Consider the following 99,837-nt stretch of genomic DNA (forward strand, 5'->3'; position numbering starts at 1 on the left):
GGCGTTCCGGCGCTGGTGGTGTTCCTGAACAAGGTCGATCAGGTCGACGACGAGGAGCTCCTGGAGCTGGTCGAGATGGAAGTGCGCGAGCTGCTTTCGTCCTACGAGTTCCCGGGCGACGACATTCCGATCGTTGCCGGTTCGGCGCTTGCGGCCCTTGAGGATCGCGATCCGTCGATCGGCGCGGAGAAGATCGCCGAGCTGATGGCTGCGGTCGACGAGTACATCCCGACCCCGGAGCGTCCGGTTGACCTGCCGTTCCTGATGCCGATCGAGGACGTGTTCTCGATCTCCGGTCGTGGCACGGTTGTGACCGGCCGCGTGGAGCGCGGTGTCGTCAAGGTTGGCGAGGAAGTCGAGATCGTCGGCATCCGCGACACCAAGAAGACGACGGTGACCGGCGTCGAGATGTTCCGCAAGCTGCTCGACCAGGGCGAAGCTGGCGACAACATCGGCGCGCTGATCCGCGGCATCGGCCGTGAGGACGTTGAGCGTGGTCAGGTGCTGTGCAAGCCGGGTTCGGTGACGCCGCACACCAAGTTCAACGCCGAGGCGTACATCCTGACGAAGGAAGAGGGTGGCCGTCACACGCCGTTCTTCACCAACTACCGTCCGCAGTTCTACTTCCGCACGACCGACGTGACGGGCGTGGTCGAGCTGCCGGAAGGCACCGAGATGGTGATGCCGGGCGACAACGTGTCGGTTGTTGTGACGCTGATCGTGCCGATCGCGATGGAAGACGGCCTGCGTTTCGCCATCCGCGAAGGTGGCCGCACCGTTGGCGCCGGCGTCGTCGCCTCGATCATCGAGTAACAAAGCGAGACCCGCGGGGCCGGATAACCGGCACCGCGGCCCGCATGGGGACTGAGACATGAACGGTCAAAACATTCGGATCCGTCTCAAGGCGTTCGACCATCGCGTACTCGATGCGTCGACCCGCGAGATCGTCAACACGGCGAAACGGACCGGTGCACAAGTGCGCGGCCCCGTGCCGCTGCCCACGCGGATCGAGAAGTACACCGTGCTTCGCGGACCGCATATCGACAAGAAAAGCCGTGATCAGTTCGAGATGCGCACTCACAAGCGCCTCCTCGACATCGTTGATCCGACGCCGCAGACGGTGGACGCGCTGATGAAGCTCGACCTCGCCGCTGGTGTCGACGTCGAGATCAAGCTGTAAGGCGCTCACAAGGGGACACGCCGATGCGTTCTGGAGTGATCGCACAGAAGGTGGGCATGACCCGCATTTATAATGATGCGGGAGAGCATGTGCCGGTGACGGTACTGAAGCTCGAAAACTGTCAGGTTGTTGCTCACCGGACGGAAGAGAAGAATGGTTACACCGCGCTGCAGGTTGGCGCCGGTCTGGCCAAGGTTAAGAATACGCCGCGGGCAATGCGGGGCCACTTCGCGATCGCGAAGGTGGAACCGAAGCGCAAGCTGGCCGAGTTCCGGGTCTCTGAGGAGAACCTGATCGAGGTGGGGGCCGAAATCACGGCCGACCATTTCGTCGAGGGACAGTTCGTGGATGTCACGGGCACCTCGATCGGTAAGGGCTTTGCCGGTGCCATGAAGCGTCACAACTTCGGTGGCCTGCGCGCCTCGCACGGTGTGTCGATTTCGCACCGTTCGCATGGTTCGACCGGTCAGTGCCAGGACCCCGGCAAGGTGTTCAAGGGCAAGAAGATGGCCGGCCACATGGGTGCCGAGCAGGTGACGACGCAGAACCTGAAGATCGTCCGCACCGACGTGGAGCGCGGCCTGATCATGATCCAGGGCGCCGTCCCGGGTTCGAAGGGTGGCTGGATCGTCATTCGCGATGCCGTCAAGAAGGCGCTGCCGGACGGCGTGCCGATGCCTGGCGGGTTCCGCGCTGCTGAAGCCGCTGTCGCGGTCGAGAAGGAGAGCGAGTGATGGAACTTGAGGTAAAGACCCTCGAAGGGGCTGCCGCCGGTTCGATCACGGTGTCGGATGAGATCTTCGGTCTCGAGCCGCGCACCGACCTGATCCACCGCGTGGTGCGCTGGCAGCTTGCCAAGCGGCAGGCTGGCACGCACAAGGCGCTGCAGCGTTCGGAAATCAGCGGGACGACGAAGAAGTTCGTCCGCCAGAAGGGTACCGGCGGCGCACGTCACGGTAACAAGAAGGCTCCGCAGTTCCGCGGTGGTGGCAAGGCGCATGGACCGGTGGTCCGCAGCCATGCGCATGATCTTCCCAAGAAGATCCGCGCGCTCGGCCTGCGTCATGCCCTGTCGGCCAAGGTGAAGTCCGAAGGCCTGATCATCGTCGACGAGGCGAAGGCGACCGAAGCCAAGACCAAGGCGCTGAGCGCCCGTCTGGACAAGCTCGGCTTTTCCAACGTCCTGGTGATCGATGGCAGCGAGATCGACAGCAACTTCCGGCTGGCGGCCCGCAACATCCCGGCATTCGACGTGCTGCCGATCGAAGGCATCAATGTCTTCGACATCCTGCGGCGCGAGAAGCTGATCCTGACCAAGGCTGCTGTGTCGGCTCTGGAGGAGCGGTTCAAATGACGACGCTGAAGCACTTCGACACGATCGTCTCGCCGGTGATCACCGAAAAGGCGACCTTCGCATCGGAACAGAACAAGGTTGTGTTCAACGTTTCCGGCACTGCGACCAAGCCTGAGATCAAGGCAGCGGTCGAGGCCCTGTTCGGGGTCAAGGTGACGGCCGTGAACACGCTGGTCCGCAAGGGCAAGCAGAAGCGGTTCCGCGGACGCCTCGGGCAGCAGTCCGACGTCAAGAAAGCGGTTGTGACGTTGCAGGACGGTCAGTCCATCGACGTCACCACGGGCCTTTAAGGGCGGGGTAAGGAAACATGGCACTCAAGACCTTTAATCCGACATCGCCCGGTCGCCGCCAGCTGGTTCTCGTCGACCGTGCGGCGCTCTACAAGGGCAAGCCGGTCAAGACGCTGACCGAGGGGCTTTCCAAGTCCGGCGGTCGCAACAACACCGGTCGCACCACCTCCCCGAACCGGGGCGGTGGTCACAAGCGGCGGTACCGGGTGATCGATTTCAAGCGCACCAAGGCGGATCTGTTCGCCACGGTGGAGCGGATCGAATACGATCCCAACCGGACTGCGTTCATCGCCCTCATCAAGTATGAGGACGGCGAGCTGTCCTACATCCTGGCTCCGCAGCGGCTCGCCGTTGGGGACAAGGTTGTGGCCGGCAAGTCGGTCGACGTGAAGCCGGGCAATGCGATGCCGCTGGCCTCCATTCCGGTCGGCACCATCGTCCACAATGTGGAGATGAAGCCGGGCAAGGGCGGTCAGATCGCCCGCTCCGCCGGTGCCTACGTGCAGATCGTCGGTCGCGACCAGGGCTACACCACCATCCGTCTGATGTCGGGTGAGCAGCGCCGGGTTCTCGGCACCTGCATGGCCACCATCGGCGCCGTGTCCAACCCGGACCATGGCAACGTCAATCTGGGCAAGGCCGGTCGGTCGCGCTGGATCGGACGTCGCCCGCATGTTCGCGGTGTGGCCATGAACCCGGTCGATCACCCGCATGGTGGCGGTGAGGGTCGTACCTCCGGTGGTCGTCATCCGGTTACCCCCTGGGGCAAGCCGACCAAGGGCAAGCGCACACGGCGCAACAAGGCCACGGACAAGTACATCGTCCGCAGCCGCCACGCGCGCAAGAAATAAGAGGGGCCGGTCATGGCACGTTCTGTTTGGAAAGGCCCGTTTGTCGACGGCTTTGTGCTGAAGAAGGCAGATAAGGTCCGCGCCTCCGGGCGCAATGAGGTCATCAAGATCTGGAGCCGGCGGTCGACAATCCTGCCGCAGTTCGTTGGTCTGACCTTTGGCGTTTACAACGGCCAGAAGCATATCCCTGTTCTGGTGTCCGAAGACATGATCGGTCACAAGTTCGGTGAGTTCTCGCCGTCCCGGACCTATTACGGCCACGGCGCCGACAAGAAGGCGAAGAGGAAGTAACGATGGGCAAGCCGAAGGGTGAGCGCGCGCTCGCCGACAACGAGGCAAAGGCGGTCGCCCGCATGTTGCGCGTCTCCCCGCGCAAGCTGAACCTTGTCGCGGCATCGATCCGCGGCATGAAGGTCGAAAAGGCTCTTTCCGACCTGACGTTCTCGCGCAAGCGGATTTCCGGGGATGTCAAGAAGGCGCTGATGTCTGCGGTCGCCAATGCCGAGAACAACCACGATCTCGACGTCGACAACCTGATCGTCGCCGAGGCGCATGTGGGCAAGGCATTTGTTATCAAGCGGTTCCAGGCACGAGCCCGCGGCCGTGTCGGTCGGATCGAAAAGCCGTTTTCGAACCTGACCATCGTCGTCCGCGAAGTCGAGGAGACTGCCTGATGGGACATAAAGTCAATCCGATCGGCCTGCGTCTCGGGATCAACCGGACCTGGGATTCCCGCTGGTACGCCGACAAGGGCGAGTACGGTCAGCTTCTGCACGAGGACTTCCGCATTCGGGAGTACATCCTCAAGGCGCTGAAGCAGGCGGCGGTCTCCAAGGTCGTGGTCGAGCGTCCGCACCGCAAGTGCCGCGTCACCGTTCATTCCGGTCGTCCGGGTGTGGTGATCGGCAAGAAGGGCGCGGACATCGAGAAGCTGCGCAAGGCTCTGTCGCAGATCACCAACTCGGATGTGCACATCAACATCGTTGAAGTGCGCAAGCCGGAGGTGGACGCTCAGCTGGTGGCCGATTCGATCGCACAGCAGCTGGAACGCCGCGTGGCTTTCCGCCGGGCGATGAAGCGTTCGGTGCAGTCGGCGATGCGTATGGGTGCCCAGGGCATCCGCATCAACTGCGGCGGCCGTCTCGGCGGTGCGGAAATCGCACGGACCGAGTGGTATCGCGAGGGCCGGGTGCCGCTGCACACGTTGCGCGCGGACATCGATTATGGCACAGCAACCGCACACACGGCCTATGGCACCTGTGGCGTCAAGGTCTGGATTTTCAAGGGTGAGATCCTGGAGCACGATCCGATGGCGTCCGAGCGGCGCGCGGTCGAGGGCGATGGGTCGAACCAGGGCGGCGGACGCCGCGAGCGCGGCCGCGCAGCCTAACGGCGCCGGTCGGGTCTTGGACAAGAGAGAAGCGAGAGAAGAGCGATGCTGCAACCAAAGCGAACAAAGTTCCGCAAGCAGCACAAGGGCCGGATCCATGGCACTGCCAAGGGTGGTACCGATCTCAATTTCGGCGCCTTCGGCCTGAAGGCCGTTGAGCCGGAGCGGGTGACCGCTCGTCAGATCGAGGCGGCCCGTCGTGCCATGACCCGACACATGAAGCGTGCGGGACGTGTCTGGATCCGCATTTTCCCGGATGTGCCGGTGTCGTCGAAGCCGACCGAAGTGCGTATGGGTAAGGGTAAGGGTTCGCCGGACTACTGGGCCGCCAAGGTCAAGCCCGGGCGGATCATGTTCGAAATCGACGGAGTGCCGGAAGACACGGCACGCGAAGCGATGCGCCTGGCGGCTGCGAAACTGCCGATCAAGTGCCGTTTCGTTCAGCGGATCGCCGACTAGGCGTGACGAGGAGATAAGTGCCATGAAGGCAACGGACGTTCGGGCAAAGACCCTGGACGAGCTGGGAACCGATCTGGAAAGCCTGAAGAAGGAGCAGTTCAACCTGCGCTTCCAGCGGGCGACCGGCCAGCTTGAGAATACGGCGCGTGTGCGCCAGGTGCGGCGCGACATTGCCCGCATTCAGACGATCATGCGCGAAAAGCGCGTGGCGACCAGCGCGTAAGGAGACCGAGATGCCGAAACGCGTGCTGCAGGGCGTCGTGGTGAGCAACGCCAATGACAAGACGGTAACGGTTCGTGTGGAGCGTCGCTTCACCCACCCGTTGTTCAAGAAGACCGTTCGCCGCTCGAAGAAGTATCGGGCGCATGACGAGACCAACGCACATCAGGTCGGGGACACCGTCTCCATCCAGGAATGCGCGCCGATCTCGAAGAACAAAACCTGGACCGTTGTCGAAGGCTCGACTGCGGACTGACGTGACGTCCGGCGTCCGGTCACGGACGCGGTGAAAGAAGAACAAGGCGGCCAGTCATGATTCAGATGCAAACAAACCTCGACGTGGCGGATAATTCCGGCGCCCGTCGTGTCATGTGCATCAAAGTGCTCGGCGGCTCGAAGCGGAAATATGCCAGCGTTGGCGACATCATCGTCGTCAGCGTGAAGGAGGCAAATCCGCGCGGGCGCGTCAAGAAGGGCGACGTGATGAAAGCGGTCGTCGTGCGTACGGCGAAGGATATCCGCCGGGCCGACGGCTCAGTGATCCGATTCGACCGCAATGCGGCGGTTCTGGTCAACAACAACAAGGAACCGATCGGGACCCGTATTTTCGGGCCGGTTCCGCGGGAACTGCGTGCGAAGCAGCACATGAAAGTGATCTCGCTTGCACCGGAGGTGCTCTAATGGCCGCTAAGATCAAGAAGGGCGACAAGGTCGTCGTACTGACCGGTCGCGACAAGGGCAAGACCGGCGAGATCGTGCAGATCCTGCCGAAGGAAGACAAGGCGCTGGTTCGCGGCGTCAATGTCGTCCAGCGGCACCAGCGCCAGACCGCTCAGGCGGAAGGCGGTATCATCAGCAAGGAACTGCCGGTTCATATCTCGAACCTGGCGCTCGCCGATCCCAAGGATGGCAAGCCGACCCGCGTCGGGTTCCGTGTCAACGACGACGGCACCAAGGTGCGCGTGGCCAAGCGCTCGGGAGATCTGATCGATGGCTGAGACCAAGACCGCGCCGCGGCTGAAGACGGAATACCTTGAGAAGATCCGTCCGCTGTTGCAGGAAAAGTTCAACTACCAGAATCCGATGCAGATTCCCGCGCTTGAGAAGATCGTTCTCAACATGGGTGTCGGCGAGGCCGTCGCGGACAGCAAGAAGGCGAAGATCGCCGCTGAAGATCTGGCGATGATCGCCGGTCAGAAGCCGGTCATCACCACCGCGCGCAAGTCGATCGCGACCTTCAAGGTGCGTGAAGGCATGCCGCTGGGCGCCAAGGTGACGCTGCGCGGCGAGCGGATGTATGAGTTCCTCGACCGGCTCATCACCATCGCCCTGCCTCGGGTGCGTGACTTCCGTGGCCTGAACCCGAAGAGCTTCGACGGGCGCGGTAACTACGCGACGGGCATCAAGGAGCACATCGTTTTCCCGGAAATCAACTACGACAAGGTTGATCAGATCTGGGGCATGGACGTGGTGGTCTGCACCACTGCCGACAACGATGACGAGGCGCGCGAGCTTCTGCGCGCGTTCAACTTCCCGTTCCGCAAATAATCGAGCGGGAAAGAACGAGGACAGACGATGGCGAAGAAGAGCGCGATCGAGAAGAACAAGCGGCGCGAGCGGCTCGTTAAGAAATACGCGGAAAAGCGTGCCGAGCTGAAGGCGCAGTCGAAGGACGAGACGCTGACGCTGGAAGAGCGCTATGCGGCACGGTTGAAGCTGGCGAAACTGCCGCGCAACTCCGCGCCGATTCGTGTGCGCAACCGTTGCGAGGTAACCGGGCGTCCGCGCGGTTTCTACCGCAAGTTGAAGATGTCGCGCGTGGCGCTTCGCGAGCTGGGCTCCAAGGGTTTGATCCCGGGCCTGGTCAAGTCGAGCTGGTAAGGAGACGTTAGATGGCGCTTTCCGATCCCTTGGGCGATATGCTCACCCGGATCCGCAACGCTCAGATGCGGCGCAAGAGCAAGGTCTCGACGCCCGCGTCAAAGTTGCGTGAACATGTACTCGACGTTTTGGCTGCTGAAGGGTATATCCGCGGTTACTCCACCGTGGAATACGAGGGCGGCAAGTCCGAGCTCGAGATCGAGCTGAAGTACTTCGACGGCGAGCCGGTGATCCGCAGCATCGAGCGGGTCTCGAAGCCGGGTCGGCGGGTGTATTCTTCGGTGAAGAATATCCCGCGGGTTTCGAACGGTCTCGGGGTTTCGATCCTTTCCACGCCGCGCGGCGTGATGAGCGATCACGATGCCCGGGAAAACAACGTGGGTGGCGAGGTCCTCTGCCGCATCTTCTGATGCGGCCCTAGAGGACTCGCGGAACGCAAACTGGACAGGTTGGTCATATGTCTCGAATTGGCAAGAAGCCAGTCCCCGTGCCGAGCGGGGTAACGGCAACGATCAACGGTCGGAATGTTGAGGTCAAGGGCCCGAAGGGACAGATGTCCTTCGCGCTCAACAGCCTGGTTCTGGCCGAAATGACGGATGATGGGATCAAGGTCGATCCCAGCGTCGACAGCAAGCCGGCGCGTGCGATGTGGGGTATGTCCCGCACCATGATCGCGAACCTGATCACCGGCGTGAGCGCCGGCTTCGAAAAGAAGCTGGAGATCACCGGTGTCGGTTACCGCGCTCAGGTGCAGGGCCGGAACCTGCAGCTCGCGCTTGGCTTTTCGCACGACGTTGTCTACGCGGTGCCGGAAGGCATCGAGGTGAAGTGCCCGAAGCCGACCGAGATCGTCGTGTCGGGCATGGACAAGCAGCGTGTCGGTCAGGTCGCGGCGGAAATCCGCGCCTACCGTCCGCCGGAGCCCTACAAGGGCAAGGGCATTCGCTATGCGGACGAATTCATCGTTCGCAAGGAAGGCAAGAAGAAGTAACGGACCGGATCATGGCGAAGACAAATTCAAGCTTCGAGCGCCGCCGCGACCGCGTCCGTCGTTCGATCAAGAAGGTGATGAACGGCCGCCCGCGTCTGTCGGTGTTCCGCTCTTCCAAGCAGATTTACGCGCAGATCATCGACGATGCGAAGGGCCATACCCTGGCGTCCGCCTCGACGATCGAGAAGGACATTCGCGACGGTCTGAAGACCGGTGCCGATGCGGCCGCTGCCGCTGCCGTCGGCAAGCTGATCGCGGAGCGCGCGAAAGCCGCCGGTGTCACCCAGGTCGTGTTCGACCGCGGTGGCTACATCTATCATGGGCGTGTCAAGGCGCTGGCGGATGCCGCGCGCGAGGGCGGGCTGGAATTCTGATCGTCCCTCTGCGAGACGCTCACAGATAAACGGAAGCGAAAATTATGGCGAGACAGGACACACGGGATCGCGGCGGCGAGCGTGACAGCGAGTTTGTCGACAAGCTCGTTCACATCAACCGCGTCGCGAAGGTCGTGAAGGGTGGTCGCCGGTTCGGATTTGCCGCACTGGTCGTTGTTGGCGATCAGAAGGGCCGGGTCGGTTTCGGCCATGGCAAGGCGCGGGAAGTGCCGGAAGCGATCCGCAAGGCGACGGAAGCTGCCAAGCGGTCGATGATCCGGGTTCCGCTGCGCGAAGGCCGGACCCTGCATCACGATGTCGCCGGACGGCATGGCGCGGGCAAGGTGTTCCTGCGTGCGGCTCCGGCCGGTACCGGTATCATCGCGGGCGGCCCGATGCGCGCCGTGTTCGAGACCCTTGGGGTCCAGGACGTGGTGGCGAAGTCGATCGGCTCGGCGAACCCCTACAACATGGTGCGTGCCACCTTCGAAGCCCTGAAGAAAGAAGACAGCCCGCGCTCGGTTGCTGCGCGTCGCGGTCTCAAGGTTTCGCAGATCCAGGCCCGTCGCCGTGACATCGACGATGGGGCACAGGCCGGCGCCGAGGCTTGAACCTCGGTACGGTTGACCCCAGCTTAGAAAGGCTTGGTTTGATGGCGAACAGCGAAAAGACCGTCACGGTCGAGCAGATCGGTAGCCCGTTGCGGCGCCCGAAGGACCAGCGGGCAACGCTCGTCGGCCTCGGCCTGAACAAGATGCACCGCCGCTCGACGCTGAAGGACACGCCGGAAGTGCGTGGCATGATCCGCAAGGTTCAGCATCTCGTGCGCGTCGTCGAAGACGCGTAAGGGATCGGGAGACAGAACATGAAACTCAATGAACTCCGGGACAATCCGGGCGCGACCAAGGAACGCACGCGCGTCGGTCGCGGTATCGGTTCGGGCAAGGGCAAGACCGGCGGCCGTGGCGTCAAGGGTCAGAAGTCCCGCTCGGGCGTCGCGATCAAGGGCTTCGAGGGTGGCCAGATGCCGCTGCATCGTCGCCTGCCGAAGCGCGGCTTCACCAACATCTTCGCCAAATCCTTCAACGCCGTGAGCGTTGGCCGGGTGCAGAAGGCGATCGATGCTGGCAAGCTCGACGCCTCGCAGACCGTGACGGTCGAAGCGCTCAAGGCCGCCGGTGTCGTCCGCCGCGTCAAGGATGGCGTCCGCCTCCTGTCGAACGGCGAGCTGACCGCCAAGGTGACCTTCGAGGTCGCCGGCGCGTCCAAGGCGGCCATTGCCGCGGTCGAAAAGGCCGGCGGCAAGGTTGCGATTATCGGATCCCAGGCTGAATAAGCCTGGGGTTCCCCCTTTTCTGCCTGCACATAGTGACCGGAGCCCGGAATGGCATCAGCGGCCGAACAGCTTGCGGCTAATCTGAATTTTTCAGCTTTCGCAAAAGCCGAGGAATTGAAGAAGCGTATCTGGTTCACACTGGGTGCGCTTCTTGTGTATCGGTTCGGCACCTATGTGCCGCTGCCCGGAATCAACCCGGAGGCCTTCGCACAGGCCTTTGGCCAGGCGCAGCAGGGCATTGTCGGGCTGTTCAACATGTTCACCGGCGGTGCCGTGGAGCGCATGGCGATCCTGGCGCTCGGCATCATGCCGTATATCTCCGCCTCGATCATCATCCAGCTTCTGACCTCGGTCGTTCCTTCGCTTGAGCAGCTCAAGAAGGAAGGGGAACAGGGCCGCAAGGTGATCAACCAGTATACCCGTTACGGCACGGTGGTGCTGGCGACCTTCCAGGCCTACGGCATTGCCATCGGGCTCGAAGGGGCGACCAATGTGGTGGTCGATCCGGGCTGGTTCTTCCGCATTTCCGCGGTGATCTCGCTGGTCGGCGGCACCATGTTCCTGATGTGGCTGGGTGAGCAGATCACCGCGCGCGGCATCGGCAACGGTATCTCGCTGATCATCTTCGCCGGCATCGTCGCCGGTCTGCCGGCGGCCATCGTCTCGACGCTGGAGCTGGGACGGCAGGGCGCGCTGGCGACGCCGATCATCCTCGGCATCATCCTGCTGTCGGTGGCGGTGATCGCGTTGATCGTGTTCATGGAGCGGGCGCAGCGCCGGCTGCTGATCCAGTATCCGAAGCGGCAGATGGGCAACCGCATGTTCGAGGGCAACACCTCGTTCCTGCCGCTCAAGCTGAACACCGCCGGTGTGATTCCGCCGATCTTCGCCTCGTCGCTCTTGCTGGTTCCGGCCACCATTTCGGGCCTTGGTACCACCGGTGGGGAAGACAGCATCCTGACGACGGTGACGGCGCTGCTCGGCCACGGCCAGCCGCTCTATATGCTGCTCTATGCGGCGCTGATCGTCTTCTTCTGTTATTTCTACACGGCGATCGTGTTCAATCCGACCGATACGGCCGACAATCTGAAGAAGCACGGGGGCTTCATTCCGGGCATCCGTCCGGGAGAGCGGACCGCGCAGTACATTGATTACGTGCTGACCCGGATCACCAGCGTTGGCGCGATCTACATCGTCCTGGTCTGTCTATTACCCGAATTCCTCATTTCCGCGACTGGCGTTCCGTTCTACTTCGGTGGCACCTCGCTGCTGATCGTCGTCAGCGTGACCATGGATACGGTTTCCCAGATCCAGGGCCATCTGCTTGCGCATCAGTACGAGGGACTGGTGAAGAAAGCGAAGCTCAGGGGGAAGCGTAGATGAGGCTGATTTTTCTTGGCCCACCGGGGGCCGGAAAAGGGACACAGGCCACGCGCCTGGTGAAGAAGCACGGTATTCCGCAGCTGTCGACGGGCGATATGCTCCGTGCGGCAGTGGCGGCGGAGACCCCGATCGGGCTCCAGGCCAAGGCGGTGATGGAAGCGGGCGGTTTGGTCTCCGACGAGATCGTGATCGGCATCGTTGCCGACCGCATCGAGGAGCCGGACGCGGCCAAGGGGTTCATCCTCGACGGTTTTCCGCGGACGGTTGCCCAGGCCGAGGCTCTGGACAAGATGCTGGCCGAGAAGGAGTTGAAGCTCGATCTCGTGCTGGAGCTGCAGGTCGACCAGACCGCGCTCGTCGACCGGATCGTCAAGCGGGCGGAAGAAGCCCGGGCAAATGGCGAGCCGGTCCGCAAGGACGACGATCCGGTGATCTTCCGGCAGCGGCTCGATGCGTACAATCGGGATACCGCGATCGTCGCGCCGTACTACCGGGAGCGCGGCCAGCTCAGCGCCATCGACGGCATGCAGTCGATCGAGGCGGTGGCCGATCAGATCGATGCCGCACTTGACGCATGTGTCGTGACCGGCTAAGGGTCGCGGCCTGCTAGACAGATTGCCGCCGTTTCCGCGTCTCGGGACGCGGGGCGGCATTTGTTGTGCATGAATTTCCTTCCCGCAGGGGCCGGGCTCCACCGGACGCGGGAGCAACCCAGGTGGCCGCCAATCGTGGCGCCACAAGACATGGAGACGGCAGTGGCCCGTATCGCAGGTGTAAACATTCCGACCAACAAGCGCGTCGTGATCGCGCTTCAGTACATTCATGGCATTGGCCCGAAGTTCGCCCAGGAGATCATCGAGAAGGTGAACATCGCTCCGGAGCGCCGGGTGAACGAGCTTTCGGACGCCGAAGTGCTGGCGATGCGCGAGGCCATCGACCGCGACTACATCGTCGAGGGCGACCTGCGCCGTGAAACCGCAATGAACATCAAGCGCCTGATGGACCTTGGCTGCTACCGCGGCCTGCGCCATCGTCGCGGACTTCCGGTGCGCGGCCAGCGTACCCACACGAACGCCCGTACCCGCAAGGGTCCGGCGAAGCCGATTGCCGGCAAGAAGAAGTAATTCATCGGAAATCGGCCCGGTGGAGCCGCCGAGATACGGCGGTGACGAGATCGAGCGAAGGAAAGCAAAATGGCAAAAGACACCACGCGCGTCCGGCGTCGCGAACGGAAGAACATTTCGTCCGGCGTTGCGCATGTGAACTCGACGTTCAACAACACCATGATCACCATCACCGATGCCCAGGGCAACGCGATCTCCTGGTCGTCCGCTGGCGCGATGGGGTTCAAGGGCTCGCGTAAGTCGACGCCCTACGCGGCGCAGATCGCTGCGGAAGACGCGGCGAAGAAGGCTGCCGAGCATGGCATGCGCACCCTCGAGGTCGAGGTTCGCGGCCCGGGTTCGGGACGTGAGTCTGCCCTGCGCGCGCTGCAGGCCGCCGGGTTCATGGTCACCTCGATTCGCGACGTGACGCCGATCCCGCACAACGGTTGCCGTCCGCGCAAGCGCCGCCGCGTCTGATCGGCCGGTCCATTCACCCTGATTTCCCAGGCATAGCATGGCCGGTCCGGTGGGGCCGGCGGGACAGCCGGAGGAAGACATTTGAGCATTCACAAAAACTGGCAGGAACTCATCAAGCCGACCAAGCTTGAGGTGAAGCCGGGTCATGATGCGCGCTTTCACGGCGCGGTCGTCGCGGAGCCGCTGGAGCGTGGGTTCGGCCTGACGCTTGGCAATGCGCTGCGTCGCATTCTGCTGTCCTCGCTTCAGGGCGCGGCGGTGACGGCGGTGCAGATCGACGGTGTCCTGCACGAGTTCTCCTCGATTCCGGGCGTTCGCGAGGACGTGACCGACATCGTGCTGAACGTGAAGGAAATCGCGCTGCGGATGCAGGGCGAGGGACCCAAGCGGATGGTGCTGCGCAAGCAGGGCCCGGGCGCGGTGCTGGCCGGTGATATCCAGACGGTGGGCGATGTCGAGGTTCTCAACCCCGATCTCGTTCTTTGCACCCTCGACGAGGGCGCGGAGATCCGGATGGAATTCACCGTCGACACCGGCAAGGGCTATGTTGCGGCGGAACGCAATCGTCCGGAAGATGCCCCCATCGGGCTGATCCCGGTCGACAGCTTGTATTCGCCGGTCAAGAAGGTGTCCTACCGGGTGGAAAACACCCGTGAAGGCCAGGTTCTCGACTATGACAAGCTGACGCTGACGGTGGAAACCGACGGCTCGGTCACGCCGGAAGACGCGGTCGCTTTCGCTGCCCGCATCCTGCAGGATCAGCTTTCGATCTTCGTCAACTTCGAAGAGCCGCGCCGCGAAGTGAAGGAGGACACCGTCCCCGAGCTCGCGTTCAACCCGGCGCTTCTGAAGAAGGTCGACGAGCTGGAACTGTCGGTCCGTTCGGCCAACTGTCTCAAGAACGACAATATCGTTTATATTGGCGATCTGATTCAGAAGACCGAAGCGGAGATGCTGCGCACGCCGAATTTCGGACGCAAGTCGCTGAACGAGATCAAGGAAGTTCTCGCCCAGATGGGTCTCCATCTCGGCATGGAGGTCGCCAACTGGCCGCCGGAGAACATCGACGATCTCGCCAAGCGCTACGAGGATCACCAGTACTAGGACGCGGCCCGTCGCGTCTTCCAAAGGCAAAAGGCGGATCGGTCCGCCGTGATACGAGAAGGAGAGAGCCATGCGCCACGGCAATCGCGGCCGCAAGCTCAACCGTACATCGAGCCATCGCAAGGCGATGTTTGCGAACATGTCGGCATCGCTGATTCAGCATGAGCAGATTGTAACGACGCTTCCGAAGGCCAAGGAACTGCGGCCGATCATCGAGAAGCTGATCACCCTGGGCAAGCGCGGCGACCTGCACGCCCGCCGTCAGGCGATCGCGCAGATCCAGGACGTTGCCATGGTCGGCAAGCTGTTCGACGCCCTCGCGGAACGCTACAAGAGCCGCAACGGCGGCTACACCCGGGTCCTCAAGGCCGGGTTCCGCTATGGCGACAACGCGCCGATGGCCGTGATCGAATTCGTCGACCGCGACGTGTCGGCCAAGGGGGCGGCTGACCGCGCCCGCACCGAGGCGGAAGCCGAGACGGAAGCGGCTGCCTGATCCCGTCAGGCAGACGTGAAGAATTGGAAAAGGCGGCCTTCGGGTCGCCTTTTTTGTTACGCTTCTGATGGTTGAGGGATGCGCCGCGAGTCGTGGCTCGGGCGGCGCGATCATCGGCAATGCGGGTGCGAAGGTGGAGTTGTCCATGAGAGGATATGGTGTCGCGGGGCGGTGTTTCGCGGTTGCGGTGGCCGTGCTGGCGCTTTCCGGAGCGGTAACGGGCGATTTGCGCGCCGAGGATCGGGTGGCGCCGCGCAGCGCGGCGGAGCTTCGGCTGTCCTTTGCGCCGATCGTGCGCGAAGCGGCGCCGGCGGTGGTCAATGTCTATGCCAAGCGCACGGTGTTGCAGCAGCCGGTTTCGCCGTTCTTCAATGACCCGTTCTTCCGGCGCTTCTTTGGCGCTCCGGGACAGGACTTCGGCCGGCCGCGCGAGCGGGTGGAATCCTCGCTCGGTTCCGGGGTGATCGTCTCCGCCGAGGGGGTGATCATCACCAACCATCACGTGATCGAGGGAGCGGACGAGGTGCGCGTGGCGCTTGCCGACCGGCGGGAGCTGGACGCGGAGATCATCCTCAAGGACGAGCGCACCGATCTGGCGATCCTGCGGGTTCGCGATCTCGACGAACCGTTGCCCCATCTCGCGTTTGCGGATTCCGATGAGCTGCAGGTGGGCGATGTGGTGCTGGCGATCGGCAATCCCTTCGGCGTCGGCCAGACGGTGACGCAAGGGATCGTGTCGGCGCTTGCCCGCACCCGGGTCGGGGTCACCGACTACCAGTTCTTCATCCAGACCGACGCGGCGATCAACCCGGGCAACTCGGGCGGTGCGCTGGTGGACATGAAGGGACGGCTGGTCGGCATCAACACCGCGATCTTCTCCCGCTCCGGCGGCTCCAATGGCATCGGCTTCGCGATTCCCTCCAACATGGCGCATTTCGTGGCCATGGCGGCGGAGGGAGATGGTATCATTCGCCGGCCCTGGCTGGGGGCCGGGGTGCAGGCGGTGAGCGCCGATATCGCCGAGGCGATGGGGCTGGACCGTCCGCGCGGTGTGCTTGTCACCAGCATTGCCAAGGACAGCCCGGCGGAGCGAGCCGGGCTGAAGGTCGGTGATCTGATCACCCGGGTGGGGGAGGCGACCGTCGCTGATCCGGATGGCTTCGGCTATCGCTTTGCCACCCGGCCGATCGGCGGCAGCACCTCGTTCACCGTGCTGCGTCAGAGCGGCGAGGTGGAGTTGACGGTAACGCTGGAGGCGGCGCCGGAGACCGTGCCGCGGGATGCGCGGGTGATCGGCGGCCGGTCGCCCTTTGCCGGTGCGACGGTGGTCAACCTGTCTCCGGCGGTGGCGGAGGAGATGCGTCTCGACGCCTTCGACGAGGGTGTGGCAATCCAGGAACTGGAACCGCGTTCGACGGCGGCGCGCGTCGGCCTGCAGGTCGGGGACATCATTGTCTCGGTCAATGGCCGCAAGGTGGACACGACGCGGGTTCTGGAGCGGATCGCGGCTGGGGACCCCGGCGTCTGGCGTCTGGAGATCCAGCGCGGCGGGCGGATCCTGCGGATCGCGCTGCGCGGCTGACGGGAACGAACGGAACGGGAATGGTCGATCTTTTCGAAAGCGCGGGCCTGGACAAGGGCGGCGTCCGGCCGCTGGCCGACCGGTTGCGACCGGCAGCGATTGCAGACGTGGTCGGGCAGGATCACCTGCTCGGCCCGGACGGGGTGCTGGCGCGCATGCTGGAGACCCGCAGCCTCGGGTCGCTGATCTTCTGGGGGCCTCCGGGCACGGGCAAGACCACGGTCGCCCGGCTTCTGGCCGATGCCACCGATCTGCATTTCGAGCAGATTTCGGCGATCTTCACCGGGGTTGGCGACCTGCGGAAGGTGTTCGAGGCGGCGCGGGCGCGGCGGATCGGCGGCCGGGGCACTGTGCTGTTCGTCGATGAGATCCACCGTTTCAACCGGGCGCAGCAGGATGGCTTCCTGCCGGTGATGGAGGACGGCACGGTCACGCTGGTCGGTGCGACCACGGAAAACCCCAGCTTCGAGCTCAATGCGGCGCTGCTCTCGCGGGCCCATGTGCTGACGTTCCATTCGCTCGACGATGAGGCCGTGGCGCGGCTGCTGACGCGGGCGGAAGAGGCGGAGGGGCGGGCGCTGCCGCTCGACGAGACCGCCCGGGCGAGCCTGGTGCGCATGGCCGATGGCGATGGCCGCTCGGCGCTGACGCTGGCGGAGGATGTCTGGCGCGCGGCGCGTGGCGGCGAGGTCTTCGATGCGGAGCGACTGCAGGCGATGATCCAACGGCGCGCTCCGGTCTACGACAAGTCGCGGGACGGGCACTACAATCTGATCTCGGCGCTGCACAAGTCGATCCGGGGATCGGATCCCAATGCGGCGCTCTACTGGTTCTGCCGGATGCTGGACGGGGGCGAGGATCCGTTGTTCCTGGCCCGCCGGCTGATCCGCATGGCGGTGGAGGACATCGGCCTTGCCGATCCGCAGGCATTGGTCCAGGCCAATGCGGCACGCGATGCCTATCAGATGCTCGGTTCGCCGGAGGGGGAGCTGGCGCTGGCGCAATCGGTGGTCTATCTGGCGACCGCGCCGAAATCGAACGGGGTCTATACCGCCTACAAGGCCGCCCTGCGTTCGGCCAAGCAGAATGGCTCACTGCCGCCGCCCAAGCATATCCTCAACGCGCCGACCAAGCTGATGAAGACCGAAGGCTACGGCGCAGGCTACGCCTACGACCATGATGCGCCGGACGCGTTTTCCGGGCAGGATTATTTTCCGCAATCCCTTGGCCGGGAGGTCTATTATGATCCTCCCGACCGAGGGTTTGAACGGGAGATCCGCAAGCGGCTCGATTACTGGGAGCGTTTGCGGCGCAGCCGACGGGGCGAAGGCTAGGTAGAGAAACGGCGCGGGCTGAGGACAACGAGGGGCCGGGCGTCTTCCGTCGGCTCCGGTAATCGCTGGAACGGGCAGGAATGTTGCAGACCGTATCGTCAGCCGCGCAGATGAAACAGGTGGAGGTGCGGCTGGCGCTGGTGCTCTACGGCGGTGTGTCGCTTGCCGTCTACATGCATGGCGTCTCGCGGGAGTTCCTGAACATCGTGCGCGCCTCCCGGCGGCTCGAACAGTCGGCCGATCTCGAGCCGGGCAGTTGCATCGAGGCTTATGCGCATGTCTTGAAACTGTTCCGGCCCGAACTCGACCTGCGGGTGGTGGTCGATGTCATTTCCGGCGCCTCGGCCGGCGGCGTGAACGGGGTGATGCTGGCGCGGGCTCTCGCCCATGACCTGTCGCTCGACCGGCACCGCGATCTGTGGCTGGAAAACGCGGATGTGACCCGGCTGGCCAATGAACCGGTCGGTCTGACACGCTATCTGAAAAGCTCGATCGCGCCGGTACTCGACCGACTGGTGTCGATGGGCCTGAAGTCCGAGCTGACCGATTCGGAAACCCGCACCAAGCTGCGCCAGTTCATGCAGGCGCGCTGGTTCACCCCCCCTTTTTCCGGGGAACGCTACGTCGGCTGGATGCTTGATGCTGCCCGGCAGATGGAGTCGGAGGACAAGGATGCGGCCGAGGCGCGGGACTGCCCGCCAACCCTCATCCCGCAAGGCCAGTCGCTCGACCTGTTCGTCACCCTCACCGATTTTCACGGCGCCCGCCGCCGCTTCGAGATCGACGACCCGCCCGAGGTGGAGGAGACAGAGCATCGGTTGATCCTGCATTTCGGCGCCACCTGCCGGGGCGGTGGCGAGTTGCAGTCGCAGTTATCCGACAGGGAAATTCCCGATCTGGTGTTCGCCGCGCGCGCCACCTCTGCTTTTCCCGGCGCCTTCCCGCCAATGACCCTGGGCGAGATGGACCGGGTGATGGCTCTGCGGGGGGCGGCCTGGGCGGGCCGTGGTGCGTTTGTCGCCCGGGCCCTGTCGGTGCCGGGGCACGCGCCGGAGAATCGCGTCTTCGTCGATGGCAGCGTTGTCATGAACAAGCCATTCCAACCGGTGCTGGACGCGATCAACGGCCGGCCAGCGGCGCGGGAGGTGGTGCGCAAGGTGATCTATGTGGACCCGCTGATCCCCGAGCCGGAAGCGGACGAAGCGGCGGTGGAGGCGGAGGAGGCGGAGACGCTGACGCAGATCGCCAATGGCGAACCGGGGTTCTTTCGGGTGATTCTCGCCTCGCTGGCGCATATTCCGCGCAATGAGCCGATCGGCGACGCGCTTGACCAGGTGCAGGACTACAATCGCGAAATCCGTCAACTGTCCGACGTCATCGCTGCGGCGGAACCGGTGGTGGAACGGGAGGTGGGGGCGATCCTGCGCCCGGTCATCGACCAGCCGATGACCATGCGAGAGCTCAGCCGCTGCCGGGTGATGGCCAATGAACGGGCGCATTCGGCGGCCGGCTATGCCTACCTCGGCTACCAGCGCCTGAAGCTTGCGAGCATTGCCGAGAGCCTCGGTGGGCTGCTGGGGCGCCTGCGCGGACCGGAGAAGCGGTCGCGCCTGTCGACGCTTGCCCTGACGCGGCGGATCAACGCTCTGCACAACAGGTTGCTCGCGGGCGCGCGGGCCAATGGCGCCCAAGGGTATTATCCGGAGCTGTCGAGCGAGCCGGTGATCTCGTTCCTGCGCGGGCTCGATGTGGACTACCGGATCCGCCGGCTTCGCTTCGTCATCAGCCGGCTCAACCGGCTCTATCGCAGCGCCTCGCCGGAGGCGGATACCGAGCCGAAGGAAATGGACGAGCTGAAAAGCACGCTCTATGAGCAGATCGACCATCTGCTGATGCGCTGGTCGCCATCTTTCTACGGGCAGGAGACCGTGGCCGCGCTGGAGCGGGTGCTGGCGAGCGAGCCGACCGATCCGGCGGCTGACGATCCGGAGCTGGAGGCGCTGCTTGCAGGCCTTGCCACGCGTATGGGGCTGGGCGACCTCGACCGGCTGGCGGACGATGTCTTTTCGGTGATGGCCTACAACTACCTGCCGCCGCGCCTGCGCATGTCGCTGGTCAGCGCCTATATCGGCTTTGCCTATTACGACCTGGTGACCCTGCCGGTGTCGCAACGGCAGGACGTCACGGAAATCAACGAAATCCGCGTTGACCGGATCAGCCCGAACGATGCGCATATCCTGCGTCCGCACGGGGTGCGGCTGAAGGGCCGCAACCTGAATGCCTTTGGCGCGTTCTTCAATCGCCGCTGGCGCGAGCACGATTACCTGTGGGGGCGGCTTGGCGCGGCCGACCGGCTGATCACCATGACCCTGCGGGCGGCGCGGGGCATGTCCGCTCCCGATCCTGAGGCGGTGCGCAAGGCCCGGCGCAAGCTGCTTCTGGCGATCCTGCGGGAGGAAGAGCCTCATCTCCTCGCCGATCCGGAGCTGGTGCCGGACCTGATCCAGGAGGTGGAAGCCGCGCTCGACACGGTGGAACCGGAGTAGCACCCGGCGCCCCGCTGGCTTCCGCCAGGAGGAGGCGCCAGGAGAAGGCGTCAGGCGCGGTCGCGCGTCAACTCGACGCTGACCTTGCCGGCGGCGATCGGCAGCGGCGCACCCGGCTTGTAGACCCGCACGCGCACCCGCTGCACCCTGGGCGCGGCGGCGAACACGGCCTCGCAGATCGCCCCGGCGAGCCGTTCGATCAGCTTGAAGCGCGATGTGGTGACGACTTCCTCCACCGCGCGCACCAGGCTGGCATAACAGACCGTCTCGGCATAATCGTCGGAGCTGGCGGCGGCCGACAGGTCGAGCCAGCAGCTCAGGTCGATGTGAAAACGCTGGCCGAGGCGCGCCTCTTCCTCATGCAGCCCGTGAAACGCATAAAAGGCGAGGTCTTCAAGGTGGATGGCGTCCATCGCGGCGTTCCGTTTCTTCTGCGACAGGGAAGGGGCCGCCGGTCTGCCCAGCGGGCAAGGCTCCAACGGTATTCTGGCTCATAAAGCAGATCGGTGCAGGCGTTGAAACCGGAAAAAGCGGGCGGAATGGCGGCTATCCGCGCCGCGCGCGGGTAGGGCGCGGGGTGAATCCCGGCAAGGTTGTGCATGGGCCGGGTGACGGCACGCTGACGTCGGGTTGCGCTTCCTCAATCGGGCGGTGCGACCTGAACGGTTGGGCCGAACCGCTCCTCGAAGGTGCGTTTCAGCACCAGATCGACATCGGCCAGGGTCACCGGCAGGCCGAGATCGACCAGGCTGGTCACCCCATGCTGGGTCACGCCGCAGGGCACGATCCCGGAAAAATGCTCAAGGTCCGGCTCGACGTTGAGCGACATGCCGTGAAAGCTCACCCATTTGCGCATGCGAATGCCGATGGCGGCGATCTTGTCTTCCCGGTCAATCCCCTTGTCGGGACGGCGCACCCAGACGCCGACCCGGTCCTCGCGCCGCTCGCCGCGCACATGATGCTCCCACAGGGCGCCGATCAGCCAGTCTTCGAGACTGGCGACAAAGGCGCGCACGTCCGGCCGGCGTCGCTTCAGATCGAGCATGACATAGACGACCCGCTGCCCGGGACCATGATAGGTGTACTGGCCACCGCGCCCCGCCTTGAACACGGGGAACCGGTCCGGGGTGAGAAGGTCTTCGATCCGGGCGCTGGTGCCGGCGGTGTAAAGCGGGGGATGTTCCAGCAGCCAGACGAGTTCGGCGGCCCGGCCCTCCGAAATCGCCGCGACGCGCTCTTCCATCTTTTGCAGCGCCACGTCATAGGCGACGGGCTGGTCACTGACGGCCCATTCCACGGGCGGAGCACCGGCATCGGCCTGAAACGCGAGGGGAAGATCCGCGCGGTCTGTCATTTTGCAAATCCGTTAGCGCTTTGTTAACCATGCGCCGGCGATGCTTTTCGCAGGATCCGGCGCGGTGTGCCTTGGCGCCCGTATAGACCGGAACGTGGCAGCTTGCCATCTTCTTAACGCCGACCTTGGGTGGATGCATGGGTGTTTTCGACAATATCGCCGTCGATATTTCGGTGGTTCTCGGCACGGCCGAAATGCCGATCCATCAGCTTCTGCGCATGGGGCGCGGCGCGGTCATCGAACTGACCTCGCGCGAGGACGATGACGTCAAGATCCTGGCCAACAACATTCCGATTGCCCGCGGGCAGGTGGTGCTGCAGGGCGAGCGGGTCGGTGTGTCGGTGACGGAAATCCTGATCCGCCCGCCCGAGGCCCGGCCCGTGCGGCACGATGGGCCGGTGTGATCCGGCAAATCTCTCCTCGATGAACAGAATTCTCCGTTGCCTGTGTATATCTCGATGCAAATCGCTTGCGCCGCAAAAACCGATTTGCTAGACGATGGCACCGCCGCGCTGAAGGGCGCGGAGACACGATATGCGGTCGTGGCGGAATTGGTAGACGCGCAGCGTTGAGGTCGCTGTGGGGTAAAACCCGTGGAAGTTCGAGTCTTCTCGACCGCACCATATCGAACAAGAAGCCTGGCTCTGCCGGGCTTTTTTGTTGCCTGCAGCCTGCTCCGGCCGATGTGGAGACGGAGCGAAGCGAATGAGATTTCCGTTGTCCGCAAGGTGACGCGGCGCTAGATCTCATGCAGTGTCGTCGTTGCGGCCCAAGGGGCCGCAAGAACATCCAACGAATTGAAGCCGATTATCTTTTCTGCGCAGAATTGGAGCATGCCGCACCCGAGGCGCTGACCTGGCGGGCTGCGGTGGTGACGGCGCGGATCGGATCGGTGTCGAGCAGGAGGGGATCGTGACCGAAGCCGAACGCATCGACAGCCCCGACACCGACGATCAGGTGCCCACCGTTCGCGACGAGGAAGGCCGCCTTTCCGGCGAATTCCTCGATCTGGTCGAAACGGCGATTGCCAATACCGATGCCCCCCAGCTGAAGGAACTGGTCGGCGATCTGCACGAGGCGGATGTCGGCGATCTGATCGAGACCCTCGATGCGGATGAGCGCGGGCCGTTCGTCCAGTTGCTCGGTGAGGACTTCGATTTCGCCGCCCTGACCGAGCTGGACGAGTCGGTTCGCCTGAAGCTCCTTGAGGAACTTCCCGCCGAAACGCTGGCCGAGGGTATCGGCGAGCTGGAGTCCGATGACGCGGTCTACATCCTTGAGGATCTGGACGCGGAGAATCAGGCGGCGATTCTCGAACAGCTCCCTTATTCCGACCGGGTTCAGCTGCAGCGCTCGCTCGACTATCCGGAGGAATCCGCCGGCCGGTTGATGCAGACCGACTTCATCGCGGTGCCCCCGTTCTGGAGCGTCGGCCAGACCATCGACTACATGCGCGAGGCAGAGGAGCTGCCCGACACCTTCCACGAGATCTTCGTCGTGGATCCGGGGTTCCGGTTGCTGGGCTCGGTGCCGCTCGACAAGATCTTGCGCACGAAGCGCGCGACCAAGATCTCCGAGATCATGGACGAGGACGCCCAGCCGTTCGAGGCGACGGAAGACCGGGAGGAGGTCGCCCGCAGCTTCGAGCGCTATAACATGGTGTCCGCCGCGGTGGTCGACGATGCCGGGCGGCTCGTGGGCATGCTGATGGTCGATGACATCGTCGACGTCATCCAGGAGGAGGCGGAGGAGGACCTGCGTGCGCTCGCCGGTCTGGGCGATGAGGAAATCTCCGACGATTTCATCGTGACCGCCCGCTCCCGGTTTACCTGGCTGGTGGTCAATCTGGGCACCGCCATTCTCGCCTCGCTGGTGATTTCCCTGTTCGAGGGCACGATCGAGGCGATGGTGGCGCTTGCGGTGCTGATGCCGATCGTTGCCTCGATGGGCGGCAATGCCGGCACCCAGACCATGACGGTGGCCGTGCGAGCGCTGGCGACCCAGGAGCTGGACGCGCGCAATCTGTGGCGGGTGCTGCGCCGTGAGGTGCTGGTCTCGCTGCTCAACGGCTTCGGTCTGGCGGTGCTGATCGGCATCGCTTCGGCGATGTGGTTCTCGAACACGGCGCTGGGTGCGGTGATCGGCGTGGCCATCGTCATCAACATGATTTTCGCCGGCCTGTCCGGCCTGATGATTCCCGTGGTGCTGGAGAAGGTGAAGGTCGATCCGGCGATTGCCTCCAGCGTCTTCGTGACGACGGTGACCGATGTGATCGGCTTTTTCGCGTTCCTGGGGATCGCCGCCCTGTGGTTCAATCTGCCACTATAGGGCAGGCATTGGTCCAGCTTGGCGGAGACGATCATGACATCAGCGCCCCCCATTGGCGGCATTCTGGAAACCGCTGTCTATGTGGACGATCTCGAGCGCGCCCATGCGTTCTACGCCGGCACCCTGGGGCTGGAACGGATGGTCGCGGGCGAGCGGCTTTTCGCCTATCGGGCGGCGCCGGCGGAGACTTTGCTGGTATTCCTGCGCGGAGCGACGGCGGAGGATGTGGCGACGCCGGGCGGGATGGTGCCGGGGCATCACAGCGCCGGACCAAGTCACTTCGCCTTCAAGATCGCGGCGGCGGATGTGGCGCGCTGGCGGGCTTACTTGCGCGCCAAAGAGGTGGCGATCATCAGCGAGGTGCGATGGCCGGCAGGCGGCACCAGCCTCTATTTCCGCGATCCCGATGGCAATGTGCTGGAGTTGGCCTGCCCCGGGCTCTGGCCGAATTTCACCTGAACCGCGCCGGGCCGAATTGCGGGACGGGACAGCGCCCTTTATGAAGGACGCATGAGCCATCTTCTCATTGTCGCCCTTGGCGGCGGGGCGGGCGCCGCCCTTCGTCATCTTGTCAATCTCGCCTCGCTGCGCTGGATCGGCCCCGGGGTGCCGGCGGGCACGCTGACGGTCAATATTCTCGGGTCCTTCCTGATGGGCGCGCTGATCGGCTGGCTGGCCGCGAGAATCAGTGGCGGGTCGGAATTGCGGCTGTTGCTGGCGACCGGGTTTCTCGGCGGCTTCACCACCTTTTCGGCCTTTTCGCTGGAGGTGGTGCTGATGTGGGAGCGGGGGCAGGCGCTGCATGCACTGCTTTATGTGCTGGTGTCCGTGCTGGCCTCCGTGCTGGCGCTGGTCGCCGGTCTGTGGCTGACGCGCAGCGCCTTCGCCTGATTGCATGCGGGAGGGTATCCTGGCGCGCTTGCTCTTGCGGCCAAGCGGGACTAGGTAGTCAGCGCGCGCGGCGCCTCCACTCACTGGGAAAGCGAATGTCCGGAATAGAACAGATAACGGTGACCGCCGACGAGGCGGGGATGCGCCTTGACCGGTGGTTCAAGTCCCACTTCCCGGGGCTCGGCTTCGGCCATCTGCAAAAGCTCTTGCGCACCGGGCAGGTGCGGGTCGACGGCAAGCGGGTGGACGCGGCAACGCGCATCGCCACCGGCCAGGTGGTGCGAATCCCGCCGATGCAGACCGACGCCCGGGTTTCCGCCCCCGACACGGCGAATGCCCGGCCGCGCCCGCGCAAGCTGAACGACAGCGACCGGCAGGCGGTCGAGGCGATGGTGCTGTACGAGGACCGCGAGGTGATGGTGCTCAACAAGCCGGCCGGTCTCGCTGTGCAAGGGGGCTCGGGGCTGACCCGCCATCTCGACGGCATGCTGGAAGCGTTTCGCGATGCCAAGGGGGAAAAGCCCCGGCTGGTGCACCGGCTCGACCGGGAAACCTCCGGCATTCTGCTTCTGGCCAAGACGCGCAAGGCGGCGCAGAGCCTGACCAAGTCGTTCCGCGCTCGCCAGACCCGCAAGATCTACTGGGCAATGGTCGCCGGCGTGCCGAAGCCGCGCCAGGGGCGGATCTCCACCTATCTGGCCCGGGACGAGGAAAACGAGCGGATGCGCGTTGCCCGCCACGGCGAGGAGGATGCGCAGCATTCCGTCTCGCTCTATTCGGTGGTGGAAAACGCCGGGCCGAAGGTCTCCTGGGTGTCGCTGCGGCCGATCACCGGGCGGACCCATCAGTTGCGCGCCCATATGGCGCATATCGGTCACCCGATCCTGGGCGACCCGAGGTATTTCAACATCGAGAACTGGGAAGCGCCGGGCGGGGTGCAGAACAAGCTGCACCTGCATGCCCGCCGCATCGTCATCCCGCATCCGTCCGGCCGGGGCTCGCTGGATGTGTCGGCGCCGTTGCCGGCGCATATGCAGCAGACCTGGAACCTGCTCGGATTCGATGCCGCCCAGTATGACCCCGAGACCAACGATCCGGAGGATTGAGCCCTGTATCTGGTGATTTTCGACTGCGACGGCACGCTGATCGACAGTCAGGAAACGATCGTCCACGGCCTCAAGGTGGGGTTCGAGACGGTCGGTCTTGAGCCCCCCGACCGGAGCCGCGCGCTGTCGATTGTCGGCCTGTCGCTGGATATTGCGTTCCAGCACCTTCTGGAGCCGCAGTACCATCATCTGGTGCCGCAGATGGCCGATGCCTATCGCCAGTCCCAGTTGGCGCGGCGGGCGGCCGGGCTCGATCACGATCCGCTCTATCCCGGCGCGATGGCGGCGCTCGATGCGCTGGGCGCGCGTCCCGACGTGCTGCTCGGCATTGCCACCGGCAAGGCCATGCGCGGCGTCGTGCACATGCAGGAGATGCATGGGCTCCAGGGACGCTTTGTGACGATCCAGACCGCCGACCGGGCGCCGTCGAAGCCGAACCCGGGGATGATCCTGCAGGCGATGGACGAGACCGGCGTTGCGCCGGAGCGCACGGTGATGATCGGCGACACCTCCTACGACATGGAAATGGCCAGGAACGCCGGCGTTGGTGCCATTGCCGTCACCTGGGGGTATCATGACCGGGCGCAGCTTGAGGCGGGCGGCGCCGATGTGCTGATCGACCGGTTCGACCAGCTCGAACAGGTGGTCGCGGACAGGTTTTGCTGGGACAGGGATCTGGTGTGATGCGCGAATTGTTGTCGGATCTGGAAGCGGACGGGCCGATCGACCCGGTGGAGCGGGCCAAGGTGCTGTCGCGCCGCACGCTGCCGAAGCGCTTCTACAAGGAGGTCAGCGTCGGCGCGGCGGAGGAGGGCGGCCATCTGGTTCTGCTCGATGGGCGTCCGGTCAAGACCGCCGGGCGGAAGACCCTGACCGTGCCGCAACTGGCCCTGGCCGAGGCCGTGGCCGGGGAATGGGCGGCGCAGGAGACCTTGATCGATCCGATGACCATGCCGCTGACGCGCATTGCCAATGTGGCGATCGACGCGGTGGCGCTGCGCCTTGGCGAGGTCGCCGACGATGTGGCCGCCTACGCGGGCAACGATCTTCTGTGCTATCGCGCCGACACGCCGCAGAGCCTGGTGAGCCGGCAGGAGACCGCCTGGCGGCCGGTGCTGGATTGGGCCGAAAGCCGGTTTTCCGGCCGCTTCGTGCTGGCGGAGGGCATCATGCCGGTGCGCCAGGATCCGGTGCTGATCGGGCGGGTTCGCGAAAGTCTTGAGGGCATGGCGGCGCTGCGTCTCGCCGCGCTGCATGTGGCAACCACGCTGACCGGCTCCGGCCTGCTGGCGCTGGCGCTGGAAGACGGTCTCTTGCCTGCCGAGGCGGTGTGGGCCGCGGCCCATGTGGACGAGGACTGGAATGTCGAGCAATGGGGCGGCGATGCGGAGGCAGAAAAGGTCCGCGCCCTGTGCAAGCGCGATTTCGATGCGGCGGCCTTGATCCTGGCGGAAACGGCAAGGGGCTGACGCCCTGGGTGTAATGGCAAGGCCCTCTGTCTCTCAAGGGGGAGGGCGTCATTCCGGGCAAGCCTCAAGCGCGACCCGGGATCGGAGAGCTGAAAGACGAGCGTTTTCAGAGGACTGGAACCGAGAGGCCTTGCCTCGCCGATCCCGGCGCGGGGGCCGGGACGACGCAGGAGGCGGCTTCGGGCTTCAGATCTCGAAATCGGGAATCTCGGCGACCGCGTCGCGCAGCTTTTCCGACCACATGCGCGACATGTCGGCGAAATAGGCGTCGTCCTCGGCGATCCGCGCCTGCCGGTGCGCGGAAAAGCTGTCGCTGTTGTAGAGCAGCATGTCAATCGGCATGCCCACCGACAGGTTTGAGCGCAGGGTGGAGTTGAAGGACAGCAGCACCAGCTTGGCCGCCTGGCCAAGGCGCATGTCCGACTGGGTCACCCGGTCGAGGATCGGCTTGCCGTATTTGTGCTCGCCGATCTGCAGGAAGGGCGTGTCCTTCGAGGCTTCGATGAAGTTGCCGGCGGAATAGATCTGGAACAGGCGCGGCTCCTCGCCCCGGATCTGCCCGCCCAGCAGCAGGGTGACGGCGAAACTCTCCGAATTGGCCGCCAGTGCATCGCCGTCGATGGCGCGGACATCGCGCACCACGCTGCCGACAAGGCGGGCGGCCTGGAACATGGTGTCGACCGAATGGAGCGACGGGTTGCTGTTGTCGGTGGCCTCCAGCCGCTCCGACAACAGGCTGACCACCGATTGGGTCACCGCCAGATTGCCGGCGGACATCAGGCACAGCACCCGATCACCCGGCTTTTCCCAGACATGCAGCTTCTTGAAGGTGGCGATGTTGTCGAGCCCCGCGTTGGTGCGGGTGTCGGCGGCCATGACAAGACCGCGGTCCAGTTTCAGGCCAACGCAATAGGTCATCGGGGGCAGTGTCTCCGGAGTGGAAAGGCGCGGGCGGCAAGCGGGCCGCCTGAGATCCCTTTTACGGCAAACCGGCGTTCGCGGATACGGGATCTTGGCGGTGCGGGCAAGGGGCGTGTGCCCTCGCACCGCCACGGCTATTGCTGGCTTTGCGCCGCCTCCCGGGTCACGGCCACCTCCACATCCATGCCCTCGCCGGCGCCGCCCCTGCGAATGCCCCGGATCGGCGCGGCGGAGCGGGAATCGAGCCCTTGCGTCAGCCGCACGTAGCGATCGGTCGGGCAGATTCCGTTGGAGACGTCGAAGCCCGTCCAGCCGAGCCCGGGCAGGTGCACCTCGGCCCAGGCGTGATGGGCCTCGGATGCCTGCTCGTCCTCCAGCAGCAGATAGCCGGAGATGTAGCGGGCCGGCAGTCCGGCGCACCGCGCGGCGGCGATGAAGATATGGGCGTGGTCCTGGCAGACACCTTCGCCGGCGGCCAGCGCCTCGGCACCGGAGGTGTCGACCTCTGTGACCCCGGTGCGATAGGCGACCTTGTCGCGGATCGCCTGCATCAAGGCATGGCAGCCGGCAAGGGCGTCGTCGCCGGTGGCAAACCGGGCGAGCGTACGAATGGCGGCGCTGGCTTCGGTGAGCGGGGTGAAGCGCAGGAACACCATGTCCGGCGCCGGGCAGGGGATGTCGCCGACGACACCGGCGCGGTCCTGGGTCTCGATGGTGCCCTCGACGGCGACCTCCAACTCGCTCACCGGGTCGCGGTGGCTGACCACATGCACCAGATTGCCGAAGGCGTCGGTGTAATGGGCAGCCGTGTCCATGCCCGGCGCGTCGATCCGCCAGGACAGGACCGCCTGTCCGGGGAAGGTGGGCGGGGTCAGGCGCAATTGCTGGACCATATGCGCGAGCGGATGGTCGTAGCGGTAGCGAGTGAGGTGCTTCACGACGAGACGCATGGCGCGGCGGCCTCCGAAGGTTGTCTGACGCGATCTCTCAGGCGAAATGATAATCCGCTGCAAGCTGGGTGCCGAGCGCATTGTTGCGGGTGATCATGTCGGTCAGGAACTCGTGCAGGCCCTCCTGAAAGATCTCGCGCATCGTTCCCTTGCCAAGCAGGGCTGCGGTTGCGGTGGCCATCTCATGGCTGGGCGGGTGTTCGCCATAGCGCTGGGCGAGCGCTTCGGCGCTCTCCTCGATCCAGTCGTAGCAATAGGCGAGCGAGCGCGGCATCTCCTTGCGCAGGATCAGGAACTCGGCAACGTTGAACGGGCGGATATGGGCATCGCGATAGGCGTGCCGGTAGCTGCGATGGGCGGAGACCGAGCGCAGGATCGTCGACCATTGGTAGCGGTCGAGGCTGCCGCCGATCATCTCGTTGTCCGGCAGCAGGATCCAGTATTTCACATCGAGGATGCGGGCGGTGTTGTCGGCCCGCTCGATGAAGGTGCCGAACTGGGAAAAGTGATAGCCCTCGTTGCGCATCAGCGTGCCGAGAAGGGCGCCGCGATACAGCATGGAGCGCTGCTTGATCCAACTGAGGAAGTCCGGCAGCCGGTCATCGCTCATGTGCTGCGGGCGCACCTCCATGAACTCGATGTAGGTGGTGTTGATGCTCTCCCACATCTCGCCGGTGATGGCGGTGCGCACGGAGCGGGCGTTGTTGCGCGCCGCCTCGATGCAGGAGCGCACCGAGGAGGGATTGTCCGGGTCGAACAGCATGTGCAGCATGACCGCCCGCTTGTTGATCTCGTCATGCTTGGCAAAGAAACGGCTTTCGCAGCCGGCGCTGACCAGGGTGGAGCGCCAGTCGTCGGCGGCGTCCTGGCCGAGGCGCGGGGTCATGGCGATGCGGTAGCCGACCTCCAGCAGCCGCGCCATGTTCTCGGCGCGCTCGTTGTAGCGGGAGGTCCAGAAGAGAGAAGCAGCGGTGCGCCCGAGCATGGTCGTCAGTCCTCCAGTACCCAGGTGTCCTTGGTGCCGCCGCCCTGGCTCGAATTGACCACCAGCGAGCCCTTCTTCAGCGCAACGCGGGTGAGGCCGCCGGGGGTGATGCGCACCTTGTCGCCGACAAGCACATAGGGGCGCAGGTCCACATGGCGCGGCGCCAGCCCGGAGGCCACATGGGTCGGGCAGGCGGAGAGCGCGAGCGTCGGCTGGGCGATGTAGTTGCCCGGTCTTGCCTTCAGCCGCCGGGTGAACTCGGCAAGCTCGCGTTTGGAGGCGGTCGGGCCGATCAGCATGCCGTAGCCGCCCGAACCGTGCACCTCCTTGACCACCAGCTCCGGCAGGTGGGCGAGCACATGGGCGAGCTCTTCCGGCTTGGCGCAGTTCCAGGTCGGCACGTTCTTCAGGATCGGCTTCTGGCCGGTGTAGAACTCGATGATGTCCGGCACATAGGCATAGATCGCCTTGTCGTCGGCAATGCCGGTTCCCGGCGCGTTGCAGATGGTGACATTGCCCGCGCGATAGGCATCGAACAGGCCCGGAACGCCCAGCATGCTGTCGGGGCGGAAGGTGAGAGGGTCGAGGAAGGCATCGTCGATGCGCCGGTAGATCACATGCACCTGTTCCGGCGCCCGGGTGGTGCGCATGAACACCTTGCCGGCCTCGACGAAGAGGTCCCGCGCCTCGCACAGCTCCACCCCCATGGAATCGGCCAGGAAGGCATGTTCGAAATAGGCGGAGTTGAAGATGCCGGGGGTCAGCACGCAGACGGTCGGTTCGCTGTCGCAATTGGACGGGGCGACGCTCTCCAGCGTTTCGCGCAACAGCTCCGGATAATGCTCGATCGGCGCGACCCGGTTCTGCTGGAACAGCTCCGGGAACATCCGCATCATGGTCTCCCGGTTTTCCAGCATGTAGGACACGCCGGAGGGAGTACGGGTGTTGTCCTCCAGAACGTAGAAATCCTCCTCGTTCACCCGCACCAGATCCGTGCCGATAATATGGGCATAGACCCGCCGGGGCGGGGTGAAGCCGATCATTTCCGGCAGGAAGGCCTCGTTCTGGATCACCAGATCGGCGGGAATGCGCCCGGCGCGAATGATTTCCTGCCGGTGGTAGATGTCATGCAGGAAGGCATTGAGCGCGCGGACCCGCTGGTCGATGCCGGCGGAAAGGCGGCGCCACTCGCTGGCGGAGAGGATGCGGGGAATGATGTCGAAGGGGATCAGCCGTTCGGTCGCCTCGGCGGTGCCATAGACCGCGAAGGTGATGCCAAGGCGGCGGAAGATGGTCTCCGCCTCCCGGCTTTTCTTGCGCATCAGGCTCGGGCTTTGCGTCTCGAACCAGTTGGCAAGCTGGCGATAGGGCGCGCGCGGCGTGCCATCGGCTGCGAGCATTTCGTTGAAGATACCGGTCTGCTCCATCGTCCCTCCGCTTGCTCGCCGCTCCTGAGGAGCTGGTTCCGGACCGCCAGAGGCGGAGCCCCGCGTCGGCGGCAGGGCTCATGCTGGCAAGGCCCGGGCCGGGCACCAAGTCCGAATTTGCGTCAAGGCGTGACCGTTTTCGCGCCACGCCTTCCCCGAAGTCCTTCCCCCTCGACCATAGCGGCGAGAGAGCGGAGGTCAAATTGCATCATGAAAGTGCCGCACGCCTGCCGTGCGGTCCGGTGCGTGCTCAGTCCCGCTCAAAAGGGCGGAACAGCGGCGTCTCGCACTCGAAGCCGACCACGCATTGCGGCGTGTCGCGTGTCGCGGCCACCGCCGGCCGGATTGCCTCCCAGCGGTCGCACCAGCGAATACCGGCGACGAACCGCTTGTAGGTGTAGCGCCCGGTGGTCATGACAACCGCGCCATTGCGGGTGACCATCGCTTGGGCCTCGGCGCAGGACATGCGGCGAAGATCCGGCCGGGCGGCCTCCGCCGGTGCGCTCATCTGCAGAAGCCCGAGGCCCAGAGCCAGGGAGAGCAGGGGCGCCTGGATCCATTTGTCTGCCCGTATTGTTGCGCGTTGCCCGTCCATTGGCCGACCCTCCGCTTGGGTTATCGTTGTCCGTTGTCAGCGTTCAGATGTAGCATTTTTGCAAGCGCCTGAGAACCAAACGCCTTTCGCGGCGCCGTTGCCATCGGCGCGCCCAGCGTCGGGCGGGGCCCGCAGACAGACAGAGGCGGGAAGCGCGCTCCGGGCCTGTCGCCATCGTCGGGGCTGGGGCCCTGGTTTTCGGGAATGTGAATTTATTAACCGTATAACTTTATGAAATAACTGGAGATTATCAATTATATTGACTGGAACGTAAACGTCATGCATCGTGATCCTGGAGGTGTCATGCAGACCTATTATACGATCACTCAGCTGACACAGGAATTCGGCGTGACGACACGCACCTTGCGTTTCTACGAGGCGGAAGGCTTCCTGAAGCCGCAGCGGCGCGGACGGCAACGGCTTTACCGGCCGGGTGACCGCACCCGGCTGAAGCTGATCCTGCGTGGCAAGCGCCTCGGTTTCTCGCTGGCGGAAATCCGCGACATCATCACCATGTACGACAAGGCGCCGGGCGAGGCGGGGCAGTTGCATCTGTTGTTGCAGCGGATCGAGGCCCGCCGGGCGGAACTTTGCGAAAAGCGGCACGACATCGAGCTGACCCTCTCCGAGCTTGACGAGGTGGAGGCGGGTTGCCGGGCGCGTCTGGCGCAGCTCGGGCCGACCGGCGATCTGTTCGCCCATGCCGAGGCGCCCGCCGAGGGCGAGGACACATGAGCCCGGCCGTGCTGCCTGTCGATCTGCGATTTCCCACTGAAACGGCTCAAACCGGCGCGGGGCGGCCGGCTTGTCGCCGCCGGTCCTTGCGCAGCCTTTGCGCTGGCCGGTCACGACGATTGATCCGCCCCGGCATCTTTTTCACTGCCAGGAGATTTTTCAATGATTTGCGATGACCTTCCCGTTGCCACTTTCGAGCCGCGCGATCCGGACTGGGCCGCGCGGGTGCGGACCGGCGTTGCCCGCCAGGCCTTCATGACGACCCTGGGGGCGGAGATCGCCGCGCTGGCGCCGGGGGCGGTCGATCTTCAGACCGGCTTTGCCGAGGGGCTGACCCAGCAGCACGGCTTTTTCCATGCCGGCGTAACCACCTCGCTGGCCGACAGCGCGGCGGGCTACGCGGCGCTGTCGCTGTTCGCGCCGGGGTTCGGCGTGCTGACCAGCGAGTTCAAGATGAACCTGCTCAACCCGGCACGGGGGCGCCGGCTTGTCGCCAGGGGGCGGGTGATCAAGCCCGGCCGGACGCTGACGGTTGCCGCCTCCGATGTCTACGGGATCGACGACGACGGCGAGGTGCATGTCGCCACCGGTCTCTTCACCCTGATCGCAATGGAAGGCCTGGGCGATTGATCCGCACCGGCTGCCTCTCTCACTGTCTGGAGTTCTTCGATGATCCGCAATGACCTTCCCGTCTTCAACTTCGATCTTGGCGACACCGCGGACATGCTGCGCGACAGCGTGCGCGCCTTTTCGCAGGATGCCATCGCCCCGCTCGCCGAGCGCATCGACAAGGAAGACTGGTTCCCGCGCGCCGAGCTGTGGACGGCGATGGGCGATCTCGGCCTGCACGGCATCACCGTGGAGGAGGAATGGGGCGGTGCCGGGCTCGGCTATCTGGAGCATTGCGTGGCGATGGAGGAGGTCTCCCGCGCCTCCGCCTCGGTGGGGCTGAGCTACGGCGCCCACTCCAACCTTTGCGTCAACCAGTTGCGCCGCTGGGGCAACGACGCGCAGAAGACCCGGTATCTCGGCAAGCTGGTGTCGGGCGAGCATCTCGGCGCGCTGGCCATGTCCGAGCCCGGTGCCGGGTCGGATGTGGTGTCCATGAAGCTGAAGGCGGAGAAGCGCGGCGACCGCTATGTGCTCAACGGCACGAAGATGTGGATCACCAACGGGCCGGACGCGGACACGCTGATCATCTACGCCAAGACCGACCCGCAGGCGGGGCCGAAGGGCATCACTGCCTTCATCGTCGAGAAGACGTTCCCCGGCTTTTCCGTGGCGCAGAAGCTCGACAAGCTGGGCATGCGCGGTTCGGAAACCGGCGAGCTGGTGTTCCAGGATTGCGAGGTGCCCGAGGAAAACGTGCTCGGCAAGGTCGGCAAGGGCGTCAACGTCCTGATGTCCGGTCTCGACTACGAGCGCACGGTGCTGGCCGCCGGGTCGATCGGCATCATGCAGGCGGCGATGGATGTGGTGGTCCCTTACGTGCATGAGCGCCAGCAGTTCGGCAAGGCGATCGGCACCTTCCAGCTCGTTCAGGGCAAGATCGCCGACATGTATGTAACGATGAACGCCGCCCGGGCCTATGTCTATGCGGTGGCGCGGGCCTGCGACCGGGGCGAGACCACCCGCGAGGATGCGGCCGGGGCCATCCTGTTCGCTTCGGAAAAGGCGACCCAGGTGGCGCTCGATGCGATCCAGCTTCTGGGCGGCAACGGCTACATCAACGACTATGCCACCGGCCGGTTGCTGCGCGATGCCAAGCTTTACGAGATCGGCGCGGGCACCTCGGAGATCCGCCGCATGCTGATCGGCCGGGAACTGTTCGGCAAGACCGCCTGATTGGTCTTTCCGGCCGGAGGCGGCGGCAGGCCCTGGGCGAAACCTGTGCCGTTTGCCACCTCCGGCCTTGATCTTGGCGCTGCCGGCCCCCATTCAAGGGGGAACGAGGCAGTTCGGGATCCCTTTCATGACACGCGTCAAGCGCCGGCTGGCGGCCATTCTGTGTGCCGACGTGGTGCAGTATTCCCGGCTGATGGAGCGGGACGAGGACGGCACGCTCGACCGGCTGCGCGGGTATCGTGAGGCCATCGGCGGGCTGGTGGCCGCGCGCGAGGGGCGGATCGTCAACACCTGGGGCGACGCGGTGATCGTCGAGTTCGCCTCGGTCGTCGAGGCGGTGCGTTGCGCCGCCGAGATCCAGGGCGAACTGGCCGAGCGCAACGCGGCGCTGCCGCCGGCCGAGCGCATGGTGTTCCGCATCGGCATCAACCTTGGCGACGTGATGGTCGAGGGCGATGACATCTATGGCGACGGGGTCAACATCGCCGCGCGGCTGCAGCAGGTCGCCGAGCCGGGCGGTATCGTCATTTCCGGCCCGGTTCACGATCAGGTCAAGTCGCGGCTCGCCATGGGCTTCGATGCGCTGGGCGTGCAAGCGGTGAAGAACATCTCCGATCCGGTGGCGACCTACAAGGTGCGGGTGGGCGGCGACAACGGCGGGGCGCAACTGGTGCCGGCCCCGGTCGGCGATGGGCCATCGCCGCAAGAACCGGCGGCAAGGCGACCGGCTCGTGAGGCCCTGCACGGGGTCGCCGCCTGGTATCGGGCGCAGCCCGGCCGGGTGCGCATGGCGCTTGGCGGCATTGGCTTCTTCTTCCTTCTGAACGCCATGTCCGGGCTGGGCACGCTTTGGTTCCAGTGGCCGTCCTTGCCCTTTCTGGCGATCCTCCTGCTTGGCGGATGGCGCCGGTTTCCTCGATGAGGCCGCTTTTGCCGGGATATCCCGGCATGGAGTGGAAACCTTCTTGCGATAACCCCTTTGCCGCGCGGGCGCGCATCGCCTAAGTATGGGCAAAGGGCGTTGCCCGTTCGCGGCCGATTCCCGTCTTCACAAGGAGCAGATCTTGCGCATGACCAGCCAAACGACCAACGTGCCGAGCCGCCTCGACGAGGAGGACGACGACAAGACCAAGACGCAGCAGTCCATTCAGGTCGACAAGCATCTGTTCGAGGCACGCACGGTGCTCGTTACCGGCCCGATCAACCAGGAGCTGGCGCGCGACGTATGCACCCGTCTTCTGGCGATGGCGCAGGTGTCGAACGATCCGATCACCGTGATCGTCTCCTCGCCCGGCGGTCATGTGGAATCCGGCGACATGATCCACGACACCATCCGGTTCATCGCGCCGGAAGTGCGGATCCTCGGCATGGGCTGGGTCGCCAGCGCCGGTGCGCTGATCTATGTGTCGGTGCCGAAGGAGCGGCGCTACTGCACGCCGAACACCCGTTTCCTCCTGCATCAACCGTCCGGCGGTGCCGGCGGTCAGGCAACGGATATCGAGATCCAGGCACGCGAGATCCTGAAGATGCGCGACCGGCTGAACAAGATCTTCGCCGAGGCCACCGGCCAGCCGATGGAGCGGATCGAGAAGGACACCGACCGCGACTACTGGATGGGCCCGGACGAGGCGATGAGCTACGGTCTCGTCGGCAAGATCGCGGCGTCGGTCTCCGAACTGGACTGATCCGGGCCGAGGGCCTGATAACACACTAAACCAAAGCGGGCGGACCCGGTCCGCCCGCTTTTTTCGTTTGTGGGTGGCATGGGGGCCGAGACCGCAGGGTCGAGGAGGGAACCGATGAAGTATCTTTCGCTGAGTGGTGTCGAGATGCCGGCGCTGGGCCTTGGGACCTGGCCGCTGTCCGGCGAGATCTGCCGCGATGTGGTCCGCGCCGCGCTGGAGGGCGGCTGGTGCCACGTGGACACGGCGGCGATGTATGACAACGAAAAGGACGTGGGCGCGGGCCTGCGCGCCGCATCGCTACCGCGCGACCGTTTCTTCCTCACCACCAAGGTCTGGCACGACCAACTCGACCCGGAAAAGATGATCCGGTCCTGCGAGGAGTCCCTTGACCGGCTCGGCCTCGAACATCTCGATCTCTTCCTGATCCACTGGCCCAATCCGGCGGTGCCGCTGAACGAGCAGATCGAGGCGCTGCTGGAGTTGCGCGGCCGGGGCTGGACCCGGGCCATCGGCGTGTCGAACTTCACCGCGGCGCTGGTGCGCGAGGCGCAGGAGCTGGCCGGCGGCACGCTGGCGGTCAATCAGGTGGAATATCACCCGATGCTGTCGCAGCGCAGCGTCAAGGCGGCACTCGATGACGCAGGGATGGCCCTGACCGCCTATTCGCCGATCGGCAAGGGCAGTGTCCTGGCCCAGGAGACCCTTCGCGACATCGGCAAGCGCCATGGCAAGAGCGCCGTGCAGGTGAGCCTGCGCTGGCTGATGCAGCAGGACAATGTGGCGGCGATCCCCAAGACCGCCAATCCGGCGCGGCTGGTGGAGAACGCGGCGATCTTCGACTTCGAACTGACGGAGGCGGAAATGGCGGCGATCACCGCGCTGGGCAGCGCGGCCGGGCGCGGCATCAACCCCTCCTTCGCCCCGAGGTGGGACGCGGACTGAGCTGGTAAGACGAGGCGGGACGAGACTTTTTGCCCCATCCGGCTACACGATTTCGCGAATGCACCTTGCATGGCGTAGGATTGGACCCAGGTAAGGGGCCGAGTGGTGGCGCATGGGCCGCACGCCGGGCCCCGGCGCGGTTCGCGACGGCGGGGCAAATTTGCCGCGCAGGAAGGAACAGGTCATGACCATCAGTGCTTCACTCATTGCCGCAGAGGTCATGGAATGGCTGCATGGCGATGCTGTGCGCCTGGGCGAGGCGCTCGACCTGGTGGAAGCGCTCGCCGGGCGGTTGAATGCCGCCGGCGTGCCGGTCGACCGGATCACCACGGGCATTTCGATCCTGCATCCCAATGTGCGGGCGGAAAGCGTGTTGTGGTCGAGCGATGGCGAGCGCGAGATGCGCAGCTTCCGCGAGACGCCGGAGAATGAGATTGCCTATGAGCACAGCCCGCTGAAGGTGGTCTATACGGAGAACCGCAAGGTCCGCATCAATCTGCTGGCGAACGAGCCGCTGCCCGCCTATGGCGTCGTGGAAGACCTTCAGACCGGCCGCTACACCGATTACGTGGCGCTGCCGATGCCGTTTTCCGACGGCTCGATCAAGGGCGTCACCTTTGCCACCCGCCATCCTGAGGGCTTTACCAGCGCGCAGATCTCGCTGTTCGAGGCGCTGGCCCGGCCGCTGGGGCTCCTGTGCGAATTGCAGACCTTGAAGCGCACGGCGCGGACCCTGCTGGAGACCTATGTGGGCCGGCGCGCCGGCCGCCGGGTGCTGGAAGGCACGATCAAGCGCGGCGATGGCGAAACCATTTCGGCGGTGGTCGGCTTTACCGATCTGCGTGGTTTCACCCGCCTGTCCAACGAGTTGCCGGGCAAGAAGCTGATCGGCCTGCTCAACGCCTATTTCAGCGCGGTGACCGAGGCGGTCGAGGCGCATGGCGGCGAGGTGTTGAAGTTCATCGGCGACGAGGTGATGACCGTCTTCCCCTATGGCTGCGAGGAGACGGCCCGTGCCGCCGCCCGCCGGGCGTTGCTGGCCGCGCGCGACGCGGTGCAGACCATCCGGACGATCAACCGGCAATGCTGCGACGCCTCTTCCCCCGAATTGCGGGTCGGCATCGCCCTGCACGCCGGCGATGTATTCTTCGGCAATGTGGGCGGCAAGTCCCGGCTCGATTTCACGGTGGTCGGCCCGGTGGTCAATCTGGCGGCGCGGCTGGCCGGGCTGACCCGCGAGCTGAAGCAGGACATCCTCGTTTCGGAGCAGATCGCCGAGATCATGGGCTGCCGTCACGGCCTGCTGGGGTCGTATCAGCTCAAGGGCTTCGATGAGCCGACGCTGGTGTTCACACCGCCGTTGGCGGCGATTGGCGGCGATGGAAACTGGTGCGCCGACGCGGCGATGGATTTGGCCTTGGACACGAACTGACGGCGGATCAGCACGAACAGCACGAACAGGGTGGTGAGCGCGAACAGGCGCGGGTCGGCGAACCAGCCCAGATAGCCGATGGAGAAGAAGAAGGCGCGCTGTCCCCGGTTGAAATGGCGCCCGGCCAGCACGTTCATTTCGCCGGCCTCGATGGCGAAGGTGCGGATCTCCTCGTCGGACATCTCATCGCCGCGATCGGGCACCGCGCCCATCAGGATGGTCGCGTAGTTGAACAGCCGATAGGCCCAGCCGAACTTGAAAAAAGCATAGGCGTAGATCAGCGCCAGCCCGATCACCTTCAGCTCCCAGGCCGCCGGGCTGTCGGCACTGTTCACGCCGAGATCCGACAACAAGTTGAACACTGCTTCGCGCGACGTGAGCAGGGCGAAGCAGCCGCCGATCGCCAGAAGCGAGGTGGAGGCGAAGAACGCGGTTCCCTGCTGCAGGCCGCTGGCAATCCCCACATCCATGATCCGCACCGCGCGCCGGCTCATGCTGGTCATCCAGCCACGCCGGTGGCGTTCCATCAGATGGGACAGGGTGTGATTGCGCAGCGGCGTCAGCTCCACCGCGATGTTGAAGGCGATCCAGGCGGAGAGGAACCAGCCAAGGGCGAGAATGTCCATCGTGGAAAGGATCGTCATGGGGCGCCTTCTTCCGGGGCGGCCAAATGCCGCGCGGCGCGAAGCATGCCGGTCCGCCCGGCGCCAATCAAGCCTGCGTGGGGCAAGATGGCGCTTTGCCTGGGGATGTGGGAGCGCAGGCGCTGGCTGCACCCGCCGGATCCGGGATATGCATGACGCGCACGGCAGGTGCGCCGGAAATAGTCCTTGCCTAAATGTTGCCAAATCGTTAAATCACCGCCCGACCGAACACGGCATGTGGCTGGGGCCTTTGCCGCCTTCCTTCGGACAAAGGATTTTCATGGACGAAAACATTCAAAAGTCCTGCTGGGGTGTCACGGCGTGGGCCGTGGTTCTGGCAGGCGGGGCCTTGGCGTTGCTCTATGTCTTCGGCAGCTCCGATGTGACCCAGACGGCAGTGGTCGCGATTCAGTAGACGCGACCGGCCATTGGGCTTCAGAACTGGCTTCAGAAAAAGGGCGTGGCGGTGGCCGCGCCCTTTTTGCGTTCAGGCGCCCGCTTCTGTCGGGGGGGCGTCCCGGAGGTGTCTGCCGGCGCTGTTGCGGCCATGGTTTGTAGCTTGTCTTTGCCGGCGGCGGCGGCGACACTCTCGGCCGGTAGGACGGTTCCCGAACAGGGGAGCGAGACAGGTGAAGGGGAGGCAGGAGTTTGTCCGCACAGATCCGCAAGGGGTACAAGGCGCTGGTCGATGAGGCCAATGCGGCGATTGAAACGCTCGGGGTCGAGGCAGCCATCGCGCTGACGGGGGATCCTGGCACGGTGCTGGTGGACATCCGCGACATTCGCGAGCTGGAGCGGGAAGGGCGGGTGCCTGGCGCCGTACATGCGCCGCGCGGCATGCTGGAGTTCTGGGTTGATCCGGACAGTCCGTATTTCAAGCCGGTGTTTGGCGAGGACAAGCGCTTCGTTTTTTTCTGTGCCGCCGGATGGCGTTCGGCGCTGGCCACCAAGACGGTGCAGGACATGGGGCTGGCTCCGGTCGCGCATATCGAGGGCGGTTTCGGCGCCTGGAAGGCGGCGGGCGGTCCGGTCGAGGGCGGCAACGCCCGCTGAGCCGAGCGGCCGTTTGCTTTTTTCCTGTTCCTTTTCGAGACAGATGGGGGGTTCGATGAAACTGGTGATTGGCAACAAGACCTATTCTTCCTGGTCACTCAGGGCCTGGCTTGCGGCGCGCCTGACCGGTGCGCCCTTCGAGGAGGTTCTGGTGCTGCTGGACACGCCGGAGTTCCCTGAGAAGGTGCGGGAGGCCTCGCCGGCCGGCCGGGTGCCGGTGCTGATCGACGGCGACATCACCGTCTGGGATTCCCTTGCCATCATCGAGTATCTGGCGGAGCGCTTTCCCGAGGCGGGCCTGTGGCCGGCGGACCGGGCGGCGCGCGCCCATGCCCGCTCGATCTGCGCAGAGTTCCATTCCGGCTTCTTCGACCTGCGTGGCAACTACCCGATGAACCTGCGCCGCAGCCCGGCACCGCACCCCAGAGCGCCGGATGCGAGCAAGGATATCGCCCGGATCCGCGAGATCTGGCGCGGCTGCCGGGCGGCGCATGGCGCGCGCGGGGCCTATCTCTTCGGCGCCTTTTCCGCCGCCGATTGCTTCTACGCGCCGGTGGTGAGCCGCTTTCTCACCTACCGGCTGCCGCTGGGGGATGTGGAGCGGGCCTATGCCGAGGCGGTGATGGCGCATCCGCTCATGCGGCAATGGTGTGAGGATGCGGCCGGGGAGAGTTGGGTCGTGACAGCGGATGAGGTTTCCTGATTTTCGTATGCTTCTGATTTTGAATAGGAAATAAGATTATATTGACTGGTACGTAAACGTCATTCAATGTCCCTGTCACTTGTCGGGACAGGGGCCTTGAGGCCTTGGGACCTTGAATGCGATCGGGGGAAGAAGCACGTGGCGATCCTGCGCAGCAGTTTGACATCGCATGATCCGGATCAGGAGGCGAACCGCGCCGCTTGGGCGGAGTTGCGCTCCGATCTTGAGGAAAAGCGTCGGACCGCCGCCGCTGGCGGGTCGGAGCGTGCCCGTGAGCGGCATCTGAAGCGCGGCAAGCTGTTGCCGCGCGAGCGCGTTGCCCGGCTGCTCGATCCGGGCAGTCCCTTCCTGGAGATCGGCGGGCTCGCGGCGCATGGCATGTATGACGATGCGATCCATGGCGCGGGCCTGATCGTCGGCATCGGCCGGGTGTCGGGGCGCGACTGCATGATCGTGTGCAACGATGCGACCATCAAGGGCGGCACCTATTATCCGCTGACGGTGAAGAAGCATCTGCGGGCGCAGGAAATCGCCATGGAGAACCGGCTGCCCTGCATCTACCTGGTGGATTCGGGCGGCGCCAACCTGCCGAACCAGACCGACGTCTTTCCCGACCGGGACCATTTCGGGCGGATCTTCTTCAACCAGGCGACCATGTCGTCGATGGGCATTCCGCAGATCGCGGTGGTGATGGGCTCCTGCACGGCGGGCGGCGCCTATGTGCCGGCCATGTCGGATGAGACCATCATCGTTCGCCGTCAGGGCACGATCTTCCTGGCCGGCCCGCCGCTGGTGAAGGCGGCGACCGGCGAGGAGGTGTCGGCCGAGGACCTGGGCGGGGCCGAGGTGCATGCCAAGGTGTCCGGCGTTGCCGATCACTACGCCATCGACGACGATCAGGCGCTGGCCCAGGCCCGGCGCATCGTCGCCAATCTCAACACCGTCAAGGCAGCGGATATCGCCCTTGCCGAACCGCGCGCGCCTCTGCTCGACCCGTCCGAGCTGGACCGGGTGGTGCCGGTGGACCTGCGCAAGCAGTATGACATTCGCGAGGTGATCGGCCGGCTGGTGGACGGCTCGGAGCTGGACGAGTTCAAGGCGACCTATGGCACGACCCTGGTCACCGGCTTTGCCCGCATTCACGGCATTCCGGTCGGGGTGATCGCCAACAACGGCATCCTGTTCTCCGAATCCGCCATGAAGGGCGCGCATTTCGTCGAGCTGTGCTGCCAGCGGCGGATCCCGCTCCTGTTCCTGCAGAACATCACCGGCTTCATGGTCGGGCGCGATTACGAGGCTGGCGGCATCGCCAAGGACGGGGCCAAGCTGGTGACGGCGGTGGCCTGCGCCAAGGTGCCGAAGATCACCGTCATCGTCGGCGGCTCCTATGGCGCGGGCAACTATGGCATGTGCGGGCGCGCCTACGGGCCGCGTTTCCTGTTCATGTGGCCCAACGCGCGCATCTCGGTGATGGGCGGCGAGCAGGCGGCCAGCGTGCTGGCGACGGTGAAGCGCGACAACATCGAGGCCGATGGCGGAAGCTGGAGCGCGGAGGAGGAGGATGCCTTCAAGGCGCCGATCCGGGCGAAATACGAGGCGGAGGGGCATCCCTACCATGCCTCGGCGCGGCTATGGGACGATGGCATCATCCTGCCGTCGGAAACCCGGCGGGTGCTCGGGCTTGCCTTCTCGGCAACCCTGAACGCGCCGATCCCGGAGACCCGCTTCGGCGTGTTCCGGATGTAATCGCGTGCACCCGGCGGGACCTGCCGGGTGACGGCCCTTCCTGCTCGACTGCCCATGACTTCGACCCAATACGAGGACCCTCCCATGCTCGACTCGGTGCTGATCGCCAATCGCGGGGAGATTGCCTGCCGGATCATCAAGACCGCGCGGCGTCTCGGACTGAGGACCATTGCCGTTTATTCCGATGCCGACCGCCAGGCACTGCATGTGCGGATGGCGGACGAGGCGGTGCATATCGGTCCGGCGCCAAGCGCGGAGAGCTATCTGGTCGGCGAGCGCATTCTGGCGGCGGCGAAGGTCACCGGCGCGGCGGCGATCCATCCGGGCTACGGCTTCCTGTCGGAAAACGCGGATTTCGCCGAGGCCTGTGCCAAGGCCGGCATCGTCTTCATCGGCCCTTCGGCCAATGCGATCCGGGCGATGGGCCTGAAGGACGGCGCCAAGACCCTGATGGAAGGGGCCGGGGTTCCGGTGGTGCCGGGCTATCACGGCGAGAAGCAGGATCCGGAGTTCCTCAAGCGCAAGGCCTATGAGATCGGCTATCCGGTGCTGATCAAGGCGGTGGCCGGCGGCGGCGGCAAGGGCATGCGCCGGGTCGACAAGGCAATCGACTTCGAGGCGGCGCTGGCCTCGGCCCGGCGCGAGGCGCAATCGGCCTTCGGCGATCCGCGCGTCTTGATCGAGAAATTCATCCTCAATCCGCGCCATGTGGAGATCCAGGTCTTCGGCGATGGCAAGGGCGAGGCGGTGCATCTGTTCGAGCGCGACTGCTCGGCCCAGCGGCGCCATCAGAAGGTGCTGGAGGAAGCGCCGGCCCCCGGCATGAGCGCGGAAACCCGCGCGGCGATGGGCGCGGCGGCGGTGGCGGCGGCCAAGGCGGTCAACTATGGCGGCGCCGGCACGGTCGAGTTCATCGCCGACGGCTCCGGCCCGCTGCGGCCGGACGGTTTCTGGTTCATGGAAATGAACACCCGGCTGCAGGTGGAGCATCCGGTGACGGAGCTGGTCACCGGTGTCGATCTGGTGGAATGGCAGTTGCGGGTGGCCTCCGGTGAAGGGTTGCCGCTGGCGCAGGAGGAGATCCGGCTTGCCGGCCATGCCATCGAGGCGCGGCTTTACGCGGAGGATCCCGATCACGGCTTCCTGCCCTCCACCGGCCGGCTGGAGCTCTTGATGCTGCCCGAGGGGGAGGGCATCCGCATCGACACCGGCGTCGAGGCCGGGGCGGACGTCTCGCCCCATTACGATCCGATGATCGCCAAGATCATTGCCCATGGCGCCACCCGCGAGGAGGCACTGGAGCGTCTGTCGCGGCAGTTCGGCGTCACCTGGGTCGCCGGGCCGAAGAGCAATCTGGCGTTCCTCGCGGCGCTGGTGGACCACCCGGAGGTGCGCGCCGGTGGTTTCGACACCGGCCTTGTCGACCGGGATCTGGACGGGTTGACCGGCGGCGCGGTTTCAGAGGCGACGATCGCCGCCGCCGTCGCCACGCTGGTCGCCGGGCATACCCCGCATGAGGAGGTGGCGACGGGTTGGATCGACCCCTTCGCGGAGAACGATGCGTTCCAGTTGTCGGGCCCGCGCGTTTCCGGTCTCAAGGTGACGGTCGATGGTCAGATGCGCGATCTGCCGGTTCGTTGGCGCGATGGCCGGCCGGTGCCTGACGGACAAGACGGGGACGGGACCGATATTCCCGGCATTGCCGCCTGGTCGGGCGATGCGGTCTGGGCGCTGGAAGGCGGCCGCGCGGTCAAGGTGGCGCTGGTGGATCAGCTTGCGCGCACCGTGGAGGCGGAAGGCGGCAAGGCCGCGATTCCGGCGCCGATGCATGGCAAGGTGATTGCCGTATCCGTTGCCGCTGGCGACGCGGTGGAGCGGGGCGACCGGCTCGCCGTGGTGGAGGCGATGAAGATGGAACACGCCATCACCGCGCCGCGCGACGGGATCGTCGAGGCGGTTCTGGTGGAGGAGGGCGCGCAGGTCGATCAGGGGGCACCGGTGGTGCGCCTGCGCGAAGAGGCGGAGGAGGGTGCGTAAGGCGTCAGCCGCGTATCAGCCGCAAAGCGGCATCAGCGCCCTGACCAGCTCCGCCGGATCGGTGTGGTAAGGCCGCCAGCCGGTGAGCCGGGTCGCGCGCTCGGGCGAAAAGGCCTGCGAGAGGGCATAGCCGGCACCGACATCCTGGCAGGCCGGCAGGTCCGTGGGCGGCTGCTGATGCGCCAGGTCGAGCCGCAGTCCGAGGGTTTCGGAGACAAGCCGGATCAGGCTGCCCACCGGCACGCCGGAGATCCCGCAGCCGATCACTTGCAGCCGGTAGCGGCGGGCTTCGACCACCTTCAGGTAAAGCGCGGCGAGGTCGCTCGCGTCGACCAGCGGCCAGACCGTGTCGGGTGCGGCGCGGGTGGCGAAGGCCTGCCCGCTCTCTGCCGCGTCGCGCATCTCGGCGAGCGGCCCCCCATCCCGGCTGCAAACGAGGGCCGGATGAACCACCGAGACGGCCAGGTGGCGCTGGGCCAGCAGGGAACGGATGGCATTGGCCACATGAGCGAAGGCGGGGATGGGGGCGAAGGCGGCGGTTTCGGCGACGGGCGCGCCGCCGCTGTCGGGGAACAGCCAGACCCCTCCGGTGTAGACCACATGCAGCGGGCTGGCGCGCTCTGCCGGCAGCGCCTTCAAGGCGGCCACGAGCCGGCGCTCGGCAGCGACCGCGTCTTCATCGAAGGTGGCGGCGGTATGGACCAGGGTGTCGCAGTCGGCGACGGCGCCGATCCAGTCCTCGGGCGCGCGGATGTCGCCTTGCAGAACGGCGCCGCCGGCGGCACGCAGTCGCTCCGCACTTGCCGGGGAACGGGCCAGGGCCGTGACGTCATGGCCGGCGCTGATGAGGCTCTGGAGAACCGGGGCGCCGATGGTGCCGGTCCCGCCTGTGAGAAAGATCCGCATGGCCCCATCAAGCGCCGTACAACCGATTCGTGCAAGTCCTACGTCTTCGCGTGAAGGCGTGCCCGGGGCCTGCCGGGGCCCCGCACCCGAGGGTGCGGGAGGCGGTTCAGGCGGTTTGGCGTCTCAGCATGAAGCCGCGGCTTTCGCTCCACCCCAATTCCGGATGGCTGGAGATTTGGTGGGCCAGATGTTGAATGTTCCAGCTGTCGACAATGTCATAGCCCAGCGTCTTCAGTTCGGAGAGGAAGCGCTCCTTGCTGCGGATCTGGTAGGGAAAGAATGCCGGTCCGCCCCGTTGCAGGGTAAAGACGGTCTGGCCATCGCGCAGGGCCACCTTGTTCAGCAAAATGACCTCGGGCGGCGCCGGCAAGCGGGCGACGAAGTCCGGAAACGGGATGTCGAGATACTGGAGCAACCCCGAACACAGCAGGATCTCCGCTTTCTCCGTCATGGCGAGGTCGTCACAGAAGGAAAGCTCGGGGCCGATGCCGTCGGCACGAGCCATTTCGGCTCCGGCTCTGGCCATTGGCGGGAGTTCATACACCTGCCACTTGACCCGGGACAGATCGAGCAGGGGGCGGAAGGCGCGATACTTGGTGCCGACATGTCCTCCGGCATCAAGCAGATGGGTCCAGCCGGCGCTCCGGGCGCGGAGTTCCCGGTCCAGCCAGAACATGACCGGGTAGTCCCAGTCGATGATCTGGCTCATCTTGTCGAGCGCGACCGTCACCATCTCATCGTGATTGTAGTCGGCCAAAGCCCAGTTCGGTACTGCGGCCAGTGCGCTTTCACGAGTGGGGTAGGCGCCGGTAAGCTGCGCGCGGCGCGGGACAAGGTGCAGGCGTGCGAAAGCTGTCCGCAAGGGACGCGCCATTTTCTTGATTCTGCCGACCCGCATGTGCATCAACGATCTCATCTGGACCTCTTTTGTTATGGATTTCGGGTCGCAGTCTGGGATCCGAGCGTGGACGCTGTCATGAGCCGTCCATGGACGAACGGGTTAGAATAACGTAAATGAAAGGTTTACGCCATGCCGCTGGCACGGGGCTGAGGTCACAATTCCGGCGGGTGGAGGCACCGGGCTGTGAGATGTGCAAAACCGGCAAGCGCGGCTGTGCGGGTTTGACCTTTTCCGCCGCCCTGCTAAGTCAGTCGGCATGACCCTGCATCTGCTCAAACTGTGCGTGGGCGCCGAGTCCATCGAGGATCTGCAGGCTTCCATCGACTTTCGCCTGTCCGAACAGCGCGCGCGCGGCCTGCCGGCGGAGCCGTTCCACACGACGCGGATGGTGCCGACCCGCAAGGACGAGTTGCTCGATGGCGGATCGCTTTACTGGGTGATCAAAGGCGCGATCCAGGTACGGCAAAGGCTGGTGGACATCCGCCCCTTCACCGATGGCGCCGGCGTCAAGCGCTGCCATCTGGTGCTGGAGCCGCTGTTGCACCCCACCCGCCCGCAGCCGCGCCGTCCGTTCCAGGGATGGCGCTATCTGAAGGCAGAGGATGCGCCGGCGGATCTGAAACGGCTGGGCGGCGGCTCCGATATTCCCGAAGCGATGCGGCGCGAGCTGGCGGAGCTGTGCCTGATCTGAGCCGGCGGCCAAGCCGGCGAGACCGTCAGGCGCGGCGTTCGAACGCCATGTTGTCGATCAGCCGGGTCTTCTCCAGCCAGGCGGCGACCAGCAGCCGCAGGTGGCGGCTGTCGTCGGTGGGCGGTGCCAGGGTTTCGGCATCGCGCAGGGACAGATACTCGACGCGAAAACCGCCGTCGGTCAGCCGGGCGATGGACTTGCGCAACAGTGCTTCCTCCTGCCGATCCGCACCGGTGCAGTCGGAAAGCGCCCGCAAGGTGTCGCGCAGAACCTCCGGCAGCAGGGCGGCGCGGCGGCGGGCATCTTCATCCAGGTACCGGTTGCGCGAGGACATGGCCAGCCCGTCCGCTTCGCGCACCGTCGGTGCGGCGAGGATCGTCACCGGAATATTGAGATCGCGCACCAGCTGGCGAATGACGCAAAGCTGCTGGTAGTCCTTTTCGCCGAAGACGGCGATATCCGGCTGGCAGGCGAGGAGCAGCTTGGTCACCACCAGCGCCACGCCGTTGAAGAAATGCGGACGGGAATCGCTTTCCAGCCCGGTGGCGGGGCCGCCAATGGTGACGCCGGTGGCAAATCCGGACGGGTACATCTCCTCCTGCACGGGCAGGAACACGCTCTCCACGCCAAGGCTGGCAAGCGCGCGAATGTCCGCCTCGGCATCCCGGGGGTAGCTGGCGAAATCCTCGGTCGGGGCAAACTGGGTCGGATTGACGAAGATCGAGACAATGACATGATCGGCATTGTCCTGGGCCTTGCGCACCAGCGACAGATGCCCTTCATGCAGTGCGCCCATCGTCGGCACGAGGGCGATGCGTCGGCCCTGGCCGCGCGCTGCCGCGACCGCGTCCCTGATGTCGGAAAGTGACGTGTGGCAACGTGGCGGTGTCATGATGTGCGGGCCCCTCGATCAGTTGCCATGGCTATAATATGCTTGTGGTCGGGAGAAAAGGCCTCGTCTTTTTGGCAGGGCTTTGAAAATTCGCGCCATGCCGCCATATGCGCAGGGAACGGCGCCGCCCGGGGCGGCTGATCGGGACGCGGGAGTGAGAGACGTTGGCGGAAAAGCGGGACATCGACAAGCGTGGCGAGACCAGCCCGGAAGCGGGAGGCGGGCAGTCCTCCCGACGGGATATTTCCGCTTTTCTGAACGAGGCGCGGCAGACCCGTCCGCTGGCCGACGCCGGGCGGCTGGTGATCGCGCTCGACGCGACCATGAGCCGGCAGCCGACTTGGGATCGGGCCTGCGCCATTCAGGGGGAGATGTTCACGGCCGCCGGTGCGGTCGGCCGGTTGACCATGCAGCTCGTTTATTTTCGTGGGTTTGGCGAGTGCGCCGCCTCGAAATGGGTTGCCGATGCGCGCAGTCTGGCCGCGCTGATGACCCGGATCGACTGCCGGGGCGGGCAGACCCAGATCCGCAAGGTGTTGCGCCATACCATCGACGAGACCCGGCGCAAGAAGGTGCAGGCGCTGGTCTATATCGGCGACTGCGTGGAAGAGAGCATCGACGATCTGTGCGCCCGCGCCGGCGAGTTGGGGCTGCTCGGCGTGCCGGCCTTCATCTTTCAGGAAGGCGGCGATGCTCATGCGCGCGTCGCGTTCCAGGAGATCGCCCGGCTGACCAAGGGCGCCTGGTTCCAGCTCTCCGATGCATCGGCGGGGGATCTTGCCGAACTGCTCAAGGCGGCCGCGGTCTATGCCGCTGGCGGGAGGTCGGAGCTGGAACGCCTGACGCGGGCGGGGGACCGCGGGGCAACCCGGCTGCTGGCGCATTTGCGCTGAGAGACGGCACAGCCCGATCCCGCTTCGCCGGGGCCGCCGCGTTCATCCATGGTTCAGCCGCTTTTCTCTACGACGCTTGCCCGAAAGGCCCCGGTCCGAACGGGGCCGTCAGCAAGAGGCGGTGGTGCAATGAAAATTGGTCTGTTCTTTTTCTCGCTCGTCCTGCTCGGCGCCGGCTGCGGCGTTGCCTTCAATCTGATCGGCTCGACCGTGGACGCCGACGGCTTTCTGCATGAGCCGTTCTTCCTGGTGCCCATCGGCTATCTGCTCGGCATTTCCGGTCTCGGCGGGCTGGCGGTTCTGGCCGTGTGGCACGGCGGGCGGCATCTGGCTCGGCGCTGGGCGGGGGCACGCTAGCTGCGCGCGGCGAGGTCGCCGGCACCCGGCATTGGCTCCCTTGGCGGGTGCGCCGCTCTGGCGTGGCGGTCCGTGATCGCTATATGTGAAGGGTATCGCGCGCGGCGCGCTTTGGGGGTGAGATGGGATATCTGCTGCTTGGCATCGTGATGCTGGCGCTGCTGGTGGCGTTTGGCAATGCAATTGCAACGGCCGACGCGGCGAAACTGGCGCGGCAGCTCAAGCTGGCGGGAGGCGTGGCCTTGTTGCTGCTGGCGGGAGGGCTGGTGTTCGCCCGCCGCTGGGACCTTGCCGTGCCGCTCGTGGCGGTGGGCCTGTCGCTGCTTGGCTGGGGCCGGGCGCGGGGTTTTCGCCCGGCGGGCGCCGGGACCGCTGGTGCCGGGCAGGTCTCGGAGGTGCGCTCGGCGTTTCTGGTCATGCGGCTTGACCACGGGACCGGGGATATGGAGGGGGAGGTGCTGGCCGGCGCTTTCGCCGGGCGGGCGCTTGCGTCACTCGCAAGCGCCGAACTGGAGCGGCTTTACCGGGAGGTGGCTGCCGATGGCGACAGCCGGGCCTTACTGGAAGCTTATCTCGACCGCCGGCAACCCGGCTGGCGTGTAGACTTCGAGGCGGATGGCGCAGCGGGGCATGGAGCCGCGCCGGGCGCGAGCGCCATGACCAAGGAGGAGGCCTACCAGGTTCTGGGGCTTGAGGCTGGAGCCAGCGAGGCGGAAATCCGGGCGGCGCATCGCCGGCTTATGAAACGTCTCCATCCCGATCAGGGGGGCAGCGGCTTTCTCGCCGCCAAACTCAACGAGGCGAAGGACTTGCTTGTCGGTCGTCATTGAACTCACCAATACGCATGACTTTTAGAATTTGATGGTGCTGCTGTTCCAGCTGCCGGAGCGGGCGGGGACGCGGGCGATCCGTCCACCCCGGGGGGCGATGTCTTTTTACTGATAGACGGCGTAGCAGTTGAAACGGGCCGACTTCAGCTTGCGGCAGGCGTTCCATGCCGCCGTCTTGGTTTCAAATCCGACGAAGCGTGCCCGGTAGAGAGTCGCGCCGCCCGACTCGACCGGCTCGGTGTAGGGGTCGTAGCCGCGCAGCGCCTGACCGACCTTGCCCTTGGCCTTCTTCAGCATGGCGATGGCGCCATCCTCGGTCTCGGCCGCGGCGATCTGCACCTGCCAGCCCGGCTCCGGATCGGCCGAGTTGTTGGCCGCCACGGTGACCGATCCGCTGGTGGTCTCCGGCTCCGTTTCCGCTACCGCGTTCTGGGCGGTGGCGGTCATGCCGGCGCGAATGCGCTGGGTGTTGACGCGCATCACCGGGGGTAGCGGGATCGCGGCCAGCGGCTTGGTTGCCGCCGCATAGGCCAGGGTCTTGCGGCGCAGGGCAGCGGCCAGTGCCGGCTTCTGCGGGACCGGGATGATCGAGCCGGTGAGGATCTCTTCCTCCACGACCGGGATGGCCGGCTTGAACTGCGGCCGGGGAACGTTGCGCAGCTCCTGAACCTTGGCGACAAGCGCCGGTGCGGTCCGCCGACCGCGGCTGGCCTTCGGCAAATAGCCGGCGATCAGCTTCGTCATCTGCTTGTTGCGGGCGGCGCCTGTGCGCCCCCCCATGACGACGGCGACGATATGCCGGCCGTCACGCTTCACCGAGGTCACCAGGTTGAAGCCGGAGGCGCGTATGTAGCCGGTCTTGATGCCATCGACGCCCTTGACCTTGCCCAGCAGCCGGTTGTGGTTGCCGTAGCGCCGGCCCTTGTAGGAATAGACGCGGGTCTTGAAGTATTTGTAATACTTCGGAAACCGCTCCTGAATGGCACGGCCCAGCAGCGCCATGTCGCGCGCTGTCGTCTTCTGGCTCGCGTTGGGCAGGCCCGAGGGATTGCGGAAGGTGGTGTTCTTCATGCCGAGCCGGCGCGCGGTGCGCGTCATGCGCTTGGCGAAGGCCGGAACGGAGCCGGAGACGTTTTCCGCCACCGTCACCGCCACGTCGTTGGCCGACTTGGTCACCAACGCCAGAATCGCGTCCTTGACGCGGATGGTGCTGCCGGGACGCAGGCCGAGCTTTGACGGCGGGCGGCTGGCGGCATGCTTGGAGACCTTGAGGCGGCTGTTCAGCGACTTCCGGCCCGCTTCCAGTTCCTCGAACAGGACGTAGAGCGTCATGATCTTGGTCAGGGAGGCCGGATAGCGGGCGGTATCCGCCTTGTAGCTGTAGAGCGTCTTTCCGGTCTTGGCATCAACGACGATGCCGGAATACTTGGGATTGGCACTCGCTGCCTGTGGGGCGGCGAGGGAAACCCCGATTGCCAGACCGGCGGCGATGGCGCCGCGAATGAATCCCGTGAAAACGCGCTGCGCGCGATTGACACCTTTACTCAGCACAATGTCACCCCATTCGGGCCAGGTGTTGGTGCAGCGGCGTCGCCCCAAACGCACATCAACTGTGTGCATGCCGGTGGTCGACCTGCCGTGAAGCATGCGGCCAATCTACGCGAAACAAGGTTACGAATATCCAAACGCGAGCGTTTGACCAACCTTGTTTCCCTGAAAATCAGCCGGTTTGCCTCTGCAATCTCGTAAGACGAGAATCGCAAATGGCAGTTAATGCGCAGTTACCGGCATTGGTCGTTTTGTGAGGAATTTCCCTCGGCCAACGGTCTGTGGAGCATTTGCGCCGGACGGATTCCGGCTCCCTGGCGCGTCCCCTGTTTTGCCTATGGGCAAGAAGCGCGGCGAAGTTGTGGCGCTCCCCGGTCACCGTGTATTAGCCCTTAGTCCATGTTGCGTTGCAAAAGCGAAGATTGACAAATTTTGTGCAGTGCATATATTGCAATCACGCAGCGCAAAATTCGGCGCCTTCATCGTGTTCTGACCAGAAGGTCAACCGGCGGTTGGGCGTGCGATGGTTCGTATGAAACGATAGGAGTCATCATGTTCAACAATTTTGAAGACATTCAGAAGCTCGGCAAGGACAACATGGACGTCATGATGGAAAGCTTCGGCGCCATGACCAAGGGCATGCAGGCGATTGCCTCCGAGTTTGCCGACTTCCAGAAGAAGTCCTTCGAGGAAGGCTCCTCGGCGATGGAAAAGCTCGTCTCCGCCAAGTCGCTCGACAAGGCGTTCGAGACGCACAGCGAGTACGTCAAGACCGCCTACGAGGGCTTCGTCGGCGAAGTGACCAAGCTCGGCGAGATGTACACCGAAGCGGCCAAGGACGCCTACAAGCCCTATGAGGGCGCGATGGCGAAGGTTTCCAAGTAAGTCCCTCCCAGGACAAGACCGGCTGCGGCGATCCGCAGCGGTTCTTTAAGCCCGGCCTCGTGCCGGGCTTTTTTTGTTTTTCCGGTCTGATCTTCTGCCTGAGCCAGCCTTGGGGATTGAGCCGCGGCGTGGATGACATACATAGGAAAGAGAAGAGCCGGGCGAGGCGCGGCGTTTTGGGTTGGCTGTGCCGGCGTGAGGGCCGTGCGTGCCTCTCCCATGCCTGTCCTGACCCGACCTGCCGTGCCAACCGGGGTCGTGCGAAGCGCGGGCAATCGGTATAGGGTCGGTCATCATGCGCCGGGGTGGCGCGGGATGAAACCAGATGTGAGCGATCGCGCAGCCGGGAAAGCTGGCGCGCAGCACGAGGGCTTTGGGCGGCAATGACGAAGAAACCACAGCACGGCAACGGGGACGATACCGGAAGCCTGGTGGCCACCAAAACGCGCACCGTCGTGAAAAGGCCAAATCTTTATCGTGTGCTGCTGTTGAACGATGATTACACGCCCATGGAGTTCGTGATTCACGTGGTGGAGCGTTTTTTTCAGAAAAACCGCGAAGAAGCCACCCGGATCATGTTGCATGTTCACCACCATGGCGTTGGGGAATGCGGTGTGTTCACCTATGAGGTGGCGGAAACCAAGGTTACGCAGGTCATGGACTTTGCGCGCAAACACCAGCATCCTTTGCAATGCGTAATGGAAAAAAAATAGGGGTCGCCCGTGCCGTCATTCTCTCGAAGTCTCGAAAAGGCGCTGCATCAGGCTCTTTCCTATGCGAATGAGCGGCAGCAGGAATACGCGACCCTGGAGCACCTGCTCCTGGCGCTGATCGATGATCAGGACGCGGCCGCGGTCATGCGCGCGTGCAACGTGGATCTGGATATCCTCCGGCGCAATCTGGTCGAATACATCGATACCGAGCTCGACAATCTGGTGATCGAGGGCGACGACGATTCCAAGCCGACCGCCGGGTTCCAGCGCGTCATCCAGCGCGCGGTGATCCATGTGCAGTCCTCGGGCCGGGAGGAGGTAACCGGCGCGAACGTGCTCGTCGCGATCTTCGCCGAGCGCGAGAGCCATGCCGCCTATTTCCTGCAGGAGCAGGACATGACCCGCTACGACGCGGTCAACTACATCTCCCATGGCATCGCCAAGCGGGCCGGCATGTCGGAGACGCGGCCCGTGCACGGCGCGGACGAGGAGGCGGCGGCCGAGGAGGGCGTCGGCGGGGCTGAGAAGCCGAAGCAGAAGACCGACGCGCTGGAAGCGTATTGCGTCAACCTCAACGACAAGGCGCGGGCCGGCAAGATCGATCCGCTGATCGGACGCGAAGCGGAGATTTCGCGGACCATCCAGATTCTCTGCCGCCGGTCGAAGAACAATCCGCTGTTCGTCGGCGATCCCGGGGTCGGCAAGACCGCGATCGCCGAGGGGTTGGCGCGGCGGATCGTCGACGGCGATGTGCCGGAAGTGCTGCAGGATGCGACGATCTTCTCGCTCGACATGGGCGCGCTGCTCGCCGGCACCCGCTATCGCGGCGATTTCGAGGAACGGCTGAAGCAGGTGGTGAAGGAGATCGAGGACTATCCCGGCGCGGTGATGTTCATCGACGAGATTCACACGGTGATCGGCGCTGGCGCCACATCGGGCGGGGCGATGGACGCCTCGAACCTGCTGAAGCCGGCGCTTGCCTCCGGCACGATCCGCTGCGTCGGATCGACCACCTACAAGGAATACCGTCAGTTCTTCGAAAAGGACCGGGCACTTCTGCGCCGGTTCCAGAAGATCGACGTCAACGAGCCGACGATCCCGGACGCGGTGGAGATCCTGAAGGGGCTGAAGCCCTATTTCGAGACCTTCCACAAGGTGCGCTACACCAACGACGCCATCAAGACGGCGGTGGAGCTGTCGGCGCGCTACATCAACGACCGCAAGCTGCCGGACAAGGCCATCGACGTGATCGACGAATCCGGCGCCTCGCAGAAGCTCGTTCCCGAAGGACGCCGGCGCAAGACCATCGGCGTGAAGGAGATCGAGAGCACGATTGCGACCATGGCGCGGATCCCGCCGAAGTCGGTGTCCAAGTCGGACGAGGAGGTGTTGTCGAACCTCAACGCCACCTTGAAGCGGATGGTCTATGGCCAGGATGCAGCGATCGAGACGCTGGCCTCGGCCATCAAGCTGTCGCGGGCAGGCCTGCGCGAGCCGGACAAGCCGATTGGCAACTACCTGTTCTCCGGTCCGACCGGCGTCGGCAAGACCGAGGTCGCGCGTCAGCTTGCCGCTTCGCTCGGGGTGGAGCTGCTGCGCTTCGACATGTCGGAGTACATGGAGCGGCACACGGTGTCGCGACTGATCGGTGCGCCTCCCGGCTATGTCGGCTTCGACCAGGGCGGCCTTCTGACCGACGGGGTCGACCAGCATCCTCATTGCGTGCTTCTGCTCGACGAGATCGAGAAGGCGCATCCGGATCTGTTCAACATCCTGTTGCAGATCATGGATCACGGCAAGCTGACCGACCACAACGGCAAGCAGGTCGATTTCCGCAATGTGATCCTGATCATGACCACCAATGCCGGTGCCGCCGATATGGCCAAGCCGCCGATCGGCTTCAACCGGGCCAAGCGTGAGGGCGAGGATCAGGAGGCGATCAAGCGGCTGTTCACGCCGGAGTTCCGCAATCGGCTGGATGCTGTGATCGCCTTCGGCAGCCTGCCGACCGAGGTGGTGCACCGGATCGTCGAGAAGTTCGTCATGCAGCTTGAGGCGCAACTGGCCGAGCGCGGCGTGACCTTCGAGCTGACCCCGGAAGCCGTCGCCTGGCTGGCGGACAAGGGGTATGACGAGCAGATGGGCGCCCGGCCGCTGGCCCGCGTGATCCAGGAGCACATCAAGCGGCCGCTTGCCGACGAGGTGCTGTTCGGCAAGCTGAAGAAGGGCGGTATGGTCAAGGTCTCGGTCAGCGAGGATGAGGCCGGGCTGCTGCTGGAAAGCATCGAGGATGCCCCGGTCAAGCCCAAGGCGCCCAGGACCGACAAGCCGAAAGCAGCACGGCCGAAGCGCAAGCGCAAGCCGGTCGCGAAGAAGGCGGAGGCATCGCCGCCGGCCCGCAAGGATGACGGTGGGCCGAAGAAGAGCCTGGTGCCGAAGGTGCCGCTGGCGGATTGAGTGAGGCAAGGGGACGGCGGCGCTGACGTCGCCGTTTTCCCGTCCGGCGATTTGCTTTTCACGGATCTGCTGCTAGGTAGGGGTATCGTTTCCCTTCCGCCATCCGGGCGTTCGCCGCGGATGCGCCATTCGCATTGCCAGACAGATCCATCATGTCCGCCGCTTCTTCCACCTTGCCGGAGCCATCCCCTCCCGAGCAGATCCGCCCCTTGGGCTGGATGCTTCGCGGCACCCGTGCCGCGGTCTCGATCCCGGCGCTGATCCTGTCCGCTGCTTTCGTCGGCTATGCCGGGCTTGCCCGGGAGAGCGGGCTGTCGCTGTCTGAAACCCTTATGCTGACCGGTATGGTCTGGGCACTGCCGAGCATCGTGGTGCTGACGGGGGCGATTTCGGCGGGCATGGGCATGATCCCGGCGGCGATTGCCGTGGCGCTGGCCTCGGTGCGGCTAATGCCGATGACCATGGCCTTGATGCCGCTGTTGCGGGTGGAGGGCAAGACCCGGCGCTGGCACCTTCTGGTTTCCTCCCATTTCGTCGCCGTCACCGCATGGGTCTTTGCCATGCGCAACCTGGAAGACCTTCCGCGCGAAGGGAGGTTGCCGTTCTTTTTCGGCTTTGGCGCCAGCCTGACCAGCTTCGTCTTCTGTGTCACCGGCATTTCCTACCTGATGGTGGAGCGGATGCCGATGATGGTGGCCGGTGCCCTGTTCATGCTGACGCCGGTCTATTTCCTTTGTTCGCTCTGGGGTGCGGCGCGGGTTGCGGCGGACAAGGTGGCGCTGCTTGCCGGCCTGGCTCTGGGGCCGGTGTTCTTCCTGTCACTCCCTGGGCTCGACCTTTTGTGGACCGGACTGGTCGGCGGCACGCTCGCCTATCTGGGGACGCGATTTGCGCGCCGGGGATTTCGCTGATGGCTGAACAGGTCTGGTGGTGGCCCTATGCCATGATCCTGGTCGCCGGCTGGCTGGCGACGGACGTCTGGCGCTGGCTCGGCGTGCTGCTCAGCGGCCGGCTGCGCGAGGACAGCGAGCTTCTGCTCTGGGTGCGGGCGGTGGCGACCGCGCTTGTCGCCGGGGTGATCTCCAAGCTGATCCTGTTTCCCGCCGGGGCGCTGGCCGATGCGCCGGTGGCGCTGCGGCTCGCCGCCGCCGCCAGCGGGTTTGTCGCCTTTCTGGTTGGCGGGCAGCGGGTGGTGGTCGGCGTTCTGGCGGCCGAGGTGGTGCTGATCGGCGGCTGGCTGCTGATCGGCCTCGCCTGAGGGCAAGATGCGGGACCGGGCGCCGGACGGGGCGGGCTGCTGACACAAGGCTGTCAGCAGGGGGGTGCTACGTCACCGCCTCGACGGCGCGATGGCGCGCCGTCGGTCCGGCCTCCAAGGAAAGCCCTCATGTCCGATACCAATTCCCTCGACAAGCTGACGCTGCACTATGCCCCTCGGTCGCGTGCGAGCGCCACGCGCGTGCTGCTCGACGAGCTCGGCGCGCCCTACGACCTTCACGTGCTGAACATGCGGGCCGGCGAACAGAAGTCGCCCGCCTTTCTGGCGATCAATCCGCTCGGCAAGGTGCCAGCGCTGACCCACGGCGATACCATTCTCACGGAGGCCGTCGCCATCGCGCTTTATGCCGGCGACCTCTTCCCGCAGGCGGGGCTGACGCCGACCATCGGCGATCCGCGTCGGGGCGCCTATCTGCGCTGGATGGTCTTCTATGCCGCGAGCTTCGAGCCCGCGCTGATGGACAAGATGAGCGGCCATGTCCCGCCCGCGAACGAGTGCGCCTATGGAACCTTCGATCAGGTGATTGAGCTTCTGGCCGATCAACTGGAGCGGGCGCCCTACCTGCTTGGCGACAGGATCACCATCGCCGACATCCAGTGGGGTGCGACGCTGCAGTGGGCCTTGTCGTTCAAGGCGGTGCCGGCCCTGCCGGTCTTCACCGACTATGCCGAGCGCATCACCGCCCGGCCGAGCTTCCGGCGTGTCTTCGAGGACGAGGCGCGGCTTGACGCGGAGCATGAGGCCGCCGCTGCAAAGGCGAGCGGCGGCGCCTGAGGTCGGCCCGGCCCGTCAGGCCAGCGCCGCGCGGATCTTCTCCGCATGGGCGGCGAGCACATCGCCATCGGCCATCTCGCCGCTGTGCGGGCGCAAGGTGACACCGTCGAAGCGCGGGATCACATGCACATGGGTGTGGAACACCATCTGCCCGCCGGCGGTCTCGGAGAACTGTTGTATGGTGCATCCGTCCGCGTCGAACACGGCGACCAGGGTGCGGGCCAGTTTCTGGACCGTGGCCATGGTCGCGTTGAGGTCCTCCTGGGGAATGTCGAGGATGTTGCGCGAGGGGGCCTTCGGGATCACCAGCACATGCCCATCGCCGCGCGGCATGATGTCCATGATGGCGATGGTCTGATCGTCCTCATAGATCTTGTGGCTCGGCAACTCGCCGCGCAGGATCTTGGCGAAGATGTTCTGGTCGTCATAGGCGGCAGGCGTGATGGGCATGGTCAGCTCGATCTCCGATGTCGGGCGAGGGGGGCGGCGCGCCCGCTTCCCGTCGCGTAAAAGGTGCATCCGGGCAGCGGGTGCATCCTTATCCTTGGCACCACAAAGACAGCCCGGCTTCAAGTTCTGATTCAACACACGCTTCAGAAAGTGATTCAACTACGGGAAAGGGCGGTGGGTCGGGAGCCTCAGGAGCTGATTCAAGTGGCGCGAAATTGATGAGTCGGAAGAATCGCTTGCGCGGGGATGTTCACCCTTTCCGGAAGGGGGAGTGCTCGGCGATGGCGGCGCTTTCCATGGCGACCGCCGTCCGCTCTTCCTCCAGATAATCGGCCACCGCCTGACGAAAGCCCGGGTGGGTGATGAAATGGGCGGAATAGGTCGGTGCGGGCAGGTAGCCGCGTGCCAGCTTGTGCGCCCCTTGCGCGCCGGCCTCAACGAGGTCAAGCCCCGTGGCGATGGCGAAATCGATGGCCTGATAGTAGCAGACCTCGAAATGCAGGAACGGGTGGTCCTCGATGCAGCCCCAGTTCCGCCCGAACAGGGTGTTGGAGCCGATCAGGTTGAGGGCGCCGGCGATCATCCGCCCCTCGCGCCGGGCAATGATCAGAAGCACCCGGTCCGCCAGCCGCTCGCCCAGCAGCGAAAAGAACGTCCGGTTGAGATAGGGCCGGCCCCATTTGCGGCTGCCGGTGTCCATGTAGAAGGTGAAGAAGGCGTCCCAGTGGGCTTCGGTCAGATCGCTGCCGGTGACCCAGTCGATGGTGATGTCCGGCGCCAGCGCGGCACGGCGCTCCTTGCGGATCTGCTTGCGCTTGCGTGAGGAGAGATCGGCAAGGAAGGCGTCGAAATCGGCGTAGCCGCGATTGGCCCAGTGGAATTGCTGGTCCATGCGCAACAGGTAGCCATCCTCGCCGAGGAGTTCCCATTCGCGTTTGGTGAGGAAGGTGATGTGGCCGGAGGAGGCGTCCCGCAGGCGGCAAAGCTCGCGCAGGCCCGCACCGAGGGCTGAGATCGCCGCCTCGCGCCGGGGCGAGGTGCCGGTGAGAAAGCGCCGTCCGGTGGCCGGGGTAAAGGGAACCGAGCATTGCAGCTTGGGATAATACTCCCCTCCGGCGCGGTGAAAGGCATCGGCCCAGGCGTGATCGAACACGTATTCGCCCATGGAATGGGTCTTGAGATAGCAGGGCAGGGCGGCGAGCGGCGCTCCATCCGGGCCTTCGAGGAGAAGGTGCTGCGGCAGCCAGCCGGTGCGGGCCTCGACGCAGCCAGATTCCTCGAGAATCGAAAGAAAGTCGTGCGAGATGAAGGGGTTGAAGGCGGTTTCCTGAGAATCTGATTCCTTTGCCTGAGAAGATGATTCAAGCGCGGGACTTTCGCTCAGCGCACCGCCGAGACCCAGTTGCCAGCCCGGATTGGCAAGCGCGTCCCATTGCGCGCGCGGAATGTCGCTCAGCCGGTCGATGATCCGGATGCGGAAGCTCTCGCTCGGGTCGTCGCTGGCGGTCACGGAACGGTGCCTCTCGGTTGCTGCGGGGCGCGGTCTTCCTGTGGTGCGTGGTCCGCCCCGCACTGTCATGACCTAGGGCGTGGGCAGCGAAAATGCACCCCCATGGGAGAGCGCGTCCGCCGGCCGCCGTGCCGATCAGCCGGTCGCGCTGTCCTGCGCGTCCGGGTCGAAGCCCTCGAACACCATCTGATCGGCGAAGAGCTCGGCGCGTTTCCGATCCTCGGGCGTGCGCACGGTCCAGGTGATCAGCGGCAGGCCGAACAGCCGGCGCAGCAGCGACGGGGCCAGTGCCGGCAGGTCCTTGACCCAGTAGGAGACGAAGCTTGGCCGGGTGCGCGGCGCGTGCAGCATGTGGCGTAGGGCGAACCGCTCCACCCGGGAGGCCCGGCCCCATTCCTTGAGATCGCGGGCGCCATCGCCAAGAGCGCCGCGCGGGATCTCCGGCGCGGCCTGCCGCATCAGGGCGAGCATGTCCGGGTCGAACGACTTGACCGCCGCCGGGCCGTCGTAGCGCTGCAGGCTGGCGGCGATGGCGGCGATGAAATTGCGCGAGGGCGTGCGGCGGAAGCGTGACTTGATCTCGATGCACAGTCCGACGCGGCCATCGACCAGCGCCAGGAGGTCATCGAGCAACCACATGGGATCGTCGGTGCCGCGCATGCGCACCGCACGCAGCTCCGCCGCCGTGCGGGCAATCACCGGACCGCTGTCGAAGGTCAGCCGGTCGAGCGTGTCGTCGTGAAAGACAATCGGCTGGCCGTCGGCGCTCTCCTGCAGGTCGACCTCGATGGAGAAGCTCTTGTCGAGCGCTGCGGTGACCGCGCTGGGCGTGTTTTCAATGCAGCCGCGCGCGGCATCGTGATAGCCCCTGTGGGCGATCGGCCGGGCGGTCAACCAGGAAAGGTCGCGCATATCGGTGGTATCTGTCCTTGAAAGGGAACGAAAGCGTGTCAGGCGATTTCGAAGATCGCCTCGACCTCGACGGCGACGCCGAAGGGAAGCGAGGCGGCACCGACTGCGGAGCGGGCGTGCGGGCCTTTCTCCTCGCCGAGCGCGGCGACGAAGAAGTCCGAGGCGCCGTTCACCACCTTCGGCTGATCGCCGAAATCGGGTGTGCAATTGACAAAGCCGACGATTTTCACCAGCCGCACGATGCGGTCGAGGTCGCCGAGCGCGGCCTTGGCCTGGGCCAGAAGGTTGATCGCGCAAAGCCGCGCGGCCTGCTGGCCGTCATCGACGCCATATTCGCCGCCGAGCTTGCCCTGATACTCCAGCCCGTTCGGTCCCATCGGGATCTGGCCGGAGATGAAAAGCTGATTGCCGCTGCGGGTGAAGGGCAGGTAGTTGGCGGCCGGCGCTGCCGCCTGCGGAAGGGTGACCCCGAGTTCGGCCAAGCGTGCCTCGATCTGTCCCGACATATGCAGTCCTTTCAGTCGCGTTGTGGCGGCGACCTTGGCGCAATTCGCCGGGCGCTTCAAGCGGAGCGGTGAACATTCGGCGGTGGCCTGTCCGCAAGGGCTGGATGCGGCGGGCCGGATGGGGGAGAATAGGCGAAGGTATTGGGGGTAAAGGCATTGGGGCGAGGAGTATGAAATGAACGATGTGCGAGACGGAACTCCCGGAGCCCATGCCCTGGACAAACATGCCCCGAACCAGGCGGCCGGGGGCGCGCTCCGGCGGACGGGCGCGGCGATCCTGGCGCTTTGCGGCATCGCGGCCCTGCCGCTGGGCGCGAGCGGCGGGGAGGCGAAGGCGCTTGCGGCGCTGCAGCCGCACCGGGCGGTCTATGACGTGACGCTGGCCGAGAGCTCCAGCGCCGCAGGCGTGTCCGGCGTGCGCGGGCGGATGGTCTATGAGCTGACCGGCAGCGCCTGCGATGGCTACAGCGTGTCCTTCCGCTTTGTCACCCAGGTCGCCGATGACAACGGACAGGTGCGGATCACCGATCTGCAGACCAGTTCCTTCGAGGAGCCGGCGGGCAAGGCCTATCAGTTCCTGTCCAAGACCTTCATCAACCAGAAGCTCAGCGAGGAAACGCGCGGGCGGGCCCGACACGAGAAGGCAGCAACGGAAATCGAATTGCAGAAGCCGGCCGAGCGCAAGGTGAACCTGCCCGCCTCGGTGCTGTTTCCCACCCAGCACATGAATCTGCTGCTGGAGAGCGCGGCAAAGGGCGAGGTGATCTTCACCGCCGATGTGTTCGACGGTTCGGAGAGCGGCGACAAGCTCTATGGCACCTCCTCGGTGATCGGTGCCCGGCGCGAGGGCGCAGGCGCGCCCGAAAGCGACAATGCGGAGGCGGTGGCGAAGATCGGCAACGTGGCTCACTGGCCGATCACCATCGCCTATTTCGACGATCAGGCGGACCAGAGCGGCGAGCGCACCCCGGTCTATCAACTGGGCTTCCTGCTTTATGAAAACGGCATCAGCCGGCGGCTGTTGCTCGACTATGGCGACCTGGAGCTGCGCGGCAATCTGGTGGAGCTGACCCCGTTCGACCCAAGCGCCTGCGACCGCTGATCGCGGGCTGGTTCATTGATCGCGCTGGCGGCGGCTGTCGCCGGCGCGGGTAAGCCCCAACTCCACCGCCGACTTGCCGAACTTGTCCCTGAGCGCGTCGACCGCCCGTTCCGCCTTGGCCCGCCGGGCGGCTTCCGGATCCACCAGGTCATCGGGATCGGCCTGGGCCGGATCGCTGAACTCGCTGACGCCAATGCCGATCAGCCGGAAGCGGCGGCCATTGGCTTCCCCGGCCAGAAGATCGTCGCCGGCGCGGAAGATCCGGTCGGCAAGCTGGGTCGGGTCGGAGAGGGTGCGCGAGCGGGTGATCGTCCGGAAGTCGGCGGTCTTCAGCTTCAGGGACACGGTGCGTCCGGCCAGATCCGCCGCCTTCAGCCGCCGGGAGACCTCCTCGCTCAGCCGGCGCAGCACCGCCCGCAGGGGCTCGCGCGAGGAAATATCCTCGTTGAAGGTGGTTTCGTTGCTGACGCTCTTGGTCTCCCGGTCGGGGGACACGCGGCGCTCGTCCTTGCCATGGGCGAGGGTGGCGAGGCGCAGGCCCATCGCTCCGTAGCGTTTGGCCAACACCACCGGATCCTGTTCCTGCAACTGGCCGATGGTGGTCAGCCCGTCGCGGGCAAGCTTTTCCTGCAGAACCTTGCCCACCCCCCAGATCATCCCGACCGGCTTGTCGGCGAGAAAACGGGCGGCCTCCGCCGCGCCGATGACGGAAAAACCGCGCGGCTTTTCCAGGTCCGAGGCGATCTTGGCGAGAAACTTGTTGGGCGCGAGACCGATGGAGACGGTGATGCCGATTTCCGCTTCGATCTCGCGGGCGAAGCGGGCAAGGGTTTCCGCCGGGCTTGCATGATGCAGCTTTCCGGTTCCGGTGAGGTCAAGAAATGCCTCGTCGATCGACAGCGGCTCCACCAGCGGCGTGAGCGCGGTCATGCGCGCGCGAATCTCGTGGCCGACCCGGGCGTATTTCGCCATGTCCGGTTTGATGATCACCGCATCGGGGCAGGCCTGCCGGGCCTTGAACATGGGCATCGCCGAGCGCACCCCGTGAATGCGGGCGATATAGCAACAGGTGGCGACCACGCCGCGCTGACCGCCGCCGACGATCACCGGCCGGTCGGCCAGCTCCGGATTGTCGCGCTTTTCCACCGAGGCGTAGAAGGCGTCGCAGTCGATATGGGCGATCGACAGGCTGTCGAGCTCGTCGTGGATCAGCAGACGCGGACTGCCGCAGGTTCGGCAGCGCGCCGGTGTCGCCGGCTGACGCGCGCCGCAGTCGCGGCACAGCGCTGGGCTCGCGGCGGTTTCCGCTGCGGACGGGGCGTCAGGCTGATTGGAGGCGGGCGGCTGGGTCATGATCCTTGGGTCCCGGTCCGGGCGGTGGACCGGTGCGGTGCCGGGTTTTGGCGCCCCATTCCGGCCCCGTCCCGGCGTCAAGCCTCAGCTTGCGATCCGCTGGCGAATATACGCCTCGGCGCGGGACCAGTCACCGGTTTTCAGATCCGCCTCCGCCAGCTCCCCGGCCTGGTCGCGAAAGCGTGGGTCGGCAATGAACTGGATCAGGATGCAGTTTTCCACCGTGGCGGCGACGGAGCGGATGTTGACCGGGCTGTCGTCGATGAAAACGAGCGGCCCGGTCCGCCCGGCGGCAAGGGTCGCGGCGGCATCGCCCTTGGGTCCCGAATTGGTGACAAGCGGGAAATCCATGCCCAGCCGGCGCAGGGTCGCGGCTCGCGGCTCGCGATTGTGCGCGCCCGGCAGATTGGTCAGGAACATCACATCCGCATGGCGGGACAGGGAGGCTAGGGCGGTGGCCGCACCGGGTACCGGCGTCTGCCTGTCGCACCAGCCATCGAAGAACCCGGCGAGCAGGGTGGGAAGCGCCTCCGCGGCAAGAAGCTGACCGTCGCCATCGGCGATGTTGCCGGCCAGACGGTACTCGTGGCTGACAAACCGCAGGCCCGCGCGGCCCATGTAATCCTCGAAATGGGGGATGAAATTGAGCACCACCTCATCCACATCGCACAGGATCAGCGCCCGGGCGCTGCTGTGGCCGGCGGCGGGGCGGCCCGGCTCAGCCATCCTGCGGCGTGACTCCGTCCAGAGCAAAGCGGGCGGCGGCAAAAAGGGTCGGACGAATGGCCCGCGTCTCGCAGAAAGACAGCAGCAGCGGTTCGTGTGCCATATAAAACTCCAAAACGCCGACCAGAAAACCGGGCTCTTCGGCGGCCTCACGCAGTTCCGCCGGTCCGATTCCGCTGAGAGCGAGGAAACGACCGAGATGTTCCATATCGCCGGCGAGATAGGCCAGCGCATCGGCTGCCAGTGCCTCGGCATTTTCGGCGGTCAGGCGCGCCCCTTTTTGCGACATCATTTGTGTTTGCCTTTCCGAAACCAATTCCGTCTACGATATATGGTACCTAACGTGGGAGTGGGGCCAACGCCAGTGACGCCTTCGTGCTTGCTGATCGCGGGCATTGATCCGGCGCGAGGAAGTTGGGCCACGCGCGGGGACGAAGGCGAGAACAATGGCTAAGACAGTGCTGATTGTTGAGGATAACGAACTCAACATGAAGCTGTTTCATGATCTGCTGGAAGCGCATGGCTACCAGACGCTGCAAACCCGCACCGGCATGGAAGCGCTGGAGCTGGCGCGCGCGCATGGCCCGGACCTGATTCTGATGGATATCCAGTTGCCGGAGGTGTCCGGGCTGGAGGTCACCAAATGGATCAAGGAAGACGATGATCTCAAGACGATCCCGGTGATCGCCGTGACCGCCTTCGCGATGAAGGGGGATGAGGAGCGGATTCGCCAGGGCGGGTGCGAGGCGTATATCTCCAAGCCGATCTCCGTGGCGAAATTCCTTGAAACCGTTCGTTCGTATCTGGGCGACTGAAACCAGGCCGGGGGCATGACAGGGCGCGTTCTGGTCGTCGATGACGTCAAGGCGAATATCCGTCTTCTTGAGGCGCGGTTGGGCGCCGACTATTTCGAGGTGGAGGCGGCGACAAGCGGCGAGGAAGCACTGGCGCTGGTCGAGGAATGGCCCTGCGACATCGTGCTGCTCGATGTGATGATGCCGGGGCTCGACGGCTTCGAGGTCTGCCGGCGGCTCAAGGCGAATCGGCGCACCGCGCATATTCCGGTTATCCTGATCACCGCGCTCGACCGGATCGAAGACCGGATCGAGGGGTTCCGGGCCGGAGCCGACGACTTTCTGACAAAACCGGTGAATGACCTGGCGCTGATCGCCCGGGTGAAGAACCTTGTCGGCCTGAAGCGGGCCACGGATGAATTGCGGATGCGGGCGCTGACCGGCTCGCAGTTCGGCGGGGGAGCCGGCTTCGAAGCGCCGGAGCAGGGGCGCAAGACCCTGCTTCTCGTCGATGACAACCCGCAGACACGCGAGCACCTGCTTGAGATCCTGCGACCGGAATTCCGGGTCGAGGTGGAAAGCGCCGCGCCGCAGGCGCTGCTTCGCGCGGCCGAGCATGATTTCGACACGCTGATCGTCGATCTGGCGCTGGGCGGCTACGATGCGCTGCGCCTGTGTTCGCAGCTTCGCGCGCTGGAGCGCACCCGGCTGGTGCCGATCATGCTGATCACTGGGCCTCAAGACGGGGTGCGAGTGATCCGCGCCCTGGAACTGGGCATCAACGACCATGTCGCCCGACCGATCGAGAAAACCGAGTTCCTCCTGCGGGTGCGGGCCCAGGTGCGCCACAAGGCCGGCAATGACCGGCTCCTGAGCGATGTGGAAGAGACGATCGCCATGGCGATCACCGATCCGCTGACCGGCCTGTGCAACCGGCGCTACCTGCAGCGGCACCTGACGACCCAGATCCGGCAGGCGGAGGAGCAGGGTCAGCCGCTGGCGCTGCTTCTGCTCGATATCGACCACTTCAAGGTCATCAACGACACGTATGGCCATGACGTGGGGGATGTGATCATCCGCGAATTCGCGCACCGGCTGCGCGCGCACACGCGGGGACTTGACCTTGCCTGCCGTTTCGGCGGCGAGGAGTTCATCGTCCTGCTGCCGGAGACCAATGCAGAGAACGCCGGCAACGCGGCCGAACGGCTGCGCCGGGTGATCATGGACAAACCGTTTTCTCCGGGGAATGGAGTGGCTGACATTGCGGTTACCGCGAGCATCGGCGTCGCCGAGTATCGGGGCGAGAAGGATGGCGGCGATGCGCTGATCCGGCGCGCGGACCAGGCGCTTTATGCCGCCAAACGCGCCGGGCGCAACCGAATCGCGCTCGATGAGGGGGCGGCGGCGGACAAGAGAAGCGCAACCGAGGCGATTGCGCCGCCTTTGGCGCGGAAAACCGTGGGTTGAGTGTGTTCGTTTTGACACTCTCCGGTTATTTGTCCATCTCGTTTACATGAAATGTAAATTATCCCTTAACAAAACGCTCGCATGAGTTGATTCGATCGTTTGATTCGCTAGTCTGCCTCCCGACGCACGCATTCTCACAGAATGCGAAGAATGGACCAGTCACTCGCCCGGCTGACGGTGGTTGTCTGGTTCATCGCGCCCTACGGAAGGTTCAGGTCCGCCGCATCTCCTGACGCCGTGGGGTTTGACCGGTGCCGATATGGATCGGGGTGGCCTCCTCGGATGATCCGTACCGGCGCCGGTCGCCGCGTCTTCTGTCCCGCCAACGTTTTCACGATATTGCCCGTGTTGCGACGCTTCCAGGACATCACGTTCTTACGTCTGGGCGTGCCAGCGCCGGCAGCGGGGACATGCCCTCAGGCCACGAAAAAAGGCCCCTGAGGGCCTTGATGCGTGCCCGTCGAGGGGCAGAGCTTCGCGCCGGCCATCCGTCCGCGCGGGGCGGACGGGCCCAGGCGAAAGCTTACTTGATCTTCGCTTCGCGGAACTCGACGTGCTTCTTCGCGACCGGATCGTACTTCCGCTTGACCATCTTCTCGGTCATGGTGCGGGAGTTCTTCTTGGTCACGTAGAAAAAGCCGGTGTCGGCCGTCGACTGAAGCTTGATCTTGATGGTGGTCGCCTTGGCCATCGATTTCGTCCTTGAGCTTGTTCCGGCCGTGCGTCCAAGGCTCCGCTAACTGGGAGAAGACGTTCCACCGGGGATCTTGGGAAACTGAGGGCGCACCATACGTTTCGCGCCGTCAAAGTCAAGCGGGAAGGGCAGGGAGGACACCGGGAAAACGCTCGTTCCCGTCCCGCTCCTGTCGGATCAGATCTCCTCGCGCACGAAGCCCTTGCCACGCCAGTGATAAAACGGCACGGGCACCGCCGGCGCCAGGTCCGGATCATCGCGCAGGCGGGCCTGCAATTCGTCGATGATGGTCAGCGTGATGGTCGGCAGCTCTAGCGACTTTGCCTTGTCGAGGGGCAGCCAGTGCACATCCTGCAACTCGCCGGAGGGGCCGGTGCCCTCCTTGAGCTGATCGGCGATGGCATCGGCGAAGACGGCAAAGAAACGTGTGTCGAAGCGCCGCGGTCGGCGCGGCGGGGTAATGGCCCGGGCGATGAGGCGCATCGGCGTCAGATCCGGAATAAGGCCGCGCTCGGAAAACGCGGCGAAATCGTCCTTTCCGGCCCAGGGCTCTTCGGCCTGGCCGGCGACGAACACGCCGGCTTCCTCATAGGTCTCGCGCACCGCCGCGACCGCGAAGGCGCGGGCACGGGCGGCGGTCTTCGGCCCCTTCATTTCGTGGCGCAGCTTGCGCTCTACCTCCGGATGGAACGTGCCGCGCACCGGCACACGGCTGTCGCCGGGGTCGACGCGGCCGCCGGGAAAGACGAACATGCCCGGCATGAACCGGTGCCGCTCGTGCCGCCGGCCCATCAGCACCTTCGGCACGCCGCCGCCGCTGCGATCGAGGATCAGCAGGGTGGAGGCATCGCGCGGGCGCAGGTTGGGGTCGCTGGTGTTGCGTTCGGCCGCTGTCAGGCGCCGGGTCAGGTCTTCTTTCGTCAAGGTCGCGGATCTCCGCCGAAATCATAAGCGGGCTCGTCATCGCCAATGGCGTTGGGGTCGAACCCGTGCATGTAGTTGGCCCATTGCAAGCCGATCAGCGCGCCCTTGATGGGCGGCAGGGCCGCCAGCGTCGACAGGACGATCAGCGGCAGCCAGATCGCGAAATGCATCCACATGGGCGGCGTGAAGGCAACCTCCACGGCCAGTGCGATCGGCAGGATGACATGGCCGACGACGAAGATGGTGAAATAGGGCGGGGCATCATCGGCCCGGTGGTGGTGCAGCTCCTCGCCGCAGGTGGCGCAGACGGGTTCGACCTTCAGATACTTGCCGAACAGACGGCCTGTTCCGCAACTGGGGCAGTGCCCCTTTGTTCCGAGCCACATGGCGCGACCGACATCGCGCTTCGGCTTGCTGTTGGCAACGACGGGTGCCTCCCCTGCTCCGGCGTAGCTGACTGTCATCTTCGTCGACCTTTCGATTTTCGGTCCCGTCCCGCTGTGCCGCTGCGCGGCTTGTGTTTGCGTTGTCCGGAATGGGACCGCTCCCCACCACTCTTACGTTTGTGATAGTGGCCTTCGCTCAAAAGTTCAAACCGCAGGGATCCGGCATAGGGGGCCGCCTCGACGAGCCGGACCTCGACCCGGTCGCCCAAAGAGAAGGTTTCTCCGGTGGTTCGCCCGGACATCGAATGCGACGATTCGTCGTAGTGGTAGTAGTCGTCGCCGATGGTGGAGGCGGGCACGAACCCGTCCGCGCCGCTGTCGTCGAGCCGCACGAACAGTCCCGATTTTACAACTCCCGAGATTCGTCCGGTGAAGCGGGCGCCGACCTTGTCGGCCAGCCAGAGGGCAATCAGCCGGTCTACGGTGTCGCGTTCGGCCAGCATCGCCCGGCGCTCGGTGGCCGATACATCGGCGCCAATCGCTTCCAGCTTGCCTTCCATGCCATCGGGCAAACCGTCGTCGCCAAGCTTCAGCGCGCGGATCAGCCCGCGATGGACGATCAGATCGGCATAGCGGCGGATCGGCGAGGTGAAATGGGCATAGCGGCGCAGGTTGAGACCGAAATGGCCGATGTTCTCCGGCGTGTACTCGGCCTGGGCCTGGCTGCGCAGTACCACCTGGTTGACCAACTCCGCGTCGGGCCGGTCTTGCACCTTGTGCAGGATGGCATTGAACATCGCCGGCCGCAGGCCGCCGGGCGCGGACAGGCGCATGCCGATGGTGGAGAGAAACTCCTTCAGCGCTTCCAGCTTTTCCGGACTGGAGGCATCGTGCACCCGGTAGAGCAGGGGCACGCTGGCCCTTTCCAGCGTCTCGGCGGCGGCGACATTGGCCTGGATCATGAACTCCTCGATCAGCCGATGGGCTTCGAGGCGCTCTGGCGTGTAGACATCGTCGACGGTGCCATCGGCCTTCAGGCGGATCTTGCGTTCCGGCAGGTCCAGATCGAGCGGCTCGCGGGCCTTGCGCGCCTTGCACAGGCTGGCATAGGCGGCCCAGAGCGGCTTCAGGATCGTGTCGAGCACCGCTTCGCTGACTGCCTCGACCGGCTTGCCGTCAATGGCAGCCTGGGCTTCGGAATAGGACAGCTTGACCGCCGAGCGCATGGTGATGCGGTGGAAGCGGTGGCTCTTCTTGTTGCCCTTGGCGTCGAACACCATGCGCACGGCCATCGCCGGCCGGTCTTCACCTTCCTTCAGCGAACACAGGCCGTTGGAGAGCTGTTCGGGCAGCATGGGAATGACGCGGTCGGGGAAATATACCGAATTGCCGCGTAAGTGGGCCTCGCGGTCGAGCGGCTCGCCCGGGCGCACGTAATAGGCGACATCGGCAATGGCCACCGTGACGACATGACCACCGGGATTGGCCGGGTCGGGATCGGGCGCGGCGTGCACCGCATCGTCGTGATCCTTGGCGTCCTGCGGGTCGATGGTGATCAGCGGCAGGTCGCGCCAGTCGTCTCGTCCGGCCCGGGTGGCCGGAACGGCGTTTTCCGCCGCTTCGATCACCGAGGTGGGGAAGCTGTGCGGAATGCCGTGGGTGTGCAGGGCGATTTCGGAAATCGCCATTTCCGAATGCATCGCGCCGATGCGCCGGGTGATGCGGGCCCGCGCGGTGCCATAGCGCCCGGTGCGCCCGGTCAGGCTGACGGCAACGAGATCGCCATCGGCAGCCTCCTTCAGGTCGCTGGTGTCGATGTCCAGCTCCCGCTGGCGCCGGTCGATCGGCTCCAGGAAGGTACGTCCACCGCCAATGCGCAGGATGCCGAGGATGGAGGCGGCCTGACGCTCCAGTGGCTTGATGATGCGCGCGGCGTGCTTGGCCTCCGCGCCGGGCGCATCGCCGGTGATGCGCACCAGCGCGCGGTCGCCCAGCCCCGTGGCCCGGCCCGGCGCCTTGTGGCGCTCGGGCAGGAGCAGGATCTTCGGCGGCGCGCCCTGTTCGTCCTCGTTCCAGTTGCCCGGTTCGGCCAGCAATTCGCCGTCGGCATCGCGGCCAACGACGGTCACCACCAGCACCGGCGGCAGATCGCCGGCGCGAACCAGACGCTTCTGGCGCTTCTCGATCAGGCCATCATCGGCCATCTCGCGCAGCACCTTCTTCAGATAGATGCGGGCGCCGCCGGTGATGCCGAAGTGCCGGGCGATCTCCCGCTTGCCCGCCATGCCGGGATTGGCGGCGACAAAGGCCATGATCTCATCCCGGCCCGGCAGATCCGCCGCCGCCTTGGCCTTGACCTTCGGATGTCGTGGCTTCTTCGTCGGCTTGCGGGTCAAGATCCGTCATCCGCAGCAGTGGTTGCGGCCTTTCGCGTTGCCGGTTTCTTCGCCGCTGTCTTGGTGGCTGCCGTCTTGGTGGTCGCAGCCTTCTTCGCCGGGGCCTTTTTTGCCGCCGTCGCTTTTTCCGTGGCGGTCTTGGTCGCGGCCTTCTTGGCGGCCGGCTTCTTGGCGGCAGGTTTTTTCGCCGCCGGCTTCTTGGCGGCGGTCTTGCCCTTGCCGCTCTTTTCTAGCTTGGCGGCAATCAGCGCCAGCGCCTGGTCCATCTCCACCGCCTGCGGGTCGGTGCCCTTGGGCAGGGTGGCATTGACCTTGGCCCATTTCACGTAAGGACCGTAGCGGCCGTCCTGAACGGTGATCGGCCCGCCATCGGGATGCTCGCCCAGTTCCTTCAGCGGTGCGGCCGTGGCCCGGCCGCCGCGCTTGGCGCGCTTCTGCGCCAGGGCGTCGACCGCCCGGTTGATGCCGACCGAGAACACCTCGTCCGGGCTTTCCAGGTTGGCGTAGGTGCCGTCATGCAGCACGAAGGGGCCATAGCGGCCGATGCCGGCGCTGATCATCTTGCCGTCTTCGGGGTGAGGGCCGACCTCGCGCGGCAGCGACAGAAGCTGGAGCGCCTTGTCCAGGTCCATCTCGCTGACCTGCCAGCCGCGCGGCAGCGAGGCGCGCTTGGGCTTGGCCTCCTCGCCGAGCTGCACATAGGGGCCGAACCGGCCGCTGCGCAGGGTAACGTCGAGACCGGTTTCCGGGTCCTGGCCCAGCAGCTTGGGACCATCGGCGATTTCCGCATCGCCGCCGGCGCCGTTCGCCGTGAGCTGGCGGGTATAGCCGCAATGGGGTGGGTCCTCGTTCGGCACCTTGCCGTCGAGCTTTTCCTTGTTGTAGTTCGAGCAGCCGACGAAGGCGCCGAAGCGGCTGACCTTCAGCGACAGGCGGCCAACGCCGCAGGCCGGACATTTGCGCGGATCCTCGCCGTCGCCCTTGTCGGGGAAGACATGGGCGGCGAGGATCTCGTTCAGCGCGTCGAGAACCTCGGAAACCCGCAGATCCTTGATCTCGTGAACGCTGTTGGAGAAATCCTTCCAGAAATCGCGCAAGACATCCTTCCAGGACAATTCACCGGCGGAGATGCGGTCGAGCTTTTCCTCCAGCGCGGCGGTGAAGTCGTATTCGACATAGCGGTCGAAGAAGCTTTCCAGGAAGGCAATGACCAGCCGGCCCTTGTCCTCCGGAATGAGCCGCTTGCCGTCGAGCTTCACATATTCCCGGTCCCGCAGGGTCTGCAGCGTCGAGGCGTAGGTGGAGGGGCGGCCAATCCCCAGCTCTTCCATCTTCTTCACCAGCGTCGCCTCGGTGAAGCGGGCGGGCGGCTCGGTGAAATGCTGGGCGGTCTCGACCGACATCCGGGTCAGGGGATCGCCGTTTGCCACGGCCGGGAGACGGCGGCTTTCCTCGTCCTCCTCGTCGTCGCGCCCTTCCTGATAGAGCGACAGGAAGCCGGCGAAGCGAACGACCGAACCGGTGGCGCGCAGACCGGCCTGGCCGGAAGCGGCCTTCGCGTCGATGTCGATGGTGGTGCGCTCCAGAACGGCGGATTCCATCTGCGAGGCGATGGTGCGCTTCCAGATCAGCTCATAGAGCTTGGCCGCGTCCGGGTCGAGGAAGCGGGCGACATCGCGGGGCAGGCGGGAGAGATCGGTCGGACGGATCGCCTCGTGCGCCTCCTGGGCATTCTTGGCCTTGGAGGAATAGTGGCGCGGTTTTTCCGGCACGAACTCCGAACCGAATTCGCCGCCGATCACTTGGCGTGCCTGGGCGATGGCTTCACCGGCGATCTGCACGCCGTCGGTACGCATATAGGTAATGAGGCCGCCGGTCTCGCCGCCGGTATCGGCACCCTCATAGAGCTTCTGTGCCACCTGCATGGTGCGGGCGGCGGAGAAGCCGTGCTTGCGCGAGGCCTCCTGCTGCAGCGTCGAGGTGGTGAAGGGGGCTGAGGGATGGCGGCGTTGCGGCTTGGATTCGACGCTGGCGACCGAAAGGGTCGCGGCATTGAGCAGGGCGGCGATTTCCTCCGCCTCGGCCTTGGAGCCGATGTCGAGGCGGCCGAGCTTCTTGCCGTTGTAGCTGGCGATCCGGGCCTGGAAGCCGGCGCCGGCGGCGGTCTGCAGGTTGGCCAGGATCGACCAGTATTCCTGTTTGACGAAACGCTCGATCTCCGCTTCCCGGTCGCAGACCAGGCGCAGGGAGACCGATTGCACCCGGCCGGCGGAGCGGGCGCCGGGGAGCTTGCGCCACAGCACCGGGGACAAGGTGAAGCCGACCAGATAGTCAAGCGCGCGGCGCGCGAGGTAGGCATCGACCAGCGGCACGTCGATGGCGCGCGGCGCGGCCATCGCCTCCAGCACCGCCTTCTTGGTGATGGCGTTGAACACGACCCGCTCGACCGGCTTGTCCTTCAGCACCTTCTTTTTCTGGAGCACTTCCAGAACGTGCCAGGAAATCGCCTCCCCCTCGCGATCGGGGTCAGTGGCGAGGATCAGGCGGTCGGCGTCCTTGACGGCGCGAGCGATCTCGTTGAGGCGCTTCTGAGATTTGGCGTCGACATCCCAGCTCATCGCGAAGTCGTCGTCGGGCTGCACCGAGCCGTCCTTGGCCGGCAGGTCGCGGACATGACCGTAGGACGCCAGGACCTGATACTCAGATCCCAGATACTTGTTGATGGTCTTGGCCTTGGCCGGCGATTCGACAATGACGATATTCATTAGACCCCAGATGGAAAATGACGTCTCAGAGCGAGAAATGGCGGCTGCACGAGAGCGGAGCCGGCATTGATGAATGTCGCGGGACGATCCTCAATTGCGCGACAGCTGTCAAATGACCTTTCGGCTGCGTCAGGTCAAGGGGAGGCGACGCAAGGGGAGTTTTGCACGGGATGAAGCGCGCTTGCGCCTTTGGCTTCTTGCGTATCGTCATTTAATGCGTGTAAGATGAGATGAGAAAACCAAAGGTTGTATAAAAGCGTATCGTCGGTTTTATCGGCCAGGTCCCGGGTCACAAAATGTCGCTTGAAGTCCCCAAAGACAGGTCCGAAGCCGCCCGCTACTGTGCTCAGATGTGCCGGGAGCTTCGCGATTTGGCTATACATAACGACTTGTCTTTCCTAGCATATTTGTTTGAAATGGCCCGCGTTGAGGCGTTTGAAAGGCACTGCGAGATGGAGGCGGTCCGTGAAGGCGAGTCGGTAAAAACATTGCCATAATTCTGGGTTGTGTTTTCATATGTATGCATATGTTTCATTAGGCATGCTTGGCAAATTTAGGAGCAGGTTGTATCGGGTGATTCAAACACCCTGTTTTTCCAGGCTGGATATGGCCGGCGACCGGCAGTCAGCGGGAGGCGACCGCCAGACCCTGGCCGGAGGGGTGGCTAGCGTGGGGCGCGGGAAAGCTGCATGGGGGGAAGCGTCGCTGGCGGTGCGCGAGCTTACCTTGGAGGAGTGGCGAGAGGGCGCGGATCGCCGGTATCGGCGCGAGTGCCTTTCGAGGAAGTGCGGGCGCCGTCAGCTGTAGCGGCTGTCGATCAGCGAGACGGTGTTGCCGCGATGGCGTTCGAGCCTGCCGGCCAGTTCCAGCTCCAACAGGACCACATGCACCGCGCGGGTGTCGAGGCCGGTGAAACGGATCACTTCATCCACGTCGACCGGCGTCGAGCCGAGCGCTGAGAGCAGCGCGGCGCGGGTGCCGTCGTCGACTGTGAGCGGCTGCCGGGGCGCATCGCGGCTAGGCTCTTCAATGTCGATCGGCAGGAACGGGTCGCCATGATGGTGGGGGCCGAGGCTCTCGATCACGTCGGCGCCGCTGCCGACCAGGGTGGCGCCGTCGCGGATCAGCTTGTTGCCGCCTTCGGAGCGCGGATCGAGCGGCGAGCCGGGCACGACGAACACCTCCCGGTTCTGTTCGGCGGCAAAACGGGCGGTGTGCAGCGATCCGGAGGCCCGGGCCGCCTCGATCAGCACCGTTGCCAGCGATATTCCTGATATCAGCCGGTTGCGGCGGGGGAAGTCGCGCGCGCGGGGCTTCCAGCCGAGCGGCATTTCGCTGACGAGGGCTCCGCCGGCGGCCAGAAGATCCTCCAGCAATTGCCGGTTCTGTGGCGGGTAGAGAATATCGACGCCGCCGGCCAGCACCGCCACCGTGCCGCCGGCAAGGGACGCCCGATGGGCGGCGGTGTCGATGCCGCGCGCCAGACCGGAAATCACCCGGTAGCCGGCGTCGGAGAGGTGAGCGGCGATCTCGCCGGCGATCTTCTGGCCGGCCAGCGAGGCGTTGCGGGCGCCGACAATGGCAATGGCGGCGGGATCGGCCAGCGGCGCGTCCGCGCCGCGCACGGCGATCAGAGGCGGGGCGCCATCCACCTGGCGCAGGAGCGGCGGATAGCCATATTCGCCCAATGCTCGGAAATGACCGCCAAGCCGGTGCAGTGCCTCGATTTCCGCTTCCGCGTCCTCAAGCGGGTGGATGCGGATGCGGCGCTTGCCGCCCCGGCGCGACAGCTCCGGCAGGGCATCAAGGGCGGCTTCCGCCGAACCGGTGTGATTGACCAGCTCGCGAAAGGTGATCGGTCCGACGTTTTCCGAGCGGATGAGCCGCAGCCATGCAAGACGCTGCCGGTCCGTCAGGGCCCTGTGGCCAGGCGGGACGGCGGCGTCGGCGCTCATCCCTTGCTGCCGATCCGGCTTTCCGTGCCGGTGAGCAGGCGGCGGATGTTTTCATGATGCTTGGCCCAGAGCATCAGCGTCAGAAGCGCCATCATCTCCGCCATCTGTACCCGGTCGAACACCCAATAGAGCAGGGCCGGGCTGACAAGGCTGGCAGCCAGGGCCGACAGCGACGAATAGCGCAGCGCGAGGGCCATCCCGATCCAGACGCCGATGAAGCACAGCGCCGCCGGCCAGAACAGGCCGAAGAGGATGCCGAGATAGGTGGCAACCCCCTTGCCGCCGCGAAACCGCAGCCACAGCGGGAAAAGGTGGCCGAGGAAGGCGCCGAGCCCCGCGATCAGGGCGATATCCGGCCCGCCGTATCGCCCGGCGACCAGCACCGCCACCGTTCCCTTCAGCATGTCGCCGACAAGGGTCAGGGCGGCAAGGTGCTTCTTGCCGGTGCGCAGCACATTGGTGGTGCCGATATTGCCGGACCCGATCTTGCGGATGTCGCCTTCGCCGGCAAGACGGGTGATCAACAGCCCGAACGGGATGGCGCCAAGCAGATAGCCGAAGGCGAGGGCGGTCAGATAATAGGGCCAGTCGAACCCCCAGCTGATCGGATCGGGCAATGTGCAGCCTCCGGTTGCGCTTTGGCGGCAAGACTAGGGCGAGACCTCGCGTCCCGCAACAATGGTGTGAAGGACCTTGCCGGAAAAGCGGGCGCCCTCGAAGGGGGTGTTTTTCGACCGGGAATGGATCTCGCTCTTTTCCAGCACCCAGGGCCGGTCCGGATCGAACACGACGAGATCGGCCGGCGCCCCTGCGGCAAGCCGTCCGGTGGCAAGACCAAGCCGGCGGGCCGGGTTGCAGGTCATCGCCGCCAGTAGCTGCGTCAGGGACAGGTCGCCGGAATGGACGAGCCGCAAGCCGGCGGACAGCAGGGTTTCCAGACCGATGGCGCCATCGGCGGCCTCGGCGAAGGGGTGCCGCTTGGTTTCGACGTCCTGCGGATCATGATTGGAGGTGATCACGTCGATGGTGCCATCGGCAAGGCTTGCGACCATCGCCTGGCGCTCCTCCTCCGAACGCAGCGGCGGCGACATCTTGAAGAAGGTCCGATAGGGCCCGATGTCGTTTTCGTTGAGCGTCAGGTGGTTGATCGAGATGCCGCAGGTGACGTCGAGCCCGTCGTTCTTGGCCCGGGCCATCGCCCGGGTGCTTTCGGCGCAGGAAATGAGCTGGGCGTGGTAGCGGCCACGGGTCAGCGCGGCGAGGCGCAGGTCCCGTTCCACCATGATGATTTCCGCCTCGCGCGGGCTGGCGGGCAGGCCCTTCCAGCTTGCGATCAGCCCTTCGTTCAGCACCCCGTCTCCGGCCAGGTCCGGATCCTCGGTGTGGTGGACGACGAGGGCGTCGAAGTCGCGCGCATAGGTCAAAAGGCGGCGCATGATGCCCGAATGGGTGACCGAGCGGTGGCCATTGGCGAAGGCGACCGCCCCGGCCTCCTGCAACAGGCCCATCTCGCTCATCTCGGTACCGTGCAGGCCCTTGGTGAGCGCGGCCATCGGATGAACGCGCACGCATGCGGTGTCCCGCGCCCGGCGCAGGATGAAGTCGACCAGCGCCGGATCGTCGATCACCGGTTCGGTTTGCGGCGAGGTGACCATGGTGGTGACGCCGCCGGCAGCGGCCGCCTGGCTGGCGCTGGCCAGGGTTTCGCGGTGCTCGCCGCCCGGTTCGCCGACGGTGACGCCCATGTCGATCAGCCCCGGGGCGACGACCGCCCCGGCGACATCGAGGACCCTTGCGCCCTCCGGCGCGCCCTGATTGATCGCCTCTGGGCCTGCGGCGCGGATGACACCGTCTTCGACGATCACGGCGCCGGGCGCGTCAAGGTCGCGGGCCGGGTCGATGACCCGGGCATTGGTGAGAACAAGCGGGGTCGCGGGGGTCGCCATATCCGGTGTCCTCATCGGGTGGGCAGATGCGCTGCGAGGGCTTCCAGGACGGCCATGCGCACGGCAACGCCCATTTCCACCTGTTCGCGAATGAGGCTTTGCGGCCCGTCGGCGATCTCCGGGTCGATCTCCACGCCCCGGTTCATCGGCCCCGGGTGCATCACCAGCGCGTCCGGCTTTGCAGCGGACAGCTTTTCCCGGTCGAGACCGTAGTAGCGGAAGTACTCGCGCACGGAGGGGATGAAGGCGCCGGACATGCGCTCGCGCTGCAGCCGCAGCATCATGACGATATCGGCGCCGTCGAGGCCCTGACGCATGTCACGGCAGACTTCCACGCCCATCTGTTCGATGCCGGAGGGAAGCAGCGTTGCGGGCGCCACGACCTTGACCCGCGCGCCAAGCGCGTTGAGCAGGATGATGTTCGAGCGGGCAACGCGCGAATGCAGGATGTCGCCGCAGATCGCCACGGTCAGGCGGGCGATCTTGCCCTTGTGCCGGCGGATGGTCAGCGCATCGAGCAGCGCCTGGGTCGGGTGTTCATGGGCACCGTCGCCGGCGTTGATCACCGAACAGCCGACCTTTTGCGCCAGAAGATGCACCGCGCCGGCGGCGTGGTGGCGCACGACGATGATGTCCGGATGCATCGCGTTCAGTGTCGCCGCCGTGTCGATCAGCGTCTCGCCCTTCTTCACCGAGGAAGAGGAGACGGACATGTTCATCACGTCGGCGCCAAGGCGCTTTCCGGCGATTTCGAAGGAGGATTGGGTGCGGGTCGAGGCTTCGAAGAACAGATTGATCTGGGTGCGGCCACGCAGCACCGATTTCTTCTTCTCAACCTGACGGCTGATCTCCACGGCCGCTTCGGCGCGGTCGAGAAGCATGAGGATGTCCTGCGGCTGGAGACCTTCGATCCCGAGCAGGTGACGATGCGGATAGACGTCCGCGGCGGGGGGAATGGATGCGCTCATTAAAGGCAACCCTATAGGCGGATCTTCGGCGTTTCTCAAGCGCGGCGCACGAGGGTAGGCCGATTTCTCCACCGCGCTCCCTGTCCGCGCGCGGGGCGGGGCCTTCCTTGGCGTGACCGTGGGGGGCTTCGCGTGACCGTGCGGGGCGCTCAGACCGCGAGCAACAGCACCAGTGGCATGGTGAGGGCGGCGGCGAGGGTTTGCAACGTCAGGATTTCCGCCATCAGCTTGGCATCGCCGCCCATCTGCCGGGCGAGCAGGAAGGAGCCGCCGGCGCTGGGCACGGAAAGGGCGATCAGGACGGCGATGCGGGCTGGTCCCTCCAGGCCGATAAGGCTGGCGAAGAGGAGGCCGAAGGCGGGCATCACCAGGAGCTTCAGCAAGGTGGCGGTGGTGAGCGCCGGGCCGGGCCGGCGCAGGGCGTTGAGGTCGAGACCGGCGCCGACGCAGACGATGCCGATCGGCAGGGCGGCGCTGCCGAGGATCGTCAGGGTCGACCAGGCGAAGCCCGGCAGCGGCAGGCCGCTGATATTGAGGAGGAGGCCGAGGCCGGTCGACCAGATGAACGGGTTCTTCAGAAGGTCGAGGATCAGCTTGCGCGCGCCGGGCGCGCTGCCGCTGGCGAATCGGGACAGCACCAGCACGCAGATGACATTGAGCAGCGGCACCATGGCGACGATGGCAACGGCGAGCAGGGCCACGCCATCGGCGCCGAGCAGCTCATCGGCGATGGCCAGCGCGACGAAGGTGTTCCAGCGGATCGCGCCTTGGAAGATGGAGGTGAAGCGCGGCCCGTCGATGGCGAAAGCGCGTCTCAGCAGCGGCTGCAGCGCCAGACCCAGCGCGGCCATGGCCAGGATCGACAGCACCAGGGTGGCGCTCATGCCGAAGGCGGGCAGGGCCATGAAGTCGGTGCGGGCGACATTGGAAATGATGATCGCGGGAAACAGCAGGAAATAGGTGATCTTCTCGATGCCGCGCCACTGATCGCCGGTGATCAGCCCCATGCGGGCGACCACATGGCCGGCGGCGATGACCAGAAGAACCGGGATCAGGGCGTTGAGGACACCGCTCATGGTCGGTCGCTCCGCTCGGTGCTGGCGGCTCTGCGCATATGGGCGAACCGGTCGAGCAGTCCTTGCAGGATGTAGGAGGCGGCCATCTTGTCGACGAGTTCGGCCCGGCGGGCGCGGGAGCGGTCCGCCTCGATCAGGGTGCGGGTGACGGCGGCGGTGGACAGCCGTTCGTCCCAAGCTGTCATCGGCAGGTCGGTGAGGGGGGCGAGGTTGCGGGCAAAGGCGCGGGTCGCCTGCACCCGCGGGCCTTCGCTGCCATCCATGTTGAGCGGCAGGCCGAGCACCAGACCGCATACCTGATGCTGGGTGCAGATCTCCAGCAGGCGGGCGGCATCGACGCCGAATTTCTTGCGCCGGATGGTCTCCAGCGGCGTGGCGATGCCACGGCCCAGGTCGGACAGCGCAAGGCCGATGGTCTTGGTGCCAAGGTCGAGGCCGATCAGCCGGCCGGTGGCCGGCAGCAGGGCGGCGAAGTCCTCATGGGACAGGAGCGGGTCATTTGCCATTCTGGCGCTTTAGCACGGGTTTGCCCGATGGAACAGATCGCGGCATTGTCGAAGCTGGTTGCGGACTCAGAGCGTCCGCCAGTCGGACTTGTCACAGGGAGTTGCCCCACCATGAAAATCACCTTCTTCGGACACTCGGCCTTCCGCATCGACATCAAGGATGCATCGATCCTGATCGACCCGTTCATGACGGGAAACCCATCCTTCCCGGCAGGGCTTGACGTGGCCACCGCCAGCGCTGGCGTCACCCATATCCTGATCACCCATGGCCATGACGATCACATCGGCGATGTGGTGGAGATCGCCCGCAGCACCGGCGCCCAGGTGACGGCGAATTTCGAGATCGCCAGCTGGGTGCAGTCGCAGGGCATCGAAGCGGTCAATCCGATGGGCTGCGGCGGCACGGTCGATGTCGGCCCGTTCCAGGTGTCGCTGACCCAGGCGCAGCACAGCTCCTCCTCGCAGCGGAACGGCTGGCCGCCGGTCTATCTCGGCACCGCCAATGGCATCGTGGTTTCCGCGCCCGGCGAACCGACCCTGCTGCACATGGGCGATACCGATATCTTCAGCGACATGGCGCTGATCCACGATCTGCATGCGCCGAAGATCGGCATCGTGCCGATCGGCGACCGTTTCACCATGGGCGCACGCTCGGCGGCGCTTGCCTGCCGGCGCTATTTCGACTTCGACACCGTCATTCCCTGTCATTTCGGCACCTTCCCGATCCTGGCGGCCTCCGCCGATGCCTTCGTGGAGGAAATGGGCGACAAGGGGGAAACCGTGTGTGTGATGACCCCGGGCGGCACGCTGGAGGCCTGACGCGGGGCGCATCGACAGGAGCGGAAACGCGGTGGACAAGTGGCAAATGTTCTCTTAATGTTCTCTTTGTTGCCGTTGGTCTTGCGTTTCCGTTCTCACCTCGTGTTCCGCCGGAGCTCCCATGTCGCATCCGATCCATTTCCGTTCCAGTGTCGATGCGTATCTGGTCCATCTTGCCGCCGGCGACCTTGCCGCAGCGGCGCGGGAGTTCCATGCGCCGGCCATACGCGCCTATGAAAACGATGTGCTGGTGGCCCGCGATGCGGCGACCTATTTCCGCAAGCTGCAACCGATCCTGCGGCGCTCGGTGATGATGCGCGGCACGGTCGACCGGCTGTGCCGCGACCGGTCGGGGGAGACGGCGGCATTTTTGTGCCGGTTCGACGGCGTCGACACCGACGGCAAGCTGGTACGCGACGAGGTGCTTTACCAGCAGCGCTGGTCGGGCGGACAGGTGGTGGAGGAGCGGCAGTATCGCGGTGCGGCGCTGGCCCCGGCCATGTCGGCGGCGCAGGAGGCGGGGATGCTGGCGCCGGAGCCCGGCGCGGTTCGGATCCTGGGCGGCGGGACTGCTGCGTGTCTTGCCGGCACGGGCGAAGCTCGGATCTGCGCCTGAGGTTTCGCCAATTTCCTGTGTGCAGGGCCTAAATCGGGTATCGGGGCGCCGATCTCCGGCCTTTGGCTTGCCGCCGGGCAAAGGCGGGTGATATAGGCCGGGGACAGTTCAAGGATCGGCTGTTTGTCCGATCCCCACAGCCCGGAGAATCAGATGTCCGTCGATATCGACACTGTGAAACGCGTCGCGCATCTCGCGCGCATCAAGGTCACGGACGACGAGGCCGGTCAGATGACCGGAGACCTCAATAACATCCTCGCCTTTGTCGAGCAGCTCGGTGAGGTCGATGTGTCCGACGTGGAGCCGATGACCTCGGTGGTCGAGCAAAGCATGAAGAAGCGCGCCGACGAGGTCACCGACGGTGATTATGCCGCCGACGTGGTCGCCAACGCGCCGGTATCGGAAGACAATTTCTTCATGGTCCCGAAGGTGGTGGAGTAATCCATGTCCGTGTCGATCGGCGTGGAGAGCCCGCTGACCGACGAGATGCGCGAGTTGATTGCCGACCTCAACGCGGCGCTTCTGGCGCTGACCCCCACTGAGCATTGTTATCACATGTCGGTGGAGGAGATGGCGGGACCTGCGACGAGCGTGTTCGTCGCCCGCGATGATGGACGGGCAATCGGCTGCGGCGCCCTGCGGCGCCATCCGGCCGGTATCGGCGAGGTGAAACGGATGTTCACCCGCCCGGAGGCGCAAGGGCGCGGCATCGGCGGCCTGATCCTGGCAGGGATCGAGGCGCTGGCGCGACGGGAGGGCCTTCTCCGGCTGGTGCTGGAGACCGGCCACCGCCATCCGGCCGCCTGGCGCGTTTATGAGCGGGCCGGATTTGTTCGCTGCGCTGCCGTGCTTGACTATCCCGAGACCGAATATTCGGTTTTTTACGAAAAGCCGCTGAATCCAAAGCTTGAAGAGAATAGCCCATGAGCGAGTTGACCAACCTGACCCTGGCCGAGGCGCGTGACAAGCTGTCGGCGCGCGATATCAGCGCGAGCGAGCTGACCGGCGCCTTTCTTGATGCGATTGCCGCCGGCAACCCGGCGCTGAACGCCTATGTGGCGGTGACCGGCGACGAGGCGCGGGCGATGGCGGCCCGGTCCGACGAGAAGCTGGCCAACGGCACCGGCGGGGCGCTGGAGGGCATTCCGCTCGGCATCAAGGACCTGTTCGCCACCCGGGGCGTGCATACCCAAGCGTGCAGCAATATCCTCAAGGACTTCAAGCCGCATTACGAGTCGACCGTCACCGCCAATCTGTGGGCCGATGGCGCGGTGATGCTGGGCAAGCTCAACATGGATGAGTTCGCCATGGGCTCCTCCAACGAGACCTCCTGCCACGGCAAGGCGATCAACCCGTGGCGGCGCAAGGGCTCGGACCAGGCGTTGGTGCCTGGCGGTTCCTCCGGCGGCTCGGCGGCGGCTGTGGCGGCGGGGCTGTGCCTCGGGGCAACGGCGACCGACACCGGCGGCTCGATCCGGCAGCCGGCGGCGCTGACCGGCACGGTCGGCATGAAGCCGACCTACGGGCGCTGCTCGCGCTGGGGCGTGGTGGCCTATGCCTCCTCGCTCGATCAGGCCGGACCGATCACCCGGACCGTGCGCGACAACGCGATTCTGTTGCGGTCGATGGCTTCGGTCGATCCCAAGGACACCACCTCGGTGGACCGGCCGGTGCCGGATTACGAGGCGGCGGTGGGCCGCTCGGTCAAGGGGCTGAAGATCGGCATTCCGGCCGAATACCGGGTCGAGGGCATGCAAGGGGCGGTCGACAGCCTGTGGCAGCAGGGCATTGCCTGGCTCAAGGATGCGGGCGCGGAGATCGTCGAGATTTCCCTGCCGCATACCAAATACGCCCTGCCGGCCTACTACATCGTCGCGCCGGCGGAAGCCTCGTCCAACCTCGCCCGCTATGACGGCGTGCGCTACGGGCTCCGGGTCGATGGCACCGACATTGCGGACATGTATGAAAACACCCGGGCCGCCGGCTTCGGTACGGAGGTCAAGCGCCGGATCCTGATCGGCACCTATGTGCTGTCGGCGGGCTATTACGACGCCTATTACCTGAAGGCGCAGAAGGTGCGCACGCTGATCAAGCGCGACTTCGACCTGGCGTTCCAGGCCGGCGTCGATGCGATCCTGGCGCCGGCGACGCCGGACGCGGCCTTCGCTCCGGGCGAGTTCTCCGATCCGGTCTCCATGTACCTCAACGACATCTTTACGGTGACGGTGAACATGGCCGGCCTGCCGAGCCTTGCCGTGCCGGCGGGGGTGAATGGCGATGGCCTGCCGCTCGGCCTGCAGTTGATCGGTCGTCCGTTCGACGAGGAGACCCTCTACAGCCTCGGATCCACCATCGAGCAGGCCGCGGGCCGGTTCGAGCCGACCCGTTGGTGGTAAGGGCCGGCTGGTTCCCACAGCAGATATTTTGACGACAAGGCCGCCGCCGGAGTGATCCGGCGGCGGTTTTTTGTATGTGTTTATGAAAGCGTATCCTAGCGATTGTCCAGCTCGGCCCGCACGCGAAGGAGCCCGAGCCGGGTGATGCGGTAGGGGCCGCCGCCGCGCGAGCCGATCAACCGCCGCCGCTTCAGCTTCTTGAAAAGCGGCAGCGGACAGCCGTTGTGGTGCCAGCCATCGCGGGTGATGCAGGTGCAGTCGATGATGCGGCCGCGATCGTCCTTTTCGACGTCGATCCGTCCGCCCTGCGCCAACAGGTGCAGCACCCGTTGTTCGGGTTTGGAAATGTCCATGGAAGTCCGAAAATTGCGCGCACGAGACCAGTGCCGCGCCGCGGTATACGGCGCGTGCGGGGACAGGTCTGTGGTCGTGCGTCATGTCCGTTTCGGGCTGCCCGTCCGGGATGCCGGCTGGAATGCCAGCCATGCAAGACGCATCTCCGGTGGGCGGCCTCGATGATGAAGGAACGGCACAGCGCTCCGCTCACACCCCATGCCGGGGTGCCGGTGCGCCTTCTGTGTTCCTGGCCCGGTCCGCTTCCGGACCGGCCTTTACCGGGACTCGCGATTTCCGCGCATCAAAACTCCATTGGATCGACGGGGCAAATCTGGTGCGTGGCCGGAAAAAGCGCAAGGGGCTGGGAGTGGTTTGCCGAAAACGGGCGAGCGGGTGTTGCCACAAGGTCGCAGCATCTGCGGCGATGGGCGGTCGGCGGGAATGGCAATGGCAGTGCGCCGGCCCGCTCAGGATCATCTCATGCGTTTCAGGTGATTTCGCATTCGCGCAGGTTGATTTAGAAGAGAGGCATGACCCTAGCCGAATCTCTTCCCGTCCTGTTTGGCCTTGCCGGCCTCGTCAATCCGTTCACCCTGCTGATCGGCGCCGCGCTTGGCTGGTATGCCGATGCCCGCGTGAAACTGATTGTCGCGGGCTTTGCCGCCGCTGCGCTCTCCGTCTTGCTCGACGCCGCTCTCAACCTGAGCGGCATTGCGCCGGTGGGCGGCTATGAGGGCGGGCCGCTTGCCGTCTTCCCGTTCCGCTTCGTCGGCGGCGGGTTGGCAGCCGCGCTGACTTATGGCCTGCGCGGCAAGTCTCGCCGCCGCTGATATTGGGGGCGGTCGGCCGGTCTACTTCGCCCGTCTACTTCGCTCGGTGGCCGCTCCAGTCGGCGAACAGGTCTGCATTGGGGCAGTAGTCCGGCGCGTGATCGGCGCCGGTATTTTGGTGCGCGTCAAGCCAGCCGGCGCACTCCTGCGGCCGGTCGCAGCCAAGGCACTTCTGCGCGGCGCTGTGGAGCGCCAGACCCAGGCCCATGTCCGCCGGCATGCCCGTGTCGGCGCCGACTGTGCGCATCATCCGGCCCATCAGGGTGGCGCGCTCGTCCATCCGCTGCAAGATCCCCATGTCGCGTCTCCTTCCGCCCATCCGCTGGACGCGCCGTGCGCGTCTTCAATCGGCACAAGTATGAGATGGTTGCGCTCGCAACGAATTGATCAAGATCAATTCGCTCTGCAGCCTTTGGTTGATTGCGGGCGCTCAATCGTTCCCGAAGGGCGAATCTGCTAGTCTTCTCTACTTAGCGCCCGGCACGATTGGGAGAGGGCCAGATACGGTGGGGAGGGGATGGTCTCGCGCATTTCGACACCGGCCGGAATAGTGGCGGTCACGCCGGTGACGCGACTGCCGCCGATCAATGTCGGCGATGTCATTGCCGTGCGGGTGGCCCGCCATCTCACCGATTCCGTCATGCGGCTTGTCTCCGGATCCCATCAGTTCGATGTGGAGGGCCAGACGATGCTGCCCGTCGGCGCGCGGGCGCGGTTGCATGTGGCGCAGGGGCCGGATGGTCCGCGTTATCATGTTGAGCCGGAGACGCCCGCCCCGACGCCCGCCGCTAGCCGGGAAACGGCGGCGCTGCAGCGGATTTCCGATCTGGCCACCCGTCTTGCCACCGATCAGGACGGGCTGGCACCGCTCTATGCCGGGGCCACGGCGGTGCTGGCCGGATTCCCGGCCTCGCCGGCGGCCAGCCTGTTGCCTCCGGCGGTGCAGGCCGCCATCGTCGCCCTGTTCGGCCTGCGGCTCAGGGGCGATGGCGCGCTCGACGGGCCCAAATTGCAGCAAGCGCTGTTGCGTGCCGCAACCCCCGCCGGGGTGGCGGCTTCGGCGGGCGGCGGCTCGCTGGAGGGCGCGCTTGCGACCTTGCGCGCTCTGCTGCGCGATCTTGCCGGCGGTCGGCCTCCGGTTCCCCGACAAGCGGCACCGCCGGCTCCCCCAGGGCTTTCCCGCCATCCGCGCGGCCAGGCGGGGCTGGCGGCCAGTCCGGAGCTTGCCGCCGCCCTCGGCCGGGGCGAGGCTGGGGAGATCGCCGCCCTGCTGCTTGGCAAGGTGGAGGCGGCGCTGGCCCGGGGGCGACTTGCGGCGCTTGCCTCGCGCGGGCTTCTTGTCGAAGCGGAAGGGGCACCGGAAACGGCTCTGTTCGACCGGGTGCTGGAGCTGCCGCTTGCCATTGGCCGGGAAACCGGTGTCCTCAGCCTGCAGATTGGCCGGGACGATACGGAAGGCCATGAGGGCGAGGGGGCGCATCCGGCCTGGCGGGTGCGGTTCGGCATTGACCTCGCCCGGACCGGCGCGGTGGAGGCGGTGGTCGGTCTTGATGGGCCGCGCCTCTTCGCCACGGTCTGGGCGGAGCGTGAGGCAACCCATCGGGTCTTGCAGGCGCGGCTCGACGCCTTGCGGGGCGAGTTGTCCGCGCAAGGGCTTCAGGTGGTCGATTTGCGGGTCCTTTTCGGTCTGCCGGGCGACCCGCCGGTGCCGTCCGGGCAATATGTGGATCGGGTGTCATGAGCGAGGACAAGGACGGGCCTGGCGGGCAGACGGATGCCCCGCCGCTGGTGCCGGGGCGGAAAACCACACCGCTGGCGGTGGCTCTGCGTTACGACAGCGCTGGCACACGGAGGGTGACGGCGCGGGGGCGCGGCGAGGTGGCAGCGCAAATCCTGGAGCTTGCCGCCGCGCACGGTGTGCCGGTGGAAGAGGATGAGGCACTGGCGGAGGCGCTTTCCGGCGTGGAGCTGGACCGGGAGATTCCCGCCGAGCTCTACGAGGCGGTGGCGGCGATCCTGCGCTTCATCCTGCAGGAGGGGGGCGAACAGGGCTGACAGGGGGCTGTTCGCCGGCGAAAACAGAACTTCGCGCGGATTGCGCAGCCTACCCTCTTGCGGGCGCGGGCAAGACCCACTACCCAACGCTTTACGACATTTTCCCGCTTTATCGCCGGACGCACCGGGTCTCCGGGTGTGCGGCCAATCGGGCGCGCCGCCGATGCGGTGCCAGCCTCGCGGCAGGCTGGCACCGGATCGTGTCCCGCGCGCAGCAACAGGACCTGATCGTTATGACGCTTGTCGACACCCGCACCCCCGATCCGAAGAAGTTCATCAAGGGCGCCACCGGCGACTGGGAAATCGTGATCGGTATGGAAGTCCATGCGCAGGCGACCTCCAACGCCAAGCTGTTCTCCGGCGCCTCGACAGCGTTCGGCAAGGATCCGAACGCCAATGTCAGCCTGGTGGACGCGGCGATGCCGGGAATGCTGCCGGTGATCAACGAGGAATGCGTGCGGCAGGCGATCCGCACCGGCCTCGGGCTCAAGGCGCAGATCAATCTGAAATCCGTTTTCGACCGCAAGAACTACTTCTATCCGGACCTGCCGCAGGGCTACCAGATTTCCCAGTTCAAGCAGCCGATCGTCGGCGAGGGGGAAATCCTGCTCGACATGCCGGGCGGGGAACAGGTCACCGTCGGGGTCGAGCGGCTGCACCTGGAGCAGGACGCGGGCAAGTCGCTGCATGACCAGCATCCGACCATGTCCTTCGTCGATCTCAACCGCTCGGGCGTGGCGCTGATGGAGATCGTCTCCAAGCCCGATATCCGCTCCGCCGACGAGGCCAAGGCCTATCTGACCAAGCTGCGCATCATCCTGCGCTATCTGGGCACCTGCGACGGCAACATGGACCAGGGCTCCATGCGCGCCGACGTCAACGTTTCGGTGCGCGCGCCGGGCGGTGCCTTCGGCACGCGCTGCGAGATCAAGAACGTCAACTCGATCCGCTTCGTCGGCCAGGCGATCGAATACGAGGCACGGCGGCAGATCGGCATTCTGGAAGACGGCGGCAGTATCGACCAGGAGACACGCCTGTTCGACCCGGTGAAGGGCGAGACCCGCTCCATGCGCTCCAAGGAAGAGGCGCATGACTACCGCTATTTCCCCGATCCGGACCTGCTGCCGCTGGAATTCGATCAGGCCTATGTGGACCACCTCGCCCACGACCTGCCGGAGCTGCCGGACGACAAGAAGGCGCGGTTCATCAATGACTATGGCCTGTCTGCCTATGACGCGGATATTCTCGTTGCCGAGCGGGCCTCTGCCGATTTCTTCGAAGAAGTGGCCAAGGGGCGCGATGCCAAGCTCTCCGCCAACTGGGTGATCAACGAGTTCTTCGGCCGGCTCAACAAGGAAGGGCACGACCTTTCCGAAAGCCCGCTGACGGCGGCGCAGCTCGGCGGGCTGGTCGATCTCGTCAAGGACGGCACCATTTCCGGCAAGATCGCCAAGGAGCTGTTCGAGATCTTGTGGACCGAGGGCGGCGACCCGGCCGAGATCGTCGAGGCGCGCGGGATGCGTCAGGTCACCGATCTGGGGGCCATCGAGGCGGAGGTCGACAAGATCATCGCCGCCAACCCGGAAAAGGCCGCGCAGGCGGTGGAAAAGCCGGGTCTTCTGGGCTGGTTCGTCGGCCAGGTGATGAAGGCCACCGGCGGCAAGGCCAACCCCAAGGCGGTCAACGACCTGCTGCGGGCGAAGATCGGCATCGAATAAGGGGCGGGCGGCGTCCACGTGGGAGGACAAAGCCCCGTGGGGGCGTCCTCCCAGACGCCGCACAAGCGGCGATCCGGGACCGGAGAGGCACGGCCTGTCGGCTCAAGCCTTATGAAAACGCTTGCCTTTCGGCTCCCCGATCCCGGCTCGGGGGCCGGGATGACGCCGAGAAACGTGGGAAGGGCTGTTCCACTCTCGACAGAGCCCCACACTCCGCGCCCTGTCATCATCCCGTAACGGAACGGGCTTACCCGGCTCATCTTGAGACGAATGTTCTTGAGCCGGGAGATGATGGCATGACCTCTGAGCGCAACACGACGGGCAGGCGCGAACTGCTCGGGCAGGCCGTGCATCGCAACAGGGCGCTTTCAGGCGAGGGCGCGCTGGAGCGGCTCTTCACCTGGGCGTTCAAGGGGCTGGTCTATCCGCAGATCTGGGAAGACCCGGAGATTGACATGGAAGCGCTCGCCATCGAGCGCGACCACCGGGTCGTCGCCATTGCCTCGGGCGGATGCAACATCCTCAGCTATCTGACGGCGGATCCGGCGCAGATCACCGCCGTCGACCTCAACCAGGCGCATGTGGCGCTGACCCGGCTGAAGCTTGCCGCCGCCCGCCGGCTGCCCGGCTACGATGCCTTCTACCGCTTCTTCGGCAAGGCGGATGAAAAGGCGAATGTCGAAGCCTACACCCGCTTCCTGCGCGATGGGCTCGACGCGGACAGCCGCGCCTATTGGGAACGGCGCGGGGTGACCGGCCGGCGCCGGATCTCGCTGTTTGCCCGCGATCTCTATCACCACGGCCTGCTTGGCTATTTCATCGGCGCCGGGCACAAGGTGGCGCGGCTTTACGGCATCGATCCGAAGGACATTCTGCGCGCCCGCTCGCTTGAGGAGCAGCGCAGCTTCTTCGACAGCGCGCTGGCGCCCCTGTTCGACAAGCGGATGGTGCGCTGGGCCACTTCCAAGCGGGTGTCGCTCTACGGGCTCGGTATTCCGCCGGCACAGTATGAGGCGCTGGCCTCCAGCGGCGGCAGCATGGCCGGCGTGTTGCGCCAGCGGCTGGAAAAGCTCGCTTGCGATTTCCCGCTTTCGGAGAACTACTTTGCCTGGCAGGCCTTTGGCCGCTCCTATGCCAACGATGAGGCCGGGCCGCTGCCGCCCTATCTGCGGCGGCAGCATTTTGAGAAGATCCGCGCCCGCGCCGACCGGGTGACGGTGGTCAACCGCTCCTTCACCGACCATCTTGCCGACCAGCCGGCGGAAAGCGTCGACCGCTACGTGCTGCTCGATGCACAGGACTGGATGTCGGACGAGACGCTGAACGAGCTCTGGGCGCAGATCACCCGCACCGCCCGCCCGGGCGCCCGGGTGGCGTTCCGCACGGCCGCCGCGCCGAGCCTGTTGCCGGGCCGAGTCGATCCGCAGATTCTGGGGCAATGGCACTATGAGGCCGAGGCCTCGGAGGATTATGGCCGCCGCGACCGGTCGTCGATCTACGGCGGGTTCCATCTTTATGTCCGAGCGGCCTGATGCGTACGCCCACACCCGTGCCTGAGACCGCTCCGGGGACGTCCGGCGAGCTGATGGACCGGATCTATCGCTGGCAGCGGCATATCTATGACGCGACCCGCAAATACTACCTGTTCGGCCGCGACCGGCTGATCGCCGATCTGGCGCCGCCCGCGAGCGGCACGGTGCTGGAACTGGGCTGCGGCACCGCCCGCAATCTCATTCTGGCGGCGCGGCGCTATCCGCAGGCGCGGTTCTTCGGCGTCGATATCTCGGCGGAAATGCTGGTGAGCGCCCGGGCGGCGATCGCGCGAGCCGGGCTGTCGGAGCGCATCCTTGTGGCCGAGGGCGATGCCACCGACTTCGATCCCTCGCAGCTCTTCGGGGAAGCGCGGTTCGACCGGGTGTTCCTGTCGTACAGCCTGTCGATGATCCCGCCCTGGCGTGCGGCGCTGGAGGCCGGTATTGGCGTTCTCGCCCCGGACGGACAGATGCATGTGGTCGATTTCGGCCAGATGGAGAGGTATCCCGCTTTCCTGCGTGCGCCGATGCGGGCCTGGCTGGCGGCGTTCCATGTCACCCCACGGGCCGATCTTGCCGACGCGCTGGGCGAGGCCGCCGCGCGGGCGGGGCGGATGGCGGAGCTTGTTCCGCTCCATGGCGGCTATGCGGTGTATGGGACGATCTTGAACGACGCGGCACCAAAATAAGCGGCCAGACCGCTCCTGACCGCTGGTAACGGGCAAAGGCACCTCCAGCGCTATCCCCGAAAAGCATATGCGGTTTTCGGACAAGGGCATGCTTGAGAATGAGTGGGTTTCGACGCTTTCAGTGAACTGAAACCTGGCAGGCGGTGCCTCGCAATCCGGAACCTCTGCTTGTGCGGCATCCCAGATGCCGCCCCGAAGGCCTTTCTGATTCCGCTCAAGCGGAGAAGGCCGATTGTCTTGCTTTCAACCCCAAAAAGGGAATTCCATCATGACGGCAACGACTGTTGCGGTGTCGGCCCCATCCGTCTCCTCTGGGGAAATCTACATTGAAGCGGCGACTGAAGCGGATCTTCCGGCCGCTGCCGCCTTGCTTGCCACAAACGCGGTCGGCGCGCGCATTGGTGTCGAGACGGGTGACCCCGAGCCCTACCGCGCGGCTTTCCGGCGGATGCTGGATGAAGGGGCGACCGTGCTCTATGTCGCCCGGCCTAAGGGCGCGGAAGCGGGCGTTATCGCCGGCATGTTCGAACTGACGGTGCTGAAGGGCCTGTCCTATGTCGGGCGACCGCGGGCCCAGGTGGAAAGCGTTCATGTGATGCCCAATTGGCAGCGCAAGGGGGTGGGCCAGGCGATGATGGCCTTCGCCGAGACGCGGGCGCGCGAGCTCGGCTGCGTGGTGATGCAGCTCACGTCAAACCGGGAACGGACAGGCGCACATGCCTTCTATGCCGCGCTCGGCTATGGTGACACGCATATCGGCTTCAAAAAGGCGCTGTGAGCGGATCGGCATCGCTGGGCATTGTCTTCACGCCGAAGTGCCTTACGTGCAGGAGCATACAAGCCGTGGGGCGTCTCTCGCGGCTTTTTCCTTGAAAACCATTTTCGTGGAGATGCATGCATGAGCGCTGCACAGACCAAGCCGATCGAGCTGTTCTACTGGCCGACGCCAAATGGCTGGAAGATCACCATCATGCTGGAGGAACTGGGCGTTCCCTACAAGGTCACCTATGTGGACATCGGTGCCGGCGACCAGTTCAAGCCCGACTTCCTGAAGATCTCACCCAACAACCGGATGCCGGCGATCATCGATCCGGAGGGACCGGATGGCGCGCCGATCTCGGTGTTCGAATCCGGCGCGATCCTGCAATATCTCGGCCGCAAGTTTGGCCGGTTCTATCCGGGGGATCCGCGTGCCCGGGTCGAGGTGGAAGAATGGCTGATGTGGCAGATGGGCGGTTTCGGTCCGATGCTCGGCCAGAACCATCATTTCCGGGTCTATGCGCCGGAAAAGCTGCCCTATGCGATGGACCGCTACCTCAACGAGACGCACCGGCTCTATGGCGTTCTCAACAAGCGGCTGGAAGGGCGCGACTTCGTGGCGGGTGACTATTCCATCGCCGACATGGCGCTGGTGGGCTGGGCCACCGGCTGGGAGCGGCAGGGAATGGACCTTGAGAGGGACTTTCCCAACGTGGCTCGCTGGCTGGAGCGGATGCGGGCACGGCCGGCCGTAGAGCGCGGCCTTGCCGTGGGCGAGGACAGGCGCAAGCAGCTCGATCTGTCCAGCGACACGCAGGCCCAGGCGGTGCTGTTCGGTCAGCGTGCAAGCTGATCCGGCTGCCGAACCGAGAGTGCCTTTCCCCCGCGCGGACCTCCCATCCGCGCGGGGGGCAACGTTGTTTTTTCGGCGTCAGCGCACGCGCGACCAGGTCTCGCCCTTGCAGACCAGCCCACCGAGCACGCAGCCCTCGAGCTTCAGCTTGTTGTCGCCATCCATGGTCATGTAGCCAGTGTAGGTCTTGCCATCCTCCGCATTGTAGACCTTGCCCTTCCACTGGCCGGCCTTGCCGCTCGGCTTCATGCCGAGCACCGTGCGGCTGCCAACCAGCGACCGGCTGCGCTTTGCCGGGTCCGGGTTCTTCACATCCTTGCGCGGCGATTTCAGCCACACCAGGGTGCCGCAGAGCGCCCCGCCGCAACTTGCGATCTTGATGCGTGACGACCCGCTCGGGCGGGCCCATTCGCCGCGCGCATCCGCAGCCTGGGCGGGCAGGGTCAGCATGAGGGTGAGACCGGCGGCCAGGCCGGCAACGGTGATCTTCATGAAGCGTCTCCTCCTATCGGGCGTCAATGGACATCACATTCCCTTTACGCAAACGGAAGCTACACGCTTTGGTGGAAGTTGACCAGCCGTGCCCCAAGGGCACCTGGCGGGCGGTTTGGTGGTATTCCCGGAAGGAGGCGGCGGAGGATTGGGGAGGCGCGCCTTCGGCGCCTGGAGCCGGCGCGTGTTTTGGCGGGGCTTGAGCCTGGCGCGCGGCGCACAACTGGTGCGGCCTGCTTCTTGGCGGAATGTGCCCCTGGGGGCCCTGCGCACAGGGTGACGTAGCGATATCAGCCATCCGGCCTATGGACAAGTGCGTCAGGTCTCCTACCATCAGAGGTCGCGTGACTGTTTTTGTTTTCCTCTTTTGAGAGATGTCGATGGACCGAGAGAAGACGCCCGCCCCCGCCCGATCCGAGTTTCAGATGCGGGAGTGGCCGTTTTTCTGGGTTCTGCGCATCAACGCCCGCTATCTCCAGGTGATGGAATCGGTGTTGAAGCCGGTCGGGCTCGATGTGCCGCGCTGGCGCGTGCTGATGGTCCTTTACGACGGCGAGCACATGAGCGTTTCGGAGATCGCCGAAATCTGTGTGATCAAGCTCAACACCACCACCAAGATCATTCAGCGCATGGTGGCCGATGGGTTGGTGGTGACCCGTCCGCGCGCCTCCGACGGGCGGGTGACCGAGGTGACCCTGACCCGTGCCGGCGTGGCGTTACGCCATCGGGGCTGGGCGGAGGCCGAGAAAGTGCGCGAGCGGGTCTATAAGGGGCTCGACGAGGCGGAGCGCAAGGCGATGACCGAGATGCTCAAGGGGATGTTCGAACGGCTCGCGGACTGACGCCTGACGCGGTCCTCGGTATCCGGTTTTCGGGCGGGAGACATGACCGGCGGCACTGGACCGCCGGTCGTCTGATATCACGGCCCGTCAGCCGCCGGAGGTGGTGGCGGGGGGCGCCTGTTCGAAGACGCCGCGCTCCGGCGTCAGGTCGGCCGAGCCGGTCCCCGGCATGATCTCGAAGCCGAGATCGAACTGGACCAGCATTGTCTTCAGGTCCTCATAGACCGAGCGGTCGCCGACAAGGGTTGCCTTGCCGTTGGCGATCTGGTCATCGAAGCTTGCCGCACCCATCATGACCGCTTCGAGGTTCGCGCGGTCGATGGTGATCGTCAGGGCGGCATCCTCCGCCTGGAAGCCGGCAATGTTGGTCAGCGTGCCGTTGCTCAACTCGACCACGTATCTCCCATCGGTGTCGGGGGTGACCAGATTGATGGTGAAGGCCTTGTCCCCCGCCTTTTCGCTGTCGAGCCGCACACCGAGGAAATCCAGCCACAGGTCGGTGGACATGGCGCGGATCATGTCCGGCCCGGTGGTCTTGGGCGGGGTTCCGCTGGGGATGCCGTTGCGCAGCTCATAGGCCGCCGCAAGGAACGAGTTGCGCAGGCTCGGGCTTTCCTGCTGGTAGCCGATCTGTTCGAACACATCGGCGAGCAGGTCCTTGGCCTCCGTGTTCTGCGGTTCGGCCTGAACCAGCTTGTCGAGGATCTCCTGTGCCAGCTTGTACTTGCCTGCGGCGGAGAGCTCGCGCCCCTTCTTCAGGATGGCCGCGCTTCCGCCCATCATCTCGACGTAGAGCGGAGCGCTGTCGGCGGGCGAGAGCGGGATGAGGGTGGTGGGATTGCCGTCCCAGTAGCCGAGATAGCGGTTGATCACCGCCCGGCTGTTGTGTTCCACCGAGCCGTGATAGCTGCGGGCGGCCCATTGCTTCTGCAGGGAGCCGGGGACCTTGTAGACATTGTGGACCTGGTTGATCGTCACCCCCTGATTGGCCAGGCGCAACACCCCATTGTTGAGGTTGCCATAGGTGTCCCGCTGTGCCCGCATCACCTCCTGGATGCGCGCGTTGCCCCAGCGCGGCCAGCTATGGGAGGCGAACATCACTTCGGCGTCCTGTCCGAAACGGTAGAGCGCCTGGTTGATCTGCTTGGACCATTGCAGCGCGTCCCGCACCAGCGCGCCGCGCAGGGTGTAGATGTTGTGAATGGTGCCGGTGATGTTTTCCGCCGCCCAGAAGGCCTTGAAGTCGGGGAAGTAGGTGTTCATCTCCGCCGGCGCCTCGGTGCCCGGCGTGTTCTGGAAGATCATCCGCACACCGTCGACCGTCATCTCCTTGAAGTCGTCATGGATGATCGTGTTGGGTGGGATCAGGCCGGTGTTTCCGGCCGCTGCGTTCTTGCCGATCGACTGGTCGACGTGGCCGAAGGGGCTGCGCGGCAGCAGCGTGCCGTACTGGAAGAACAGCCGCCGGCTCATGGCGTTGCCAGCATAGACGTTTTCCGACACCGCATGTTCCATGAAGCCGACCGGCGCGATCACCGGAACCTTGCCCGAGCGCACATCCGCCTCGTCGACCACCCCGCGCACGCCGCCGAAGTGATCCGCATGGGAGTGGGAGAAGACGACAGCGACCACGGGACGTTCGCCGAGTTGCTCATTGGCGAAGGCCAGGGCCGCTGCGGCCGTTTCCTTGGCGGTCAAGGGATCGAAGACGATCCAGCCGGTATCCCCCTTGATGAAGGTGATGTTCGCCAGATCGAAGCCGCGCACCTGATAGATCCGGTCCGGCACCACCTCATAGAGGCCATAGCCCATGTTCAGCACCGCCTGGCGCAGCAGCGAGGGGTGGATGCTGTCGAAATCCTGCCCTTCGAGCAACCAGTCATAGCTGGCCATGTCCCAGGCCACATGTCCGGCCTCGGCCATGATCTGCCGGTAGGGGGGCGCGGCGATGAAGCCGCGTTTGACCTCCTCGAAGTCTCTTTCATCCTCGAAGGGCAGTTGCTTGCGCTGGGCGGCGCGCAGCTCGGAGGTGACGGCGGAGGGGGCCTTGCCTTTCGGGTCGAAATGCGTGTTGGGGTCCGCCGTGACGATCCCGCCGCCACCTGCGGCAAGCGCGCTGCTCGTCATCATCAGTCCGGCGATCACCGTGAACGCCCGGCCTTGTGTCGCAATTCTTGTCGTCATGCGCTGATATCCTCTGCCGTTTCCAGCGCCCGGGATCGGCTCGCCACCGCTTGGCCGGACCTTGGAGGTGGCTCCGGTGGCATGCGGGCGCGCGCTGGCTTTTTGCGGGATTTAACTTGGGCTGCACCGGAAGGCGCGGCGAATGTCTTGGCGAAATGGGCCTCCATGCTGGGGGGGGAGGGCTGTGCGAGGGCGAGAGAATGGGAGCCCTTTCAGGTGTAAATTTGACTTAAAATCAACCAAAGATAGGCATCTTAGGATGCGTACCGGGGGAATGGCAAACGGGATTTCCCGCGCCCGGTGCCCGGGCGAGGGAGGCGGGCTGCGAACCGGGGGCGATTCCCACGGGAGCGACGTGGAGCGCTCAGAGGGGCTGGCCGGTGGCGGTGAACCGGCTGTTTTCCCGCGGCATTCGCCTGGTTTTGGGGAGTTGCGCAAATTTGTTGCGTAAAACTGTGACAGAGACTCTTGCAAAAGCCGGCGATATCCGTGAAAAGGGCGGCACGGAGAGGTGGCCGAGTGGTCGAAGGCGCTCCCCTGCTAAGGGAGTATACCGGAGACGGTATCGAGGGTTCGAATCCCTTCCTCTCCGCCATTCCCTTACGTCATCTTTATGAGTGTACTAACTTCTTGATTTCTTTCAAGAGGAAGAATTCTGCGCCCATCCCTGTTCCGGTTTGTACAGGGAAATGTATACGTGCCCAGATACTATACTCAGACGCCCTCGGGTCCGGTCTTCCAGATTCGCCTGCCCAAATTTCTGGCTGATCGCTTGTTCCTTTCATCGGTACGTATTCCACTAGAGCCTGCAAGTAGGATTCGTCTGCGTGCGGTCGCGGCGCATTACGCCGTCGCTGCCCGGGCGGTGTTTGTGGAGTTGCGTAGAATGAGCGAGGCAGACCTGAGTCAGCTTACCCGAAAAGAACTGATGGAGAGGATGGACGCCGCCTTCAATGACTATGCGCTCCTTTGCGATCAGGAGAGGGGAGAAAACCGCACCGCGCCGCTCTTGCCGGATTCGCTCATGGAGGTGTTCAGAAATGCGACCGAACTGCTCCGGCGGCCTGCTCCTTCAAGATCCCTGAAAGAGAAGGCGGCACATATCCCCTTGAGGGGAATGATGATGTTGCAGTCCGCGCGGGAAGAAGGCTCGCCTCTCTACGATCAGATCGGTCATGAGATGGAACGAATTTACGATGCCGCATTCTATCGGGAAGACATCAGAAACCTGCTCGCCGGCATTCCGGCCTCTGCCCCAGAACCGGCGCCTCAGCTACCAGAGCCGCAAGAGAGTGCAGACCGGGCGATGCCCACTGGTTTCGAGGCTTCTCCATTCATCGAGCCGAAGGCGCCTGACAAGACCGACAGACACCCCGTTTCCGCAGCGTTCGATCTCTACGCCCGGGATCTTGAGCACCGGAAGGGAAAGAATGACCCGAACATTCAGAACCTGCGGACAAGGGAGAAGATGTTTGTGACGCTTATGGGAGACATAGACGTCCGTGACATCAGCGGCTCGGTTCTCAGGACTTTCGGCTACCGTATCTCCTATCTCCCGTCACAGGTTGCCAAGGCGGGCTCATGGGACGCCGGCAGTCTTGAAGGCGTTCTCAAGGCGAACGGAGAGGGACAGGATCAGGTTGCACCAAGCGAGATGCCCATCGGTGAAAAGACGCTTGTCGACAAGACCCTGGGCGTCATCCGGACTGCCGTTCGCTTTTACTGCGATGAGCAGAGCATTCCGTTCCGGATGGACAACTTCCGGTTTTCGCTTCCCAAGCACACGCCGCGCAGTCAGAGCCGTTCCAAGGCCAAGCCCGACCGGATCAATGAAATGTTCAAGGCAGGTCAAAGGGACGAACGGTTGGTGCAGGCAATTCTGCCGTTGCTCGGCGCGCTGACAGGAAGGCGTATAAGCCTGCTTGCCTACATGCGTGCGGAGAACCTGGATAGGCGAGGGGAACACTGGATGATCAAGGTTGATCGGCTCTACCAGGAGGGCGGCCAGTTGAAGGTAGCTCCGATCAAGAACGATGAGTCGACCGGGAGCTTTGTCTTGCACGAGTTCCTGGAAGAGATTGGGTTCATCGACTTTGTCCGTTCCAAGAAAACCGGCTGGGTATTTGAAAGCCTTCATTTGCCCGGAATTGTCGACCCGGGCGACACCGCCCAGAAAAGGCTAGGCAGATTGTTCAAGGGGGCAGGCGTCACGGATACGGTATTCCACCAGCTTCGCCATTTCGTCATTGGCAGCCAGAGAAACACCACCTTGTCCGATGCCGTGCAAAAGAAGCAGGTCGGCCATTGTCAGAGCAACGCTCACGACCATTACGGAGACGACTGGGAGCCGGCCGAAATAGAGGCTGTGGCAACCCTGGTCCTCAGCGAATATGTGGTTTGGGACCTGTTCCGGAAATTTGATTTTACCGGGGCAGAGGTGAAGTGCATCGCGTCCGCGCAAAAAACTCAACGGCGGCTAGGGAAGTCGCGCAGTTAGTGTGCATTGATGTTTTGATGAGCGAGGATCCCAAGGCGTTGGCCGGAGGCCCAACGCATATGGCTTAGCGGAAAAAGGAGTATGGGCGCTTTGCGCCCTGCTCGGCGCTTCGCGCGTAGGTATACCGAGGAGAACCTACAAACTGGTACCGAGCCCGGTCGCGCATTTACATATTCAAAACGATTGAGGAGGCACAGGATCACGCCACGCGCTGGCTATGGACATACAACAATGAGCGTGGCCTGAGCTACCCCCCCGAAATTCGGACACTGACATAAGCTACGATTTGCAGTCTGCTGATCTTCGACGAGAAGGAGATCAGAGATGTCGAAACGGAAGCAGCACGCGCCTGAGTTCAAGGCGAAGGTCGCGCTGGAAGCCCTGAAGGGTGAAGAGACGGCGGCCGAGCTGGCGAGCCGGTTCGGGGTGCATCCAACGATGATCCATCAATGGAA

At 65.1% G+C, this 99,837-nt stretch carries 113 protein-coding genes and 2 tRNA genes; 81 read left to right on the top strand and 34 right to left on the bottom strand.

The genetic code is table 11. From position 1 onward, the window contains the following. The 31 genes from LC062_RS18370 to LC062_RS18520 form a co-directional block, all read left to right on the top strand. Positions 1-813: elongation factor Tu (locus tag LC062_RS18370; RefSeq protein WP_224912481.1), on the top strand; the 813-nt coding region annotated here is incomplete at its 5' end. Between the two features lie 58 nt (positions 814-871). Further along, positions 872-1,180: a 30S ribosomal protein S10 gene (rpsJ, locus tag LC062_RS18375; RefSeq protein WP_067216522.1), complete on the top strand. Its 309-nt coding sequence runs from the start codon at positions 872-874 to the stop codon at positions 1,178-1,180. 23 nt (positions 1,181-1,203) lie between these two features. Further along, positions 1,204-1,914, top strand: coding sequence for a 50S ribosomal protein L3 (gene rplC, locus LC062_RS18380; RefSeq protein ID WP_224912482.1), 711 nt, complete (start codon positions 1,204-1,206; stop codon positions 1,912-1,914). Then, a complete protein-coding gene (rplD, locus tag LC062_RS18385) occupies positions 1,914-2,534 on the top strand; it encodes a 50S ribosomal protein L4 (protein WP_224912483.1) in 621 nt (206 codons plus the stop codon). Before rplC ends, rplD begins: the two co-directional genes overlap by 1 nt. Then, positions 2,531-2,824, top strand: a complete 294-nt coding sequence (locus LC062_RS18390) for a 50S ribosomal protein L23 (protein WP_224912484.1) — start codon at positions 2,531-2,533, stop codon at positions 2,822-2,824. The genes rplD and LC062_RS18390 overlap by 4 nt, the downstream gene beginning before the upstream one ends. A gap of 17 nt (positions 2,825-2,841) precedes the next feature. Beyond that, the gene (gene rplB / locus LC062_RS18395; protein WP_224912485.1) at positions 2,842-3,675 is read left to right on the top strand and encodes a 50S ribosomal protein L2; all 834 of its coding nucleotides are present in this window, start codon (positions 2,842-2,844) and stop codon (positions 3,673-3,675) included. A gap of 12 nt (positions 3,676-3,687) precedes the next feature. Beyond that, complete coding sequence (gene rpsS, locus LC062_RS18400; RefSeq protein ID WP_181758803.1) at positions 3,688-3,966, top strand: 30S ribosomal protein S19; 279 nt, start codon at positions 3,688-3,690, stop codon at positions 3,964-3,966. Between the two features lie 2 nt (positions 3,967-3,968). Continuing rightward, the gene (gene rplV / locus LC062_RS18405; RefSeq protein WP_224912486.1) at positions 3,969-4,349 is read left to right on the top strand and encodes a 50S ribosomal protein L22; all 381 of its coding nucleotides are present in this window, start codon (positions 3,969-3,971) and stop codon (positions 4,347-4,349) included. Then, a complete protein-coding gene (rpsC, locus tag LC062_RS18410; RefSeq protein ID WP_181758805.1) occupies positions 4,349-5,065 on the top strand; it encodes a 30S ribosomal protein S3 in 717 nt (238 codons plus the stop codon). The genes rplV and rpsC overlap by 1 nt, the downstream gene beginning before the upstream one ends. A 45-nt stretch (positions 5,066-5,110) precedes the next feature. Next, positions 5,111-5,524 (top strand): 50S ribosomal protein L16, encoded by a 414-nt coding sequence (rplP, locus tag LC062_RS18415; RefSeq protein ID WP_029057575.1) that lies wholly within the window; start codon positions 5,111-5,113, stop codon positions 5,522-5,524. Between the two features lie 22 nt (positions 5,525-5,546). After that, entirely contained in the window at positions 5,547-5,747 is a 201-nt protein-coding gene (gene rpmC, locus LC062_RS18420) for a 50S ribosomal protein L29 (RefSeq protein ID WP_181758806.1), read from the top strand. 10 nt (positions 5,748-5,757) lie between these two features. Continuing rightward, positions 5,758-6,000, top strand: coding sequence for a 30S ribosomal protein S17 (gene rpsQ / locus LC062_RS18425; RefSeq protein ID WP_181758807.1), 243 nt, complete (start codon positions 5,758-5,760; stop codon positions 5,998-6,000). Between the two features lie 56 nt (positions 6,001-6,056). Next, positions 6,057-6,425 carry a 50S ribosomal protein L14 gene (rplN, locus tag LC062_RS18430; RefSeq protein ID WP_181758808.1) on the top strand — a complete coding sequence of 123 codons (369 nt, stop codon included), beginning with the start codon at positions 6,057-6,059 and terminating at the stop codon, positions 6,423-6,425. Continuing rightward, on the top strand, positions 6,425-6,742 hold the full coding sequence (gene rplX, locus LC062_RS18435; protein WP_181758809.1) for a 50S ribosomal protein L24: 318 nt from the start codon (positions 6,425-6,427) through the stop codon (positions 6,740-6,742). The genes rplN and rplX overlap by 1 nt, the downstream gene beginning before the upstream one ends. Further along, complete coding sequence (gene rplE / locus LC062_RS18440) at positions 6,735-7,292, top strand: 50S ribosomal protein L5 (RefSeq protein ID WP_224912487.1); 558 nt, start codon at positions 6,735-6,737, stop codon at positions 7,290-7,292. The genes rplX and rplE overlap by 8 nt, the downstream gene beginning before the upstream one ends. Positions 7,293-7,319: 27 nt before the next feature. Continuing rightward, the gene (rpsN, locus tag LC062_RS18445) at positions 7,320-7,625 is read left to right on the top strand and encodes a 30S ribosomal protein S14 (protein ID WP_224912488.1); all 306 of its coding nucleotides are present in this window, start codon (positions 7,320-7,322) and stop codon (positions 7,623-7,625) included. Between the two features lie 11 nt (positions 7,626-7,636). After that, the gene (gene rpsH, locus LC062_RS18450; protein ID WP_181758812.1) at positions 7,637-8,035 is read left to right on the top strand and encodes a 30S ribosomal protein S8; all 399 of its coding nucleotides are present in this window, start codon (positions 7,637-7,639) and stop codon (positions 8,033-8,035) included. A 47-nt stretch (positions 8,036-8,082) separates the two neighbouring features. Continuing rightward, on the top strand, positions 8,083-8,616 hold the full coding sequence (rplF, locus tag LC062_RS18455) for a 50S ribosomal protein L6 (protein ID WP_224912489.1): 534 nt from the start codon (positions 8,083-8,085) through the stop codon (positions 8,614-8,616). A gap of 11 nt (positions 8,617-8,627) precedes the next feature. Then, positions 8,628-8,990 (top strand): 50S ribosomal protein L18, encoded by a 363-nt coding sequence (gene rplR, locus LC062_RS18460; RefSeq protein ID WP_224912490.1) that lies wholly within the window; start codon positions 8,628-8,630, stop codon positions 8,988-8,990. A gap of 44 nt (positions 8,991-9,034) precedes the next feature. Next, complete coding sequence (gene rpsE / locus LC062_RS18465) at positions 9,035-9,601, top strand: 30S ribosomal protein S5 (RefSeq protein WP_224912491.1); 567 nt, start codon at positions 9,035-9,037, stop codon at positions 9,599-9,601. A 41-nt stretch (positions 9,602-9,642) separates the two neighbouring features. Continuing rightward, entirely contained in the window at positions 9,643-9,837 is a 195-nt protein-coding gene (gene rpmD / locus LC062_RS18470) for a 50S ribosomal protein L30 (RefSeq protein WP_181758816.1), read from the top strand. Between the two features lie 18 nt (positions 9,838-9,855). Next, positions 9,856-10,326, top strand: a complete 471-nt coding sequence (rplO, locus tag LC062_RS18475) for a 50S ribosomal protein L15 (RefSeq protein WP_181758817.1) — start codon at positions 9,856-9,858, stop codon at positions 10,324-10,326. 48 nt (positions 10,327-10,374) lie between these two features. Beyond that, entirely contained in the window at positions 10,375-11,709 is a 1,335-nt protein-coding gene (secY, locus tag LC062_RS18480; RefSeq protein ID WP_224912492.1) for a preprotein translocase subunit SecY, read from the top strand. Next, positions 11,706-12,302, top strand: coding sequence for an adenylate kinase (locus tag LC062_RS18485; RefSeq protein WP_224912493.1), 597 nt, complete (start codon positions 11,706-11,708; stop codon positions 12,300-12,302). Before secY ends, LC062_RS18485 begins: the two co-directional genes overlap by 4 nt. Positions 12,303-12,464: 162 nt before the next feature. Then, complete coding sequence (gene rpsM / locus LC062_RS18490; RefSeq protein WP_224912494.1) at positions 12,465-12,833, top strand: 30S ribosomal protein S13; 369 nt, start codon at positions 12,465-12,467, stop codon at positions 12,831-12,833. A 69-nt stretch (positions 12,834-12,902) separates the two neighbouring features. Next, entirely contained in the window at positions 12,903-13,292 is a 390-nt protein-coding gene (rpsK, locus tag LC062_RS18495) for a 30S ribosomal protein S11 (protein ID WP_181758821.1), read from the top strand. An 81-nt stretch (positions 13,293-13,373) separates the two neighbouring features. Continuing rightward, entirely contained in the window at positions 13,374-14,396 is a 1,023-nt protein-coding gene (locus tag LC062_RS18500) for a DNA-directed RNA polymerase subunit alpha (protein WP_224912495.1), read from the top strand. 70 nt (positions 14,397-14,466) lie between these two features. Continuing rightward, positions 14,467-14,892 carry a 50S ribosomal protein L17 gene (rplQ, locus tag LC062_RS18505; protein ID WP_224912496.1) on the top strand — a complete coding sequence of 142 codons (426 nt, stop codon included), beginning with the start codon at positions 14,467-14,469 and terminating at the stop codon, positions 14,890-14,892. Positions 14,893-15,037: 145 nt separating this feature from the next. Beyond that, positions 15,038-16,474, top strand: a complete 1,437-nt coding sequence (locus tag LC062_RS18510; RefSeq protein ID WP_224912497.1) for a DegQ family serine endoprotease — start codon at positions 15,038-15,040, stop codon at positions 16,472-16,474. 20 nt (positions 16,475-16,494) lie between these two features. After that, positions 16,495-17,808, top strand: coding sequence for a replication-associated recombination protein A (locus LC062_RS18515; protein ID WP_224912498.1), 1,314 nt, complete (start codon positions 16,495-16,497; stop codon positions 17,806-17,808). An 80-nt stretch (positions 17,809-17,888) separates the two neighbouring features. Then, the gene (locus tag LC062_RS18520; protein WP_224912499.1) at positions 17,889-20,354 is read left to right on the top strand and encodes a patatin-like protein; all 2,466 of its coding nucleotides are present in this window, start codon (positions 17,889-17,891) and stop codon (positions 20,352-20,354) included. Between the two features lie 50 nt (positions 20,355-20,404). On the opposite strand, the gene folB is transcribed toward LC062_RS18520, so the two are convergent. Both folB and lipB read right to left on the bottom strand, forming a co-directional pair. After that, positions 20,405-20,767 carry a dihydroneopterin aldolase gene (gene folB / locus LC062_RS18525; protein WP_224912500.1) on the bottom strand — a complete coding sequence of 121 codons (363 nt, stop codon included), beginning with the start codon at positions 20,765-20,767 and terminating at the stop codon, positions 20,405-20,407. 227 nt (positions 20,768-20,994) lie between these two features. After that, positions 20,995-21,708 (bottom strand): lipoyl(octanoyl) transferase LipB, encoded by a 714-nt coding sequence (gene lipB, locus LC062_RS18530; protein ID WP_224912501.1) that lies wholly within the window; start codon positions 21,706-21,708, stop codon positions 20,995-20,997. A 137-nt stretch (positions 21,709-21,845) separates the two neighbouring features. Here lipB and LC062_RS18535 point away from each other — a divergent pair, with 137 nt between their 5' ends. The 8 genes from LC062_RS18535 to LC062_RS18570 all read left to right on the top strand — a co-directional run bounded on the left by LC062_RS18535 (position 21,846) and on the right by LC062_RS18570 (position 27,502). Then, positions 21,846-22,112: a FliM/FliN family flagellar motor switch protein gene (locus LC062_RS18535; RefSeq protein ID WP_224912502.1), complete on the top strand. Its 267-nt coding sequence runs from the start codon at positions 21,846-21,848 to the stop codon at positions 22,110-22,112. A 132-nt stretch (positions 22,113-22,244) separates the two neighbouring features. Further along, a tRNA-Leu gene (locus LC062_RS18540) sits at positions 22,245-22,331 on the top strand. A 286-nt stretch (positions 22,332-22,617) separates the two neighbouring features. Beyond that, positions 22,618-24,036 (top strand): magnesium transporter, encoded by a 1,419-nt coding sequence (gene mgtE / locus LC062_RS18545; protein WP_404829750.1) that lies wholly within the window; start codon positions 22,618-22,620, stop codon positions 24,034-24,036. A gap of 33 nt (positions 24,037-24,069) precedes the next feature. Then, entirely contained in the window at positions 24,070-24,495 is a 426-nt protein-coding gene (locus LC062_RS18550; RefSeq protein WP_224912504.1) for a VOC family protein, read from the top strand. A 51-nt stretch (positions 24,496-24,546) separates the two neighbouring features. After that, positions 24,547-24,927 (top strand): fluoride efflux transporter CrcB, encoded by a 381-nt coding sequence (crcB, locus tag LC062_RS18555; RefSeq protein ID WP_181758831.1) that lies wholly within the window; start codon positions 24,547-24,549, stop codon positions 24,925-24,927. 95 nt (positions 24,928-25,022) lie between these two features. Continuing rightward, positions 25,023-26,033, top strand: a complete 1,011-nt coding sequence (locus LC062_RS18560; protein ID WP_224912505.1) for an RluA family pseudouridine synthase — start codon at positions 25,023-25,025, stop codon at positions 26,031-26,033. A 12-nt stretch (positions 26,034-26,045) separates the two neighbouring features. Then, positions 26,046-26,717: an HAD-IA family hydrolase gene (locus LC062_RS18565; protein ID WP_318246116.1), complete on the top strand. Its 672-nt coding sequence runs from the start codon at positions 26,046-26,048 to the stop codon at positions 26,715-26,717. After that, positions 26,717-27,502 (top strand): ATP12 family chaperone protein, encoded by a 786-nt coding sequence (locus LC062_RS18570; RefSeq protein WP_224912506.1) that lies wholly within the window; start codon positions 26,717-26,719, stop codon positions 27,500-27,502. The genes LC062_RS18565 and LC062_RS18570 overlap by 1 nt, the downstream gene beginning before the upstream one ends. A 186-nt stretch (positions 27,503-27,688) precedes the next feature. Here LC062_RS18570 and LC062_RS18575 read toward each other — a convergent pair whose 3' ends face one another. The 5 genes from LC062_RS18575 to LC062_RS18595 all read right to left on the bottom strand — a co-directional run bounded on the left by LC062_RS18575 (position 27,689) and on the right by LC062_RS18595 (position 32,380). Further along, on the bottom strand, positions 27,689-28,420 hold the full coding sequence (locus tag LC062_RS18575) for a proteasome-type protease (RefSeq protein WP_224912507.1): 732 nt from the start codon (positions 28,418-28,420) through the stop codon (positions 27,689-27,691). A 137-nt stretch (positions 28,421-28,557) separates the two neighbouring features. Next, entirely contained in the window at positions 28,558-29,373 is an 816-nt protein-coding gene (locus LC062_RS18580) for a transglutaminase family protein (RefSeq protein ID WP_224912508.1), read from the bottom strand. A gap of 37 nt (positions 29,374-29,410) precedes the next feature. Then, positions 29,411-30,358, bottom strand: coding sequence for an alpha-E domain-containing protein (locus LC062_RS18585; protein WP_224912509.1), 948 nt, complete (start codon positions 30,356-30,358; stop codon positions 29,411-29,413). A gap of 5 nt (positions 30,359-30,363) precedes the next feature. After that, the gene (locus LC062_RS18590) at positions 30,364-31,758 is read right to left on the bottom strand and encodes a circularly permuted type 2 ATP-grasp protein (RefSeq protein ID WP_224912570.1); all 1,395 of its coding nucleotides are present in this window, start codon (positions 31,756-31,758) and stop codon (positions 30,364-30,366) included. 277 nt (positions 31,759-32,035) lie between these two features. Next, positions 32,036-32,380: a hypothetical protein gene (locus tag LC062_RS18595; protein WP_224912510.1), complete on the bottom strand. Its 345-nt coding sequence runs from the start codon at positions 32,378-32,380 to the stop codon at positions 32,036-32,038. Between the two features lie 303 nt (positions 32,381-32,683). Between LC062_RS18595 and LC062_RS18600 the strand changes: the two genes are divergently transcribed. The 7 genes from LC062_RS18600 to LC062_RS18630 all read left to right on the top strand — a co-directional run bounded on the left by LC062_RS18600 (position 32,684) and on the right by LC062_RS18630 (position 39,019). Next, on the top strand, positions 32,684-33,115 hold the full coding sequence (locus LC062_RS18600) for a MerR family transcriptional regulator (RefSeq protein WP_224912511.1): 432 nt from the start codon (positions 32,684-32,686) through the stop codon (positions 33,113-33,115). A 162-nt stretch (positions 33,116-33,277) separates the two neighbouring features. Next, positions 33,278-33,745 carry a PaaI family thioesterase gene (locus LC062_RS18605; protein ID WP_224912512.1) on the top strand — a complete coding sequence of 156 codons (468 nt, stop codon included), beginning with the start codon at positions 33,278-33,280 and terminating at the stop codon, positions 33,743-33,745. Between the two features lie 39 nt (positions 33,746-33,784). Beyond that, positions 33,785-34,960, top strand: coding sequence for an isovaleryl-CoA dehydrogenase (locus tag LC062_RS18610; protein WP_224912513.1), 1,176 nt, complete (start codon positions 33,785-33,787; stop codon positions 34,958-34,960). A gap of 127 nt (positions 34,961-35,087) precedes the next feature. Continuing rightward, positions 35,088-35,882, top strand: coding sequence for an adenylate/guanylate cyclase domain-containing protein (locus LC062_RS18615; protein WP_224912514.1), 795 nt, complete (start codon positions 35,088-35,090; stop codon positions 35,880-35,882). Positions 35,883-36,030: 148 nt separating this feature from the next. After that, positions 36,031-36,645, top strand: a complete 615-nt coding sequence (locus tag LC062_RS18620; protein ID WP_181758842.1) for an ATP-dependent Clp protease proteolytic subunit — start codon at positions 36,031-36,033, stop codon at positions 36,643-36,645. A 114-nt stretch (positions 36,646-36,759) separates the two neighbouring features. Next, entirely contained in the window at positions 36,760-37,587 is an 828-nt protein-coding gene (locus LC062_RS18625) for an aldo/keto reductase (protein ID WP_224912515.1), read from the top strand. 184 nt (positions 37,588-37,771) lie between these two features. After that, positions 37,772-39,019, top strand: a complete 1,248-nt coding sequence (locus LC062_RS18630) for an adenylate/guanylate cyclase domain-containing protein (protein ID WP_224912516.1) — start codon at positions 37,772-37,774, stop codon at positions 39,017-39,019. Here the strand turns inward: LC062_RS18630 and LC062_RS18635 are convergent. Further along, complete coding sequence (locus LC062_RS18635) at positions 38,902-39,663, bottom strand: DUF599 domain-containing protein (protein WP_224912517.1); 762 nt, start codon at positions 39,661-39,663, stop codon at positions 38,902-38,904. The two genes, LC062_RS18630 and LC062_RS18635, sit on opposite strands and share 118 nt — an antisense overlap. Positions 39,664-39,943: 280 nt before the next feature. Between LC062_RS18635 and LC062_RS21405 the strand changes: the two genes are divergently transcribed. The 5 genes from LC062_RS21405 (at position 39,944) to LC062_RS18655 (ending at position 45,202) form a co-directional block, all read left to right on the top strand. Beyond that, on the top strand, positions 39,944-40,078 hold the full coding sequence (locus LC062_RS21405; RefSeq protein WP_263625793.1) for a hypothetical protein: 135 nt from the start codon (positions 39,944-39,946) through the stop codon (positions 40,076-40,078). A 233-nt stretch (positions 40,079-40,311) separates the two neighbouring features. Then, a complete protein-coding gene (locus tag LC062_RS18640; RefSeq protein ID WP_224912518.1) occupies positions 40,312-40,716 on the top strand; it encodes a rhodanese-like domain-containing protein in 405 nt (134 codons plus the stop codon). Positions 40,717-40,771: 55 nt separating this feature from the next. Continuing rightward, complete coding sequence (locus tag LC062_RS18645; protein WP_224912519.1) at positions 40,772-41,419, top strand: glutathione S-transferase family protein; 648 nt, start codon at positions 40,772-40,774, stop codon at positions 41,417-41,419. 144 nt (positions 41,420-41,563) lie between these two features. Further along, complete coding sequence (locus LC062_RS18650; RefSeq protein WP_404829751.1) at positions 41,564-43,165, top strand: carboxyl transferase domain-containing protein; 1,602 nt, start codon at positions 41,564-41,566, stop codon at positions 43,163-43,165. A gap of 84 nt (positions 43,166-43,249) precedes the next feature. Next, a complete protein-coding gene (locus tag LC062_RS18655; protein ID WP_224912521.1) occupies positions 43,250-45,202 on the top strand; it encodes an acetyl-CoA carboxylase biotin carboxylase subunit in 1,953 nt (650 codons plus the stop codon). 15 nt (positions 45,203-45,217) lie between these two features. Here the strand turns inward: LC062_RS18655 and LC062_RS21410 are convergent, their stop codons facing one another. Further along, positions 45,218-46,108, bottom strand: a complete 891-nt coding sequence (locus LC062_RS21410; RefSeq protein WP_263625794.1) for an NAD-dependent epimerase/dehydratase family protein — start codon at positions 46,106-46,108, stop codon at positions 45,218-45,220. A 106-nt stretch (positions 46,109-46,214) separates the two neighbouring features. Next, positions 46,215-47,012, bottom strand: coding sequence for a methyltransferase, TIGR04325 family (locus LC062_RS18665; protein ID WP_224912522.1), 798 nt, complete (start codon positions 47,010-47,012; stop codon positions 46,215-46,217). A 253-nt stretch (positions 47,013-47,265) separates the two neighbouring features. Between LC062_RS18665 and LC062_RS18670 the strand changes: the two genes are divergently transcribed. Then, entirely contained in the window at positions 47,266-47,700 is a 435-nt protein-coding gene (locus LC062_RS18670) for a DUF1489 family protein (protein ID WP_224912523.1), read from the top strand. A gap of 25 nt (positions 47,701-47,725) precedes the next feature. On the opposite strand, the gene panC is transcribed toward LC062_RS18670, so the two are convergent. Then, positions 47,726-48,592, bottom strand: a complete 867-nt coding sequence (gene panC, locus LC062_RS18675) for a pantoate--beta-alanine ligase (protein WP_224912524.1) — start codon at positions 48,590-48,592, stop codon at positions 47,726-47,728. A gap of 164 nt (positions 48,593-48,756) precedes the next feature. On the opposite strand from panC, the gene LC062_RS18680 reads away from it, so the two are divergent. From LC062_RS18680 to LC062_RS18690, 3 genes are all read left to right on the top strand, one after another. Beyond that, on the top strand, positions 48,757-49,485 hold the full coding sequence (locus LC062_RS18680) for a VWA domain-containing protein (RefSeq protein WP_224912525.1): 729 nt from the start codon (positions 48,757-48,759) through the stop codon (positions 49,483-49,485). 129 nt (positions 49,486-49,614) lie between these two features. Next, complete coding sequence (locus LC062_RS18685; RefSeq protein ID WP_224912526.1) at positions 49,615-49,842, top strand: DUF3955 domain-containing protein; 228 nt, start codon at positions 49,615-49,617, stop codon at positions 49,840-49,842. A 122-nt stretch (positions 49,843-49,964) separates the two neighbouring features. Beyond that, entirely contained in the window at positions 49,965-50,672 is a 708-nt protein-coding gene (locus LC062_RS18690; protein ID WP_224912527.1) for a DnaJ domain-containing protein, read from the top strand. A 105-nt stretch (positions 50,673-50,777) separates the two neighbouring features. Here LC062_RS18690 and LC062_RS18695 read toward each other — a convergent pair whose 3' ends face one another. After that, positions 50,778-52,220, bottom strand: coding sequence for a D-alanyl-D-alanine carboxypeptidase (locus LC062_RS18695; RefSeq protein WP_263625800.1), 1,443 nt, complete (start codon positions 52,218-52,220; stop codon positions 50,778-50,780). A 552-nt stretch (positions 52,221-52,772) separates the two neighbouring features. On the opposite strand from LC062_RS18695, the gene LC062_RS18700 reads away from it, so the two are divergent. The 6 genes from LC062_RS18700 (at position 52,773) to LC062_RS18725 (ending at position 58,328) form a co-directional block, all read left to right on the top strand. Further along, a complete protein-coding gene (locus tag LC062_RS18700) occupies positions 52,773-53,105 on the top strand; it encodes a phasin family protein (RefSeq protein WP_224912529.1) in 333 nt (110 codons plus the stop codon). A gap of 383 nt (positions 53,106-53,488) precedes the next feature. After that, positions 53,489-53,818 carry an ATP-dependent Clp protease adapter ClpS gene (gene clpS, locus LC062_RS18705; RefSeq protein WP_181758857.1) on the top strand — a complete coding sequence of 110 codons (330 nt, stop codon included), beginning with the start codon at positions 53,489-53,491 and terminating at the stop codon, positions 53,816-53,818. Positions 53,819-53,827: 9 nt separating this feature from the next. Then, positions 53,828-56,275 carry an ATP-dependent Clp protease ATP-binding subunit ClpA gene (gene clpA / locus LC062_RS18710; RefSeq protein WP_224912530.1) on the top strand — a complete coding sequence of 816 codons (2,448 nt, stop codon included), beginning with the start codon at positions 53,828-53,830 and terminating at the stop codon, positions 56,273-56,275. A gap of 152 nt (positions 56,276-56,427) precedes the next feature. Beyond that, a complete protein-coding gene (locus LC062_RS18715) occupies positions 56,428-57,186 on the top strand; it encodes an AzlC family ABC transporter permease (RefSeq protein WP_224912531.1) in 759 nt (252 codons plus the stop codon). Beyond that, on the top strand, positions 57,186-57,533 hold the full coding sequence (locus LC062_RS18720) for an AzlD domain-containing protein (RefSeq protein ID WP_224912532.1): 348 nt from the start codon (positions 57,186-57,188) through the stop codon (positions 57,531-57,533). Before LC062_RS18715 ends, LC062_RS18720 begins: the two co-directional genes overlap by 1 nt. Before the next feature lie 129 nt (positions 57,534-57,662). Continuing rightward, on the top strand, positions 57,663-58,328 hold the full coding sequence (locus tag LC062_RS18725) for a glutathione S-transferase family protein (protein ID WP_224912533.1): 666 nt from the start codon (positions 57,663-57,665) through the stop codon (positions 58,326-58,328). Positions 58,329-58,343: 15 nt separating this feature from the next. On the opposite strand, the gene LC062_RS18730 is transcribed toward LC062_RS18725, so the two are convergent. The 4 genes from LC062_RS18730 to LC062_RS18745 form a co-directional block, all read right to left on the bottom strand. After that, positions 58,344-58,772: an HIT family protein gene (locus tag LC062_RS18730; RefSeq protein WP_224912571.1), complete on the bottom strand. Its 429-nt coding sequence runs from the start codon at positions 58,770-58,772 to the stop codon at positions 58,344-58,346. Between the two features lie 256 nt (positions 58,773-59,028). Further along, on the bottom strand, positions 59,029-60,288 hold the full coding sequence (locus LC062_RS18735) for a GNAT family N-acetyltransferase (RefSeq protein ID WP_224912534.1): 1,260 nt from the start codon (positions 60,286-60,288) through the stop codon (positions 59,029-59,031). 135 nt (positions 60,289-60,423) lie between these two features. Continuing rightward, positions 60,424-61,200 carry a glycerophosphodiester phosphodiesterase family protein gene (locus tag LC062_RS18740; protein WP_224912535.1) on the bottom strand — a complete coding sequence of 259 codons (777 nt, stop codon included), beginning with the start codon at positions 61,198-61,200 and terminating at the stop codon, positions 60,424-60,426. 38 nt (positions 61,201-61,238) lie between these two features. Beyond that, entirely contained in the window at positions 61,239-61,706 is a 468-nt protein-coding gene (locus LC062_RS18745; RefSeq protein WP_224912536.1) for a RidA family protein, read from the bottom strand. A gap of 175 nt (positions 61,707-61,881) precedes the next feature. Between LC062_RS18745 and LC062_RS18750 the strand changes: the two genes are divergently transcribed. Continuing rightward, a complete protein-coding gene (locus tag LC062_RS18750) occupies positions 61,882-62,808 on the top strand; it encodes a cell envelope integrity EipB family protein (RefSeq protein ID WP_224912537.1) in 927 nt (308 codons plus the stop codon). Positions 62,809-62,820: 12 nt separating this feature from the next. On the opposite strand, the gene LC062_RS18755 is transcribed toward LC062_RS18750, so the two are convergent. The 3 genes from LC062_RS18755 to LC062_RS18765 form a co-directional block, all read right to left on the bottom strand. After that, positions 62,821-64,161, bottom strand: coding sequence for a DNA polymerase IV (locus LC062_RS18755; RefSeq protein ID WP_224912538.1), 1,341 nt, complete (start codon positions 64,159-64,161; stop codon positions 62,821-62,823). Between the two features lie 84 nt (positions 64,162-64,245). Continuing rightward, a complete protein-coding gene (locus LC062_RS18760; protein WP_224912539.1) occupies positions 64,246-64,887 on the bottom strand; it encodes an HAD family hydrolase in 642 nt (213 codons plus the stop codon). Continuing rightward, entirely contained in the window at positions 64,880-65,203 is a 324-nt protein-coding gene (locus LC062_RS18765) for a DUF3572 domain-containing protein (protein ID WP_318246117.1), read from the bottom strand. Before LC062_RS18765 ends, LC062_RS18760 begins: the two co-directional genes overlap by 8 nt. A 130-nt stretch (positions 65,204-65,333) precedes the next feature. Here LC062_RS18765 and LC062_RS18770 point away from each other — a divergent pair, with 130 nt between their 5' ends. Further along, complete coding sequence (locus LC062_RS18770) at positions 65,334-65,702, top strand: response regulator (RefSeq protein ID WP_181758867.1); 369 nt, start codon at positions 65,334-65,336, stop codon at positions 65,700-65,702. Between the two features lie 15 nt (positions 65,703-65,717). Further along, entirely contained in the window at positions 65,718-67,148 is a 1,431-nt protein-coding gene (locus tag LC062_RS18775) for a PleD family two-component system response regulator (RefSeq protein WP_224912540.1), read from the top strand. A 523-nt stretch (positions 67,149-67,671) separates the two neighbouring features. Here LC062_RS18775 and rpmG read toward each other — a convergent pair. From rpmG to ruvX, 11 genes are all read right to left on the bottom strand, one after another. After that, on the bottom strand, positions 67,672-67,839 hold the full coding sequence (gene rpmG, locus LC062_RS18780; RefSeq protein ID WP_181758869.1) for a 50S ribosomal protein L33: 168 nt from the start codon (positions 67,837-67,839) through the stop codon (positions 67,672-67,674). A gap of 180 nt (positions 67,840-68,019) precedes the next feature. Further along, positions 68,020-68,766, bottom strand: coding sequence for an NUDIX hydrolase (locus LC062_RS18785; RefSeq protein ID WP_224912541.1), 747 nt, complete (start codon positions 68,764-68,766; stop codon positions 68,020-68,022). After that, entirely contained in the window at positions 68,763-69,230 is a 468-nt protein-coding gene (locus LC062_RS18790) for a DUF983 domain-containing protein (RefSeq protein ID WP_224912542.1), read from the bottom strand. The genes LC062_RS18785 and LC062_RS18790 overlap by 4 nt, the downstream gene beginning before the upstream one ends. Beyond that, on the bottom strand, positions 69,227-71,548 hold the full coding sequence (gene rnr / locus LC062_RS18795) for a ribonuclease R (protein WP_404829749.1): 2,322 nt from the start codon (positions 71,546-71,548) through the stop codon (positions 69,227-69,229). Before rnr ends, LC062_RS18790 begins: the two co-directional genes overlap by 4 nt. Continuing rightward, complete coding sequence (topA, locus tag LC062_RS18800; protein ID WP_224912543.1) at positions 71,545-74,313, bottom strand: type I DNA topoisomerase; 2,769 nt, start codon at positions 74,311-74,313, stop codon at positions 71,545-71,547. The genes rnr and topA overlap by 4 nt, the downstream gene beginning before the upstream one ends. Positions 74,314-75,110: 797 nt before the next feature. Then, positions 75,111-76,268: a DNA-processing protein DprA gene (gene dprA / locus LC062_RS18805; protein ID WP_224912544.1), complete on the bottom strand. Its 1,158-nt coding sequence runs from the start codon at positions 76,266-76,268 to the stop codon at positions 75,111-75,113. After that, the gene (plsY, locus tag LC062_RS18810; protein ID WP_224912545.1) at positions 76,265-76,885 is read right to left on the bottom strand and encodes a glycerol-3-phosphate 1-O-acyltransferase PlsY; all 621 of its coding nucleotides are present in this window, start codon (positions 76,883-76,885) and stop codon (positions 76,265-76,267) included. The genes dprA and plsY overlap by 4 nt, the downstream gene beginning before the upstream one ends. Before the next feature lie 33 nt (positions 76,886-76,918). Continuing rightward, complete coding sequence (locus LC062_RS18815; protein WP_224912546.1) at positions 76,919-78,214, bottom strand: dihydroorotase; 1,296 nt, start codon at positions 78,212-78,214, stop codon at positions 76,919-76,921. Positions 78,215-78,225: 11 nt separating this feature from the next. Next, a complete protein-coding gene (locus LC062_RS18820; RefSeq protein WP_224912547.1) occupies positions 78,226-79,182 on the bottom strand; it encodes an aspartate carbamoyltransferase catalytic subunit in 957 nt (318 codons plus the stop codon). 149 nt (positions 79,183-79,331) lie between these two features. After that, positions 79,332-80,258, bottom strand: a complete 927-nt coding sequence (locus tag LC062_RS18825) for an AEC family transporter (RefSeq protein WP_224912548.1) — start codon at positions 80,256-80,258, stop codon at positions 79,332-79,334. Next, the gene (ruvX, locus tag LC062_RS18830) at positions 80,255-80,764 is read right to left on the bottom strand and encodes a Holliday junction resolvase RuvX (protein WP_224912549.1); all 510 of its coding nucleotides are present in this window, start codon (positions 80,762-80,764) and stop codon (positions 80,255-80,257) included. Before ruvX ends, LC062_RS18825 begins: the two co-directional genes overlap by 4 nt. Positions 80,765-80,875: 111 nt before the next feature. Here ruvX and LC062_RS18835 point away from each other — a divergent pair, with 111 nt between their 5' ends. The 5 genes from LC062_RS18835 to gatA all read left to right on the top strand — a co-directional run bounded on the left by LC062_RS18835 (position 80,876) and on the right by gatA (position 84,595). After that, a complete protein-coding gene (locus LC062_RS18835) occupies positions 80,876-81,583 on the top strand; it encodes a metal-dependent hydrolase (RefSeq protein ID WP_224912550.1) in 708 nt (235 codons plus the stop codon). Between the two features lie 121 nt (positions 81,584-81,704). Beyond that, on the top strand, positions 81,705-82,199 hold the full coding sequence (locus tag LC062_RS18840) for a hypothetical protein (RefSeq protein ID WP_224912551.1): 495 nt from the start codon (positions 81,705-81,707) through the stop codon (positions 82,197-82,199). Positions 82,200-82,352: 153 nt separating this feature from the next. After that, a complete protein-coding gene (gatC, locus tag LC062_RS18845; protein WP_224912552.1) occupies positions 82,353-82,640 on the top strand; it encodes an Asp-tRNA(Asn)/Glu-tRNA(Gln) amidotransferase subunit GatC in 288 nt (95 codons plus the stop codon). Between the two features lie 3 nt (positions 82,641-82,643). Next, positions 82,644-83,126: a GNAT family N-acetyltransferase gene (locus LC062_RS18850; RefSeq protein WP_224912553.1), complete on the top strand. Its 483-nt coding sequence runs from the start codon at positions 82,644-82,646 to the stop codon at positions 83,124-83,126. After that, on the top strand, positions 83,123-84,595 hold the full coding sequence (gene gatA / locus LC062_RS18855) for an Asp-tRNA(Asn)/Glu-tRNA(Gln) amidotransferase subunit GatA (protein ID WP_224912554.1): 1,473 nt from the start codon (positions 83,123-83,125) through the stop codon (positions 84,593-84,595). The genes LC062_RS18850 and gatA overlap by 4 nt, the downstream gene beginning before the upstream one ends. 95 nt (positions 84,596-84,690) lie before the next feature. Here gatA and LC062_RS18860 read toward each other — a convergent pair whose 3' ends face one another. Then, positions 84,691-84,948 carry a YjhX family toxin gene (locus tag LC062_RS18860; RefSeq protein ID WP_224912555.1) on the bottom strand — a complete coding sequence of 86 codons (258 nt, stop codon included), beginning with the start codon at positions 84,946-84,948 and terminating at the stop codon, positions 84,691-84,693. Between the two features lie 513 nt (positions 84,949-85,461). On the opposite strand from LC062_RS18860, the gene LC062_RS18865 reads away from it, so the two are divergent. Beyond that, on the top strand, positions 85,462-85,761 hold the full coding sequence (locus LC062_RS18865; RefSeq protein ID WP_224912556.1) for a phosphatidylglycerophosphatase: 300 nt from the start codon (positions 85,462-85,464) through the stop codon (positions 85,759-85,761). 34 nt (positions 85,762-85,795) lie between these two features. On the opposite strand, the gene LC062_RS18870 is transcribed toward LC062_RS18865, so the two are convergent. Then, complete coding sequence (locus LC062_RS18870) at positions 85,796-86,059, bottom strand: DUF6455 family protein (RefSeq protein ID WP_224912557.1); 264 nt, start codon at positions 86,057-86,059, stop codon at positions 85,796-85,798. A gap of 219 nt (positions 86,060-86,278) precedes the next feature. Here LC062_RS18870 and fliK point away from each other — a divergent pair, with 219 nt between their 5' ends. The 7 genes from fliK to LC062_RS18905 all read left to right on the top strand — a co-directional run bounded on the left by fliK (position 86,279) and on the right by LC062_RS18905 (position 93,367). Further along, positions 86,279-87,502: a flagellar hook-length control protein FliK gene (gene fliK / locus LC062_RS18875; RefSeq protein ID WP_224912558.1), complete on the top strand. Its 1,224-nt coding sequence runs from the start codon at positions 86,279-86,281 to the stop codon at positions 87,500-87,502. Then, entirely contained in the window at positions 87,499-87,816 is a 318-nt protein-coding gene (locus LC062_RS18880) for an EscU/YscU/HrcU family type III secretion system export apparatus switch protein (protein WP_224912559.1), read from the top strand. The genes fliK and LC062_RS18880 overlap by 4 nt, the downstream gene beginning before the upstream one ends. 233 nt (positions 87,817-88,049) lie before the next feature. Further along, positions 88,050-89,534, top strand: coding sequence for an Asp-tRNA(Asn)/Glu-tRNA(Gln) amidotransferase subunit GatB (gene gatB / locus LC062_RS18885; protein WP_224912560.1), 1,485 nt, complete (start codon positions 88,050-88,052; stop codon positions 89,532-89,534). 296 nt (positions 89,535-89,830) lie between these two features. Beyond that, entirely contained in the window at positions 89,831-91,066 is a 1,236-nt protein-coding gene (locus LC062_RS18890) for a DUF3419 family protein (RefSeq protein WP_224912561.1), read from the top strand. Then, positions 91,066-91,755: a class I SAM-dependent methyltransferase gene (locus LC062_RS18895; RefSeq protein ID WP_224912562.1), complete on the top strand. Its 690-nt coding sequence runs from the start codon at positions 91,066-91,068 to the stop codon at positions 91,753-91,755. The genes LC062_RS18890 and LC062_RS18895 overlap by 1 nt, the downstream gene beginning before the upstream one ends. A gap of 268 nt (positions 91,756-92,023) precedes the next feature. Then, a complete protein-coding gene (locus tag LC062_RS18900) occupies positions 92,024-92,533 on the top strand; it encodes a GNAT family N-acetyltransferase (RefSeq protein ID WP_224912563.1) in 510 nt (169 codons plus the stop codon). Positions 92,534-92,653: 120 nt separating this feature from the next. Next, complete coding sequence (locus LC062_RS18905; RefSeq protein ID WP_224912564.1) at positions 92,654-93,367, top strand: glutathione S-transferase N-terminal domain-containing protein; 714 nt, start codon at positions 92,654-92,656, stop codon at positions 93,365-93,367. A 78-nt stretch (positions 93,368-93,445) separates the two neighbouring features. On the opposite strand, the gene LC062_RS18910 is transcribed toward LC062_RS18905, so the two are convergent. Further along, on the bottom strand, positions 93,446-93,859 hold the full coding sequence (locus tag LC062_RS18910; protein WP_224912565.1) for a DUF2147 domain-containing protein: 414 nt from the start codon (positions 93,857-93,859) through the stop codon (positions 93,446-93,448). Positions 93,860-94,239: 380 nt separating this feature from the next. Between LC062_RS18910 and LC062_RS18915 the strand changes: the two genes are divergently transcribed. Beyond that, on the top strand, positions 94,240-94,701 hold the full coding sequence (locus LC062_RS18915) for a MarR family winged helix-turn-helix transcriptional regulator (protein WP_224912566.1): 462 nt from the start codon (positions 94,240-94,242) through the stop codon (positions 94,699-94,701). Positions 94,702-94,788: 87 nt separating this feature from the next. Here the strand turns inward: LC062_RS18915 and LC062_RS18920 are convergent, their stop codons facing one another. Beyond that, a complete protein-coding gene (locus LC062_RS18920; protein WP_224912567.1) occupies positions 94,789-96,885 on the bottom strand; it encodes an alkyl/aryl-sulfatase in 2,097 nt (698 codons plus the stop codon). A 505-nt stretch (positions 96,886-97,390) separates the two neighbouring features. Here LC062_RS18920 and LC062_RS18925 point away from each other — a divergent pair. The 3 genes from LC062_RS18925 to LC062_RS18935 all read left to right on the top strand — a co-directional run. Beyond that, positions 97,391-97,480, top strand: a tRNA-Ser gene (locus tag LC062_RS18925). 291 nt (positions 97,481-97,771) lie between these two features. Further along, a complete protein-coding gene (locus LC062_RS18930) occupies positions 97,772-99,382 on the top strand; it encodes a site-specific integrase (RefSeq protein ID WP_224912568.1) in 1,611 nt (536 codons plus the stop codon). A gap of 324 nt (positions 99,383-99,706) precedes the next feature. Then, on the top strand, positions 99,707-99,837 hold a 131-nt coding region (locus LC062_RS18935), incomplete at its 3' end, for a transposase (protein ID WP_224911982.1).

Source organism: Stappia indica (genome assembly GCF_020177335.1).
GTDB classification, from domain to species: domain Bacteria; phylum Pseudomonadota; class Alphaproteobacteria; order Rhizobiales; family Stappiaceae; genus Stappia; species Stappia indica_B.

What these genes read in the sequence shown, in the direction of transcription:
- rpsJ (WP_067216522.1), top strand. Translation starts at nt 872, where the DNA reads ATGAACGGTCAAAACATTCGGATCCGTCTCAAGGCGTTCGACCATCGC.
- rplC (WP_224912482.1), top strand. Translation starts at nt 1,204, where the DNA reads ATGCGTTCTGGAGTGATCGCACAGAAGGTGGGCATGACCCGCATTTAT.
- rplD (WP_224912483.1), top strand. Translation starts at nt 1,914, where the DNA reads ATGGAACTTGAGGTAAAGACCCTCGAAGGGGCTGCCGCCGGTTCGATC.
- LC062_RS18390 (WP_224912484.1), top strand. Translation starts at nt 2,531, where the DNA reads ATGACGACGCTGAAGCACTTCGACACGATCGTCTCGCCGGTGATCACC.
- rplB (WP_224912485.1), top strand. Translation starts at nt 2,842, where the DNA reads ATGGCACTCAAGACCTTTAATCCGACATCGCCCGGTCGCCGCCAGCTG.
- rpsS (WP_181758803.1), top strand. Translation starts at nt 3,688, where the DNA reads ATGGCACGTTCTGTTTGGAAAGGCCCGTTTGTCGACGGCTTTGTGCTG.
- rplV (WP_224912486.1), top strand. Translation starts at nt 3,969, where the DNA reads ATGGGCAAGCCGAAGGGTGAGCGCGCGCTCGCCGACAACGAGGCAAAG.
- rpsC (WP_181758805.1), top strand. Translation starts at nt 4,349, where the DNA reads ATGGGACATAAAGTCAATCCGATCGGCCTGCGTCTCGGGATCAACCGG.
- rplP (WP_029057575.1), top strand. Translation starts at nt 5,111, where the DNA reads ATGCTGCAACCAAAGCGAACAAAGTTCCGCAAGCAGCACAAGGGCCGG.
- rpmC (WP_181758806.1), top strand. Translation starts at nt 5,547, where the DNA reads ATGAAGGCAACGGACGTTCGGGCAAAGACCCTGGACGAGCTGGGAACC.
- rpsQ (WP_181758807.1), top strand. Translation starts at nt 5,758, where the DNA reads ATGCCGAAACGCGTGCTGCAGGGCGTCGTGGTGAGCAACGCCAATGAC.
- rplN (WP_181758808.1), top strand. Translation starts at nt 6,057, where the DNA reads ATGATTCAGATGCAAACAAACCTCGACGTGGCGGATAATTCCGGCGCC.
- rplX (WP_181758809.1), top strand. Translation starts at nt 6,425, where the DNA reads ATGGCCGCTAAGATCAAGAAGGGCGACAAGGTCGTCGTACTGACCGGT.
- rplE (WP_224912487.1), top strand. Translation starts at nt 6,735, where the DNA reads ATGGCTGAGACCAAGACCGCGCCGCGGCTGAAGACGGAATACCTTGAG.
- rpsN (WP_224912488.1), top strand. Translation starts at nt 7,320, where the DNA reads ATGGCGAAGAAGAGCGCGATCGAGAAGAACAAGCGGCGCGAGCGGCTC.
- rpsH (WP_181758812.1), top strand. Translation starts at nt 7,637, where the DNA reads ATGGCGCTTTCCGATCCCTTGGGCGATATGCTCACCCGGATCCGCAAC.
- rplF (WP_224912489.1), top strand. Translation starts at nt 8,083, where the DNA reads ATGTCTCGAATTGGCAAGAAGCCAGTCCCCGTGCCGAGCGGGGTAACG.
- rplR (WP_224912490.1), top strand. Translation starts at nt 8,628, where the DNA reads ATGGCGAAGACAAATTCAAGCTTCGAGCGCCGCCGCGACCGCGTCCGT.
- rpsE (WP_224912491.1), top strand. Translation starts at nt 9,035, where the DNA reads ATGGCGAGACAGGACACACGGGATCGCGGCGGCGAGCGTGACAGCGAG.
- rpmD (WP_181758816.1), top strand. Translation starts at nt 9,643, where the DNA reads ATGGCGAACAGCGAAAAGACCGTCACGGTCGAGCAGATCGGTAGCCCG.
- rplO (WP_181758817.1), top strand. Translation starts at nt 9,856, where the DNA reads ATGAAACTCAATGAACTCCGGGACAATCCGGGCGCGACCAAGGAACGC.
- secY (WP_224912492.1), top strand. Translation starts at nt 10,375, where the DNA reads ATGGCATCAGCGGCCGAACAGCTTGCGGCTAATCTGAATTTTTCAGCT.
- LC062_RS18485 (WP_224912493.1), top strand. Translation starts at nt 11,706, where the DNA reads ATGAGGCTGATTTTTCTTGGCCCACCGGGGGCCGGAAAAGGGACACAG.
- rpsK (WP_181758821.1), top strand. Translation starts at nt 12,903, where the DNA reads ATGGCAAAAGACACCACGCGCGTCCGGCGTCGCGAACGGAAGAACATT.
- rplQ (WP_224912496.1), top strand. Translation starts at nt 14,467, where the DNA reads ATGCGCCACGGCAATCGCGGCCGCAAGCTCAACCGTACATCGAGCCAT.
- LC062_RS18510 (WP_224912497.1), top strand. Translation starts at nt 15,038, where the DNA reads ATGAGAGGATATGGTGTCGCGGGGCGGTGTTTCGCGGTTGCGGTGGCC.
- LC062_RS18515 (WP_224912498.1), top strand. Translation starts at nt 16,495, where the DNA reads ATGGTCGATCTTTTCGAAAGCGCGGGCCTGGACAAGGGCGGCGTCCGG.
- LC062_RS18520 (WP_224912499.1), top strand. Translation starts at nt 17,889, where the DNA reads ATGTTGCAGACCGTATCGTCAGCCGCGCAGATGAAACAGGTGGAGGTG.
- folB (WP_224912500.1), bottom strand. Translation starts at nt 20,767, where the DNA reads ATGGACGCCATCCACCTTGAAGACCTCGCCTTTTATGCGTTTCACGGG.
- lipB (WP_224912501.1), bottom strand. Translation starts at nt 21,708, where the DNA reads ATGACAGACCGCGCGGATCTTCCCCTCGCGTTTCAGGCCGATGCCGGT.
- LC062_RS18535 (WP_224912502.1), top strand. Translation starts at nt 21,846, where the DNA reads ATGGGTGTTTTCGACAATATCGCCGTCGATATTTCGGTGGTTCTCGGC.
- LC062_RS18550 (WP_224912504.1), top strand. Translation starts at nt 24,070, where the DNA reads ATGACATCAGCGCCCCCCATTGGCGGCATTCTGGAAACCGCTGTCTAT.
- crcB (WP_181758831.1), top strand. Translation starts at nt 24,547, where the DNA reads ATGAGCCATCTTCTCATTGTCGCCCTTGGCGGCGGGGCGGGCGCCGCC.
- LC062_RS18560 (WP_224912505.1), top strand. Translation starts at nt 25,023, where the DNA reads ATGTCCGGAATAGAACAGATAACGGTGACCGCCGACGAGGCGGGGATG.
- LC062_RS18570 (WP_224912506.1), top strand. Translation starts at nt 26,717, where the DNA reads ATGCGCGAATTGTTGTCGGATCTGGAAGCGGACGGGCCGATCGACCCG.
- LC062_RS18575 (WP_224912507.1), bottom strand. Translation starts at nt 28,420, where the DNA reads ATGACCTATTGCGTTGGCCTGAAACTGGACCGCGGTCTTGTCATGGCC.
- LC062_RS18580 (WP_224912508.1), bottom strand. Translation starts at nt 29,373, where the DNA reads ATGCGTCTCGTCGTGAAGCACCTCACTCGCTACCGCTACGACCATCCG.
- LC062_RS18585 (WP_224912509.1), bottom strand. Translation starts at nt 30,358, where the DNA reads ATGCTCGGGCGCACCGCTGCTTCTCTCTTCTGGACCTCCCGCTACAAC.
- LC062_RS18590 (WP_224912570.1), bottom strand. Translation starts at nt 31,758, where the DNA reads ATGCTCGCAGCCGATGGCACGCCGCGCGCGCCCTATCGCCAGCTTGCC.
- LC062_RS18595 (WP_224912510.1), bottom strand. Translation starts at nt 32,380, where the DNA reads ATGGACGGGCAACGCGCAACAATACGGGCAGACAAATGGATCCAGGCG.
- LC062_RS18600 (WP_224912511.1), top strand. Translation starts at nt 32,684, where the DNA reads ATGCAGACCTATTATACGATCACTCAGCTGACACAGGAATTCGGCGTG.
- LC062_RS18605 (WP_224912512.1), top strand. Translation starts at nt 33,278, where the DNA reads ATGATTTGCGATGACCTTCCCGTTGCCACTTTCGAGCCGCGCGATCCG.
- LC062_RS18610 (WP_224912513.1), top strand. Translation starts at nt 33,785, where the DNA reads ATGATCCGCAATGACCTTCCCGTCTTCAACTTCGATCTTGGCGACACC.
- LC062_RS18615 (WP_224912514.1), top strand. Translation starts at nt 35,088, where the DNA reads ATGACACGCGTCAAGCGCCGGCTGGCGGCCATTCTGTGTGCCGACGTG.
- LC062_RS18620 (WP_181758842.1), top strand. Translation starts at nt 36,031, where the DNA reads ATGACCAGCCAAACGACCAACGTGCCGAGCCGCCTCGACGAGGAGGAC.
- LC062_RS18625 (WP_224912515.1), top strand. Translation starts at nt 36,760, where the DNA reads ATGAAGTATCTTTCGCTGAGTGGTGTCGAGATGCCGGCGCTGGGCCTT.
- LC062_RS18630 (WP_224912516.1), top strand. Translation starts at nt 37,772, where the DNA reads ATGACCATCAGTGCTTCACTCATTGCCGCAGAGGTCATGGAATGGCTG.
- LC062_RS18635 (WP_224912517.1), bottom strand. Translation starts at nt 39,663, where the DNA reads ATGACGATCCTTTCCACGATGGACATTCTCGCCCTTGGCTGGTTCCTC.
- LC062_RS21405 (WP_263625793.1), top strand. Translation starts at nt 39,944, where the DNA reads ATGGACGAAAACATTCAAAAGTCCTGCTGGGGTGTCACGGCGTGGGCC.
- LC062_RS18645 (WP_224912519.1), top strand. Translation starts at nt 40,772, where the DNA reads ATGAAACTGGTGATTGGCAACAAGACCTATTCTTCCTGGTCACTCAGG.
- LC062_RS18655 (WP_224912521.1), top strand. Translation starts at nt 43,250, where the DNA reads ATGCTCGACTCGGTGCTGATCGCCAATCGCGGGGAGATTGCCTGCCGG.
- LC062_RS21410 (WP_263625794.1), bottom strand. Translation starts at nt 46,108, where the DNA reads ATGCGGATCTTTCTCACAGGCGGGACCGGCACCATCGGCGCCCCGGTT.
- LC062_RS18665 (WP_224912522.1), bottom strand. Translation starts at nt 47,012, where the DNA reads ATGCACATGCGGGTCGGCAGAATCAAGAAAATGGCGCGTCCCTTGCGG.
- LC062_RS18670 (WP_224912523.1), top strand. Translation starts at nt 47,266, where the DNA reads ATGACCCTGCATCTGCTCAAACTGTGCGTGGGCGCCGAGTCCATCGAG.
- panC (WP_224912524.1), bottom strand. Translation starts at nt 48,592, where the DNA reads ATGACACCGCCACGTTGCCACACGTCACTTTCCGACATCAGGGACGCG.
- LC062_RS18685 (WP_224912526.1), top strand. Translation starts at nt 49,615, where the DNA reads ATGAAAATTGGTCTGTTCTTTTTCTCGCTCGTCCTGCTCGGCGCCGGC.
- LC062_RS18690 (WP_224912527.1), top strand. Translation starts at nt 49,965, where the DNA reads ATGGGATATCTGCTGCTTGGCATCGTGATGCTGGCGCTGCTGGTGGCG.
- LC062_RS18700 (WP_224912529.1), top strand. Translation starts at nt 52,773, where the DNA reads ATGTTCAACAATTTTGAAGACATTCAGAAGCTCGGCAAGGACAACATG.
- clpS (WP_181758857.1), top strand. Translation starts at nt 53,489, where the DNA reads ATGACGAAGAAACCACAGCACGGCAACGGGGACGATACCGGAAGCCTG.
- LC062_RS18715 (WP_224912531.1), top strand. Translation starts at nt 56,428, where the DNA reads ATGTCCGCCGCTTCTTCCACCTTGCCGGAGCCATCCCCTCCCGAGCAG.
- LC062_RS18720 (WP_224912532.1), top strand. Translation starts at nt 57,186, where the DNA reads ATGGCTGAACAGGTCTGGTGGTGGCCCTATGCCATGATCCTGGTCGCC.
- LC062_RS18725 (WP_224912533.1), top strand. Translation starts at nt 57,663, where the DNA reads ATGTCCGATACCAATTCCCTCGACAAGCTGACGCTGCACTATGCCCCT.
- LC062_RS18740 (WP_224912535.1), bottom strand. Translation starts at nt 61,200, where the DNA reads ATGCGCGACCTTTCCTGGTTGACCGCCCGGCCGATCGCCCACAGGGGC.
- LC062_RS18745 (WP_224912536.1), bottom strand. Translation starts at nt 61,706, where the DNA reads ATGTCGGGACAGATCGAGGCACGCTTGGCCGAACTCGGGGTCACCCTT.
- LC062_RS18750 (WP_224912537.1), top strand. Translation starts at nt 61,882, where the DNA reads ATGAACGATGTGCGAGACGGAACTCCCGGAGCCCATGCCCTGGACAAA.
- LC062_RS18755 (WP_224912538.1), bottom strand. Translation starts at nt 64,161, where the DNA reads ATGACCCAGCCGCCCGCCTCCAATCAGCCTGACGCCCCGTCCGCAGCG.
- LC062_RS18760 (WP_224912539.1), bottom strand. Translation starts at nt 64,887, where the DNA reads ATGGCTGAGCCGGGCCGCCCCGCCGCCGGCCACAGCAGCGCCCGGGCG.
- LC062_RS18770 (WP_181758867.1), top strand. Translation starts at nt 65,334, where the DNA reads ATGGCTAAGACAGTGCTGATTGTTGAGGATAACGAACTCAACATGAAG.
- LC062_RS18775 (WP_224912540.1), top strand. Translation starts at nt 65,718, where the DNA reads ATGACAGGGCGCGTTCTGGTCGTCGATGACGTCAAGGCGAATATCCGT.
- rpmG (WP_181758869.1), bottom strand. Translation starts at nt 67,839, where the DNA reads ATGGCCAAGGCGACCACCATCAAGATCAAGCTTCAGTCGACGGCCGAC.
- LC062_RS18790 (WP_224912542.1), bottom strand. Translation starts at nt 69,230, where the DNA reads ATGACAGTCAGCTACGCCGGAGCAGGGGAGGCACCCGTCGTTGCCAAC.
- topA (WP_224912543.1), bottom strand. Translation starts at nt 74,313, where the DNA reads ATGAATATCGTCATTGTCGAATCGCCGGCCAAGGCCAAGACCATCAAC.
- dprA (WP_224912544.1), bottom strand. Translation starts at nt 76,268, where the DNA reads ATGAGCGCCGACGCCGCCGTCCCGCCTGGCCACAGGGCCCTGACGGAC.
- LC062_RS18815 (WP_224912546.1), bottom strand. Translation starts at nt 78,214, where the DNA reads ATGGCGACCCCCGCGACCCCGCTTGTTCTCACCAATGCCCGGGTCATC.
- LC062_RS18820 (WP_224912547.1), bottom strand. Translation starts at nt 79,182, where the DNA reads ATGAGCGCATCCATTCCCCCCGCCGCGGACGTCTATCCGCATCGTCAC.
- LC062_RS18825 (WP_224912548.1), bottom strand. Translation starts at nt 80,258, where the DNA reads ATGAGCGGTGTCCTCAACGCCCTGATCCCGGTTCTTCTGGTCATCGCC.
- ruvX (WP_224912549.1), bottom strand. Translation starts at nt 80,764, where the DNA reads ATGGCAAATGACCCGCTCCTGTCCCATGAGGACTTCGCCGCCCTGCTG.
- LC062_RS18835 (WP_224912550.1), top strand. Translation starts at nt 80,876, where the DNA reads ATGAAAATCACCTTCTTCGGACACTCGGCCTTCCGCATCGACATCAAG.
- LC062_RS18840 (WP_224912551.1), top strand. Translation starts at nt 81,705, where the DNA reads ATGTCGCATCCGATCCATTTCCGTTCCAGTGTCGATGCGTATCTGGTC.
- gatC (WP_224912552.1), top strand. Translation starts at nt 82,353, where the DNA reads ATGTCCGTCGATATCGACACTGTGAAACGCGTCGCGCATCTCGCGCGC.
- LC062_RS18850 (WP_224912553.1), top strand. Translation starts at nt 82,644, where the DNA reads ATGTCCGTGTCGATCGGCGTGGAGAGCCCGCTGACCGACGAGATGCGC.
- gatA (WP_224912554.1), top strand. Translation starts at nt 83,123, where the DNA reads ATGAGCGAGTTGACCAACCTGACCCTGGCCGAGGCGCGTGACAAGCTG.
- LC062_RS18860 (WP_224912555.1), bottom strand. Translation starts at nt 84,948, where the DNA reads ATGGACATTTCCAAACCCGAACAACGGGTGCTGCACCTGTTGGCGCAG.
- LC062_RS18865 (WP_224912556.1), top strand. Translation starts at nt 85,462, where the DNA reads ATGACCCTAGCCGAATCTCTTCCCGTCCTGTTTGGCCTTGCCGGCCTC.
- LC062_RS18870 (WP_224912557.1), bottom strand. Translation starts at nt 86,059, where the DNA reads ATGGGGATCTTGCAGCGGATGGACGAGCGCGCCACCCTGATGGGCCGG.
- fliK (WP_224912558.1), top strand. Translation starts at nt 86,279, where the DNA reads ATGGTCTCGCGCATTTCGACACCGGCCGGAATAGTGGCGGTCACGCCG.
- LC062_RS18880 (WP_224912559.1), top strand. Translation starts at nt 87,499, where the DNA reads ATGAGCGAGGACAAGGACGGGCCTGGCGGGCAGACGGATGCCCCGCCG.
- gatB (WP_224912560.1), top strand. Translation starts at nt 88,050, where the DNA reads ATGACGCTTGTCGACACCCGCACCCCCGATCCGAAGAAGTTCATCAAG.
- LC062_RS18890 (WP_224912561.1), top strand. Translation starts at nt 89,831, where the DNA reads ATGACCTCTGAGCGCAACACGACGGGCAGGCGCGAACTGCTCGGGCAG.
- LC062_RS18895 (WP_224912562.1), top strand. Translation starts at nt 91,066, where the DNA reads ATGCGTACGCCCACACCCGTGCCTGAGACCGCTCCGGGGACGTCCGGC.
- LC062_RS18900 (WP_224912563.1), top strand. Translation starts at nt 92,024, where the DNA reads ATGACGGCAACGACTGTTGCGGTGTCGGCCCCATCCGTCTCCTCTGGG.
- LC062_RS18905 (WP_224912564.1), top strand. Translation starts at nt 92,654, where the DNA reads ATGAGCGCTGCACAGACCAAGCCGATCGAGCTGTTCTACTGGCCGACG.
- LC062_RS18910 (WP_224912565.1), bottom strand. Translation starts at nt 93,859, where the DNA reads ATGAAGATCACCGTTGCCGGCCTGGCCGCCGGTCTCACCCTCATGCTG.
- LC062_RS18915 (WP_224912566.1), top strand. Translation starts at nt 94,240, where the DNA reads ATGGACCGAGAGAAGACGCCCGCCCCCGCCCGATCCGAGTTTCAGATG.
- LC062_RS18920 (WP_224912567.1), bottom strand. Translation starts at nt 96,885, where the DNA reads ATGACGACAAGAATTGCGACACAAGGCCGGGCGTTCACGGTGATCGCC.
- LC062_RS18930 (WP_224912568.1), top strand. Translation starts at nt 97,772, where the DNA reads ATGAGCGAGGCAGACCTGAGTCAGCTTACCCGAAAAGAACTGATGGAG.